Source organism: Ruegeria sp. AK4, assembly GCF_056541025.1.
Genome location: NZ_JBQFXS010000001.1, coordinates 572,423 through 683,978 on the forward strand (window position 1 = coordinate 572,423; position 111,556 = coordinate 683,978).

The 111,556-nt window shown below is 59.9% G+C and carries 111 protein-coding genes and 3 tRNA genes (2 of these 114 cut by a window edge); 62 read left to right on the forward strand and 52 right to left on the reverse strand.

Annotated elements, in window-relative coordinates; genetic code table 11:
* A protein-coding gene (locus ACR0EZ_RS02550) for a trimethylamine methyltransferase family protein (RefSeq protein WP_480610411.1) crosses the window boundary here: on the reverse strand, positions 1-40 show its start. The gene continues 1,481 nt to the left of window position 1, outside the view; only the first 40 of its 1,521 coding nucleotides appear in the window; it begins with the start codon at positions 38-40; the stop codon falls past the left edge of the window.
* A 183-nt stretch (positions 41-223) separates the two neighbouring features.
* On the opposite strand from ACR0EZ_RS02550, the gene ACR0EZ_RS02555 reads away from it, so the two are divergent.
* The 6 genes from ACR0EZ_RS02555 (at position 224) to ACR0EZ_RS02580 (ending at position 6,931) form a co-directional block, all read left to right on the forward strand.
* Positions 224-2,659 carry a GcvT family protein gene (locus tag ACR0EZ_RS02555; protein WP_480610412.1) on the forward strand — a complete coding sequence of 812 codons (2,436 nt, stop codon included), beginning with the start codon at positions 224-226 and terminating at the stop codon, positions 2,657-2,659.
* Between the two features lie 68 nt (positions 2,660-2,727).
* Positions 2,728-3,696 (forward strand): LysR family transcriptional regulator, encoded by a 969-nt coding sequence (locus ACR0EZ_RS02560; RefSeq protein ID WP_480610414.1) that lies wholly within the window; start codon positions 2,728-2,730, stop codon positions 3,694-3,696.
* Between the two features lie 166 nt (positions 3,697-3,862).
* A complete protein-coding gene (locus tag ACR0EZ_RS02565) occupies positions 3,863-4,450 on the forward strand; it encodes a YrbL family protein (RefSeq protein ID WP_480610416.1) in 588 nt (195 codons plus the stop codon).
* Between the two features lie 76 nt (positions 4,451-4,526).
* Positions 4,527-5,369: a glycosyltransferase family 25 protein gene (locus tag ACR0EZ_RS02570; RefSeq protein ID WP_480610418.1), complete on the forward strand. Its 843-nt coding sequence runs from the start codon at positions 4,527-4,529 to the stop codon at positions 5,367-5,369.
* A gap of 138 nt (positions 5,370-5,507) precedes the next feature.
* Positions 5,508-5,876, forward strand: a complete 369-nt coding sequence (locus tag ACR0EZ_RS02575) for a group I truncated hemoglobin (protein WP_480610421.1) — start codon at positions 5,508-5,510, stop codon at positions 5,874-5,876.
* On the forward strand, positions 5,873-6,931 hold the full coding sequence (locus ACR0EZ_RS02580; RefSeq protein ID WP_480610424.1) for an adenylate/guanylate cyclase domain-containing protein: 1,059 nt from the start codon (positions 5,873-5,875) through the stop codon (positions 6,929-6,931). Before ACR0EZ_RS02575 ends, ACR0EZ_RS02580 begins: the two co-directional genes overlap by 4 nt.
* A 6-nt stretch (positions 6,932-6,937) precedes the next feature.
* Here the strand turns inward: ACR0EZ_RS02580 and ACR0EZ_RS02585 are convergent, their stop codons facing one another.
* The 10 genes from ACR0EZ_RS02585 to ACR0EZ_RS02630 all read right to left on the reverse strand — a co-directional run bounded on the left by ACR0EZ_RS02585 (position 6,938) and on the right by ACR0EZ_RS02630 (position 17,133).
* Entirely contained in the window at positions 6,938-7,552 is a 615-nt protein-coding gene (locus ACR0EZ_RS02585; protein ID WP_480610427.1) for a TetR/AcrR family transcriptional regulator, read from the reverse strand.
* A 188-nt stretch (positions 7,553-7,740) separates the two neighbouring features.
* Entirely contained in the window at positions 7,741-8,610 is an 870-nt protein-coding gene (gene ppk2, locus ACR0EZ_RS02590; RefSeq protein ID WP_480610430.1) for a polyphosphate kinase 2, read from the reverse strand.
* Positions 8,611-8,659: 49 nt separating this feature from the next.
* Positions 8,660-9,610 carry an alpha/beta fold hydrolase gene (locus ACR0EZ_RS02595; RefSeq protein WP_480610433.1) on the reverse strand — a complete coding sequence of 317 codons (951 nt, stop codon included), beginning with the start codon at positions 9,608-9,610 and terminating at the stop codon, positions 8,660-8,662.
* A 6-nt stretch (positions 9,611-9,616) separates the two neighbouring features.
* Positions 9,617-10,555: a homoserine O-acetyltransferase MetA gene (gene metA / locus ACR0EZ_RS02600; protein ID WP_480610436.1), complete on the reverse strand. Its 939-nt coding sequence runs from the start codon at positions 10,553-10,555 to the stop codon at positions 9,617-9,619.
* A gap of 38 nt (positions 10,556-10,593) precedes the next feature.
* On the reverse strand, positions 10,594-11,466 hold the full coding sequence (locus ACR0EZ_RS02605) for an ATPase (protein ID WP_480610439.1): 873 nt from the start codon (positions 11,464-11,466) through the stop codon (positions 10,594-10,596).
* 48 nt (positions 11,467-11,514) lie between these two features.
* A complete protein-coding gene (locus tag ACR0EZ_RS02610) occupies positions 11,515-12,411 on the reverse strand; it encodes a DMT family transporter (protein WP_480610441.1) in 897 nt (298 codons plus the stop codon).
* A 113-nt stretch (positions 12,412-12,524) separates the two neighbouring features.
* Positions 12,525-13,670, reverse strand: a complete 1,146-nt coding sequence (locus ACR0EZ_RS02615; protein ID WP_480610444.1) for an OmpP1/FadL family transporter — start codon at positions 13,668-13,670, stop codon at positions 12,525-12,527.
* A gap of 127 nt (positions 13,671-13,797) precedes the next feature.
* Entirely contained in the window at positions 13,798-14,703 is a 906-nt protein-coding gene (locus tag ACR0EZ_RS02620; RefSeq protein WP_480611140.1) for a DMT family transporter, read from the reverse strand.
* Between the two features lie 87 nt (positions 14,704-14,790).
* Positions 14,791-16,350, reverse strand: coding sequence for a glutamine-hydrolyzing GMP synthase (gene guaA / locus ACR0EZ_RS02625; RefSeq protein ID WP_480610446.1), 1,560 nt, complete (start codon positions 16,348-16,350; stop codon positions 14,791-14,793).
* A 9-nt stretch (positions 16,351-16,359) separates the two neighbouring features.
* Positions 16,360-17,133 (reverse strand): hypothetical protein, encoded by a 774-nt coding sequence (locus ACR0EZ_RS02630; protein ID WP_480610449.1) that lies wholly within the window; start codon positions 17,131-17,133, stop codon positions 16,360-16,362.
* Between the two features lie 160 nt (positions 17,134-17,293).
* Here ACR0EZ_RS02630 and ACR0EZ_RS02635 point away from each other — a divergent pair, with 160 nt between their 5' ends.
* Positions 17,294-18,838, forward strand: a complete 1,545-nt coding sequence (locus ACR0EZ_RS02635; RefSeq protein ID WP_480610452.1) for a trimethylamine methyltransferase family protein — start codon at positions 17,294-17,296, stop codon at positions 18,836-18,838.
* Here the strand turns inward: ACR0EZ_RS02635 and ACR0EZ_RS02640 are convergent, their stop codons facing one another.
* Entirely contained in the window at positions 18,839-19,138 is a 300-nt protein-coding gene (locus tag ACR0EZ_RS02640; protein WP_480610455.1) for a DUF6477 family protein, read from the reverse strand.
* A gap of 241 nt (positions 19,139-19,379) precedes the next feature.
* Here ACR0EZ_RS02640 and ACR0EZ_RS02645 point away from each other — a divergent pair, with 241 nt between their 5' ends.
* The gene (locus ACR0EZ_RS02645; protein WP_480610458.1) at positions 19,380-20,456 is read left to right on the forward strand and encodes a DUF6456 domain-containing protein; all 1,077 of its coding nucleotides are present in this window, start codon (positions 19,380-19,382) and stop codon (positions 20,454-20,456) included.
* A gap of 52 nt (positions 20,457-20,508) precedes the next feature.
* Positions 20,509-21,432 (forward strand): LysR substrate-binding domain-containing protein, encoded by a 924-nt coding sequence (locus ACR0EZ_RS02650; protein WP_480610461.1) that lies wholly within the window; start codon positions 20,509-20,511, stop codon positions 21,430-21,432.
* A gap of 46 nt (positions 21,433-21,478) precedes the next feature.
* Here the strand turns inward: ACR0EZ_RS02650 and ACR0EZ_RS02655 are convergent, their stop codons facing one another.
* On the reverse strand, positions 21,479-22,027 hold the full coding sequence (locus ACR0EZ_RS02655) for a redoxin family protein (RefSeq protein ID WP_480610464.1): 549 nt from the start codon (positions 22,025-22,027) through the stop codon (positions 21,479-21,481).
* Positions 22,028-22,292: 265 nt separating this feature from the next.
* On the opposite strand from ACR0EZ_RS02655, the gene lipA reads away from it, so the two are divergent.
* Positions 22,293-23,243 carry a lipoyl synthase gene (lipA, locus tag ACR0EZ_RS02660; RefSeq protein ID WP_480610471.1) on the forward strand — a complete coding sequence of 317 codons (951 nt, stop codon included), beginning with the start codon at positions 22,293-22,295 and terminating at the stop codon, positions 23,241-23,243.
* Positions 23,240-24,382 (forward strand): amidohydrolase, encoded by a 1,143-nt coding sequence (locus ACR0EZ_RS02665; protein ID WP_480610473.1) that lies wholly within the window; start codon positions 23,240-23,242, stop codon positions 24,380-24,382. The genes lipA and ACR0EZ_RS02665 overlap by 4 nt, the downstream gene beginning before the upstream one ends.
* Positions 24,383-24,387: 5 nt before the next feature.
* Here the strand turns inward: ACR0EZ_RS02665 and ACR0EZ_RS02670 are convergent, their stop codons facing one another.
* Together ACR0EZ_RS02670 and hpt are read right to left on the reverse strand one after the other, a co-directional pair.
* Positions 24,388-24,561 (reverse strand): hypothetical protein, encoded by a 174-nt coding sequence (locus ACR0EZ_RS02670; protein ID WP_480610476.1) that lies wholly within the window; start codon positions 24,559-24,561, stop codon positions 24,388-24,390.
* Positions 24,562-25,104, reverse strand: a complete 543-nt coding sequence (gene hpt, locus ACR0EZ_RS02675; protein WP_480610479.1) for a hypoxanthine phosphoribosyltransferase — start codon at positions 25,102-25,104, stop codon at positions 24,562-24,564.
* Between the two features lie 73 nt (positions 25,105-25,177).
* On the opposite strand from hpt, the gene ACR0EZ_RS02680 reads away from it, so the two are divergent.
* On the forward strand, positions 25,178-25,624 hold the full coding sequence (locus tag ACR0EZ_RS02680; RefSeq protein ID WP_480610482.1) for a type II toxin-antitoxin system RatA family toxin: 447 nt from the start codon (positions 25,178-25,180) through the stop codon (positions 25,622-25,624).
* Positions 25,625-25,662: 38 nt separating this feature from the next.
* Positions 25,663-26,958 carry an MmgE/PrpD family protein gene (locus ACR0EZ_RS02685; protein WP_480610485.1) on the forward strand — a complete coding sequence of 432 codons (1,296 nt, stop codon included), beginning with the start codon at positions 25,663-25,665 and terminating at the stop codon, positions 26,956-26,958.
* Here the strand turns inward: ACR0EZ_RS02685 and pyrC are convergent.
* Positions 26,955-27,992, reverse strand: coding sequence for a dihydroorotase (pyrC, locus tag ACR0EZ_RS02690; protein WP_480610488.1), 1,038 nt, complete (start codon positions 27,990-27,992; stop codon positions 26,955-26,957). The genes ACR0EZ_RS02685 and pyrC overlap by 4 nt on opposite strands.
* Before the next feature lie 150 nt (positions 27,993-28,142).
* On the opposite strand from pyrC, the gene ACR0EZ_RS02695 reads away from it, so the two are divergent.
* Both ACR0EZ_RS02695 and ACR0EZ_RS02700 read left to right on the forward strand, forming a co-directional pair.
* Positions 28,143-29,051 carry an AAA family ATPase gene (locus ACR0EZ_RS02695; protein ID WP_480610491.1) on the forward strand — a complete coding sequence of 303 codons (909 nt, stop codon included), beginning with the start codon at positions 28,143-28,145 and terminating at the stop codon, positions 29,049-29,051.
* Between the two features lie 58 nt (positions 29,052-29,109).
* Complete coding sequence (locus ACR0EZ_RS02700; protein ID WP_480610493.1) at positions 29,110-30,366, forward strand: vWA domain-containing protein; 1,257 nt, start codon at positions 29,110-29,112, stop codon at positions 30,364-30,366.
* A gap of 3 nt (positions 30,367-30,369) precedes the next feature.
* On the opposite strand, the gene ACR0EZ_RS02705 is transcribed toward ACR0EZ_RS02700, so the two are convergent.
* Positions 30,370-30,870: a hypothetical protein gene (locus ACR0EZ_RS02705; RefSeq protein ID WP_480610496.1), complete on the reverse strand. Its 501-nt coding sequence runs from the start codon at positions 30,868-30,870 to the stop codon at positions 30,370-30,372.
* A gap of 228 nt (positions 30,871-31,098) precedes the next feature.
* Here ACR0EZ_RS02705 and ACR0EZ_RS02710 point away from each other — a divergent pair, with 228 nt between their 5' ends.
* The 5 genes from ACR0EZ_RS02710 (at position 31,099) to ACR0EZ_RS02730 (ending at position 37,030) form a co-directional block, all read left to right on the forward strand.
* Positions 31,099-32,067, forward strand: a complete 969-nt coding sequence (locus ACR0EZ_RS02710; protein ID WP_480610498.1) for an XdhC family protein — start codon at positions 31,099-31,101, stop codon at positions 32,065-32,067.
* Positions 32,064-33,065, forward strand: a complete 1,002-nt coding sequence (locus ACR0EZ_RS02715) for a molybdopterin-binding protein (RefSeq protein ID WP_480610500.1) — start codon at positions 32,064-32,066, stop codon at positions 33,063-33,065. Before ACR0EZ_RS02710 ends, ACR0EZ_RS02715 begins: the two co-directional genes overlap by 4 nt.
* A gap of 154 nt (positions 33,066-33,219) precedes the next feature.
* The gene (locus tag ACR0EZ_RS02720) at positions 33,220-33,705 is read left to right on the forward strand and encodes a (2Fe-2S)-binding protein (protein WP_420584112.1); all 486 of its coding nucleotides are present in this window, start codon (positions 33,220-33,222) and stop codon (positions 33,703-33,705) included.
* 77 nt (positions 33,706-33,782) lie between these two features.
* Positions 33,783-36,143, forward strand: a complete 2,361-nt coding sequence (locus tag ACR0EZ_RS02725; RefSeq protein ID WP_480610503.1) for a xanthine dehydrogenase family protein molybdopterin-binding subunit — start codon at positions 33,783-33,785, stop codon at positions 36,141-36,143.
* A 95-nt stretch (positions 36,144-36,238) separates the two neighbouring features.
* On the forward strand, positions 36,239-37,030 hold the full coding sequence (locus tag ACR0EZ_RS02730; RefSeq protein ID WP_480610505.1) for an FAD binding domain-containing protein: 792 nt from the start codon (positions 36,239-36,241) through the stop codon (positions 37,028-37,030).
* Between the two features lie 47 nt (positions 37,031-37,077).
* Here ACR0EZ_RS02730 and ACR0EZ_RS02735 read toward each other — a convergent pair whose 3' ends face one another.
* Entirely contained in the window at positions 37,078-37,977 is a 900-nt protein-coding gene (locus ACR0EZ_RS02735; RefSeq protein ID WP_480610508.1) for a MurR/RpiR family transcriptional regulator, read from the reverse strand.
* A 103-nt stretch (positions 37,978-38,080) separates the two neighbouring features.
* Here ACR0EZ_RS02735 and ACR0EZ_RS02740 point away from each other — a divergent pair, with 103 nt between their 5' ends.
* Both ACR0EZ_RS02740 and ACR0EZ_RS02745 read left to right on the forward strand, forming a co-directional pair.
* Entirely contained in the window at positions 38,081-38,848 is a 768-nt protein-coding gene (locus ACR0EZ_RS02740) for a beta-keto acid cleavage family enzyme (RefSeq protein WP_480610511.1), read from the forward strand.
* Positions 38,845-40,161, forward strand: a complete 1,317-nt coding sequence (locus ACR0EZ_RS02745) for an aspartate aminotransferase family protein (protein ID WP_480610514.1) — start codon at positions 38,845-38,847, stop codon at positions 40,159-40,161. Before ACR0EZ_RS02740 ends, ACR0EZ_RS02745 begins: the two co-directional genes overlap by 4 nt.
* Positions 40,162-40,274: 113 nt before the next feature.
* Here ACR0EZ_RS02745 and infC read toward each other — a convergent pair whose 3' ends face one another.
* From infC to ACR0EZ_RS02775, 6 genes are all read right to left on the reverse strand, one after another.
* Positions 40,275-40,823 (reverse strand): translation initiation factor IF-3, encoded by a 549-nt coding sequence (gene infC / locus ACR0EZ_RS02750; RefSeq protein ID WP_480611143.1) that lies wholly within the window; start codon positions 40,821-40,823, stop codon positions 40,275-40,277.
* Between the two features lie 156 nt (positions 40,824-40,979).
* Positions 40,980-41,813 (reverse strand): ferredoxin--NADP reductase, encoded by an 834-nt coding sequence (locus tag ACR0EZ_RS02755; protein WP_480610516.1) that lies wholly within the window; start codon positions 41,811-41,813, stop codon positions 40,980-40,982.
* 108 nt (positions 41,814-41,921) lie between these two features.
* Entirely contained in the window at positions 41,922-42,329 is a 408-nt protein-coding gene (locus tag ACR0EZ_RS02760; protein ID WP_480610518.1) for a DUF934 domain-containing protein, read from the reverse strand.
* The gene (locus ACR0EZ_RS02765) at positions 42,326-43,087 is read right to left on the reverse strand and encodes a phosphoadenylyl-sulfate reductase (protein ID WP_480610521.1); all 762 of its coding nucleotides are present in this window, start codon (positions 43,085-43,087) and stop codon (positions 42,326-42,328) included. The genes ACR0EZ_RS02760 and ACR0EZ_RS02765 overlap by 4 nt, the downstream gene beginning before the upstream one ends.
* Positions 43,077-44,741 (reverse strand): nitrite/sulfite reductase, encoded by a 1,665-nt coding sequence (locus tag ACR0EZ_RS02770; protein WP_480610523.1) that lies wholly within the window; start codon positions 44,739-44,741, stop codon positions 43,077-43,079. The genes ACR0EZ_RS02765 and ACR0EZ_RS02770 overlap by 11 nt, the downstream gene beginning before the upstream one ends.
* A gap of 65 nt (positions 44,742-44,806) precedes the next feature.
* A complete protein-coding gene (locus tag ACR0EZ_RS02775; protein ID WP_480610526.1) occupies positions 44,807-45,121 on the reverse strand; it encodes a DUF2849 domain-containing protein in 315 nt (104 codons plus the stop codon).
* A 176-nt stretch (positions 45,122-45,297) separates the two neighbouring features.
* Between ACR0EZ_RS02775 and ACR0EZ_RS02780 the strand changes: the two genes are divergently transcribed.
* On the forward strand, positions 45,298-45,777 hold the full coding sequence (locus tag ACR0EZ_RS02780) for an Lrp/AsnC family transcriptional regulator (protein ID WP_480610529.1): 480 nt from the start codon (positions 45,298-45,300) through the stop codon (positions 45,775-45,777).
* Between the two features lie 6 nt (positions 45,778-45,783).
* Here ACR0EZ_RS02780 and ACR0EZ_RS02785 read toward each other — a convergent pair whose 3' ends face one another.
* Entirely contained in the window at positions 45,784-46,965 is a 1,182-nt protein-coding gene (locus ACR0EZ_RS02785) for a cytochrome P450 (RefSeq protein ID WP_480610532.1), read from the reverse strand.
* 47 nt (positions 46,966-47,012) lie between these two features.
* Here ACR0EZ_RS02785 and ACR0EZ_RS02790 point away from each other — a divergent pair, with 47 nt between their 5' ends.
* The 5 genes from ACR0EZ_RS02790 to ACR0EZ_RS02810 all read left to right on the forward strand — a co-directional run bounded on the left by ACR0EZ_RS02790 (position 47,013) and on the right by ACR0EZ_RS02810 (position 53,510).
* Entirely contained in the window at positions 47,013-48,746 is a 1,734-nt protein-coding gene (locus ACR0EZ_RS02790) for a sensor histidine kinase (RefSeq protein WP_480610535.1), read from the forward strand.
* The gene (locus ACR0EZ_RS02795) at positions 48,743-49,972 is read left to right on the forward strand and encodes a sigma-54-dependent transcriptional regulator (RefSeq protein WP_480610537.1); all 1,230 of its coding nucleotides are present in this window, start codon (positions 48,743-48,745) and stop codon (positions 49,970-49,972) included. The genes ACR0EZ_RS02790 and ACR0EZ_RS02795 overlap by 4 nt, the downstream gene beginning before the upstream one ends.
* 366 nt (positions 49,973-50,338) lie before the next feature.
* Positions 50,339-51,340, forward strand: coding sequence for a DctP family TRAP transporter solute-binding subunit (locus ACR0EZ_RS02800; RefSeq protein WP_480610540.1), 1,002 nt, complete (start codon positions 50,339-50,341; stop codon positions 51,338-51,340).
* A 116-nt stretch (positions 51,341-51,456) separates the two neighbouring features.
* Positions 51,457-52,134 carry a TRAP transporter small permease gene (locus ACR0EZ_RS02805; RefSeq protein WP_480610543.1) on the forward strand — a complete coding sequence of 226 codons (678 nt, stop codon included), beginning with the start codon at positions 51,457-51,459 and terminating at the stop codon, positions 52,132-52,134.
* Entirely contained in the window at positions 52,134-53,510 is a 1,377-nt protein-coding gene (locus tag ACR0EZ_RS02810; protein ID WP_480610546.1) for a TRAP transporter large permease, read from the forward strand. Before ACR0EZ_RS02805 ends, ACR0EZ_RS02810 begins: the two co-directional genes overlap by 1 nt.
* A gap of 47 nt (positions 53,511-53,557) precedes the next feature.
* On the opposite strand, the gene ACR0EZ_RS02815 is transcribed toward ACR0EZ_RS02810, so the two are convergent.
* A complete protein-coding gene (locus tag ACR0EZ_RS02815) occupies positions 53,558-54,382 on the reverse strand; it encodes a hypothetical protein (RefSeq protein WP_480610548.1) in 825 nt (274 codons plus the stop codon).
* A gap of 191 nt (positions 54,383-54,573) precedes the next feature.
* Between ACR0EZ_RS02815 and ACR0EZ_RS02820 the strand changes: the two genes are divergently transcribed.
* Positions 54,574-54,885, forward strand: a complete 312-nt coding sequence (locus ACR0EZ_RS02820) for a DMT family transporter (protein ID WP_480610551.1) — start codon at positions 54,574-54,576, stop codon at positions 54,883-54,885.
* An 8-nt stretch (positions 54,886-54,893) separates the two neighbouring features.
* A complete protein-coding gene (locus ACR0EZ_RS02825) occupies positions 54,894-55,400 on the forward strand; it encodes a nucleoside deaminase (RefSeq protein WP_480610554.1) in 507 nt (168 codons plus the stop codon).
* A 2-nt stretch (positions 55,401-55,402) separates the two neighbouring features.
* Here the strand turns inward: ACR0EZ_RS02825 and tpiA are convergent, their stop codons facing one another.
* A complete protein-coding gene (gene tpiA / locus ACR0EZ_RS02830) occupies positions 55,403-56,152 on the reverse strand; it encodes a triose-phosphate isomerase (protein WP_480610557.1) in 750 nt (249 codons plus the stop codon).
* A gap of 92 nt (positions 56,153-56,244) precedes the next feature.
* Entirely contained in the window at positions 56,245-56,610 is a 366-nt protein-coding gene (locus tag ACR0EZ_RS02835) for a HesB/IscA family protein (protein WP_480610560.1), read from the reverse strand.
* Positions 56,611-56,828: 218 nt separating this feature from the next.
* Between ACR0EZ_RS02835 and ACR0EZ_RS02840 the strand changes: the two genes are divergently transcribed.
* Positions 56,829-57,170: a hypothetical protein gene (locus tag ACR0EZ_RS02840; RefSeq protein WP_480610563.1), complete on the forward strand. Its 342-nt coding sequence runs from the start codon at positions 56,829-56,831 to the stop codon at positions 57,168-57,170.
* Between the two features lie 229 nt (positions 57,171-57,399).
* On the opposite strand, the gene ACR0EZ_RS02845 is transcribed toward ACR0EZ_RS02840, so the two are convergent.
* The 3 genes from ACR0EZ_RS02845 to ACR0EZ_RS02855 form a co-directional block, all read right to left on the reverse strand.
* Positions 57,400-57,762 carry an SUF system Fe-S cluster assembly protein gene (locus tag ACR0EZ_RS02845; protein WP_480610566.1) on the reverse strand — a complete coding sequence of 121 codons (363 nt, stop codon included), beginning with the start codon at positions 57,760-57,762 and terminating at the stop codon, positions 57,400-57,402.
* Positions 57,763-57,856: 94 nt separating this feature from the next.
* A complete protein-coding gene (locus ACR0EZ_RS02850) occupies positions 57,857-58,135 on the reverse strand; it encodes an NfeD family protein (protein WP_480610569.1) in 279 nt (92 codons plus the stop codon).
* Positions 58,135-59,025, reverse strand: a complete 891-nt coding sequence (locus tag ACR0EZ_RS02855) for an SPFH domain-containing protein (protein WP_480610571.1) — start codon at positions 59,023-59,025, stop codon at positions 58,135-58,137. Before ACR0EZ_RS02855 ends, ACR0EZ_RS02850 begins: the two co-directional genes overlap by 1 nt.
* A 175-nt stretch (positions 59,026-59,200) precedes the next feature.
* On the opposite strand from ACR0EZ_RS02855, the gene ACR0EZ_RS02860 reads away from it, so the two are divergent.
* The 4 genes from ACR0EZ_RS02860 to lon all read left to right on the forward strand — a co-directional run bounded on the left by ACR0EZ_RS02860 (position 59,201) and on the right by lon (position 64,435).
* The gene (locus tag ACR0EZ_RS02860; RefSeq protein ID WP_480610573.1) at positions 59,201-60,112 is read left to right on the forward strand and encodes a nucleoside hydrolase; all 912 of its coding nucleotides are present in this window, start codon (positions 59,201-59,203) and stop codon (positions 60,110-60,112) included.
* Between the two features lie 63 nt (positions 60,113-60,175).
* Complete coding sequence (gene tgt / locus ACR0EZ_RS02865) at positions 60,176-61,306, forward strand: tRNA guanosine(34) transglycosylase Tgt (RefSeq protein ID WP_480610576.1); 1,131 nt, start codon at positions 60,176-60,178, stop codon at positions 61,304-61,306.
* A gap of 89 nt (positions 61,307-61,395) precedes the next feature.
* Positions 61,396-61,803, forward strand: a complete 408-nt coding sequence (locus ACR0EZ_RS02870) for a DUF6636 domain-containing protein (RefSeq protein ID WP_480610579.1) — start codon at positions 61,396-61,398, stop codon at positions 61,801-61,803.
* A 223-nt stretch (positions 61,804-62,026) separates the two neighbouring features.
* A complete protein-coding gene (gene lon / locus ACR0EZ_RS02875) occupies positions 62,027-64,435 on the forward strand; it encodes an endopeptidase La (RefSeq protein WP_480610582.1) in 2,409 nt (802 codons plus the stop codon).
* Between the two features lie 49 nt (positions 64,436-64,484).
* Here the strand turns inward: lon and ACR0EZ_RS02880 are convergent, their stop codons facing one another.
* The 3 genes from ACR0EZ_RS02880 to ACR0EZ_RS02890 all read right to left on the reverse strand — a co-directional run bounded on the left by ACR0EZ_RS02880 (position 64,485) and on the right by ACR0EZ_RS02890 (position 67,118).
* Positions 64,485-66,071, reverse strand: a complete 1,587-nt coding sequence (locus ACR0EZ_RS02880; protein ID WP_480610585.1) for an APC family permease — start codon at positions 66,069-66,071, stop codon at positions 64,485-64,487.
* 120 nt (positions 66,072-66,191) lie between these two features.
* Positions 66,192-66,266, reverse strand: a tRNA-Val gene (locus ACR0EZ_RS02885).
* A gap of 114 nt (positions 66,267-66,380) precedes the next feature.
* Entirely contained in the window at positions 66,381-67,118 is a 738-nt protein-coding gene (locus ACR0EZ_RS02890) for a porin (RefSeq protein ID WP_480610588.1), read from the reverse strand.
* A gap of 339 nt (positions 67,119-67,457) precedes the next feature.
* On the opposite strand from ACR0EZ_RS02890, the gene ACR0EZ_RS02895 reads away from it, so the two are divergent.
* From ACR0EZ_RS02895 to uvrA, 3 genes are all read left to right on the forward strand, one after another.
* Positions 67,458-67,534, forward strand: a tRNA-Asp gene (locus ACR0EZ_RS02895).
* A gap of 45 nt (positions 67,535-67,579) precedes the next feature.
* Positions 67,580-67,656, forward strand: a tRNA-Asp gene (locus ACR0EZ_RS02900).
* Positions 67,657-67,822: 166 nt separating this feature from the next.
* A complete protein-coding gene (uvrA, locus tag ACR0EZ_RS02905) occupies positions 67,823-70,681 on the forward strand; it encodes an excinuclease ABC subunit UvrA (RefSeq protein WP_480610591.1) in 2,859 nt (952 codons plus the stop codon).
* 15 nt (positions 70,682-70,696) lie between these two features.
* Here uvrA and ACR0EZ_RS02910 read toward each other — a convergent pair whose 3' ends face one another.
* The 5 genes from ACR0EZ_RS02910 to ACR0EZ_RS02930 form a co-directional block, all read right to left on the reverse strand.
* Positions 70,697-71,083 (reverse strand): hypothetical protein, encoded by a 387-nt coding sequence (locus ACR0EZ_RS02910; protein WP_480610594.1) that lies wholly within the window; start codon positions 71,081-71,083, stop codon positions 70,697-70,699.
* Positions 71,084-71,185: 102 nt separating this feature from the next.
* Positions 71,186-72,058, reverse strand: a complete 873-nt coding sequence (gene mmsB, locus ACR0EZ_RS02915; protein ID WP_480610597.1) for a 3-hydroxyisobutyrate dehydrogenase — start codon at positions 72,056-72,058, stop codon at positions 71,186-71,188.
* A 3-nt stretch (positions 72,059-72,061) separates the two neighbouring features.
* A complete protein-coding gene (locus tag ACR0EZ_RS02920) occupies positions 72,062-73,102 on the reverse strand; it encodes an enoyl-CoA hydratase/isomerase family protein (RefSeq protein WP_480610599.1) in 1,041 nt (346 codons plus the stop codon).
* Between the two features lie 7 nt (positions 73,103-73,109).
* Positions 73,110-74,252: an acyl-CoA dehydrogenase family protein gene (locus tag ACR0EZ_RS02925; RefSeq protein WP_480610602.1), complete on the reverse strand. Its 1,143-nt coding sequence runs from the start codon at positions 74,250-74,252 to the stop codon at positions 73,110-73,112.
* Between the two features lie 106 nt (positions 74,253-74,358).
* A complete protein-coding gene (locus ACR0EZ_RS02930; RefSeq protein ID WP_480610603.1) occupies positions 74,359-75,474 on the reverse strand; it encodes a carboxylate-amine ligase in 1,116 nt (371 codons plus the stop codon).
* Between the two features lie 143 nt (positions 75,475-75,617).
* Between ACR0EZ_RS02930 and ACR0EZ_RS02935 the strand changes: the two genes are divergently transcribed.
* Positions 75,618-76,469 (forward strand): class I SAM-dependent methyltransferase, encoded by an 852-nt coding sequence (locus ACR0EZ_RS02935; RefSeq protein WP_480610606.1) that lies wholly within the window; start codon positions 75,618-75,620, stop codon positions 76,467-76,469.
* A 71-nt stretch (positions 76,470-76,540) separates the two neighbouring features.
* Positions 76,541-77,017 (forward strand): fasciclin domain-containing protein, encoded by a 477-nt coding sequence (locus ACR0EZ_RS02940; protein ID WP_480611145.1) that lies wholly within the window; start codon positions 76,541-76,543, stop codon positions 77,015-77,017.
* A 56-nt stretch (positions 77,018-77,073) separates the two neighbouring features.
* On the opposite strand, the gene ACR0EZ_RS02945 is transcribed toward ACR0EZ_RS02940, so the two are convergent.
* The gene (locus ACR0EZ_RS02945; protein WP_480610609.1) at positions 77,074-77,658 is read right to left on the reverse strand and encodes a L,D-transpeptidase; all 585 of its coding nucleotides are present in this window, start codon (positions 77,656-77,658) and stop codon (positions 77,074-77,076) included.
* A gap of 199 nt (positions 77,659-77,857) precedes the next feature.
* Entirely contained in the window at positions 77,858-79,357 is a 1,500-nt protein-coding gene (locus tag ACR0EZ_RS02950; protein ID WP_480610611.1) for a CoA-acylating methylmalonate-semialdehyde dehydrogenase, read from the reverse strand.
* 102 nt (positions 79,358-79,459) lie between these two features.
* On the opposite strand from ACR0EZ_RS02950, the gene ACR0EZ_RS02955 reads away from it, so the two are divergent.
* The 3 genes from ACR0EZ_RS02955 (at position 79,460) to coaD (ending at position 81,440) form a co-directional block, all read left to right on the forward strand.
* Entirely contained in the window at positions 79,460-80,362 is a 903-nt protein-coding gene (locus ACR0EZ_RS02955; RefSeq protein ID WP_480610612.1) for a LysR family transcriptional regulator, read from the forward strand.
* Positions 80,363-80,426: 64 nt separating this feature from the next.
* The gene (locus tag ACR0EZ_RS02960; protein WP_480610615.1) at positions 80,427-80,864 is read left to right on the forward strand and encodes a CBS domain-containing protein; all 438 of its coding nucleotides are present in this window, start codon (positions 80,427-80,429) and stop codon (positions 80,862-80,864) included.
* Positions 80,865-80,948: 84 nt separating this feature from the next.
* Positions 80,949-81,440 carry a pantetheine-phosphate adenylyltransferase gene (gene coaD, locus ACR0EZ_RS02965; RefSeq protein ID WP_480610618.1) on the forward strand — a complete coding sequence of 164 codons (492 nt, stop codon included), beginning with the start codon at positions 80,949-80,951 and terminating at the stop codon, positions 81,438-81,440.
* On the opposite strand, the gene gap (ACR0EZ_RS02970) is transcribed toward coaD, so the two are convergent.
* The 3 genes from gap (ACR0EZ_RS02970) to gap (ACR0EZ_RS02980) all read right to left on the reverse strand — a co-directional run bounded on the left by gap (ACR0EZ_RS02970) (position 81,432) and on the right by gap (ACR0EZ_RS02980) (position 83,747).
* Positions 81,432-82,436, reverse strand: coding sequence for a type I glyceraldehyde-3-phosphate dehydrogenase (gene gap / locus ACR0EZ_RS02970; protein ID WP_480610619.1), 1,005 nt, complete (start codon positions 82,434-82,436; stop codon positions 81,432-81,434). The two genes, coaD and gap (ACR0EZ_RS02970), sit on opposite strands and share 9 nt — an antisense overlap.
* A 94-nt stretch (positions 82,437-82,530) precedes the next feature.
* Entirely contained in the window at positions 82,531-82,674 is a 144-nt protein-coding gene (locus ACR0EZ_RS02975; protein WP_480610621.1) for a hypothetical protein, read from the reverse strand.
* A 71-nt stretch (positions 82,675-82,745) separates the two neighbouring features.
* Complete coding sequence (gap, locus tag ACR0EZ_RS02980; RefSeq protein WP_480610623.1) at positions 82,746-83,747, reverse strand: type I glyceraldehyde-3-phosphate dehydrogenase; 1,002 nt, start codon at positions 83,745-83,747, stop codon at positions 82,746-82,748.
* Between the two features lie 181 nt (positions 83,748-83,928).
* Between gap (ACR0EZ_RS02980) and ACR0EZ_RS02985 the strand changes: the two genes are divergently transcribed.
* Both ACR0EZ_RS02985 and ACR0EZ_RS02990 read left to right on the forward strand, forming a co-directional pair.
* Positions 83,929-84,900 carry a DUF808 domain-containing protein gene (locus ACR0EZ_RS02985; protein WP_480610625.1) on the forward strand — a complete coding sequence of 324 codons (972 nt, stop codon included), beginning with the start codon at positions 83,929-83,931 and terminating at the stop codon, positions 84,898-84,900.
* Positions 84,890-85,303, forward strand: coding sequence for a hypothetical protein (locus ACR0EZ_RS02990; RefSeq protein WP_480610626.1), 414 nt, complete (start codon positions 84,890-84,892; stop codon positions 85,301-85,303). Before ACR0EZ_RS02985 ends, ACR0EZ_RS02990 begins: the two co-directional genes overlap by 11 nt.
* 45 nt (positions 85,304-85,348) lie before the next feature.
* Here ACR0EZ_RS02990 and tkt read toward each other — a convergent pair whose 3' ends face one another.
* Complete coding sequence (gene tkt, locus ACR0EZ_RS02995; RefSeq protein ID WP_480610628.1) at positions 85,349-87,373, reverse strand: transketolase; 2,025 nt, start codon at positions 87,371-87,373, stop codon at positions 85,349-85,351.
* 236 nt (positions 87,374-87,609) lie between these two features.
* Between tkt and ACR0EZ_RS03000 the strand changes: the two genes are divergently transcribed.
* The 3 genes from ACR0EZ_RS03000 to ACR0EZ_RS03010 are packed head-to-tail and all read left to right on the forward strand — an operon-like array spanning position 87,610 to position 89,209.
* Positions 87,610-88,467 carry a hypothetical protein gene (locus tag ACR0EZ_RS03000; protein ID WP_480610631.1) on the forward strand — a complete coding sequence of 286 codons (858 nt, stop codon included), beginning with the start codon at positions 87,610-87,612 and terminating at the stop codon, positions 88,465-88,467.
* A complete protein-coding gene (locus ACR0EZ_RS03005; protein WP_480610634.1) occupies positions 88,467-88,862 on the forward strand; it encodes a cell division protein ZapA in 396 nt (131 codons plus the stop codon). The genes ACR0EZ_RS03000 and ACR0EZ_RS03005 overlap by 1 nt, the downstream gene beginning before the upstream one ends.
* The gene (locus tag ACR0EZ_RS03010; RefSeq protein ID WP_480610637.1) at positions 88,859-89,209 is read left to right on the forward strand and encodes an MliC family protein; all 351 of its coding nucleotides are present in this window, start codon (positions 88,859-88,861) and stop codon (positions 89,207-89,209) included. The genes ACR0EZ_RS03005 and ACR0EZ_RS03010 overlap by 4 nt, the downstream gene beginning before the upstream one ends.
* A gap of 7 nt (positions 89,210-89,216) precedes the next feature.
* Here ACR0EZ_RS03010 and grxD read toward each other — a convergent pair whose 3' ends face one another.
* The 5 genes from grxD to ACR0EZ_RS03035 form a co-directional block, all read right to left on the reverse strand.
* Entirely contained in the window at positions 89,217-89,579 is a 363-nt protein-coding gene (grxD, locus tag ACR0EZ_RS03015; protein ID WP_480610640.1) for a Grx4 family monothiol glutaredoxin, read from the reverse strand.
* Positions 89,580-89,640: 61 nt separating this feature from the next.
* A complete protein-coding gene (locus ACR0EZ_RS03020) occupies positions 89,641-89,877 on the reverse strand; it encodes a BolA family protein (protein WP_480610642.1) in 237 nt (78 codons plus the stop codon).
* 145 nt (positions 89,878-90,022) lie between these two features.
* Positions 90,023-92,182, reverse strand: coding sequence for a phosphoribosylformylglycinamidine synthase subunit PurL (purL, locus tag ACR0EZ_RS03025; protein WP_480610645.1), 2,160 nt, complete (start codon positions 92,180-92,182; stop codon positions 90,023-90,025).
* A gap of 128 nt (positions 92,183-92,310) precedes the next feature.
* Complete coding sequence (locus ACR0EZ_RS03030) at positions 92,311-94,575, reverse strand: mechanosensitive ion channel family protein (protein WP_480610648.1); 2,265 nt, start codon at positions 94,573-94,575, stop codon at positions 92,311-92,313.
* Between the two features lie 273 nt (positions 94,576-94,848).
* Entirely contained in the window at positions 94,849-95,757 is a 909-nt protein-coding gene (locus ACR0EZ_RS03035) for a LysR family transcriptional regulator (RefSeq protein WP_480610651.1), read from the reverse strand.
* Between the two features lie 169 nt (positions 95,758-95,926).
* Between ACR0EZ_RS03035 and ACR0EZ_RS03040 the strand changes: the two genes are divergently transcribed.
* The 10 genes from ACR0EZ_RS03040 to ACR0EZ_RS03085 all read left to right on the forward strand — a co-directional run bounded on the left by ACR0EZ_RS03040 (position 95,927) and on the right by ACR0EZ_RS03085 (position 107,371).
* Positions 95,927-99,346 carry an indolepyruvate ferredoxin oxidoreductase family protein gene (locus ACR0EZ_RS03040; protein WP_480610654.1) on the forward strand — a complete coding sequence of 1,140 codons (3,420 nt, stop codon included), beginning with the start codon at positions 95,927-95,929 and terminating at the stop codon, positions 99,344-99,346.
* 79 nt (positions 99,347-99,425) lie between these two features.
* Entirely contained in the window at positions 99,426-100,304 is an 879-nt protein-coding gene (locus ACR0EZ_RS03045; protein WP_480610657.1) for a lysophospholipid acyltransferase family protein, read from the forward strand.
* Positions 100,305-100,312: 8 nt separating this feature from the next.
* Entirely contained in the window at positions 100,313-101,122 is an 810-nt protein-coding gene (locus ACR0EZ_RS03050) for a glutamate racemase (protein WP_480610660.1), read from the forward strand.
* Positions 101,123-101,216: 94 nt separating this feature from the next.
* The gene (gene argC, locus ACR0EZ_RS03055; RefSeq protein ID WP_480610663.1) at positions 101,217-102,245 is read left to right on the forward strand and encodes an N-acetyl-gamma-glutamyl-phosphate reductase; all 1,029 of its coding nucleotides are present in this window, start codon (positions 101,217-101,219) and stop codon (positions 102,243-102,245) included.
* A gap of 7 nt (positions 102,246-102,252) precedes the next feature.
* Positions 102,253-102,699: a cytochrome c maturation protein CcmE gene (gene ccmE / locus ACR0EZ_RS03060; protein ID WP_480610666.1), complete on the forward strand. Its 447-nt coding sequence runs from the start codon at positions 102,253-102,255 to the stop codon at positions 102,697-102,699.
* A gap of 148 nt (positions 102,700-102,847) precedes the next feature.
* Positions 102,848-103,459 (forward strand): holin-associated N-acetylmuramidase, encoded by a 612-nt coding sequence (locus ACR0EZ_RS03065; RefSeq protein WP_480610669.1) that lies wholly within the window; start codon positions 102,848-102,850, stop codon positions 103,457-103,459.
* Positions 103,450-104,028, forward strand: a complete 579-nt coding sequence (locus ACR0EZ_RS03070; protein ID WP_480610671.1) for a holin family protein — start codon at positions 103,450-103,452, stop codon at positions 104,026-104,028. Before ACR0EZ_RS03065 ends, ACR0EZ_RS03070 begins: the two co-directional genes overlap by 10 nt.
* Positions 104,029-104,103: 75 nt before the next feature.
* Positions 104,104-106,068, forward strand: coding sequence for a heme lyase CcmF/NrfE family subunit (locus ACR0EZ_RS03075; protein WP_480610674.1), 1,965 nt, complete (start codon positions 104,104-104,106; stop codon positions 106,066-106,068).
* Entirely contained in the window at positions 106,065-106,520 is a 456-nt protein-coding gene (locus ACR0EZ_RS03080; RefSeq protein ID WP_480610677.1) for a cytochrome c-type biogenesis protein, read from the forward strand. The genes ACR0EZ_RS03075 and ACR0EZ_RS03080 overlap by 4 nt, the downstream gene beginning before the upstream one ends.
* Before the next feature lie 74 nt (positions 106,521-106,594).
* Positions 106,595-107,371, forward strand: coding sequence for an enoyl-CoA hydratase-related protein (locus ACR0EZ_RS03085; protein WP_480610680.1), 777 nt, complete (start codon positions 106,595-106,597; stop codon positions 107,369-107,371).
* A gap of 6 nt (positions 107,372-107,377) precedes the next feature.
* Here the strand turns inward: ACR0EZ_RS03085 and bmt are convergent, their stop codons facing one another.
* Together bmt and ACR0EZ_RS03095 are read right to left on the reverse strand one after the other, a co-directional pair.
* The gene (gene bmt, locus ACR0EZ_RS03090; protein ID WP_480610683.1) at positions 107,378-108,391 is read right to left on the reverse strand and encodes a betaine--homocysteine S-methyltransferase; all 1,014 of its coding nucleotides are present in this window, start codon (positions 108,389-108,391) and stop codon (positions 107,378-107,380) included.
* A gap of 123 nt (positions 108,392-108,514) precedes the next feature.
* On the reverse strand, positions 108,515-108,835 hold the full coding sequence (locus ACR0EZ_RS03095; protein ID WP_480610686.1) for a DUF1476 domain-containing protein: 321 nt from the start codon (positions 108,833-108,835) through the stop codon (positions 108,515-108,517).
* Between the two features lie 187 nt (positions 108,836-109,022).
* Between ACR0EZ_RS03095 and purC the strand changes: the two genes are divergently transcribed.
* The 4 genes from purC to ACR0EZ_RS03115 form a co-directional block, all read left to right on the forward strand.
* Entirely contained in the window at positions 109,023-109,778 is a 756-nt protein-coding gene (gene purC / locus ACR0EZ_RS03100) for a phosphoribosylaminoimidazolesuccinocarboxamide synthase (protein ID WP_480610689.1), read from the forward strand.
* A gap of 196 nt (positions 109,779-109,974) precedes the next feature.
* Positions 109,975-110,205, forward strand: a complete 231-nt coding sequence (purS, locus tag ACR0EZ_RS03105) for a phosphoribosylformylglycinamidine synthase subunit PurS (RefSeq protein ID WP_480610692.1) — start codon at positions 109,975-109,977, stop codon at positions 110,203-110,205.
* 26 nt (positions 110,206-110,231) lie between these two features.
* On the forward strand, positions 110,232-110,900 hold the full coding sequence (purQ, locus tag ACR0EZ_RS03110) for a phosphoribosylformylglycinamidine synthase subunit PurQ (protein ID WP_480610693.1): 669 nt from the start codon (positions 110,232-110,234) through the stop codon (positions 110,898-110,900).
* Positions 110,901-110,936: 36 nt separating this feature from the next.
* Positions 110,937-111,556: the 5' end (the start) of a sensor histidine kinase gene (locus ACR0EZ_RS03115; protein WP_480610696.1), read on the forward strand. The gene runs 1,159 nt beyond the window's last position; only the first 620 of its 1,779 coding nucleotides appear in the window; its start codon is at positions 110,937-110,939; the stop codon falls past the right edge of the window.

The window sequence follows — 111,556 nt, forward strand, 5'->3', positions numbered from 1 at the left end:
GGGCGCGGCGGCCGCTTCTTCTGCTGCCTTCTGATGACATCTTCGGGCTCTCCGGTATGGGTTTTGGGTATGTTAAATATCAACGAACGCAACCGGCAAAAGCGAAGGTGGGGTTTTCGAATTCTAATACCTGAGATTCGATTTTCCCAAACCCACAAAACCCGCATTGCTGGGATGGTGCCTTTTTCCCCAAGAATTGCACAGGCATAAAGGAGCCAGGCTGATGAAATCGCGCACCAAGGTCGTTGTCATCGGTGGAGGGATTGCCGGATGTTCGACTCTGTACCATCTGACGCAGGAGGGTTGGTCGGACGTTGTTCTGGTGGAACGGAATGAACTGACATCCGGGACCACGTGGCATTCGGCTGCGCAGGTCACGAATTTCGGCATGAACCAGACAATGGTCGGGCTGAAAACGCATTCGATCCGGCTGTACAAGGAACTGGCTGACGACCCGGATTATCCTATCAACTACCACCACGGCGACGGCGGCATTCGCCTTGCCAACACCGAGGCGCAGATGCAGGGCTATCGCCATTTTGCCTCGATGGCGCGGGGCATGGATGTGCATTTTGAAGTGATAGATGCCGAAGAATGCGCCCGTCGGCACCCGTTGATTTCCACCGACAACCTGATCGGCGGCTTGTGGGATCCGTTGGATGGTGACATCGATCCGGCCCAACTGTGTCAGGCGCTGGCGCGACGGGCGCGCAAAGCCGGGGCCGAGGTGTATCGCAACACGCCCGTTACAGGCCTGGTGCAGCACGACGATGACACATGGACCGTACAGACCGAACATGGGGATATCGACTGCGACATCGTCGTTAACGCCTGCGGTTACCGCGTGAACGAGGTCGGCGCGATGATGGGCGTGCACCATCCGGTCGCGTCGATGGAACATCAGTATTTCCTGACCGAGGAAATACCGGCCATTCGCGAGGCTGGCCATCGCATGCCGCTGCTCAGATGCCCGATCAGCGACTATTACTGCCGTCAGGAAAAGAACGGGCTGCTGGTCGGGTTCTATGAACAGGACTGCAAGACCTGGGGCATGGACGGGATCGACCCGAATTTTATCAATGCCCTATGCCCCGACGATCTGGATCGCGTGACCGATGTGCTGGAAGGCGCCTTTGCGCGGATGCCCGCGCTGATGGAGGTTGGCATTCACACTGTCGTCAATGGCCCGATCACCTACACCATCGATGGTGCGCCTTTGGTGGGGCCGATTGCGGGCAAGCGAAACGCGTTCTGTATCATCGGCCTGCGTGCGGGCCTGGGCGAGGGCGGGGGCCACGGATGGCTGCTGGCCCAACAAATCGTGCATGGCGAGGCCTGTTACGACACGTGGTGCCTTGATCCGCGCCGCTTTACCGGGCACGCGAACGTGGAATTGACGGCGCTGAAGGCTATCGAAGACTACCAGAACGAATTCCGGTTTCACTTCCCGCATGAACACCGCCCGGCTGGCCGCCCGGCAAAAACAACACCCCTGACCCCGATTCTGGCCGCCGAGGGTGCAGAGTTCACCGTGGTCAACGGGTGGGAGCGGGTCGACTACATCAAGCCCGATCCGGATTTCACGCCGTCCCTGAGTTTCGATTTTGACGAAGCTTTTGATGTTGTAGCGGCTGAGGTCCGAAATGTGCAAACCAATGTCGGGCTGGCCGAGGTCAACGGGTTCAACCGCATCGAAATCACCGGCGCGGATCGTCACAGATTCCTTGATCGCATGTTCTGCGGGACCGTGTCCAAACGCGAGGGGCGGGTCGGTCTGGGCTACTTGCTGAACCATCAGGGCATGGTCAAGGCCGAGGCGACGATTGCCAACTTGCCAGCCAGCGACCGGGGCCCTGAACGCATTTGGTACGGATCGGCGGCGGCCAGTGAATATCATGATATGGACTGGCTGGCGCAGCACGTGCGGCCTGACGAAGATGTGCAACTGCGCAGCCTGACAAACGACCAGACGATCCTTGTTCTTGCAGGCCCCAACGCACGAAAGGTTCTGACGGCCTGCGCCCGTGGCGACTGGTCGGCTGAGGCGTTTCCCTGGCTCAGCGTCCGAGAATGCTTCGTGGGGATCGCTCTGGCCACTGTCATGAGTGTCAGTTTTTCGGGCGAGTTGGCCTATGAAATCCATGTCCCAAATGCCTCGCTTTATGCGGCTTACCTTGCGATTCGGCAGGCGGGCGCCTCTGTGGATCTGCAACTTTTCGGTGCCCGGGCGGTCGAGTCCATGAGAATGGAAAAGGGTTTCCTGCATTGGAAAGCGGACCTGATCACCGAGTTTGATCCCTTTGAGACGGGATTGGACAGGTTTGTGAGGCTGGACAAGGGCGACTTCATCGGGCGGCAAGCCCTGCTGGACAGGCAACACGCCGGGCCACGGAAACGGTTGGTGACGCTGCAGGTCGACAATCAAACCGCCCCGGCGCATCCCGGCGCGTCGGTCATCATCGGCGACAAGGTGGTTGGAACGGTCACGTCCGGCGACTGGGGTCACAGGACCGGGCTGAATCTGGCCTATGCCTTTGTCGATCCAGAACTGGCCCGGCAAGGTACGGAAATGAAGATCGATATGTGCGGAATGCTCCCCAGCGCCAGCGTGATTGCGCCATCACCCTATGACCCGCAAATGAGCAGGGTGCGCAGCTAGGACTTGCCGAAACCCGAATTCTCTGTTTCGATTTTTTCGAAAGAATGGAAGCAGAGGAAACAGAGCACGTGTCGAAATCTCTGAGCCTTCGGTGGCTGGAAGTGTTTCAGTTGATCGCCAAATCGGGGTCCATTCAAAAAGTCGCGGCGGAAACCGGTCTGTCCATCAGCACCGTGTCGAACCACCTGCGCAGCCTTGAAACCGCGTTGGGCGTGGAACTGGTGGATCACGGCCGCAGACCCATGGGGCTGACCCCGGCAGGCGAGGTATTCTCGCGCTATGTGCGCGAAGGTCTGACCGTTTTGAAACGGGGTGAGGCGGAAATACGATCCGGAAACTGGAAGCATGCAACGGCGCTGCGGCTTGCGTTGATCGATGACTTCGACAATCAGGTCGCGCCCGAACTGTTCCGGTTTCTGGCGCATGCTCTGCCGCGCTGCAATTTCCGTCATTTCACACGCCCCAGCCACGAGATCATTGCCAAGCTGCAGGAACATAAACTGGACGCCGGGGTGGCGACACGCCCTGCGGAAAAGACGGACGGTCTGGTTGAATACCCGTTGCTGCGCGATCCCTTCATCGTCATTCTGCCCGAGGCCTACAGCGGCACGGTCGAAGACGTGCTGAAATCGGACGCTGATCTGCCTTTCCTGCGGTATTCCCGCGACTACACGATCGGAAAGCAGATCGAAGTTCAACTTACCCGCAGCAAGTTCAGCCTGCCAAACAGGTTTGAACTGGAATGCAATCAATCGATTGTCGGGCTGGTCGCCGAAGGCAGCGGTTGGGCCATCACCACGGTCGCCAGCTTTGGGCGCGCGCAGCGCTTTCACGACAGTATCAAGGCGCTACCCTTTCCGGGGCGCAATTTCGTGCGCACGGTTTCGCTGTTTACAACCGATGTCTATCCGGCCTCGACATCGCGGCTTATTCACAATGCGCTGAGCAGGCTGGTCAAGCAGAACTATTGCGACCCGATCAATTCGAGATATCGCTGGCTTGAGAAAGATTTTCGCGTGCTGGAAGGCGGTCTGTAATTTTTGCAAACGCGTCGCCGTTTTGATTGCATCGGCTGTTGATCGCCAATGCCTTCATCTTGTCGCGAGGTTCCCTCTGGCCGCATTGTAACATTTTTATGGCAGCAGTATATTGAAGGCTGGCAAGAAACCCTGCGTTCCCACAGCAAGGACTGAATTTAGAAAAATGATTGACTTAGATGGCCTTACGCCTTTGCGTGAAAGTCAAAACTACAAGATTTTCCAGCACCCGGAACTTGAAGGGGCGCTGTTGAAAGTACGCTGCGATGAGCCCAAGCGCGATCACTTCATCCGTCGGTATTCCGAGCGGCGGTATGGCAATTTGCGCCAGTGGCAGCGCGAAGCGAACGAGTATCTGGCCGCGCTTCACCGGGGATGCCCCGAAATCGACCGGCTGGCCCGGTTCATGGGGTACGAGCCGACCTCACTCGGACCGGCCCTCGTCGTCGAAAAGATGACCGGCCCGGACGGCAATCTGGCACCCTCGGTCCATGCCGAAATGCAGGCCACTAAGGATCCGGCGCAAAGAAAGCGTCTGCGCGAAGAAGTGATCGAGCTTCTGGATGATCTCGAGCGTGGCCGGATAGTGGTGGGCGACATGGGCTTTGAAAACATCGTGCGCGCGCAGGAACGAAACGGTCGGCTGGTGGTCATCGACGGATTGGGTGAGCGGGTTTTGCTGCCTCTGACGCTGATCAGCGATTGGGCTTTTCGCCTGTCCATTGCTCGGCGGCGCGCCCGGTTGGCGGGCTGACAATCAGGCGGCGGCACGGGGTTGATTTCAGCGGGCTGCTGCGCCTATCTGGCCGGGCTTTAGGAAAGGACTGAAAGTGGGCCAGCATGATCTGAAACCGGGTAACGGGGTCTTTTACATCAATCTGGACCGTATTCCGGAAAGAAAAGACTTTATGGAGGCCGAGTTCGCCAAAATCGGCCTGTCCGGCGCCACCCGGTTCAGTGCCATTGATGGCCGCAAGCCCGGTGCACTTGATCAGAACAGATACGTGCCCGGAACCGGCAGCCGCTGGGGCCTTGTCACCAGCGAGGTCGCTTGTTTCGAAAGCCATCGGGCCGTCTGGCAGCTTGCCCTGGACAACGACCTGCAGGCCGCCGCGATCTTCGAAGACGATGCCGAGATGTCGGCCCATGCCGCAGAGGTCATTCAGGCCCTGCTGCAGGATGGGTCCGGCTACGATTATGTCAAACTCGACTACGCGCCGAAATCGCGCAGATTTGGCCCTGTGCAGGACATCGGTGGTGTCGCGGTGCGACAGGTGTTGGAGATGGTTCCAAGCGCCGGGGCTTACATCCTTTCCAAAGAAGGTTGCCGCAAGCTGTTGGGCTGGTCCCGGCAATATTCGGATCACATAGATGATTTTGTCACCATCCCGCGTCCCGACTGGCGCATGTATCAGGTGTTTCCGGCCGTATGCGTGCAAATGGTTCTGTCCAAGCAACAGGATGGCGTGGTCGATCAGGTCAAAAGCGGCGAGCGTGAGACAGACGTTGCGACCAACACCGGGCTCGACAAAGGCCCGCTCTGGTTCCGTGCACGGCGAGAGTTGCAATCGGCGCAGCAAAAACTGCGTTGGCGAATGGGCGGTCAGGCGCGGTTATTGGAGCAGGGCGGGTATGTCGGCTACGTCCCCTGCGCCGATGATTTGCGGGTATAGGGGCGGTTTTCGACGGCAGAACCCGGTTTTTCCGGTGGTTTGAGCCATTTTTTCGTCCGTGGCTTATTAGCGTTAACAAAAATATCAAGTTGATATAGTGTTGTGGTGTTATTCAAAGGTAATACCCGGGTTTTTGGTGTGTCACAGACGATTTACGATAAATATGGCGGCTTCAAAACGATCAGCCGCGTCGTGATGTCATTTTACGAAATGGCGTTGGATTCTGATGAGATCGGTGGCTATTTCGAAGAAATAGATATGCCGCGCCTTATCGATCATCAGACCAAGTTCGTGTCTTCGCTGGTCGGCGGGCCCGCGTCGTTCAGTGACGAGCGGATCGAAGCGGTTCACAGACACCTGAATATCTCGCACGATCACTTCGATGAGATGGCAGAGCTGTTTGCTCAGGCCCTGTCTGATCACGGGATGTCTGACGAGGACGTAAAGGTGGCGCTGCGCGCGATTGAATCGAAACGGGTGATCATCGTCGCGAAGAATGCCGCATGAGCATTTCTGCCATCAATGAACAGTTGCTGCGCGCGATTGGCGTCGGCGTGGCCGTGGTGCGTGCGTCTGATCTGCAGTTTGTGTTCCACAACGGCCCTTTCGCGGAATGGTTCGGAACCCCGACCGAAGGGCAGACTTTGCGGGATATTCTGCCAGACCTCGATGCAAGAGAACTGGAAGATGTGAAGCAATCCGGCCTTCGGTATTCGGTTGAATTGCAGATCAAACCCAAACGCCGGACGCTGGTCTTTGCGGTCGCCGTATCGCTGGCAAACGGCTTGTCCGAGCAGGTTCTGATCATCGAATGCCAGAACATTACGCGCATCCGCGAACTGGAGAGCATGATCGACAGCTACTCGACCATGGTGGAACGCAACACCCGAGAGTTGGAGCGCGAAAAGGAGCGGGTCGAGCGATTGTTGCTGAACCTCATGCCGAGGGCGGTGTACGAAGAATTCAAGACCTTCGGCGTCGTCACCCCTCAGCTTTATGATCAGGTTTCCGTCGTCATGCTGGATTTCGTCGGTTTCACCGACTTCGCCGCCAAGACGGACCCGACCGTTACGCTCAGCGAGTTGAACGACATTTTCACCGCCTTCGACCGTATCGTGGAACAGTTCGGGTGTGAGCGGATCAAGACCATTGGCGACGCGTATCTGGCAGTCTCGGGCATGCCGGATGCCACGCCGGACCATGCGACTGCAGTGGCGCATTGCGCCGTGCGGTTCTTGCGCTACCTTGAACGGCGCAACGAAAGCCATCCGCACAAGTGGCAGGCCCGGATCGGGTTGGGAATGGGGGCAGCCGTTGGGTCGGTCGTTGGCATTCAGAAATACGTCTATGATGTATTCGGCCCGGCGGTGAACATCGCCTCGCGCCTGCAGGTGTTTGCAAACCCGATGCACATCGTCGCGCCGGAAGAGATGAAATATGGCCTGATCGACGAATTTCAGGTTTCGGATATTGGACCTGTCGACATCAAGGGCATGGGCGAGATGAACCTGATCAACGTCACCTCGGGCCTGAGCGTTCCGACAGGCGGCCGGTTCTTTTAGCGCCGGTCAGTCGTCCTGCGGGACCAGACCCAACCCCCTGAGATAGATGCCAATTCCGCTTTCCAGCAGGTCTTCGGGCGGGAATGGTGATGTTGCGCCGGTGTTGCGCGCATAAAGTTCGACCACCCCGTGGCTCATCGCCCAGATATGCGCGCTGAACATCGACGCAGGCGGGCGCTTTTCGGGGGGGATGTGCTGCGACAGGTCTGCCGCTGCCTTTTCCAGAACGCTTTTGGCACGGTTCGCGGCCATCGACAGTTCGGGTGTTCGGTTCAGCGAGATGCCGCTTTCAAACATCGCGATATAGTGGCCCGGATTCTTGCGCGCAAAGGCCAGATAGGCGCGCCCTGTCGCCTCGAACGCGGCCAGGGCCGAGGGCTGGCCCTTGTCATAAGCGTATTGCATCAGGTCTGCGAACATCTCGAACCCCTGACGGGCGGCCTCGGCAATCAGATCCTCGCGCCCGTGATAGTGGCGATAGACAGCCGCCGGGGTGACGCCTGCAGTTTTTGCAGCCTCGGACAGGGTGAAACCGGTCGGGCCCTTTTCTTCGACCAGCGACAACGCGGCCTCGATCAGGGCTTGTTTCAGGTTTCCGTGGTGATACCCGCGTTTCGTCATCCCCGCCTAAGGCACCTTTGCGCTAAAGAGTATTGAGACCAAAGAGATAGAGTATCAGGCCGCCTTCGTCCAACGGTTGCGGCGGGCTGGTCGTGTTTTTCTGATCGATCGCTCAGGTGCCCTTTGATGGACCCGCTGATCGGGGTCGATGCGACAATGGCCAATCGTGTCATACCCGCGCAGAACGCTCAGGCATCCCAAATCTCAGGTCCGCCGCAGATTTTTGCGTCAATCTTGCCAAGCGCTTCCTTGTCTTTCTCGTCATAGTCCAACCCGTGCAGAACGGTGCGGATCGCGGCAAGGCGGGCGCGCTTCTTGTCGTCGGATCGCACGATGGTCCAGGGGCAGTTTTCCGTGTGCGAGCGTGTCAGGGTTTCGGAAATCGACTGAGTGTATTCGTCCCATTTGTTCAACCCCGCGACATCTATCGGGCTTAACTTCCACTGCTTCAAAGGGTCCGTTTCGCGGGCCAGAAACCGGTTGAGCTGTTCTGCACGTCCGACATTCAGCCAGAACTTGAAAAGCCGGATGCCGTCATTGGCCAGACCGGTTTCCAGTGGGATGACCTGCCGGAAAAAACGCTCTCTCTCCTCGGTGGTGCAGAAGCCAAAGACATTTTCCACTACGCCCCGGTTGTACCAGCTGCGGTCGAAGAACACGATCTCTCCCGCAGATGGCAGGTGTTGGATGTAGCGCTGGAAATACCATTGCGAGCGCTCGGCATCCGATGGTTTGCTGAGCGCCACATTGCGCGCGCCGCGTGGGTTCAGGTTTTCCCGGAACCGTTTGATCGTGCCGCCCTTGCCAGCCGCGTCGCGGCCTTCGAACAGGATGGCAACCCGCTCGCCTGTTTCCTTGACCCAGGATTGCATCTTGACCAGTTCGATCTGTAGTGCGTCGATCTGTTCCTCATACTCTTTGGTCTTCATCTTTTCAGAGTATGGGTAGGTCGGGTTCAGAATATCGCCCTTTTTTGCGTTTTTGATTTCCTCGCGCACGCTTTTGGGGGCGTCCTTGCTAAAGTACTTTTCGATGGAACCTTTTTCGGACCGGGCCATGTTCTACCTCGCGATAAAATCCATAACTTACTATGGATTAGGCGAAGGATTAACGCAAACCCGCGCGTTCAGCGGCCCGGTCGATGGCGGCGGCAACCTCGGGCGCGGCGACGACCTGTGGCATGTGCCCGATGCCCGGTAGTTCGATCAGTTCCGCGCCGGGGATCTGTTCAATCAGCCGCTCGGAATGCCAGCCAAGGCTGACGGTGGTGTCGGCCGTGCCATGCACGATTTCGGTGGGAACCGAAATTTCGCCATAACGCGGCTGCAAGTCGGCGACTTCGTCCACGAGGTTCGCCCGCTGCTTGGCGTTCGCATGCATCGAGCCGGGGCGCATGGTCAGTTCAGGCCCAAAATGTTCGGCATAGCCCTCGGGCGCTTTTTGCGGGGCAAACACCTGATCCAGCGCCTTGTCGACAAACCAGTCGGGCACATATGACGCCACGACCGGCAAGGCCAACGCGTTTCCGACCGAGGTCGAGGCCATCCGGTTGAACCCGTCCAAAGGTGTTTCCCACGGGATCGCCGCTGGGGCAATCAGAACCAGTGCCGAGATGTTGTCGGGCCGTGTGACCGCCCAGGCCAGTGACACCGAACCGCCATAGCTTTGCCCCGCGACGATGGGCTTTTCGGCCCCCAGTTGAGCGGCGGCCCGCTGCAGGATGTCCGCCTGTTCGATGATCGTCTCACCGTCCGGGTTGAAACTGGCCGAATAGCCCAAACCGGGCCGGTCGAACACGATGACCCGAAAGTGCTCGGCCAGTATCGGCGCAAGCGCAAAGGTCATGTCGCGGGTATTGCCGCTGGAGCCGTGGATCAGCACCACATCCGGCCCTTCGCCCATGACGACCGCGTGAACCGCAATGCCATCCACGTCGAGGATTTGGCCCTCGGGCGGAAAGGCGGTCTCGGCCTGTTCTTCCAGACGCGCCGCCCGCCAGAGCGAAATGCCCCAGAGCACAACAATCAGGATCAGCAGTATGGCTCCGGCGCGCATCATGTTCCGTCAGGCCCTCAGGTCGGTTGAATCCACGCCAATGCGTGTGATGTCGTACGGGGTGGTTTCGTAGATTTCGCTGATCCAGTTGCCGTACAGCAGATGCGCATGGCTGCGCCACCGGTTTTGCGGCGTACGCGAGGGGTCATCGTCGGGGTAATAGTTCATCGGCACATTGATCGGAGAACCATTTGCAACGTCCCGGTCATATTCCTGTTTCAGCGTGTCACTGTCATATTCGAAGTGATTGAAGATATAGAGCGCGCGATGGCTTTGATCTTCGACCAGACAGGGGCCAACGTCGTCACTGCCCAGCAAGGTGGTCAGGCCGGTCGCGGCGTCGATCTCATGCTGTTTCATCTCGGTCCACCGGCTGACGGGAATCACGCAATCGTCCGAGAACCCGCGCAGAAACGGCGAAGCCGGTTTGAGGTTACGGTGCCGGAAACACCCAAACGCCTTGCCGTCCAGCAAGTGCTTTTTGACGCCGTGGAAATGGTTGATCATCGCCATCCCGCCCCAGCAGACACCAAAGGTGGAATGAACGTTGGTCTGGGTCCAGTCGAAGACCTCAGTCATTTCGTCCCAATAGGTTACATCGGGAAACTCCAGATGCTCGATCGGGGCACCGGTGATGATCAGCCCGTCGAATTTCTCGTCCTTTACCTCCTGAAAAGGACGATAGAATTCGGCCATGTGCTCGGCGGCGGTGTTGCGCGTTCGATGCTCGGTCATGCGGATCAGGGACAGATCAATCTGCAGCGGCGTCGCACCGATCAGGCGCGCGAACTGGTTTTCGGTCTGAATCTTCTTGGGCATCAGATTCAGCAGCCCGATACGCAGGGGGCGGATGTCCTGACGCATGGCCTGATCCTCGGCCATGACCATGACGCCCTCTTTCGAGAGGACATCAAAGGCGGGCAGGTCTGAGGGGATCTTGATGGGCATGGGTTCAGGCTTTTGAAGAGTTCAGGGAAAACTGACAGTTAGGCGCAATTGCTGCGGGTCTCAAGGGTGTGTTCGATCAACTCATCGAAATCGCCCGCGTCCCGGACCTTTCCGATGTCTTTTGCCGCAATCGTCACGCCCCAGTTTCGCGCCATCGCCTCGTATCTGGGTTTACGATGGGCCAGCGCCTGCGCGTAGGTCCAGCGAATAAAGGCGTTGGGGTCGACCTCTGCCTCGGTGCAGCCGTGCTGGTCAAGGTATTCGCCCCACACACGGTTCAGGAATTCGGCCTGATAGGACATCGGCTTGGGGGCCTTGTCGAACCGCCGGATCAGTTCCGAGGTATGGTCTTCGTCCCCCTTCAGCCAGATCATGAGCGTGTGCCGGGACAGGTCGGACAGGATTTGGTCCTTGGGGTCATCAGGGTCCACCCATTCACAAATCGAACCGCCGGTGTCGCAGATGAAATGAGGGTACTCGTACAGGCGGTGTGCGCGGTCGATGAAGTACTCGGTATCCAGCAGGGCATGTATTTCGGCCAACCGAAACTGTTCCTGCCGGCGGCGGTATTCCGGCATTTCAAGCCCGCCCTTCGCAGGGTCCCCGGGCTTGCCGAGATAGGCCGCCACAGGGGTCAGGTTGTTGAACGAGATATTCGAGCCGATATAGATCGAATCCGACAGCAGAAGTTCGCGCAGGAAGGGTACCTTCATCGCCTCGGCCTTGGCGTTGTCGGTGATGTATTCGCCCATGTAGCGGGTGCCAATGCGGTAATCGATCGAGTAGTGAAACCAATTGTCCGAATCCCGCAGGACGTTCGACACATAGGTTTTGCCCAGACCCGACATGCCGAAAAACAGCACCTTCTTTCGCGCCGCATTGCGCCAGTCCTGAGCCGAGCTGTAGATCATGGTCCGCTGTCCCTTTTTTGCCTTTGCTAAATCGGGCAGGGGGCGGCGTCAATCGCGTGTGCCGGATCGGTTCAGGATCAGCAGGCCAATCGCGAGAACGGCGAAACCCAGATAAGCGCTGGATTTCAGCGCCTCATCCCGCAGCACGGCGCCGAGTACGATGGCAATGGGCGGGATCACAAGCGTCACCAGCATCAGGTTGCCGCTGCCGGCCATCGCCAGGACCCGATAATACAGCAGATAGGCTCCGGCGGTTGCGATGATTGCGTAATACCCGATTGCGAGCCAGGTCTCAGCTGGCAAGTTTAGGCTGGGTGCTCCGTCCACCATCAGGGCTATGGGCAGGATCAAAATGGTCGATCCGGTCAGCATACCCGCGGCGGCGACCTGTGAGGGAAGCCCAGACAGGGTGGCCCGCGCCCAGGCGGCTGCAAAGGCGTAAGAAACCGTACCGGCCAGAATAGCCAGTTGGGCCGTGCTTTGCAGGTTGAAGCTGGCAAAGTTTCCAAGGCCGATTGCGATCGAGACGCCCAGAAACCCCAAGGCAACCCCAAAAAGGCGGGGTTTGGTCAGGCGTTCATCTTTGAAGAACATGGCCGCCACCAGCACGCCAAATACAGCGGTCGCGGCGTTCAAAATCGCGGTCAGCCCGGTGTCGATGTACAGCTGTCCCCAAGCCATCAGCGAGAAGGGAATGACGTTGTTCAAAAGCCCCATCACAAGGAACGCGGCCCAGATCCGGGGGCTTCTTGGAACCTCCAACCGTCTGGCCCATACCACCAACCAAAGCGCCAGCATCGCCCAGAAGGTGCGGTGCAGAACGGATGTCATGACCGGAATGGTATCGAGTGCGATTCGGATCGCCACAAATGAGGCACCCCAGATCAGGCCAAGCAGCAAAAGCTCGGACCATGCGCGGGGGGAGAGTGTTTTTTGAGTTGTCATGATTTCAATTGACGCATTTTGCGGGTCATGCGCGACCCGGATCGTGCGTAATCAAAAAAACCTGCCGAAAACCGGCAGGTTCTTAAGTTTTGATTCAGGTTATTGTTTTTTGTTCAGAAGCTGAAGCCAACCCGAAGGCCAAAGCTCACAGCGTCGTTGTCTTTGAAGTCGGCCCGAGCAACATCAGGCGTGCCGGTTTCGGCAAATGCATCGCCCAGATCAGTGTAACGCACACCGCCGGTGATTCTGATGTTTTCATGGGTGTACTGCAGGCCAACGCTGATGCTCTTGAAGCCGTTAGTCGGTGCCAGCGGGGAAACAAGGTCGTCGCCATCTTCCTTTTCGTAGCCCAAGGCGACGGAAGCGGCCCAGTTTTCATTCAGCCGGTGTGCAACGCCAAGGTTAAAGGTGGTGGTGTTGGTCAGGTCGATCAGTTCGACGCTGGGCAGCGGTCCCACAGCGGTAGTGCTTAGTTGCGTGACGCTATGATTTGCCCAACGGATATTGCCGAACACAAGCGTGTTCTTGGCAACGCCGGATTGGAAATCCAGGTTGATCGACTCAGGAGTTTTTACTTCCTGCGTACCAACGATGGTTGCCGGGAAAAGGGGTGAGTTCTCCGTCGTGGAGAAATCGTGTTCGATCTCTGACTGGTAGGTCAATGCCACGCGCAATGCGATGTCCGGAATCTCATAGGCGGCTCCGACGACCCAGCCGAAAGCCCCGTCGCGGGCCACGTCGATTTCATAGCTGTCAAACGGTCCATAGGCCAAACCCTGCAGCCGGATGTTACCGTCAAGGCGTTGATAACGCAGACCGCCGTGAATGCTCCAGTTATCGTTGAACTTGTAGCGGAGGATCCCGGTGTAGCTGTCTGAATCCGCAAATGCCTCGGTTCCGCCCAAAAGAAGCGAGCCCGGTTGCGTTGGGTTGCCCGAGGGAAGCGGGTAGCGGATGTCCGACCCAAATGGCTGGTCATATAGGAACGAAACAGAAAGCTGCTCATTGATGTCGTACTTCACCCCAGCCCCAACCTGATTGAAGTCGCCCGCTATGTTGCCCGAAGGCGTGCCGAAGGGATTCTGATTCGTCAGGTCGTTGCCTGTGACGTCCGGGTTTGTCCGCGACACCGAAAACTCGGCGTAGTTACCCTCTTCAAAGATCAGAGTGATCGGCTGACCGGTTCGGTCCAGACCGCCCGCCTGCGCCGCGGTTGACCCCACACAAAGTGCGCACGCTGAAAGTAGCGCTCTTTTCATATATTCCTCCCTCGTTTTTCTTCGCAGGTGCAGATGATGGTGGATGAGTGTGTCCGCGCTGGCCTGCTGAATTGTGGTGCTCGATACTTTCTTCGCGTTTACTTTACCGTCAACCAGTGACCGTGCGTTACTTCTGATGAGTATCGCCGGGGACTGTTGCCAAACTGTTACGATTTTCGGACCAGACGTTCAGAAAGATGCCCGCGAAGATCATGGCGGCCCCCAGAAGCGTCCAGCTGTCGATGGGTTCGCCGTACAGAAGCATGCCGACTATCGCGATGGCTGGCAGCCTGGCAAAGTCGAACGGAACAACTACCGTGGCGGGCGCGATTGCCAGCGCGTTGGTCATGCAATAGTGCGCCAGCAGTCCCGCCAGCCCGACCAACAGCAGGTAGGGCGCGGTCTGAGGGGTCGGCAGGGCGATCTGACCGTCAATTCCGGCCGCAGCAACGCCAAAGACGGCCTGCATGACCGTCAGCCAGAACAGGATGCAGCCGGTGCTGACGGTTTGGGTGAGCTGCTTTGTCGTAATCGTTGTTAATGCGAAGAAAATAGCGGAAGACGCCGCCGTCGCAATTCCAAGATTCAGCGGCGAGACACCCGGGCGTGTCACGATCAGAATGCCGAGAAAACCGATCATGGCGGCCGTCACGCGCAGAGCGGTCAGACGCTCTTTCAGAAACAGCGGCGAGAGCAGGATCACCCAGATCGGGCTGGTGAATTCCAACGCAAAGACCTGCGCCAGCGGAATGACCGCAACGGCGTAGAACCACAGGTTCTGGCCGGCGAAATGGGCCAGGTTTCGGACCAAATGCAAGCCCAGCCGTTCGGAAGAAACCTGATGCCATTTTCCAGCCGCGCTGAGCACCAGAGACACGATAAGAACGCCCACGAAACTGCGGTACATCATGATCTCGAACGTGTCGTGGTGCAGGCTCAGTTCTCGACCCGCAACGGCCATGGACGAAAACGACGCAATCGCGCCGGTCATCCAAAAGGCTGCCTTAAAGACCTGAGACTGGTTGCCGTTCAACTTAGCCCTTTGTTGATCTATCACACTGAAAAATAGTGGAAATACCGGTCTGAAAATGAAAAAGCCGGTCGTGAACCGGCTTTCCTGTCATTCCCACTCGATCGTACCCGGAGGTTTTGAGGTGATGTCATAGGTGCATCGGTTGATGCCCTTGACCTCGTTAATGATCCGCGTTGCCGTTTCCCCGAGGAACTCGTGGCTGAACGGGTAGTAATCGGCGGTCATGCCATCAACTGACGTCACGGCACGAAGCGCACAGGCGTAATCATAGGTGCGCCCGTCGCCCATCACTCCGACAGTTCGGACCGGCAGAATCGCCACGAAGGCCTGCCATATCTCGTCATAAAGGCCGTGTTTGCGAATCTGGTCGATGTAGATCGCGTCCGCCTCGCGCAGGATTTCCAGCTTTTCGCGGGTGATTTCACCGGGGCAGCGGATCGCAAGACCGGGGCCGGGGAAGGGGTGGCGGCCGATGAAACTCTGAGGCAGGCCCAGTTCGCGACCCAGTGCGCGGACCTCATCCTTGAACAGCTCGCGCAGCGGTTCGACCAGTTTCAGACCCATCTTTTCCGGCAGGCCGCCGACATTGTGGTGAGACTTGATGGTCACCGAGGGGCCGCCCGAGAACGAAACGGATTCGATCACATCCGGGTAGAGCGTGCCTTGCGCCAGGAACTCGGCCCCTTCGATGGTGTCGGCGTGTTTCTGGAACACGTCAATGAACAGCTTGCCGATGATCTTGCGCTTGGTCTCGGGGTCGCTCTGGCCGTCCAACTCGCCAAGGAACAGATCGCTTTCATCCGCGTGGATCAGTTGGATGTTGTAGTTGTCGCGGAACATGCCGACGACCTCGGCGGCCTCGTTCTTGCGCAGCAGGCCATGATCGACAAAGACGCAGGTCAGCTGATCGCCGATGGCTTCGTGAATCAGGATCGCCGCGACCGAGCTGTCGACGCCGCCGGACAGGCCACAGATCACCTTTTTGTCGCCGACCTGTTCGCGAATTTTGCGGACCATCTCTTCGCGATAAGCACCCATGGTCCAGTCGCCCTTGAACCCGGCGAGCTTTACGAAGTTTTCATACAGTTTTGCGCCCTTGGGGGTGTGGTGCACCTCGGGGTGGAACTGAACGGCATAGAAATGCCGGTCCGGGTCAGCGGTGATCGCATAGGGCGCGTTGGGGGACGTTCCGTAAACCTCGAACCCCGGCGCGATTTTGCTGACATGATCGCCGTGGCTCATCCAGACCTGCTCGTCGCCGTCGGCAAACCAGCCGTCCAGAATGTCCAGCTTGTCCTTTGGGGTGACAAAAGCGCGCCCGAACTCGGCGGTGCCGTGGCCGCTTTCGACCTTGCCGCCCAGCTGGTGCATCATCACCTGCTGGCCGTAGCAGATCCCCAGGATCGGTACGCCAAACTCGAAAATCTCTTGCGGTGCGCGCGGTGAGCCTTCGCGTGTCACGCTGTCCGGACCACCCGAGAAGATCACGGCGCGCGGAGACATCTCTCGCACGAAATCCATCGTGACATTCTGATAGGGGTGAATTTCGCAATAGACGTTCAGTTCGCGCAGGCGGCGGGCGATCAGCTGCGTCACCTGGCTGCCGAAGTCGATGATCAGAAGGCGGTCATGGGTGTCTTGGGTCATGCGGTCGCTTTAAGACGCCTGCCAAACCAGCGCAAGGGTTTTGCAGAAGATGCACAGAGCTGTAGAATTTGTTATACTGTGCGCTGTGTTTAGTTGATATTTTGGTAACTCGTTATGCCCGAACAAACCGGCTATGGCCTTGGCGGAACTCAAAAAGTCTATACAGACCGGCATCCTGTGCAAAACCACGAAGGGTCGTCGAAGCGACCGAAATGCGGTTGCGGGTCTTGGTTGAATCACTGGAAAATCTACACGGGCAATGAAAAGCGCGACCCGGCCTGTTTTTATATGGGCTGTTCCAAGCCGGGAAAGCATGGCGCACATGTCCGGTTCGTCAAAATCGACAAGGCGAAGAAGAACAAGAAGGGTGAATTCATTCCCAAACCTTATGGGCAGTCTTTCATCATCCCGATGTGCGAAAAACACAATAATCCAAAGTTCAAGGCAGCGTTTTTCATCGCTAAGGATCGCTGGGCCGTTGACGACAAGGCGCGTGAGGAATGCAAGACCGCTACCTATCGGCTGAACGCGCAGAATTACTTTCGGATGAAGGTCATCGCGCTGTCCGGCAAGCCCAAATGCGGGTGCCCAAGTTATTTTCAGCATTACAGAAATGTCAGTGGCAGCGGTCGTCAAAGATGTGTGGCAATGGAATGCGGGAAGAATGCAAGCCTTGCCGTTGCGATGCGATCCGTGGACGGACGAACCGACTACGACAGGTGGATGGCTCCGGTCTGCAAAAGCCATGCGCGCGCCGGGAAAGAGATTTACGTCAAGCGGCATGCAGACGTCGTTACGCCAAAAAAGACCGATTTCTGCGGAAAAGGGAAATAAGCGCGGGCGGGTGTCGCTTTTACCCCTAGAGCGCCGCAATCCAGATGCGCTAGGCTGTTCCAATCCGGTAACACAACGCTCAACCTAAACACTCAGACGGGATTTTCTCATGGCAGAGGCGAACACCCGGCGCAGGGCGAGAGGGGGCGGTGGCGCCGCCCGCCGGGCCGAGCGCACCGCAGTCCGCATCGAAACCGCGAAATATATTGAGCGGAACATTCCGAATTTCGAAATCCTCAACGAGGAAGCGTTGGAGATCATCGAACACAACGCGGAAACCGTTCTGGAAGAGATCGGCGTCAATTTCGTCGACAATCCGGCCGCGCTAGAGCGCTGGCGCGACGCAGGTGCCGATATCGACGGTGAGCGCGTGCGCCTTCCGCGCGGTCTGGCGCGTGAACTGATCAAGACAGCCCCCAGCCAGTTCACGCAGCACGCCCGCAACCCCGAGAAATCGGTTGAAATTGGCGGTCGCAGTCTGGTTCTGGCCCCTGTCTATGGTCCGCCCTTTGTCCGTGACGCCGACGGTGGTCGCCGTTACGCGACCATGGAGGATTTCAACAAGTTCGTGAAACTGGCCTATATGTCCAAATGGCTGCACCATTCCGGCGGCACGGTCTGCGAGCCGACGGATATTCCGGTGAACAAGCGCCATCTGGACATGCTGAAGGCGCATATGACGCTGTCGGACAAGCCTTTCATGGGGTCCGTGACCGACCCGAGCCGGGCGCAGGATTCGGTTGAGATGTGCGAAATTCTGTTCGGCAAGGACTTTGTTCAGAACAACACTGTGATGACCTCGCTCACCAACATCAACTCGCCGATGACATTCGACGACGTGATGATGGGCTCGCTCGAGGTTTATGCGCGCAACAATCAGGCCTGCATCATCTCGCCCTTCATCGTGGGCGGCGCGATGGCACCGGTTTCGGTGGCCGGGACGCTGACGCAGGTTCTGGCCGAAGTGCTGGCCGGTGTGGCGTACAGCCAGATCATCCGTCCCGGCGCCCCTGCGATCTTCGGGGCCTTCGTGACTTCGATTGATATGAACTCAGGCGCGCCAACCTTCGGAACGCCGGAGGCCGCACATATCACCTATGGTGCGGGCCAGTTGGCGCGGCGTCTGAACCTGCCGTATCGTTCGGCCGGTTCGTTCTGCGGCTCGAAACTGCCGGACGCGCAGGCGGCTTATGAAACCGCGAACTCGCTGAATATGGGGCTGATGGCAGGTGTGAACTTCATGCTGCATTCCTGCGGCTGGCTCGAAGGCGGGCTGGTGGCCGATTTCGAGAAGTTCGTAATGGATGCGGACCAGCTGGGCGTTCTGCACGGATTGGCCAAAGGCGTCGCCTATGACGAGAACGCGCAGGCCATGGACGCAATCCGCGAGGTCGGGCCGGGCGGTCACTATCTGGGGTGCGCCCACACGCAGGCGAACTTCAAAGAGGCGTTCTGGAAATCCGATCTGCTGGATTACAAACCGTTCGAGACCTGGCAGGACGAAGGCTCGCGCGATACGCGTGCACTGGCATCCGCCCGGGTCGAGCATCTGCTGGCCAACTACCAGCAGCCTCAGCTCGACCCTGCAATCAACGCGGCGCTCGAGGCGTATATCGCAGAAAAGAAAGCGTCGATGCCGGACGCGTTTACCTGATCACTGATACTGCGCGGCGCGGCTGGCCTGATACAGCTGCGCCTCGCCCAGCAGCGCAATCAGCAAATCCAGATGCCGCACCAGGGAATAGGCGGCATCTTCTTCTTTTCTCAGATCATTTACCTCACGCTCCAGTTCCATGAGCTGGACCAGCGCCGCCCCGGTTCCGGGCAGCGCGCCGTATCCCAGAATTCGCTGCAAATGCCGGTCCCGATTATAGTCCTGCGCTCCGAATTTCGCCGCACGTGCCAACAGGCGGGGGCGGCGGAGCGTCGTGATCATTGTCATCAGGTCTTGCATTTCAGCTGTCCTTTTTCCGCGTGACTGATGATCTGTTTGTGACACAACTTATACGGGTGTTGCGTCACTCGACCTCTCGCCGAACGATGGTTTCACGACTGTTTATCTTTTTGAATCAAATCTGGCTTCAGCGCTCAGAGGTTAACGAACGAGTAACGAAAGCAACTCTAGTTAGATTTGGTTAACCCAAATTCAGAGGGCGAAAAGTGGCAGTCTGTTTTGTCGGCGAGGGCAAATAAATATGGAAAATAACGTGGCTTTCTCCATTCCGGCGTGGGTTCCAGAAGGCGCGCAGAGGTATCTGGTGCATACCGAGGCCGGTCGGTCGATCCGCGACATAGCAAGATCGGCGGGATGTCATGCATCGACGATCCTCAGACAAATTCGCCGGATCGAGATGCGGCGTGACGACCCCCTTGTGGATGCCGCTTTGCAATCGCTGGCCGAGACGCATTTCTCGCCGACAGAAACGCAGCCGGACTATTCCTGCCAGCCCGAGGATGCGGAAGAACAGTTCGACCGTGAAGCGCTGCGCGTTCTGCGCCGCCTGTGCGAGACCGGCTCGGTTCTGGCAGTCGCCGAGGATATGGACAAAGCTGTCGTCGTGCGGGACACGGGCGAGGTCGGGGCCACAAAAACCGCCGTTGTCGATTGTCACATCGCGCAAGCTTTGGCGCTACAGGACTGGATTTCGTGTGACAATCCGGGGCGCATTTCCCGGTACAGGATTTCATCCTCGGGCCGGACGGCGCTTAGCCAGTTGGTGGCCAAGGCAGAAAACAAAGCGCGCAGCCGGAACGAATTCGGTATGGCGGAGGCCCAGACGCCGTTTCAGCCCCAAGGGGCTGCGCCCCAGAATGACCGTTCGCGGCGCATTCGGTATAGCGCGGCGGAAAGCCCTCTGATCGCTTTGGCGCGCAGGCGGGATCGGGATGGGAAACCGTTTTTGGATGAAACGCTGGTCAGTGCCGGAGAGCGTTTGCGCGAGGATTTTGAGCTTGCACAGATTGGCCCACAGGTCGCGCAGAACTGGGACAGGTTCCTGACCGCAGGCGGGCGTGGTCATTTCGACAGTGAATCACATGGCGGGCGCGGGTCCTCGACCGCGCGCGATCGGGTGTCGCGGGCTTTGTCCGACCTTGGACCGGGGCTGAGCGATGTGGCCCTGCGGTGTTGTTGTTACCTTGAGGGGCTGGAGCTTGCGGAAAAGCGCATGGGTTGGTCGGCGCGGTCGGGCAAGATCGTGCTGCGCATCGCCTTGCAGCGCCTCAAGCGGCATTATCAGGAGCAGACTGAAAGGGATCGCATGATCGGCTGATCCGGCGATTAGGTTGCCTTGCAGTTGGCGCCGGAAGTGATAATCAGGGGTTATGAATTTCACACTCCGCCAACTGCAATATTTCCGCGCCGTAGCCGAACATCGCAACTTTGGCCGCGCGGCTCAGGCCTGTCATGTGTCACAACCGGCCCTGTCGGTTCAGATCAAAACGCTGGAAGAGGTTCTGGGCGGGGTCCTGTTCGAACGGCAGGCCCGCGACATTCTGCTGACTCCGCTGGGGCGCGATGTTCTGGATCATGCGCGTCAGGTGCTGGGGGCCGCGGATCGGCTGGACCAGTTCGCCCGTGATCACTCCGGCGGTCACCGGTCCTTGTCGATCGGGATCATTCCAACAATCGCGCCCTACCTGCTGCCCGGCGTTCTGGCCGGATTGCGGGCCGGGGATGTATCACTGCGGGTCCAAATCCGCGAAGCGCGGACCGAGCGCCTGTTGTCGCTGCTGCAAGGTGGTGAGATTGATGCCGCCGTGTTGGCCTTGCCCGCCGGTGGGGCAGAGTTTCAGGAAATCCCGCTGTTTCAGGATCATTTCCTGATCGCGGGCAGCGAAGCGCGGCTGAAGAGGCTGACCGGCAGCCCGGATGTTTTGCGGCCTCTGGACCTGAAATCGGCGCAACTGATGCTGCTGGAAGATGGCCATTGTCTGACCGATCAGGCGCTTGAGGTCTGCGGGCAGGATCGCAGCAGCGGGCAGATCAACATGGGCGCATCCTCGCTGGCCACCTTGTCCCGCCTTGTCGCCGAGGGGTTCGGACTGACCCTGATGCCCGAACTCGCGGCCCGGTCGGAATCCGAAGCTGTTTCGGGGTTGAAGTTGCTGCGGTTCGGCGCGCCTCAGCCCGCGCGGACGGTTGGTCTGGTGCGTCGGGCGTCAACCGGTGATGATGAATGGACGGACCGACTGGCGCAGGTGATCCGGGATGTGGGCGAAGAGATCGTGGCCGCCACCCGAACATAAAAAGGCCCGCATGAGGCGGGCCTTTGGTCGGTCAAAGCGTTTGGGTTCAGGCCAGTTCCGGCTCAGCCGCCTGTTCCAGATGCTGCATCAGGGTTTCCGGCGAGGACACGCCATAGGGATCTTCTGGGCAGTTATCCATCAGGCCCGGTTCTTCGAACCACGCCTCGACAACGCCGTTGTTCACGATGGCGGCGTAGCGCCACGAGCGCATGCCAAAACCCAGATTGTCCTTGTCGACCAGCATACCCATCTTGCGGGTGAACTCGCCCGACCCGTCGGGGATCACCTTGACGTTTTTCAGGCCCTGATCCTGCGCCCATTTGTTCATGACGAAGCTGTCATTTACGGACATGCAGTAGATCTCATCAATGCCCTTGGCCATAAAATCGGCATATCCGTTTTCAAAACCCGGCAGTTGGTAGGTCGAGCATGTGGGCGTAAATGCACCCGGCAGCGAGAACAGGATGACGCGCTTGCCGGCAAAGTAATCGGCGGTTGTCTTGTCTTCCCAACGGAAGGGGTTGGGCCCTTCAATCGCGTCGTCGCGAACGCGGGTGTGAAAGGTCACGTCGGGCAGTTTGGTGCCGGATTTCATCTTCAATCTCCTGTGATTCAGTGGTGATCGGAACGTGACTTAAAACAGTTCTAAAATGCCTTCAATCGAAGATATGCCGCATCCGCGAAGTTTCTGAATTACCGGACAAGTGATTAAGAAAATGACGAAAATAGCTGGGGTTCCGGATAATTTCGCTGCATCAGCAAAGTCCCCCTGCATAGCGGCTATGCGTCACTGGTGCACGCGAAGCGATGGGTTTATGTTAAGGGAACTCAAAGTTGACCCAAAGTCAGGAAAACTGCCCGTGCGAGACCTCAAGATTCCCGAGCAACGCCACCCGGAAAAAGCGCATCGCCCGGACAATGCGCAACCGAAAAAGCCCAGCTGGATTCGGGTCAAGGCACCCGGCGGTAAAGGCTATGCCGACACGCGCAAGATCATGCGGGACAACAATCTGGTCACGGTCTGCGAAGAGGCGGGATGCCCCAACGTCGGCGAATGCTGGAGCCAGGGTCACGCCACGATGATGATCATGGGCGAGATTTGCACGCGCGGCTGCACCTTCTGCAACATTGCGACAGGCCGTCCCGACGCGCTGGATGTGTTCGAGCCCGGTCGCGTTGCCCATGCGGTCGAGAAACTGGGCCTTAACCATGTCGTGATCACCTCGGTCGACCGAGACGACCTTGAAGACGGCGGCGCGGATCACTTCGCGCAGACCATCCGCGCGATCCGTCACCGTTCGCCCAAAACGACAATCGAGATTCTCACGCCGGATTTCCTGAAATGCGATCCTGCCGTTCTGGAAACCGTGGTCGAGGCCAAACCGGACGTGTTCAACCACAACCTTGAAACCGTTCCGGGCCTGTACCCCGAAGTACGCCCCGGCGCGCGATATTTCCACTCCTTGCGCCTGTTGCAGCGGGTCAAGGAACAGGACCCGTCGATCTTTACCAAGTCCGGCATCATGGTCGGTCTGGGCGAGGATGAACAGCAGGTCCGTCAGGTGATGGACGACATGCGCGCCGCCGATATCGATTTTCTGACCATCGGTCAGTACCTGCAGCCGACGCCCAAGCACCATGGGGTTGACCGTTTCGTGACGCCGGAAGAATTCGCGTCATACGAAAAGGCCGCCTTTGGCAAAGGGTTCCTGATGGTTTCGGCCACACCGCTGACGCGGTCGTCTTACCATGCAGGGGATGACTTCGCCCGCTTGCGCGCCGCGCGGCAAGAGAAGCTGGGGCAGGCGTGACGCCGGACACGATTGCCCGGCTGACCGGCCTGCGCCACGAACTGCATCAGCAGCCCGAACTCTCTGGTTTTGAAGAAGCAACCGCAGCGCGCGTGGCTGGCTTGTTGCAGCGTGCGGGTGCCGATCTGGTTCTGACCGGGATCGGTGGGTACGGCGTTGCCGCCGTTTTCGACAGCGGGCAGAGCGGCCCAAGTGTGGGTATCCGGTGCGAGTTGGACGGGTTGCCGATTCAGGAAATCTCGGACGCGCCGTATGTGTCCCGCATCCCCGGCAAGGGGCATCTGTGCGGACATGACGGCCATATGACGATGGTACTCGGAGTGGCCGAGGCGTTGGGCAAGGCCCGCCCTAAAACCGGACGCGTGGTCCTGATACTCCAACCCGCCGAAGAGACCGGGCAGGGGGCCATCGCTTTTCGGGCCGATCCGACGTTTGCGCAGGTTGCCCCGGATTACGTGTTCTCGCTGCACAATCTGCCGGGGCTGGAACTGGGTGCGGTGGAACTGTGCAAAGGGGCAACCAACTGCGCCTCTCGCGGGATGCGGATTGGATTGACCGGCAAGACCTCGCACGCGGCAGCACCGCAAGATGGGGTATCACCGGCAAGGGCGCTGTCGCAACTCATTCCCGGTCTGAGTGGCTTGGTAAAGGGCGGGCCCTTGGATGAGGGCTTCGCTTTAACCACCGTGACACATGCCAGTCTGGGAGAGCGTACATTTGGCGTCGCCCCCGGAAATGCCGAACTTTGGGTCACACTCCGCACCGTGTCAGATGCCCGCATGGCCGCACTGATCGCCGAGGCCGAAACGCTGGTCGCCAACGTCGCCAAGGCCGAGGCGCTGGCGTTCGACATCACCAATGACGACGTATTCGAAGCCTGCACCAATCACCCCGAGGCCGTGAGCATTCTGACCGATGCCTGCGCCGACCGGAACGTTCCATGCGCCCTGACCTTGGACCCGCAGAGGTTTTCCGAGGATTTCGGGCAGTTTGGCAAAGGGGCGAAAACGGCGATGTTCTGGCTTGGGGCGGGGCGCGATCACCCGCAATTGCACAACCCCGATTACGACTTTCCCGACGCACTTATTCCCATCGGGACCGGGGTGTTTCTATCCGCCATTCAGCGGGTCTTGGGCTAGCGTAATCAGCGCGGCGCGCGGAGTTCTTCCCGGGTCGCCCAGTCCGGCCACCATCCCATATATTCGACCCCTGCGATCAGCAGGCATATGAGAATCGCGCAGATCACCAGCATGACCCGTCTTTCCGATGGCGGGTTCCGGACCCACCGGGACATGCGGAGCAGGTGGCGCGGGTCCATCTAGTCCTCGGTAAACCTGACTTTGCCGATGAAGGGCAGGTTGCGATTGCGCTGCGCGTAGTCGATCCCGTAACCCACGACAAATTCATCCGGAATCTCAAATCCGATCCAGTCCGAGCGGAAATCGACCTCGCGGCGGCTGGGCTTGTCCAGCAGGGCGATGGATCTCAGACGGGCCGGATTGCGGCTGCGCAGCAGGTTCGTGACATGGTTCAGCGTGTGGCCGGTATCGACGATATCTTCGACAACCAGCACGTCCCGCCCTTCAATGGCACCTCGCAAGTCCTTGAGAATACGCACTTCCCGGCTGCTTTCCATCGCGTCGCCATAGGATGAGGCCTCAAGGAAATCGACCTCGATCGGCAGATCCAGTTCGCGCACCAGATCGGCGATAAAGACAAAGCTGCCCCGCAAAAGGCCGACAACAACCAGCTTGTCGGTGTCCCCGAACTCATCGGTGATTTCCCGGCAAAGCTCTTCTATCCGGGCAGCGATGGCCTTGGCCGAGATCATCTCATCTATCACATATGCGCGGTCACTCATCACAGCCCCCTTGATCTTTGGCGCGCAACATACGACATGACGCGCCATTGTCACCTGTAAATGCCTGAACGCCATGCCTATCCATTCGGAAACACGTCACCTGCCATACACTGCCCAGCAGATGTATGATTTGGTGGCAGACGTGGCGAAATACCCTCAGTTCCTGCCGTGGTGCGCCGCCGCGCGGATCCGCCGGACCTATGAGGCGGGCGAAGCGCAGGTGATGGAGGCTGATCTGGTCATTTCCTTCAAAGTCTTCCGCGAACGCTTCGGCAGCCGGGTGACTTTGTTTCCGGGCCAAAAGAGAATCGACACCGAATATCTGGACGGCCCGTTCAAATACATGAAATCCGACTGGCAGTTCGAGGACGCGCCGGATGGCGGCTGCAATATCTCGTTCCACGTGGATTTCGAATTCAAGAACGCCATCCTGCAGGGCATCATCGGCGTCGTCTTCAACGAAGCCATGCAACGGATCGTCCGCGCGTTCGAGGCCCGGGCCGCCGATCTTTACAGCTAAGTCTTTACCAGCTTTTGGTGCGCGCTAGACTGCGCCTTATGAGTGATCTGACCACATCTTTAGCCGCCTTTGCCGCCGGTCCTGTTTCGACGTCTGCGCAGGCACGGATCGTGACATCCCTGTCCGCGCTGGACTGGATCGCCGTGGGGCGGGCCGGTGCGGCCGAACCCGTCTCTGTCACCGTGCGTGACATGATCCTGGACGAAGGCGGAGCCCCGCAGGCGCATCTGTTCGGGCAAGGCGCCGCGCCTCTGCGCGCGGCGGCGCTGGTGAACGGCACCGTGTCACACGCACTGGACTATGACGACACGCATTTCGCCCATATCGGCCATCCTTCGGTCGCCGTTTTGTCCGCCGCGCTGGCTGTCAGCGAATGGGATGACCGGATCCTCGTGGATTTCCTCGAGGCCGCTTTGGTCGGGATGGAGGTCTCGATTCGCATCGGCCTGTGGCTGGGGCGCGGCCACTATCAGGCCGGGTTCCATCAGACCGCCACCGCAGGGGCCTTTGGATCAGCGGTCGCGGTCGGGCGGATCTTCGGGTTCGACGCCAATCAGATGCGGCGGGTTCTGGGCCTGACCGCAACACGCGCGGCGGGTTTGAAGGCGCAATTCGGCACGATGGGCAAACCCTATAACGCCGGTCTGGCCGCGTCCGCCGGGGTCGAGGCCGCCGCGCTGATTCAGCGCGGTTTCGAGCCAAATGCGAGTGCGCTTGAAGGGCAGTATGGATTCGGAGCCACTCACGAAGGGGCCGACAATACAGATGCGGCGCTGGATGGGCTGGGCCAGGAATGGCTGTTCGAATCCGTCAGCCATAAATTCCACGCCTGCTGCCACGGCTTGCATGCGGCGCTAGAGGCCGCGCGGGAACTGGATATCGGGGAACCCGAAGTGGCCGAGATCAAGATCAAAACCCATCTGCGCTGGATGAGCGTGTGCAACCAGATGTCTCCGACCACCGGGCTGGGGGCGAAATTCTCGTACCGCACGGTGATTGCCATGCAGGCGTTGGGTTTCGATACCGCCTTGCCTGGCAGCTATTCGGAAAAGACCTGCGCCAACCCGCGCATTCAGTCCCTGCGGGATCGCATAACGGTTGAGGCGGACGAAAGCCTGACCGAAACACAGGCGCACTTATCGCTGCTACGCCGCGACGGGGGGCGGCGCGAAGCGACCCATGACCTGTTGGCCCCAATGTCGCTTGCGGATCGCGAGGACCGCGTGCGCGGCAAAGCCGCCAAGCTGATCGGAGGCGACGATGCGGATGCGATATGGTCGATGCTCCGCACCGGAGGCCGCGCCCGCGATCTGGCAAAAATGCTGGCGGATTAAGACACGCGCCAGTGCAGCGGGAATCCCGGGTCAAACACCGTCACCGGCCCGTCCCCGGTTTCGATCTTGGCCGGGTATGCGACCGGATCGCCTTTGGTCAGGGTCAGTGTGTCCTCGTTCACCGGCAGTCGGTAAAACGCCGGACCGTTCAGCGATGCGAACCCTTCCAGCTTGTCCAACGCACCTTCACGGTCGAACATCTCGGCCAGCAGGGACATGGTGTTGGTCGCGGTGAAGCACCCGGCACAGCCACAGGCCATTTCCTTGTTGTCATCCGTGTGCGGCGCGCTGTCCGTGCCCAGGAAATACCGCGCATCGCCCGAGGTCGCAGCGGCCAGCAGCGCAAGGCGATGCTCTTCCCGCTTGGCGACCGGCAGGCAGTAGTAATGCGGTTTGATCCCGCCAACCAGAATGTGGTTGCGGTTGATGATCAGGTGATGCGCCGTGATCGTCGCGCCCAGATCGGTATCATTGGCTTTGACGTATTCAACACCGTCGCGTGTCGTGATGTGCTCCATCACCACTCGCAGACCCGGCGTGGCCTTGCGGATCGGGTCCAGCACGCGGTCGATGAACACCGCCTCACGGTCGAAAATGTCGATTTCCGCATCTGTGACCTCACCATGCACGCAAAGCGGCAAGCCGATCTCTGCCATCTTCTCAAGCACGGGCCGCACCTTGTCGAAGTCCCGTACGCCCGAATGCGAATTGGTTGTAGCCCCGGCAGGATACAGCTTGACCGCCTTGATCAGTCCGCTGGCATGGGCAGCGGCCATATCCTCGGGGTCGGTATCCTCGGTCAGATACAGGGTCATCAGCGGCTCGAACGTCATGTCGTCGGGAAGGGCGGCCATGATGCGCTCGCGATAGGCTGCGGCCTGCGCGCCTGTCACGACGGGGGGCACAAGGTTGGGCATGATGATCGCGCGGGCAAAATGGCGCGCGGTTTCGGGCAGGACGGCCTGCAACATCGCGCCGTCGCGCAGATGCAGGTGCCAGTCGTCGGGGCGGCGGATCGTGAGGGTATCGGTCATGGCCCCCGGCTAGCACAGCGCGGTCAGTGGCGAAAGGCCCTGAATCCCCGGCAACCCCTTGTCAACTGGCCGGAACGCCGTAAGTCCCTGCAAAGGCCCGGACTTGACGCGCAAGCGCCATCATGACCTGTTGTGCCCGAGGAGAGCATTATGACGCAGCCAAATACCATCGACGCCGTTCAAACCATGCTGGGTGCGCAGGGCTATGTCTGCGGGCGGTCGCTGGCGACGGTCGTGTTCCTGTCGCTGAAGCTCGGGCGTCCGTTGTTTCTGGAAGGTGAGGCAGGCGTCGGCAAAACCGAAATCGCCAAGGCGCTGGCCACCGGTCTGAACCGCCGCCTGATCCGCCTGCAATGCTACGAGGGGCTGGATGCGTCCTCGGCGGTCTATGAATGGAACTTCCCCGCCCAGATGGTCGCTATCCGCACCGCCGAGGCCTCGGGCAGCGCGGATCGGGGAACGCTTCAATCCGAACTCTTCTCGGACGACTACCTGATCGAACGCCCCTTGCTGCAGGCCATGCGCCCCGATGAAAACGGCGCGCCGGTCCTGCTGATCGACGAGTTGGACCGCACCGATGAACCGTTCGAGGCCTTCCTGCTGGAAGCGCTCAGCGATTTCCAGGTCACGATCCCCGAACTCGGCACGGTCAAAGCCCCGGAACCGCCCGTCGTCATCGTCACCTCGAACCGCACGCGCGAGGTGCACGACGCCCTGAAACGCCGCTGCCTTTATCATTGGGTCGACTACCCCGATTTCGACCGCGAGATCGAAATCCTCCACGCTCGCGCTCCCGAGGCCGCAAAGGCGCTCAGCCGCGAGGTCGTCGCGTTTGTCCAACGACTGCGCACCGAAGACCTATTCAAAAAGCCCGGCGTTGCCGAAACCATCGACTGGGCCAAATGCCTGCTGGCGCTGGATGTAATCAACCTCAGCCCCGAGGTGATCGGCGACACGCTGGGCGCAATCCTGAAATACCAGGACGATATCCAAAAACTGCAGGGGTCCGAGGCGAAACGAATCCTCGATCAGGCCAAAGCCGACCTCGAACCCGCCTGATGCTTCATCTTTTCCCAAATACTCCGGGGGTATGGGGGCAGAGCCCCCATGACGGATGATGGCAGAACAACTCCCGCTCGATATCCCCGATAACCCGAAGCTGGCGCAGAACATCACCCATTTCGCACGGGCCCTGCGTAAGGCTGGGCTGCCCATCGGCACGGGCCGCGTTGTTGACGCTATCCGCGCGGTTCAGGCTGCGGGCTTCACTGAGAAACGCGATTTCTACTGGACCCTGCATGCCTGTTTCGTGAATCGCCCCGAGTACCGAACGGTGTTCGCCCAGGTCTTCCGCCTCTATTGGCGCGACCCGCGCTATCTGGAACACATGATGTCGATGATGCTGCCCGCCATCCGAGACGTGCAGGAGGAACGCAAGGCGGATGCGGGCGAAAAACGCGCTGCCGAGGCGCTGCTGGATGGGGTTGAGCGGGAATTTCCCGAATCTTCGGAAGACGAAGGCGGTACCGAGTTGGACATAGACGCCTCGCAAACCGCATCGTCCGAGGAACGGTTGCGCAGCCTGGATTTCGAACAGATGAGCACGGCGGAAATCGCACAGGCTAAACGCCTGCTGGCGCGCCTGAGCCTGCCGGTGAAACCCATCGAGTCGCGCCGTGGTCAGGCCAGCCACCTGGGCCACCGCATCGACCGCGCCCGCACCCTCCGATCCGCCATGCGGCAGGGCGGAGAACTGCGGGACATCGCCCGACAAAAGCCGAAACCGCGCTGGCCCAATCTGGTTGTGCTCTGCGATATTTCGGGCTCGATGAGCCAGTACAGCCGCCTGATCCTGCATTTCTTGCACACGGTCTCGAACGCCAAGGGGGCGGGCTGGGCCAAGGTGCATGCCTTTACCTTCGGCACCCGCCTGACCAACATCACGCGCCACCTGCAACAGCGCGACGTGGATGCCGCGTTGGCCGCCGCCGGGGCCGAGGCGCAGGATTGGGAGGGCGGCACCCGCATCGGCGAATGCCTGCACGCCTTCAACCGCGACTGGTCGCGGCGTGTCATGGGGCAGGGCGCGGTCGTGCTTTTGATCTCGGACGGTCTGGACCGGGGCGCGCCCGAGCTACTGGCGAAGGAAATGGAGCGCCTGCACCTGTCGTCACGCCGCCTGATCTGGCTCAACCCCTTGCTGCGCTGGGACGGTTTCGCCCCGAAAGCGCAGGGCGTTATGGCGATGCTGCCGCATGTGGACAGTTTCCGCGCCGGCCATTCGATTGCATCGCTCGAAGATCTGGCAACCGTGATCTCGCGGACCGACGATGTGGGTGAGAAAACGCGGCTGATCTCCGCGCTTTCCGCCTAGCTTTTACCCAAGCTGCTTTTCGTTGCACTCACGCGCCATTGCCATGGCTTTCTTGGTCCCGGTCAGATCGACGGTGAAGGCAAACTCTTTCTCGGGGAACACGATCATCACTTTCTTGTTGGCAATGTCATCTGCGAACTGAGGGTCATCTGACAGCACATAGCCCCCGGAATAGCCCTTGGTGATGTTGCCCTTCATCCCCGTCGCCTCACCGACGTAGATGTTGTCACCCAGCAGGATCGCCACGGCCTCTTTCTCGCCGCGCTTGATGTTGGTTTCGGCCTTGGTGAACACGCCCACATAGCCAACGCCGCGATCTTCGGTCAGGCCCATCTGCACAACGTTTTCGGAATCGTCCACCGCCTCGATCAGGCAGGATTTCTTTTCGTTGTCGATGAACACCTTCCAGCCTTCGACCTCGCCATAGCGTTCGAATGTATCAGCCCATCCGGCGGTCGAGGCCAGCAGGCCAACGGCCGTTCCCAGTGTTAGAATGCGTTTCAATGTCTTGTCTCCGATTAAGGGGGATCTGTGCGCGCTTCCGGTAATCATCCGGCTACCCTGCGCAGGCTAGAACCGGGCGTGTTGGTAATCAATCCTTTGCGTATGTGAATGTGAAAAGGGCCGTTTGCCGCCGAAGTCACAGGCCCGGATCGCGCGGCATCGACCTTGGTCCGCTTTTCATTACGCTAATCCTGCCTATGTTGGATCGGAAGACTCGGGGAGAGTTCAATGGAACGATTCGATAACAGTCCAGAAACGGCGTTGAACTGGTATCGCGCCGGGCGCGGTGCGGCCCTTGCCACCGTGGTCGAAACCTGGGGCAGCGCGCCACGGCGCGTCGGCGCGCAGCTGGTCATTGGTGGTGATGGCCGGATCGAAGGCTCCGTCTCGGGCGGTTGCGTCGAAGGCGCGGTGATTGTCGAGGCGCTGGAAGCCATCGACGAGGGTGAGGCGCGCCTGCTGGAGTTCGGCGTCAGCGACGAAGATGCCTTTGCCGTGGGTTTGGCCTGTGGCGGAACCATCCGCGTACTTGTCGAACCCGTGGGCAAGGTCCTGCCGGAACCCATGCTGGCCGAACTGGTCGCCGCGCGGGCGGCGCGCGAGCCTCTGGCCTATGAAGTGAATATCGAAACCGGCCACCGGGCGTTACGGCGCAACGCTTACAAGGATCGGTTGCGGATGGACCTGTCCGGTTTCGAACAGGACGGGCAGACCTTTGTCGCCGTACATAACCCTCCGCTGCGCCTGATCGTCGTCGGTGCGGTTCACATCGCGCAGGCCCTGGTGCCGATGGCGCGGATTGCCGGATATGACCCGGCCATCGTGGACCCGCGCGAGGCATTCGCCTCGGATGACCGCTTTCCGGGTGAGAAAATCCTGACCGACTGGCCGGACGAGGCCGTTGCCCGCCTGGGTCTGGATGCGCGCACGGCGCTGGTCCTGCTGACGCACGACCCAAAGCTCGATGACCCGGCGTTGCAGGCGGCGCTTGGTGCGGGCGTTTTCTATATCGGTGCGCTCGGATCGACCCGGACCCACGCCAAACGGATCGAGCGGATGAAAGCCGCCGGGTTCAGCGACGCTCAGATCGGGCGCATTCACGGACCCATCGGTTTGGATATCGGCGCCTCTGACCCGTCCGAGATTGCGGTGGCGATTCTGGCGCAGATGACGGCGGTGCTGCGGGGTAAGGCATGAAGTTTGGTCCGGTGCCGGTGGCAGATGCCGGTGGCGCGATCCTAGCGCATTCGGTGACGGCGGATGGCAAGAAACTGCGCAAGGGGCTGACCCTTTTGCCGGAACATGTCGCGCAGCTTTCCGGTGCCGGTATTGCCGAAGTCACCGTGGCCCGGCTGGAACCCGGTGATTGTCACGAGGACGAGGCCGCGCGCCTGCTGGCCGTCGCACTGGCACCGGACGCGGCCTCGGCCAATCTGCGTGTGACCGAGGCGTTCACGGGCCGGGTGAACTTGCTGGCCGACGGGCCGGGTGTCGCGGTGTTCGACGTCGATGCAATCGAGCGGTTCAATCAGGTGAACCCGATGATCACGGTCGCGACGGTACCTCAATACCAGCAGATGAGCACCGGGGGCATGGTCGCGACGATCAAGGTGATTTCCTATGCCGTCCCAAAAGACGATGTTCAGCGCGCCGCAGAGCTTGCCCGCGATTCAGTTCGTCTTGTCTGCCCGGTCTACGAAACCGCCGGTCTGATCGTGACGGACATTCCCGGCGGGCCGCCCAATGAAAAGGGGATCGCCGCCATCCGGGGCCGGGTCGAGGCGTTGGGTATGAACCTGAGCGACGTGAAAATTGTGCCGCACCGGGCCGATGCGCTGTCGGCCGCGATCGCGGAAGCAGGCGGCGATCTGACAATGATCCTGACCGGCTCCGCAACATCGGATGTCAACGACGTCGCGCCCGCCGCGGTCCGCATGGCCGGTGGCCGCGTGGATCGGTTCGGGATGCCGGTTGACCCGGGGAACCTGTTGTTCCTAGGCCAACTCGCAGATCGCCCTGTGATCGGTTTGCCGGGTTGCGCTCGGTCTCCGGCGCTGAACGGTGCGGATTGGGTTTTGTCCCGCGTCGCCTGTGGGATCGAAACAACCGCCATCGATATCGCCGGCATGGGCGTGGGCGGTCTGCTCAAAGAGATACCGACCAGACCGCAGCCCCGGGCGCAAAGAAAGAAGTGACGCAACGGCATTTTTGACTGCGTTCCTTCGGGAATTAGCTAGTGGAAGCCGAGCGTTACTCCCCGCTCGGATTGCGACAAGATTTTTGTTCTCAAACGAAAATTCCCGTGTTTAACTCGGTCGCAAGGGAGAATTACAAAATCGGGAGGAACTAATGACACAGGTCTCAATGACCGTGAACGGCAAGTCCGTGAGCGGTGATGTCGAAGGCCGGACGTTGCTGTCCAGCTTTCTGCGCGACCACCTTTCGCTGACCGGAACACATGTGGGCTGCGACACGGCGCAATGCGGCGCGTGTGTGGTGCATGTAAACGGTGAGGCGGTGAAGTCCTGCAACATGCTGGCGCTCGAGGCCGACGGGGCCGATGTGGGCACCATCGAAGGTCAGGCAAATGCCGATGGCTCGCTGAACGTGATCCAGCAGGCGTTTCAGGATCATCACGGGCTTCAATGCGGGTTCTGCACGCCGGGCATGGTGATGAGTGCCGCGGCGCTGCTCAAGGACAATCCACGCCCGACCGAAGCGGAAATCCGGAAGTATCTGGAAGGCAACCTGTGCCGCTGCACGGGCTACCACAATATCGTCAAGGCGATCATGGCCGCATCCGGTCAGGACGTCAGCAGCATCGCTGCCGAATGATGCTGCAGCGGGCGTCGGGGGAGACGCCCGTGGGATGACACAGGATGCACGCGCATCCACAGGGAGGAGAACAAGCAATGCCCAAAGACAGTGGCATCGGAGCCAGTTCCAAGCGGCGCGAGGACGTGCGCTTTCTGACCGGAGCAGGCAGTTACACCGACGACATCAACGTGGCCGGACAGGCCTATGTGCATTTCCTGCGCTCGGATATCGCGCATGGCCGTTTGAAAAATGTGGACACATCAGCGGCTGAGGGTATGCCGGGCGTGGTCAGGGTTTTCACCGGCAAGGATTTCGAAGGCGTGGGCGGCATCCCCTGCGGTTGGGAGGTGACGGACAAGCACGGTGCGCCCATGCAGGAACCCGCGCACCCCATTCTGGCGCAGGGCAAGGTGCGCCATGTGGGCGATCCCATCGCCGCCGTGGTGGCCGACAGTCTGGAACAGGCGCGCGATGCCGCCGAGGCGATCGATGTGGATATCGAGGAGTTGCCCGCCGTGATCGACATGAAGGCCGCCGCGCAGGATGGCGCAACTTTGGTCCATGACGATCTGAAGAACAACATCTGCTATGATTGGCAACTGGGCGAGGCCGACGATGCCAAGGTCAACGAAGTGTTTGCCAATGCGGCCCATGTGACCACGCTGGATCTTGTCAACAACCGTCTGGTCGCCAACCCGATGGAGCCGCGCGTGGCGGTGGGTGAGTATAAGCGCGGGACGGATGAGTACACGCTCTATACGACCTCGCAGAACCCGCATGTGATCCGCCTGCTGATGTGCGCCTTTGTGCTGGGCCTGCCCGAGCACAAGGTGCGCGTGGTGGCCCCGGATGTGGGCGGCGGCTTTGGCACCAAGATCTTCCACTATGCGGAAGAGGCGTTCTGTACCTTCGCGGCCAAAACCTGCAACCGCCCGGTCAAGTGGACCTCGAGCCGGTCCGAGGCGTTTATGTCAGATGCCCATGGTCGCGACCATGTCAGCACCATCGAACTGGCGCTGGATGCCGACAATAACTTTGTCGGGTTGCGCACCAACACCTTTGCAAACCTCGGCGCGTATCTGTCGACCTTCTCCAGTTCCGTACCCACATGGCTGCACGGTACGCTGATGGCAGGCAACTACAAGACGCCGGTCATTCAGGTGAACGTGAAGGCGATGTTCACCAACACGGTGCCGGTGGATGCCTATCGCGGCGCGGGCCGCCCCGAGGCGACGTTCCAGCTAGAGCGGGTCGTGGACAAGGCCGCGCGCGAGTTGGGGGTCGATCCGATTGCGCTGCGCCGTCAGAACTTTGTCACCCAGTTCCCCTATGACACTCCGGTGGCGCTGACCTATGACACCGGGGACTATAACGGGACGATGGACAAGCTCGAGGCCGCTGCCGATCTGGCAGGCTTTGCCGCACGGCGTGCGGCAAGTGAGGCCAAGGGCAAGCTGCGGGGTCTGGGCATCAACTGCTATATCGAGGCCTGCGGCATTGCGCCGTCGAACATTGTTGGCATGCTGGGGGCCCGGGCGGGTCTTTACGATGCGGCGACGGTGCGGGTGAATGCGACTGGATCGATCAGCGTCATGGTCGGTGCGCACAGTCACGGGCAGGGGCACGAGACCGCCTTCCCGCAGGTTGTGGCCGACATGATCGGTATCGACGAGTCGATGGTCGAGATCGTGCATGGCGATACCTCGAAGATCCCGTTTGGCATGGGCACCTATGGCTCGCGGTCTTTGGCGGTCTGTGGTTCGGCCATGGTCAAGGCGACCGAGAAGGTGATCGAAAAGGCCAAGAAGATCGCTGCGCATCTGCTGGAAGCGTCCGAGGCCGATATCGAGCTGAAGGACGGTCAGTTCAGCGTGGCGGGTACCGACAAGTCGGTGGCCTGGGGCGATGTGACCCTGACGGCCTATGTGCCGCATAACTATCCGCTGGAAGTCGAGCCGGGGCTGGAGGAAACCGCGTTCTATGACCCGGCCAACTTCACCTTCCCGGCAGGTGCCTATGCTTGCGAGGTCGAGGTTGATCCGGAAACCGGTCAGGTCACGATCGAGGCGTTCACGGCAGCGGATGACTTTGGCAACATCGTCAACCCGATGATCGTGGATGGCCAGGTGCATGGCGGTATCGGTCAGGGCATCGGTCAGGCTTTGCTGGAGAACTGCGCCTATGACGAGAACGGTCAATTGCTGAGCGCGTCTTACATGGATTACGCCATGCCGCGTGCCGACGATGTGCCGTTTTATGGCGTCGATCATTCCAGCCAGACACCGTGCACGCACAATCCGCTGGGTGTGAAGGGCTGTGGTGAGGCCGGGGCGATCGGGTCTCCGCCTGCGGTGGTCAATGCGGTTCTTGATGCGCTGAATTCGGGCGGCAAGGCAGTTGATCATATCGACATGCCGGTGAGCCCGTCGCGCGTTTGGGCGGCGATGAACGGCTGAGTTGGAGAGGGCGGACCGGGGGCCAGCCCCCGGACCCCCGGGATATTTGTAGCCAGATGAAGAGCGGATCTGCGTTCTTCGGAAAGGAAGACGAAATGTACAGTTTCGAGTTTGAGAAGCCCTCGACCATCGCCGACGCGGTTGCTGCGTTGGGGGCCGAGGATGCGCAGGCGTTGGGGGGTGGCCAGACGCTGATCCCGACGCTGAAGCAACGGCTGGCGTCGCCGTCGGTGCTGGTCAGCGTGAGCGGGATTGCCGAGATGATCGGGGTCTGTGTCGAGGATGACGGCTCGGTCTCGGTCGGCGGGGCGACGACCCATGCCACGGTGGCGCGCGAGGCGGCCGGGTCTTATCCGGCGCTGGCTGCGCTGGCGGGGCAGATCGGAGACCCGGCGGTGCGCAATCGCGGCACCATTGGCGGGTCGGTGGCCAACAATGATCCGGCGGCCTGTTATCCGGCGGGTGTGCTGGGCTCGGGCGCGACCATCGTGACCAATACCCGGCAGATCGCTGCTGATGACTTCTTTGAGGGCATGTTCAGCACTGCGTTGGACGAGGGTGAGATCATCACCTCGGTCCGCTTTCCGGTGCCGCAAGCGGCGAGCTATCAGAAGTTCCTGCAGCCGGCCTCGCGCTTTGCGCTGGTCGGGGTCTATCTGGCGCGGTTCGCGGATGGCGTTCGCGTCGCCGTCACCGGGGCCAGCGAGGACGGCGTGTTCCGCTGGTCCGAGGCAGAGCAGGCGCTGAACACGGAATTCCGCGCCGATGCGTTGATGGGGCTCAGTATCAACCCCGCAAACATGATCGGCGATCTGCATGGCAGCAAGGATTATCGCGCGCATTTGGTCAGCGTCATGACCAAGCGGGCTGTCGCAGCCTGCATGTGAGCGGAAGCGTCAAGCAAAACGGAAGCCTCGGCAAGCGCCGGGGCTTTCTATTTGCGACGCACCCTTGGCGGTTTGGCCGGTTGCCAGTAAGCCCGCGTATCCTCGCGCGCTTTCTGGTAGTCTTCGACACGGGTTCGGGCCTCGGCACCTCCGGCTAGGAAAAGATGGCCCAGCAGGCATTCCAGAACGGCCATTGCGCCCGAAAAGCTGGAGAAGTGATGCCGCGACCGTGTGCTGATCTGGAATGAGGTGTCGGCTTGGATGCCCGGCGCGATGACGTCGCTGTCCGAGATCAGGATGATTTTGGCACCTTTTTCCCGGGCGAACCGAATGGACCGGATGGTATCGGCGGAATACGGGCTGACCGTGATGGCCAGCAGGCAGTCTTGCGTGCCGGCCTGTAGCAAATCATCAATTGCGGACCCCATATGCCGCGGGATTAGGTGCAGTCCGGGGTGGGCCATGCGGCCCGCGTAGTGAAAGTAATAGGCCAGCGCATAGCTGGCACGGGTCGCGGTCACGAAGCACCGGCGCGCGTTGAGGATGCACTCAATCGCTTGTTGCATCTTTTCCGGCTCAATTTGCCTTAGCGACCGGGCGACCACATTCAGTTCGTTCTGGGCAAAGTCCGCTTGTGCCGCGCCAAAGGCGCTTTCGGACCGCAGGCGCGCGATCCAGTCCTGCCTCAGGCGATCTTCGCTGTCGGTGACAAGGGCGTCCCGGAAGGGGCGGCGAAAGGCATCGAAACTGTCAAATCCCAGTCGCTGGGCCAGTCGGACAAGCACGTTGGAACTGACGCCGATTTTGCTGGCTGTCACGCGGATCGGATCGATGCCAAAATCGCCGGGGCGGTCGACGATGTATTTGGCGGCGGCCTGAAGCTGGGCAGGCATTGCGTCAATGTCGCGCCGCAACCGGTCGGTTAGCTGGTCGGGTGTTGCGTTCATGGTAGAAGAAAAACATATGTTTTCAATTTGGCAAGTTGAAAACATGACCGATGCGGATAGATGGGCGTAAGAAATGGGAGATTGGCGGATGCCGGAACCTAAAATGACCCAAATGAAGACTGGAACCCGCACTTACATTCTGGTGGCTCCGAATGGTGCGCGGCGGGGGCATGCGGAGCATGCGGCGCTTCCGGTTTCTTTGGATGAAATTGTGAAAACGGCACAAAGTTGCTCCAGGGCGGGTGCGAACGGGCTGCACCTGCATATCCGCGATGCGCAGGGGCGGCACTCGCTGGACGCCGGTCAATACCTGGAGACAATCGCCGCGTTAAAGGCCGCCATTCCGGCGATGGATGTGCAGATCACCACCGAGGCGGCTGGCGTCTTTGATGTCGAGGCGCAGTTCCAGTGTTTGCACGGCGTGCGCCCTGAATGGGCGTCGATCTCGGTGCGTGAGATTGCGCGACAGCCGGATATGGCGGATCGGGTATATGGGCTGTGCGCCGAGCAGGGGACGCGCGTTCAGCATATTCTCTATGACGCCAGCGATGCCGCTTTGCTGGATAACTGGCAGAAGGAGGGGCTCGTGCGCAGCGATCAGATTGATCGGTTGCTGGTGCTGGGGCGATACACAGCCAACCAGCAGTCCGCACCGCAGGACATTGACCTGTTCCCCCAGCCAGCGTCGCCCTGGATGGTTTGCGCCTTTGGCCCGCAGGAACACCTGTGTCTGGCCGAGGCCGCCTTGCGCGGCGGGGACCTGCGCGTAGGTTTTGAAAACAGTCTGACCGGTCCCGACGGTCAGCCTTGGAATGACAATGCGGCGTCGGTGGCCGCTTTGGTCTCTCTTCTGGAAAGGACGATGAAATGAGCCATGTGTTTCCGCGTCACACCAAATCGGAACTGCCTGTCGCCGCAGGGGGGGATGGGTGCTACTTGATTGACGCGCAGGGCAAGCGGTATCTGGATTGCGGGGACGCGGCGGTGTCCTGTCTGGGGCATTCCAACCCTGCCGTGATCCGTGCGGTGCAGGAACAGGTCGGGCAGGTCGCCTTTGCCCATACCGGGTTCATGACGTCGGAACCGGCCGAAGCGTTGGCCGATCTGCTGATCGAACATGCGCCGGGCGATCTGGACCGGGTGTATTTCGTGTCCGGCGGGTCCGAGGCGACCGAGGCTGCGATCAAGCTGGCGCGGCAGTATTTTCTGGAAATCGGCCAGCCCGAACGGCGGCACGTGATCGCCCGGCGGCAGAGCTATCACGGCAATACGCTGGGGGCCTTGTCGGCGGGCGGCAATGCGTGGCGAAGGGCGCAATTCGCGCCGATGCTGATCGAGATGACCCATATCGCGCCTTGCTACGAATATGCCGAAAAGCCCGAAGGTGAGAGCAGCTTGGACTACGGCCAGCGCGTTGCCGACGAGTTGGAGGCCGAGATTCTACGACTGGGCCCGGACACGGTCATGGCCTTCATGGCTGAACCTGTGGTGGGGGCGACTCTGGGCGCGGTTCCGGCGGTTGAGGGGTATTTCAAGCGCATCCGCGAAATCTGCGATCAATATGGCGTACTGCTGATCCTGGATGAGGTCATGTGCGGCATGGGACGGACCGGGCATTTGTTTGCCTGCGATCATGATGGTGTTGCGCCGGATATTCTATGTATCGCCAAAGGGTTGGGGGCTGGTTACCAGCCGATCGGTGCCATGCTGTGCACCGGGCAAATCTACGACGCGATCAAGAACGGCTCGGGGTTCTTTCAGCACGGGCACACCTATATCGGCCATCCCGTCGCAACAGCCGCGGCGCTGGCGGTGGTGCGGGAACTGACCGGGCGCGATTTGCCTGCACGCGCGGGCGTGATGGGGGAAAAGCTGCAATCCGCTTTGGAATCCGCCTTCGGGCAGCATCCGAACGTGGGCGATATTCGGGGCCGAGGTCTGTTCCGGGGCATCGAACTGGTCGCGGACCGGGACAGCAAGGCACCGTTTGAACCTTCGCGCGGCATTGCGGGCAAGATCAAGAAAGCGGCCTTTGCCGAAGGGCTGATCTGTTATCCGATGTCCGGCACGCGGGACGGCAAGCATGGGGACCACATCTTGCTGGCCCCGCCGTTCATCATCAAAGATCAGCAGGTCGAGGAATTGGTCGAAAAGCTGGGGCGTGCGATGGCGTCGGTTATCTGAGAATAACCGGTCGGCACAGAGGTTGCCGGTTCCTTGGCGGTCCAGCCCTTCGGACTATTCAAACAAAAAAGCTCCCGCAGTCTGGCGGGAGCTTTTAAAAAAAACCGGTGGATTTATTTCTGCGGCAGCGGGCCGATCATCATGATCATCTGACGGCCTTCCATCTTTGGCATGTTCTCGACCTTGCCCAGATCCTTGATGTCTTCGGCCACACGCTCCAGCAACTCGCGGCCCAGATTCTGGTGCGCCATCTCACGGCCACGAAAGCGCAGGGTCACTTTGACCTTGTCGCCCTTTTCCAGAAACTTGAAGACGTTCTTCATCTTCACGTCGTAGTCATGGATGTCGGTGTTGGGCCGGAATTTGACCTCTTTCACCTCAATGACTTTTTGTTTCTTGCGGGCTTCGCTTTCGCGTTTCTGCTGTTCGTACTTGTATTTGCCAAAATCCATGATCTTGCAGACCGGCGGGTTCGCGTTCGGCGAAATCTCGACCAGATCGAGGCCGGCATCTGCGGCAAGTTGCATGGCTTTGGCGGGATGAACCACCCCGACATTTTCACCTTCGGCGCCAATCAGGCGAATTTCGGGGGCACGGATTTTTTCGTTTACGCGCGGTCCGGTATCTCTCTGCGGCGGCGCGTTGTGGGGTCTGCGGGCTATGGGTTCATTCCTTTGATGATTGCAGAATTTCGAGCCCGGAAGTTAAACCGGTGCGCAAAGCGATTCAAGAAGCATAAGCGCCGGGGACCATGAAAAAGCCTGATTTACGACGGAAAATCGCTGACCGGGGTGCGAAATCCCGGCCAGCTTCGCAGATCAGCCGACAAAAGCCTTTTCGATCACGAATTCCTTGGGCTCGGAATTTGCGCCTTCGCGCAGGCCAAACCCTTCGAGAATTTCCTTGATATCCAGGTTGAAGGCAAGCGAGCCACAGACCATCGCGCGGTCGGTTTCGGGCTTGATGCCGCCTTCGATGCCCAGATCCGCAAAGACCGAGCCATCGTTCAGCAGGTCGGTGATGCGGCCCATCTTCGGGCTCTCTTCCCGGGTGGTGGTCGGGTAATACCGGATCTTGTCGGCGAAACCTTCGCCCATCAGTTCCGCCAGCATTTTGTCCTGACGGATGTTTTCAATCAGCTGGCGGCCATATTCCAGTTCCGCCACTTCGCGGCAGGTATGGGTGATGATGACTTCGTCATAATCCTCATAGGTCTGCGGTTCGCGCAGCAGGGACGCAAACGGCGCAAAGCCGGTGCCGGTGGCGAAGAACCACAGGCGCTTGCCGGGCAGCAGGGCGTCATGCACCAGCGTGCCAACGGGCTTGGGGCGCAGGATGATCTGATCGCCCGGCTTGATGTGCTGCAGTTTCGAGGTCAGCGGACCGTCCTGCACCTTGATCGAGTAGAACTCGAGCTCTTCGTCCCAGGAGGGCGAGGCGATGGAATAGGCGCGCAGCAACGGTTTGCCGTTATCGCCCAGCAGGCCGATCATCACAAACTCGCCCGAGCGGAACCGCAGCGAGGCAGGGCGCGAGACCTTGAAGGAAAACAGGCTGTCGGTCCAGTGCTTTACGTCGGTTACGGTCTGAGCGTCCGGCAGAACGGGGGCCTTTACGGCGGTGGCTTCGGTCACGGGTGTCATCTCTGTCATCGTTTCACTGCCGGTCTGGTAAACCGGCATCTCCGTTTAAGCTTTGATTCAAGTCATGAAAAGGGGGCAGATTGCCCCCTGGTTTTCACAAGCTGGCGATTTGCGTCCTTAGCCGCGCAGGCGGGCCTGGTAGCTATGGTCTTTCCAGTTGGCGCGGGCCAGCCACTGATCTTCGGGCTGGCGCGCGGCCAGAGCGTCGTCGATTTCAACCTCGTCAAAGCCGCTGCGGCGCGCCATGGCATACTGGTCGGCCAGAACGTGCCCCTTGGCGCGCAGGCGACCGGTAAAGCCTTTCAGGCGCAGAACGCGGGCGATTGTGAAGCCGCGCCCATCCGCCGAAGACGGGAAGTCCACACGCACCATCTGAGCGCTACCCAGACGTTCAGCCAGTTCATCCGGGTCGGTGTCCGAGGCCACATCCAGTGCGACCACATCATTGGCGGCATCGTCCAAAGTGACATAGCCGTCAGTCCAGTCGTCGGGCGCGAATCCGGTATCCGTTACGATTACGTTCATGTTCTCTCTCCGGCGCGCACCATCTTGCCATCGACAAAATGGATGCCGCATTCTTCCTTGTTCTGATCGCGCCAGCGTCCGGCGCGCGGGTCTTCGCCCTCTTTGACCGGCGAGGTGCAGGGCGCACAGCCGATCGATGGGTATCCTTTGGCCACCAGCGGATGCCGGGGCAGGTTGTTTTCGACCATGTAGGTGCGCACATCTTCGGGCGCCCAATGGGCCAGCGGGTTGACCTTGATCCGGCCTGTGCCGTCCTCAACCTCGAAAAACTCGAGCGCGGCGCGGGTGCCGGACTGAAACCTTTTCCGCCCGGTGATCCAGCCGTCATACCCGGCCAGCGCCTTTTGCAGCGGGAAGGTCTTGCGCAGGTTGCAGCACGCATCCGTGTCGCGCAGGCGCAGCGCGCCATACGGGTCTTCGCGTTCGATGTCCTCGTCCTCGGCGCGGACGATACGGACATTGGTCAACCCCAGACGTTCGCTGACATCCTGCTGGTACTCCAGCGTTTCGGTGAACAGCATCTGCGTGTCGACAAAAAGCACCGGCGTCGCCTTGTCGACTACGGCCGCCATATGCAGCAGAACGACCGACTCGGCACCGAAGCTCGAGACCAGAGCAAGCTCATCTATCGCGCCAATCGCGCCATGCATCACATCATGGGCGCTGTGATGTCGGAACCGGGCATTCAGCGCCTCGACCTGTTCGGTCAATTCGGCGCGGTCCTTGCCCAGTTCCGTCTGGATCAGGTCAAGCGGCATTGGCCTGCGCCTCGGGGTAAAGCGCCGCCTTGAACGGGGCCATGCCTACGCGGCGATAGGTTTCGATGAACGTCTCTTCGGCGCTGTCGCGCTGGTCCAGATAGGTGTCTACTATGCGTTCGACCGCTGGCACGATTTCGTCATAGGCAAAGCCGGGACCGGTGCGGTCGCCCACGGCAGCCGTTTCGGTCGCGTCACCGCCCAGCGTGATCTGGTAGTTCTCGACGCCCGCGCGATCCAGACCCAGGATGCCGATATGGCCCACATGGTGGTGACCACAGGCGTTGATGCAGCCCGAGATCTTGATCTTCATGTGGCCGATATCATGTTCCAGCTTCAGCTCGTCGAAGCGGGTTGCGATTTCCTGAGCAACCGGGATCGAACGCGCCGTGGCCAACGCGCAGTAATCCATGCCGGGGCAGGCGATGATGTCGCTGATCAGGCCGATATTGGCGGTGGCCAGCTCATGCTCTTTCAGCTTCGCGTGGATCGCCGGCAGGTCCGATTTGTGGACATGCGGCAGGATCACGTTCTGCTCGTGGCTGATGCGCAGCTCGTCATAGGCGAAGGTTTCAGCCAGATCGGCCATCACGCGCATTTGCTCGGCAGTCGCATCGCCCGGCGTCTGGCCGTGCTTCTTGATCGAGATCGTCACGATCGCGTGATCCGCGTTCTTGTGCGGCGCGATGTTGGTATCGACCCACGAGCGGAATACCGGATCGTTGGTATAGGCGCCTTCGAACGATGCAACCGAACCTTCGCGGAAATCAGGTGCCGCGAAGTGGCCCTTGATTTCTTCCAGCAGCGCCATGTCGGCCCCTTTGAACTGCGGGCGGACTTTCAGGAAACGCTCGTTCACCTTGGCGCGGATCGCGTCGATGCCATGCTCGTGCACGGTAATCTTGATACGTGCCTTATACTTGTTGTCGCGGCGGCCGATCTGGTTCCAGACCGACACGGTGGCTTCGAGATAGGCCAGCAGATCGTCAAAGGCGACGAACTCGGATAGTTCCTTGCCGATCATCGGGGTACGGCCCAGACCGCCGCCCACGATAACGCGGGCGCCCAGAACACCGTCACGTTCGACCAGTTGCAGGCCGATGTCATGCGCCTTGATCACGGCGCGGTCGTTCTCGGACCCGGTGATGGCGATCTTGAACTTGCGCGGCATGAACTGGAACTCCGGGTGGTCGGTCGACCACTGGCGCAGCAGTTCGGCATAGGGGCGCGGGTCGGCGATCTCATCCGCGGCGGCACCGGCGAAGTGGTCGGCGGTCACGTTGCGGATGGTGTTGCCCGAGGTCTGGATGGCGTGCATGCCAACCTCTGCCAGCGCGTCCAACATATCCGGCACGTCGTTCAGTTTCGGCCAGTTGTACTGGATGTTCTGGCGGGTGGTGAAATGGCCATAGCCCTTGTCCCACTTTTCGGCCAGCAGGGCCAGCTGACGCATCTGCGCGCTGGACAGGGTGCCGTAAGGAATGGCAACCCGCAGCATATAGGCGTGCAGCTGCAGATACAGGCCGTTCATCAGGCGCAGCGGCTTGAACTCATCTTCGGTTAGCGAGCCGTCGATGCGGCGCTCGACCTGTGCGCGGAACTGCGCGTTGCGTTCTGCCAAAAATGCTGTGTCGAACTCGGAGTAGCGATACATGTTTAGCTGTCCTTAGTTGCAGCCCCGAACCTTGGGGCCTTGAAGGGGAGAAAGGGGGCCAGGGATCAGGCCCGGGGCTGCGTTGCTATTTCCTGCTTGCCGTGGGCATAGTTTGACGGCCCGGTACGGCGGAAATCCTCGCGGAAATGGGTTGGCTCGGGGCCGTTCTTGCCTGCGACGGCATCGGCCAGATAGGCGCCCACGATCTTGTTTGCCTGACGCGCGGCATCCAGCAGACGCACCTGCGCATGCGCTTCGTCGGTGATCAGTTCCGCATCAGACAGGTCGCGCGACCAGCGATCATCTTCGGTCTGGTAGATCACGTCACCTTCGAGCAGGTCATTTGCCGTCACGACTTTGGGTGTGAATGCGCGGGCCATCAGGCGAGCTCCTTATTGAATGCGTCAGCAGTATGTTTGTTTCAGACGTGGGCTTATTTGACTTGCAATATAGGAAATATTCCCGGTATCACGCCATATGTGCGGATAAATAAGAACGTTTGTTTTCATTGCTCCGCCATTTGGAACGTTGGTTTCGAAACGGAAGGGAAATTGGAATGCCGGTGCGGATAGACGACACAGATCGGAAAATTCTGGCCGAACTGCAGCGCGACGCAAGTCAGTCGCTGGACGAAATAGCGGCTCGGGTCGGGAGTTCCAAGACGCCTGTCTGGAATCGAATCCGCAAGCTGAAAGGGGCCGGAATCATCGGCCAGCAGACCGTTTTGCTGGATGCCGAGGCGCTGGGATTTGAGGCGACATTCTTTGTTCTGATCCGCACGTCCGAGCACGAGGCGGAATGGCAGCGGAAATTCCTGAAAGCCCTGCGCGATCACCCCGAGGTGCAAGAGGCGCACCGTCTTGCCGGTGACATCGACTATATCCTGAAAGTCCGGGTCAAGAACGCCCGGGCCTACGACCAGTTTTATCAATCCCTGATCTCAGAGGTGCGGGTGCACAATGTGACAGCCCTGCTGTCGATGGAAGAGATCAAATCGACGACCATGCTGCCACTGAATGCGTTGATCGAGGGTTGAGTGCGATCAGGTTTGAACCAGCAACCGTGTCAGGCCGTGAAAATGGTAGGTGTTTGAATACTCGGGCGTTTCAGCCAGACGCAGGTTCGGGCATCGTTCAAACAGCAACGGCAAGGCAATGCGCAATTCAAGCCGTGCCAAAGGCGCGCCGACGCAGAAATGCAGGCCACCGCCAAAGCTGGCATTGGTCTGGATCGGGCGCGTGGGATCGAAACTGTTGGGCTGGGGCCACTCTGCAGGGTCCCGGTTGGCGGCCCCCAACAGCAGCGCAACCTGATCCCCGCGTTTGAACTGATGCCCAAAGATTTCAACGTCTTCATAGGCATAGCGTGCGAACATATGAAGCGGCGGGTCATAGCGCAGGATTTCCTCGACGGTATTGTCGATGGCGTCTGTGGTCAGAGGCTGCGCGCCTGTGCCTGAGTCCAGCAGGGTTTTTACGCCGTTCCCCAGTGAATGCACCGTTGCCTCATGCCCCGCATTCAGCAGCAATACACAGGTGGCGATCAACTCGTCATAGGACAGCTTTTCGCCTTCCTCCTCGGCGGCGATCAGGCGGGTGATCAGGTCGTCGCGGGGGGCGGTTCGACGTAGGTCGATGTAGTCCCCAAGGAAATCCGTGAACGCCTGCGAGGATTGCGCAGCGCGATCTTCGATGTCCCGTGACCGCCTTGCTTGGTACATCGCGACCATGTCATGGGACCAGCGCAGAAGTTTTGGGGCCATGTCCTCGGGAACGCCCAAAAGGCGGCAGATAGTGACGACAGGGACCTGCGTGCAATACGCGTGCAGCAGATCGAACGGTTCAGCCGGGAATTGATCGATCAGATCGTGGCACAGCCTTTCGATCGAAGGCGCAAGGTCCGCGATTGCGCGCGAGGTGAACGCCCGCATGACCAGCGCGCGCAGGCGGGTGTGGCGGGGTGGTTCGACCTCAAGCAGCGACAGGTTTTCGACTGCAAGCCACGGGGCCAGATGATCCGGGCCCGGGCGGGCAAGCTCGGGCGGAACTTCCCGGCCAAAGCGTCGATCCTTGAAGAACGTGCTGACCGCCCGGTGGGAAACGGCAGCGATCATGTCGTAATCGCTCCAATACACCAGATCGCCAAAGGCCCGCGCTGTGTCATAAAACGGGTAGGGGTTTTGCACGAAACCGGGATCGGTCGGGGATTGCGACAGCGTCTTCATGCGGCGCAGACTTGCCATATGGCGCGTCGAATGCAAGACCCTAGGATATGCACAGGATTTGGATCATTGCCGGTTTTCTGTTTGCCGTCGGGCTGTTGTCGGCCTCGGTCTGGTCCTACGGCTATCGGCAAGCGCTGTTTCAGCTGAGCGAAAAGGCCGAGGCGGATCTGGAACTGGCCGCGGACCGGCTGAGCACGCAGATGCAGGTTTATCAGGAACTGGCGGTGTTGATGGCAAACCATCCGGCCCTGCGTGATCTGGAAACGCCCGCCCGGCAACAGGTGGCGCGGGCTATGCTGCTGGATGTGGCTGACAAGACGGCGGCGGCCAACATGATGTATCTGGGCCGGACCGGTCAGGTTCTGGTCGCGGCGCAGCCGGTGACGCAGAGCAACATGTCCGATCACCCTGCCTTCCAGCGCGCTTTGCAGGGCGCTATGGGCAGCGCGCATGGGGTCGAGCCGGACAGCGGCGACCGCACCTATTCCTACGCGGCCCCCGCTTTTGGCCCCTCGGGGCAGGTCGAGGGCGCGCTGATGGTCGTCGCGGACGTGCAGGATGTGGAACAAACATGGCGTGGCAGTACCGAGGCGGTGTTTTTTATCGATGGCGACGGGGTTGTCTTTATCTCGAACCGGTCTGATCTGCTGTTCTGGCACCGCGCCGAGGGGCAGCTTGGCCTGACACCGCCCAAGGGTGAGCCGGTCGCGTTTGCCTCTGACCGGGTGGGCGGGCATGAGTTGTGGACGCTGAACTGGGGCCGGTATCTGCCCCGTCACGCGCTGCACCTGACGCTGGACTTGCCGGTGATCGACATGACTGCCGAGGTGCTGGTGGATGTCGCACCGGCCCGACGGCTGGCGGGGTTGCAGGCGGCGACGGTGGCTGCGATCTGTCTGGCCTTCGGTGCGCTGTTGTTTCTGGCGACGGAACGCCGGCGGACGCTGGCGCAGGCGAACGCGGTTCTGGAAAGCCGGGTTGCCAAGCGCACCCGCGACCTGACCGTCGCCAACACCGCCCTGCGTCATGAGGTGGCAGAGCGGCAGGAAGCCGAGGCCGCCTTGAAGCGCGCGCAGGCGGATTTGGTGCAGGCGGGCAAGCTGAGCGCACTGGGCCAGATGTCCGCCGGTATCAGCCATGAACTGAACCAGCCGCTGATGGCGATCCGGCAATTTGCCGACAATGGCACCGCCTTTCTGAGCCGGGGGAATGAGGCCAAGGCTGGAGAGAACCTGGGCCGTATCTCGGACATGGCCGCACGCATGGCGCGGATCATCCGTAACCTGCGCGCCTTTGCGCGCAACGAAAGCGAACCGATGGGCAAGGTCGATCTGGTGCAGGTGCTGAACTCGGCCGTGGAACTGACCGAGACGCGGCTGCGGGACGAGGGCGTGGTGTTGAACTGGAACCCTCCGACCGACCCTGTTTTTGTCTGGGGCGGAGAGGTGCGTCTGGTGCAGGTCTTTGTGAACCTGATCAACAATGCTACCGATGCGATGGTTGGTTCGCCGCGCCGCGAGGTCTCGGTTGAGTTGACCAAGGCACCAAGGCCTCGTGTTTCGGTCGGCGACACCGGGCCAGGGATCGAGGACCCCGACCGGGTATTCGAGCCGTTCTACACCACCAAAAGCGTCGGCACGTCCGAGGGAATGGGGCTGGGCCTGTCAATCTCTTACGGTCTGGTGCAGAGCTTTGGCGGCGACATTCGCGGCAGCAACACGCCCGAAGGGGCAGAGTTCACCGTCGAGCTGGAGCCATGTGAAACGGAGGCCGCCGCATGATGCGAAAGGTTCTTCTGGTCGATGACGATGCCGCCGTTCGAGAAGCCTTGAGTCAAACGCTTGAACTGGCTGAGTACCTGCCTGTCACCGCAGGGTCATTTGTCGCAGCAAAGGATCACATCCGGGCAGATTTTCCGGGCGTGATCGTGTCGGACATTCGGATGCCGGGCCGCGATGGGTTCCACCTGCTGTCCTACGCGCGCGACGTCGATCCCGATCTGCCGGTGATCCTGCTGACCGGGGAGGGTGACATCCCGATGGCCGTGCAGGCGATGGGGCAGGGCGCGTTTGACTTTCTTGAAAAACCCTGTGCCGCATCCGATCTGCTGGCGGTTCTGGAACGGGCGTTTTCGGCCCGGTCTCAGATCATGGAGCAACGCGCGCTGAAATCCGAGCTCGAGCGGGGCGACCCCGCCGCGCGCCTGCTGTTTGGCCTGTCCGATCAGGCCGAGGCCTTGCGCGAACGGGTGCGCACCGTGGCCCCCACCGGGGCCGAGGTGCTTGTGACCGGTCCGGCGGGCAGTGGCATCTCGAAAGTGGCCGAGGTTGTGCATCTGATGTCTCCGGTCGGGCAGGGGCCGTTCGTCAAGCGCCCCGCATCCGGTCTGAGCGCAGACGGCCTTGCGCAAGGGTGCGAGGACGCGGGCGGAGGCTCGCTGTTTCTCGACGAGGTCTCGGCCATGCCGCAGGCCACGCAATACGCGGCGCTGGAACTGATCGAACAAGGGACCGGGGCGCGGATCATCGCGGGGACAACGGCGGACCTGTCCGCTTTGTCCGCCGAAGGGAAATTCAACGCCGATCTCTTTTACCGCCTGGATGTAATGCGCGTGCGCATCCCGTCTTTGGCAGAGCGGCCCGAGGATATCCCGGTGATCTTTCGCCACTATGTCGCTCAGGCCGCCGAACAGGCCGGTATCGCCGAACCGGAAATCTCATCCGACTATCTGGCGGCGCTCATGGCCAGCGATTGGCCGGGAAACGCGCGGTCCCTGATGTCTGCAGCCATGCGGTTCGTTCTTGGCATGCCGGAAGAGGTGACTGAGGCCGCTGATCTTGGATTGAGCGAGCAGATGGCGCGGGTGGAGCGGTCGTTGCTGATTGCCGCGCTGGGGCGGCACAACGGCAAGGCATCGGACGCGGCAAAGGCGCTGAAGCTGCCGCGAAAGACATTCTACGACAAGCTGGCGCGGTACCAGATCAGACCGGAAGACTATCGGCGGTAAGCGAGCACTCCCGCCGCCTAAGGCCGCATTATCATGCGGTTACAGGCGTTGGGCCCGGCAGCCCGCTTACGCGGGCTGCGGTTGGTGCGGGGCGGTTCGGGCGCACATCGGCGGGCCGATTCGAATTTAGTGCGAAAATCCGCACAAACGATTTTTGGGCTGTGCGGGATTCCGCACAGTTTAGGTGAGTGTGGTGTTTTTCGAATCAGTGAAGTTAGGTAAATATCAGATAATAAATGTAAAAACAGATCACCCCTCTTGAGTCCGCAAAATGTTGTGTGAAAGGATTCGATTCGCTTCACTGCCGCCATCCGGCGTGAACCTCGCGCCGATGGGATGAATTCAGGAAGTCTGGGAGGAGATCAGATGAAAGTCCTTACAACAGCCGCGACCGCTCTGGCGCTGTCCGTCACCGCAACCGCAGGTTTTGCGGCCTGCGAAGACGGTGAGATCGTCGTCAAGTTCGCGCATGTGACGAATACCGACAAACACCCCAAGGGGATCGCAGCGTCTTTGCTTGAGCAGCGCGTCAACGACGAGATGCAGGGCGTGATGTGCATGGAGGTCTATCCGAACTCGACGCTCTACAACGACGACAAGGTCCTTGAGGCCATGCTGCAGGGCGATGTGCAACTGGCCGCGCCTTCGCTGTCGAAGTTCGAGAAGTTCACCAAGCAGTTCCGCCTGTTCGACCTGCCGTTCATGTTCAAGAACATCGAAGCGGTTGATGCGTTCCAGGCCTCGGCAGACGGGCAGGCGATGAAAGACAGCATGCAGCGCCGTGGCCTGCAGGGGCTGGCTTTCTGGCACAATGGCATGAAACAGATGTCGGCCAACAAACCTCTGGTCGACCCGACCGATGCGGATGGTCTGAAGTTCCGCGTGCAGTCCTCGGACGTGCTGGTGGCGCAGATGGAAGCCATCGGTGGCAGCCCGCAGAAGATGGCGTTCTCGGAAGTGTACGGTGCGCTGCAGCAAGGCGTTGTGGACGGGCAGGAGAACACCTGGTCCAACATCTACGGCAAGAAGTTCTTCGAGGTGCAGGACGGCATCACCGAAACCAACCACGGCATCATCGACTATCTGGTCGTAACCTCGGTTGACTGGCTGGACAGCCTTGAACCTGACGTGCGCGACCAGTTTCTGACCATTCTGGCCGAAGTGAGCGAGACCCGGAACAAGGAAGCCTTTGCCGTGAACGAAGCGGCCAAAGCCTCGATCACGGATGCCGGTGGCATCATCCGCGAACTGAATCCTGAACAGCGTCAGGCCTGGGTCGATGCGATGAAACCGGTTTGGGACAAGTTCGCCGGTGACGTCGGTCAGGACAAGATCGACGCCGCACAGGCCATCAACGCCGGGTTCTGATCCCGGACCAGGCCGCGCGTCCGGGGACTGGGGAGTTATGGACGCGCAGGCCGGGCGGGCCGGTTAATGGCCCGCCACACTCTACTCTCATCACCAAAAAATGCGGGGACAGAAAGATGTCTGGTGCGAATCCCGGCCATAGCGGGCTGATCGACCATATCGAAGAGACCCTGATTGCGTTGCTTCTTGGCCTGATGACGGTCGTCACCTTTGCCAACGTAATCGCGCGGTTTGTCTTTAATTCCAATATCCTGTGGGCGCTTGAGCTGACAGTGTTCACCTTTGGCTGGCTGGTTCTGCTGGGCGCGTCTTATGCGGTCAAGAAACACGCTCATCTTGGGGTGGACGCGATCTTGAACATGCTTGCACCGGCGCCGCGCCGGATACTGGCGCTGATTGCGGTTGCCTGTTGCCTGGTGTTCTCGCTGCTGATGCTGAAAGGCGCGTATGACTATTGGGCCGTCTTTGCCGATCTGCCGCCCACCTCGGGCCGCTGGTTCCCGACCGGGTTCAACGTCGATGCCCGCAGCCAGAGCTTTTACGAGGTCGACGATATCCCCATGGTCGCGCCGCTGCGGTTTCTGGAAGACCTGATCAACTATGGCGAGGGTTACGAAAAGCTGCCCAAGGTGGTGCCTTATCTGGTGTTGCCGGTGTCGATGCTGCTGCTGGTGATCCGCTTTGCGCAGGTCGCCGTTCAGATTTGGCGTGGTGAGGCGGATCGTCTGGTCGCCAGCCACGAGGTCGAGGACGAGATCGAAGAAGTGCGCGCGCAGCAGGGAGGGCATGACTGATGGACGTTATCCTTCTCTTCTCGATGGTCATTGGCCTGCTGCTGATCGGGGTTCCGATTGCGGTGGCTCTGGGCCTTAGTTCGACCTTGTTCCTGCTGATCTATTCCGACAGTTCGCTGGCCTCGGTCGCGGGTACGTTGTTCGAGGCGTTCGAGGGTCACTTTACCCTGCTGGCGATCCCGTTCTTCATTCTGGCCTCGTCCTTCATGACGACGGGCGGCGTGGCGCGGCGGATTATCCGGTTCTCGATTGCCTGTGTCGGGCATCTGCCGGGCGGATTGGCGATTGCGGGTGTGTTTGCCTGTATGCTGTTTGCGGCGCTGTCGGGGTCGTCTCCGGCGACTGTTGTGGCCATCGGCTCCATCGTCATCGCCGGGATGCGGCAGGTGGGCTATTCCAAGGAATTTGCCGCCGGTGTGATCTGTAACGCCGGGACGCTGGGCATCCTGATCCCACCGTCGATCGTGATGGTGGTTTACGCGGCAGCGGTCGAGGTGTCGGTCGGGCGGATGTTCCTTGCGGGTGTCATTCCGGGCCTGATGGCGGGTCTGATGCTGATGATCACAATCTATGTCATGGCCAAGGTCAAGAACCTGCCCAAGGGCGACTGGAAAGGCTGGGGCGAGGTCTTTACCTCGGCGCGCGAGGCCGCGTGGGGCCTGTTCCTGATCGTGATCATTCTGGGCGGTATCTACGGCGGTATCTTTACCCCGACCGAGGCCGCTGCGGTGGCCGCCGTCTACGCCTTCCTCATTGCCAGCTTCGTCTACAAAGACATGGGCCCGCTGAGCACGGAAGAGGGGCAGCAGAACCTGCCGCTGATCAAGAAGCCTTACGCATTGGTTACGGCGTTCTTCCACCCCGACACCAAGCACACGCTGTTCGAGGCCGGCAAGCTGACCGTGACCCTGCTGTTCGTCATCGCCAACGCGCTGATCCTGAAGCATGTGCTGACCGATGAGCAGGTGCCGCAACACATTGCCAGCGCCATGCTGTCGGCTGGTCTGGGGCCGGTGACCTTCCTGATCGTGGTAAACGTGATCCTGCTGATCGGCGGTCAGTTCATGGAGCCCTCGGGCCTGCTGGTCATCGTCGCGCCGCTGGTGTTCCCGATTGCCATCGAGCTGGGCATCGATCCAATCCATCTGGGCATTATCATGGTGGTCAACATGGAGATCGGGATGATCACCCCTCCGGTCGGGCTGAACCTGTTCGTGACCTCGGGCGTGGCGGGTATGCCGATGATGGGCGTTGTGCGCGCCGCGCTGCCGTTTCTGGCAGTCCTGTTCGTGTTCCTGATCATGGTGACATATATCCCGTGGATATCGACCTTCCTGCCCAACACCTTTATGGGCCCCGAGATCATAACGAACTAGCCATCTGAACCTGAGCTGGACCGGATCTCCGGTCCGGCTCGACCGCCTTAGTTGCCGTATTTCAGCAAGTAATCCTCGACCCAACGAATGGCGCCAAAGCCCTGCCGCCTGTTGGTGCCCCCATGACCGACATTGGCCCCGACCACTTCCTGCGGCTTTGGATGGCCATTGAAGATTACGATCTTTGGGCGTTTCGGCCTTTTTTTGTATTTCCGCACTATCAACCCAAACGGCCAATAGGAAACCAGGTGGATAATCCCGATGCACCAGTCCTTGGGATAGCACTTTCGGTCATGGGCCAAGGCCGAGAAGTAGTTCTGATCGTTCTCAAACTGTGAAACATCGCGGGCCGCAGTGAACCCATCGTATAGATGGAACTGCTGCTGAGGCACATAGCCGACTACCGAGGAATTGCCACGTGTGACCATGTTCATTAGCCGGGGCATCCTGTCCCAGATGACCGCAGGGATCATACGCCAGACGAAACCCCGGAACTTGGGCATAAGGAAAAGCCCGCCCTGATTTTTCACGATCGTCAGCAATGGGGCAAGATTGCCCGTCACCAGCAGATCGAGGTCAAGAAACAGAGCCGCCTCATAGCCTCCGACAATCCGGCGGTCGAACATCAGAAGCTTCGGCCATTTTCCATGCACCCATTGCGACTGCTCCATTTCAGGGAAATTCAAATGATGCCTTTTGATATCCGGGTCGAGATCCCGCCCGTCATCGGTGATGCAAATGAAGTCGTGATCCAGCGACAGGTGATCCCATACGGCGCGATATAGCATGTTTACGTCATCGGCACCAAAGGCGGTGCCCCATTTCATGCAAACAACGCAGGTCCTTGGTCCTTGCCCGTTGGAGCCGCCCATACCCGTTCTCCCGAAGATTGCACGCGACGCAGTGCAGAGTTTCGCGACGGATAAACCGGTAACGTAACCGTTAGGTGAAATAGCGCAGACTCTTGAATGCGGGGTTGTCGATCTTATCTGTGGTGCTGAGGACGACCTCCCCATCTCGGGTGATCATTCGGGACGACCCGAACCGACGCGAGGTATCCTTGATGGCCTGGATTTTTCTTCTTTTTGCTGGCTTGCTTGAAATCGTCTGGGCGGTTGCGATGAAGCAATCGGCCGGGTTCACGCGGCTGTGGCCGACCGCGATCATGGGCGTGTCGATGGTGGGATCGTTCGGATTGCTGGCACTGGCGATGCGGACGCTGCCGCTGGGCACGGCTTATGTGATCTGGACCGGCATCGGCGCGGTTGGTGCGTTCCTGGTGGGCGCGATGCTGCTGGGTGAGGCGTTGACTCCGATGCGCATGGTGGCTGCGTCCCTGATCATTTCGGGGATGATCGCCATGAAATTGGCCTGAGCCGATGATTGACGGGGCCGTGGCGGTTGGGCAGGCTTGGGTTGCAAATAGCGACCGAGGCCCCGAACATGCTGACCGAAACCGATACCCGCCTGCTGCGCATCGCCTATGAGGAAGCAAAATCCGGGTTTGATGAGGGCGGGTGCCCCATCGGCTCGGTTCTGGCGCGGGGTGGCAAGGTGGTTGCGCAGGGCCGCAATCAGCGCGTTCAGCGCGGTGACCCGATTGCGCATGGTGAAATGGACGCGCTGCGCAAGGCCGGGCGGCAAAAGACCTATCGTGACACTGTGCTGTATACCTCGCTGTCGCCCTGCATGATGTGCGCCGGTACGATCGTGCAGTTCGGCATCCCGCGCGTGGTCATCGGCGATACGAAGAACTTCGGCGGCAACGAGGATTTCCTGCGCGAACGCGGGGTCGAGGTGATCCTTGCGGAAGACCCCGATTGCATCGCCCTGATGCGGCGTTTTATCGAAGAAAAGCCCGAACTATGGGCCGAGGACATCGCAGAATAGGCTCAGACGCTTTCCAGCGCCTCAATAATTCCTGAAAAATCCTTGGCCTTCAGGCTGGCGCCACCGACCAGCGCACCGTCAACGTTCGAAACTTGAAATATATCGCGGGCGTTGCCGGGTTTGACCGATCCGCCATACAGCAGCCGCACCGAACGGCCCACGCCTTCGCCAAAACGGCGTTCCAGACGGGCGCGGATGAAATCGTGAACCTCTCCGATCTCTTCCAATGTCGGGACTTTGCCGGTGCCTATGGCCCAGATCGGTTCATAGGCAACGATCAGGTTTTCTCCGGTCGACTGATCCGGGATCGATCCGGACATCTGGCCGCCGATGATGTCCAGCGTATTTGCCGCTTCGCGCTGTTCCAGACTTTCCCCGACGCAGATGATGGCCTTCAATCCCGCATCCATGGCCGCGCGGGCCTTGGCGCGGACGTCTTCGTTCTGCTCACCATGATCCACGCGCCGTTCCGAATGCCCAAGGATGACGGCGCTTGCCCCTGCATCCAAAAGCATCCCGGCGCTGAGGTCCCCGGTATGGGCGCCCGAGGTTTCGGCGTGGCAATCCTGCCCGCCGATATCGATCCCGGTGCCATTCGTGGCCGAAGCCGCGCGATGCACCAGAGTCGCCGGGGGGCAGATCAGGATATCGACCGAGGGCGAGGGGTGGCTTTGCGCCAGCGCGTCAAGCTCGCCAAGCGCTGCGCCGGTTCCGTTCATCTTCCAGTTTCCAGCAGCCAGCTTACGCCGCATATCCGTTTCTCCCTGATTGTTCGGTCGTTTAGGGACTCGGATAGCACCCCCGGTCACGGGTTACAATTATGGTTGCTGTGTATGGGTAAACGTCAGCCTTGCTGTGCCAGGCTTTCGTCGAACTTGATGGATTCGCCGCAGCCACAGGCATCGACCACATTCGGGTTCTTGAATTTGAACCCGGATTCGAGCAGCGACACTTCATAATCGATCTCGGTCCCGAACAGGAACATCTGAGCCATAGGGGCGATCATCACGCGCGCGCCATCCTGTTCGACCACCTCGTCGTGCAGGTCGGCCTCATCAACATATTCCATGGTGTATTCCATGCCCGCGCAGCCGCCCTTCTTGACGCCAATGCGCAGCCCGGCATGGCCGCCAGAGTTCATCAGGCGGGCAATCTGCTCAGCAGCCTTGGGCGTCATGGTCACGGCTTGTTTGCCGGGAATTCCGAACATGGTGGTCTCCGTTGTCGCGCGTCGTCTCTAATTTAAGGCTGCTATACGGCATGCTCAAGCCTGCGCGATGCTGCGGGGCGAATTTTAAGCGCAGCATGGCGTGAGAATATCCGCGGAAGCATTCCTTGCCTTTCAGGCACGGATGGACATAGCCTGACGTCAAAGCGAGTGTTCTGGTCCACGAAACGCCAATTGCTTTCCGAGAAAGGTTAAATGAAATGAGTGCAGTAGGACGTAAACCTAAAGTTCTGAACAGTGTCGGTCTGGCGGTCTTTGCGGCAGCTATTGCCTGGACCGGAACGGTATCAGCAGCGACCGACGAGAAAACGCACCCGGTCAATTGCGCAACGGCCGAGGGTGACCTGCGCGCCATTGCGGCAGAAAAGAAGCATGCGCAGGATCAACAGGTGGAAAGTGTTGCTGCACTCACGCCGGCAGGCGCGTTGTTGGGCTTGATCACGGGCACCGAGAACAAAAGATTGCAAATGTTGTCAGGGGATTACGTCAAGAAACTTGACGAACGTGCAGCCGAGATCAAAGCCACCTGTGGTGTCGAGTAACGCCACAGCCCAAAGAAAAGGACCGTTCTCGGGCAAGAACGGTCCGTATTCGGGGCCATCGGTATTATGGGGGCGGCTGTAAAGTGATCGGCCCGGTGCAACCAAGGCTGAAATCGAATCTACGCCGTCGGTGCGCCATATGTGTCGGGCAGAACCGTGACAGAGAATGCACAGAAGGGTAACAGGTTAATTACCGTTTTATGACAATGCGTTGCGCCGTCAGATGCGTTTACATAAAGCCCAGTTCCAGCCGGGCTTCGTCGGACATCATCTCCATGCCCCAGGGCGGCTCCCACGTCAGTTCGACGTCCACCTCTTTGACGCCCGCTACGGGTTCGATGGCCTCCATGATCCAGCCGGGCATTTCGCCGGCAACGGGGCAACCGGGTGCCGTCAGAGTCATGATCACCTTGACTGCATTGTCCTTGGTGATGTCGATCGTGTAGATCAGACCAAGATCATAGATATTAACTGGGATTTCAGGATCATAGACCGTTCGGCATGCCTCGACCACCGGTTCGTACAGGGGATGTTCAATCGTTGATGGCGCGATCAGCGGTGTGCCTTCAAACTGTTCACTCGGATGAGTCATTGGTGCCTCGGGTCAGTTGCCTGAGTGATTATATAGGGAATACCCGCGACAGCGTCCAGAGGTGCGGTGGTGCCCGAACAGGGCACCCACCAGATCAATCGTTGATATCATGCTCGAAGGTTTTCACCTGACCATGCGGCAGGGCGAACATCCGGCGCAAAATCAGCCAAGCGGCCAGGGACAGCACTGCGAAAACCAGCAGCAGGATCGGCAGTGAGGGCACAACACCGGGGACAACCAGTATTAGGCCAGTGATTGCCGCGCCGATGGCGAAGCCAAGGAAGATGAAGCCCGGCAGCACGACCTCGAGTATTCCCAGCGCCAGCGCGGCGGCCAGCCAGATCCACCAGGTGAGCCAGAAGGAGTCTGCCATCATTTACCTCCTCTAAGCATCTTGAACGCATCGCCAAAGGCTTCAAGGGCGTTTGCAGGCACAACGATGGTTTGGCTGCCGTTGCCGTTGCCCAGCGCGTTCAGGGATTCGACCTGTTTCAGCGCCACTTGATATTGCGCAGCCTCGATGCCGTTGTCCTGAATGGCCTTGGCAACCACGCCGGTGGCGTAAGCTTCGGCCTCGGCCTGAATACGGCGGGCTTTGGCGGTTTGCTCGGCGGCGTACAGCTCGGCATCGGCATTCAGCTCGACGGCCCGTTTCTGGCCCTCGGCCTCGGTCACCTGCGCGCGGCGGGCGCGTTCGGCGTTCAACTGCTGCAGCATCGCATCGCGGGTGGCCTGATCCAGGTTCACGTCCAGAATCTCGGCCCGCGTTACCTCGATCCCCCAGTCGTCCACGGCTGTTTCGACGCTTTCCTGAATGCGGGTAATCAGTTGGGCGCGGTTCGATTGCACCTCGTCCAGGTCCATCTTACCGATTTCGGCACGGACGATCCCGGCAACAGTCGTCGCAATCGCACCGTCCACGTCACGGATACGGTAGACCGTCTTTTCCGGTTCCAGAATACGGTAAAAGACTGAGGTGTCGATCTGCACCAGCACGTTGTCCTTGGTGATTGCGTCCTGCGTTGCATTCGGCAACTGGCGTTCAAGGATAGATATCTTGTGGCGCGCAACATCCAGAAACGGAACGATAAAATTGATACCCGGGCCAAGGACCGAGTGCAAACGTCCGAACCGTTCGACCACGTATTTCTCGGATTGCGGAACGATCTTGATCCCTTTGAAAATAACGATGACCACCAGTGCGGCGGCCAGCAGGTAAATGATGTTTGACGAAAGTAGTCCGATAATCATCTCTTCGTTCATATCTGCCCTCTTTTGTTGTGTACGATAGTATACATATGTGGGTTGAGTCGCCCGTTTTCAACTCTGGTATGGATGGAAACAGGCGCGATTCAAGTGTGAAAAGGGAGTGGTGCGGGGCAGTAGTCAGGTGCTGTGACCGCTTTGCATCCCGGGGTGATTGCGTTATCGGGTTGGGATGAAACTGATTATCGACACAGACCCCGGCATAGACGATGCGATGGCCATTGCCTATGCCGCCGCAGCGCCTGAAATTGAACTGATCGGGCTGACCACCGTTTTTGGCAATACCCATGTCCACCAATCCAGCCGCAACGCCCGGTTTTTGTTGCACAAACTGGGGCTTGACCTGCCGGTTGCCGAGGGCGTTTCCACCGCGCGGGATGCGGAAAGCCACACGCCTTCGGATCACGTCCACGGGCCAGAGGGGTTTGGCGATGTCATCGACATCCCCGAGATTGGTGAGAACCACGCTCTGCCCGCCGCCGCCTTTCTGGTCGAGATGGCGCGCAGGCACAAAGGAGAACTTGTGGTGTGCGCCATCGGGCCGCTGACCAATATCGCAGATGCCATGCGGCTTGATCCGGAGTTTGGGCAAAACCTGAAACGGCTGGTCATCATGGGTGGCGCGGTTTTCAGCCGGGGCAACATTACTGACCACGCCGAGGCGAATATCTATCACGACGTGCAGGCCGCGGACGAGGTTTTCGCGACCCCGCCGGAAACGGTTTTGGTCGGGTTGGATGTCACGCTGAAAACGCTCTACGAGACCGCAGATTTCGAGGCACTTGCCGAACGCTCACCCGATATGGGGGCGTTTCTGCGCGATATTTCCCGGTTCTATCTGAAGTTCTACAAAGACATAGGTGGATTGGAAGGGTGTGGGCTGCACGATTCGACCGCCGTGATCGCCTGCACGCATGCGCACATGTTCGACACGGTTCGCACAGGTCTGAAGGTCATCGCCAGCGGCTATGAGATCGGCGCGACCCGCGCAGATACCTCACGCCCACCGGTAACCGTTTTCCGGGATGTGGACGGGGCCGGGGTGGTGCATCTGTTTACCGAGCGCGTCGCCTCGCTGCCCTGACGGGTTGCAATGGCGGGTCGGATCGGGCAAAGGCTGCCCGGTTCCGCGACCTGAGACGATGACATGACCCAGCAGTTTTCTTTCGAATTGAAGGCCACCGATGGCAAGGCCCGGACCGGCGTGATCCAGACGCCACGGGGCAAGGTGCGTACGCCAGCCTTCATGCCGGTCGGAACGGCGGCGACTGTCAAGGCGATGATGCCGGAAAGCGTGCGGGCCACCGGGGCTGATATCCTGCTGGGCAACACCTATCACCTGATGCTGCGGCCCACGGCCGAGCGGATTGACCGGTTGGGCGGTTTGCACAAGTTCATGAACTGGGACCGGCCCATCCTGACCGATTCCGGCGGGTTTCAGGTCATGTCGCTGGCAGGTCTGCGCAAGCTCACCGAAAAAGGCGTGACGTTTAAATCGCATATCGACGGGTCCAAACACGAATTGACGCCGGAACGGTCGATGGAGATCCAGCGGTTGCTGGGGTCGGACATCGTCATGTGCTTCGACGAATGCCCGGCCTTGCCAGCCGACCGGGACCGCATCGCCGAGTCGATGCGCCTGTCGATGCGATGGGCGGATCGCTCGCGCACGGCATTCGGGGATCGCCCCGGTCATGCCTTGTTTGGCATCATGCAGGGCGGGCTGGAACGTGACCTGCGCGAAGAAAGTGCCGAGGCCCTGAAACAGATCGGCTTCGAAGGCTACGCTATCGGCGGATTGGCGGTGGGCGAGGGGCAGGAGGCCATGTTTGATTGTCTTGACTACGCGCCCGATTTCCTGCCGACCGACAGACCGCGCTACCTGATGGGGGTCGGCAAGCCGGACGATATCGTCGGGGCGGTTGCGCGCGGGGTGGATATGATGGACTGCGTGCTGCCGTCGCGCTCGGGGCGCACAGGACAGGTCTTTACGCGGTTCGGGGTAGTCAACATCAAGAACGCCCGCCACGCCGATGACCCGCGCCCGCTGGACGAGGCGTGTTCGTGCCCCGCATGCTCGAACTACTCACGCGCCTATCTGCATCATGTGTTCCGCGCGAACGAGATGATCTCGGGCATGCTGCTGACCTGGCACAACCTGCATTATTTTCAGGAAATCATGCAGGGCATGCGCGACGCGATTGCGGCGTGCCATTTCGACGACTGGCAGGCGCAATTCCATGCGCAACGCGCGCAAGGGGATATCGAGCCGCTTTGACCCTGACGCGGTGACAATCGGACCGGTTAAAGGTACACTTTAGCCAGTTTCATGAAGTACCGATTGTTTCATTAGCCTTGGGGGTTTTTATGTTCCGTTTCATTCTTTGCGCCGTCATTTTCTGCGCTACACCTGCAATTTCAGATGTCTGGACCTTTGAAACACCCTCCGAGAACATTCAGTGTTCGGTCGGGGAAGGCGCGGTAAACTCGGACATCCAGTGCACCATTATCGAACGATACGGCCCCACTGCGTTGCCACGACCCGCAAATTGCCAGTCCGATTGGGGGCATGATTTCCTGATGTTCAACACGGGCGGGGTTCAGATGCTGTGTCAGCCCCTCAACCGCAATCGCGATGGATTTGATCGCGCCGAATATGGCGTCACAGGACAGTTCGGCGGGTTCACATGCCACTCTTCGACCAAGGGGCTGGAATGCCGGAACCAGGATGGTCATGGTTTCTTTCTGTCCCGCGCGGTTCAACGGGTGTTCTGAGTGTTTTCTGGGCTACCCTGACAATTCGTATCTTAATTTCGGTGGATATGTCGGTTGGACGCCTTGCAGTCCGGAAAACCTCGGGTCATGTTGATTAACGATACATGATGGTAAGGTTGAAAAAGGGCGGTCTCCGCCCCACCTTTATCGTCCAAGACAGGAGATGGCCAAAGGTTGCCTGAATCAGGGACCGGTGCCGTCTTGCCAACGATAAGGATTGAGCATGCAAGAGCCTCTGAATTCCTCATACCCCGTCCTGCCGCTGCGCGACATCGTGGTGTTCCCTCACATGATTGTGCCGCTGTTCGTGGGCCGAGACAAATCGGTACGCGCACTGGAAGAGGTGATGCAGGATGACAAGCAAATTCTGTTGTCCAGCCAGATCGACCCCGGTGTCGATGACCCGGATGAGGACGGTATTTACCGCTCGGGCGTGCTGGCCAATGTGCTGCAGCTGCTGAAACTGCCTGATGGCACCGTCAAGGTGCTGGTCGAAGGGCAGGCGCGGGTGCAGATCACTGAATTCCTTGAAAACGAAGACTTCTTTGAAGCGCGGGCGGAATACCTGACCGAGATTCCCGGCGACGTGACGACGACCGAGGCGCTGCTGCGCACCGTGGCGGATGAGTTCGAGCGCTATGCCAAAGTGCGCAAGAACATCCCCGAAGAAGCCCTGACCGCTGTGGGTGATACCGCCGAGCCAGCGAAACTGGCCGACCTTGTGTCGGGTCATCTGGGCATCGAGGTCGAGCAAAAGCAGGAACTGCTGGAAACCCTCAGCGTCAGCGAGCGGCTCGAGAAGGTATATGGCCTGATGCAGGGCGAAATGTCGGTTCTGCAGGTCGAGAAAAAGATCAAGACCCGCGTCAAATCCCAGATGGAGAAGACCCAGCGCGAGTATTATCTGAATGAGCAGATGAAGGCCATTCAGAAAGAGCTTGGCGATGGTGAGGACGGCAGCAACGAGGTTGCCGAACTGGAAGCCAAGATCAACGAGACCAAGCTGTCGAAAGAGGCGCGCGAAAAGGCCGAAGGCGAGCTGAAAAAGCTGCGCAACATGAGCCCGATGTCGGCTGAGGCCACCGTGGTCCGCAACTATCTGGATTGGATTCTTGCGCTGCCGTGGGGCACCAAGTCCCGCGTCAAAAAGGATCTGGGCCGCGCGCAGGACATTCTGGATGCCGATCACTATGGGCTTGAGAAGGTCAAGGAACGGATCGTCGAATATCTGGCGGTGCAGCAGCGGTCGAAAAAGCTGAAAGGCCCGATCCTGTGCCTTGTTGGCCCTCCGGGTGTGGGTAAGACCTCGCTTGGTAAGTCGGTCGCCAAGGCAACGGGGCGCGAATTCATTCGCATCTCGCTGGGTGGTGTGCGCGACGAATCCGAAATTCGCGGTCACCGGCGGACATATATTGGCTCGATGCCCGGCAAGATCATTCAGGCGTTGAAAAAGGCGAAAACCACGAACCCGCTTATCCTGCTCGACGAGATCGACAAGATGGGTCAGGACTTCCGTGGAGATCCGGCCTCGGCGATGCTGGAAGTGCTGGACCCGGAACAGAACAACACGTTCATGGATCATTATCTTGAGGTCGAATATGACCTGTCCAACGTGATGTTCCTGACCACCTCGAACAGCTATAACATGCCCGGGCCTTTGCTCGACCGGATGGAGATCATCCCGCTGGCGGGCTACACCGAAGAGGAAAAGAGCGAGATCGCCAAGCAGCACCTGATCGAAAAGCAGGTCAAGAACCACGGTCTGAAGGCCAAGGAGTTTGAACTGACCGATGAGGCGCTGCAGAAGATGATCCGCACCTACACGCGTGAGGCGGGTGTGCGGAACCTTGAGCGCGAGATCGCCAAAGTGGCGCGGAAGTCGCTGACCAAGATCATCAAGAAAGAGGCCGAAGCCGTCACGGTGACGCCCGACAATCTGGATGAGTTCCTTGGCGTGCCCAAGTTCCGCTATGGTTTGGCCGAACAGGACGATCAGATCGGTGTTGTAACCGGTCTGGCATGGACGTCCGTGGGTGGCGACCTGCTGCATATCGAGGCGCTGAAACTGCCGGGCAAGGGTCGGATGAAGACCACCGGCAAGCTGGGCGATGTGATGAAGGAATCCATCGACGCGGCCTCGTCTTACGTACGGTCGATCTCACCCCAGATCGGGGTGAAGCCGCCTAAGTTCGACTCGCTGGACATCCACGTGCACGTGCCCGATGGCGCAACGCCCAAGGATGGCCCCTCGGCTGGTCTGGCGATGGTAACGTCGATCGTCTCGGTCCTGACCGGCATTCCGGTGCGCAAGGATATCGCCATGACGGGCGAGGTCTCGCTGCGCGGCAACGCAATGCCGATTGGCGGGTTGAAAGAGAAGCTACTGGCAGCCCTGCGTGGCGGTATCAAGACGGTGCTGATCCCGGAAGAGAACGAAAAGGATCTGGCCGAGATTCCGGACAACGTGAAAGAAGGGCTGGAGATCATTCCGGTCACGCATGTCTCGGAAGTTCTGAAACACGCGCTGGTCCGTGATCCTGAACCAGTCGAATGGGACGAGGCCGCGGAAGAGGCTGCTGCGGCTGCGGCCAAGGCGGCGGAAAGCTCGGGCGCTTCGGCAACGGCGCACTGAACTGGCAAACACGATCAGGAAAGGCGGGGACATCCCCGCCTTTTTGCGTTCAGAACCCGATGACCGGTTTCTTTTCGTCCAGAATTTCTTCCTCGGCTATGTATTTCTGGAATTTCTCTGTGGGCAGGGCGGATCGCACGGCCAAACTGAAAATTACCACTGAAAACAAGACGCAAAGCGCGATGTCCCAACCGAACGGGATTTGTTTCAGCGCGCCGTCCCCAAATTGCCCCAGATAGGATATCAAGCCGATCCCGGCCAGATAGGGGACCAGCCATAGCGCCTCGGTCACGTCCATCTCGTCCAGACGGTTATGGAAGCGGGCCAGCAGCAGGACCATGCCGACGATCAGCGCGATGCCGAGGCGCCAGACCGTGTCCCAACCGCTCCAGTAAACGACCAGCGTTGCGATGGCGAAGGCGGACACTGCGACCAGCCGGACTGCAGGAATGCGAATAGACCGGGGATGGTCCGGCATCAACCGGCGCAGGCACACCACGGCGATGGGACCAACCGCAAAGGACAGTACAATCGCCGCGCCGTTCAGGGCAATGACGGTCGTGAACGGGACCGTCAGCAGGAACAGGATGCCGATCAGGAAATTCAGCGCCAAAGCCCACAAGGGAACGCCAAACGAGGACACCATCATCAGACGTTTCGGCAGAAACCCGTTTTTCGACAGCGCCATGGCGATCCGCGCATTCGAGCCCGTGGACACCAATCCGTTCCCGAAAGGTCCGACCACCGAGCCAATGTTCAGAACGCTCAGGAACCAGACGAAGCCGACGGACATGATCACTCCGTCCAGCGGGCCTTGTCCGCCGAAACTCAGGTTGACCCAGCCGTCTTTCAGCATGCCCGGTTCCAGCGCGCCGATGAATGCGACCTGAAGGCCAAGGTAGATGGCTGCGCACAGTACGATAGACAGAACCAGCGCGGCGGGGATGGCGAATTTCGGGTTCCGCACCTCTCCGGCCATATCGACCACGTGGCGGAAGCCGATGAACGAGAAGATGACCCCTCCGGTCGACACTGCGGCCATGATGCCTTGCAGCCCGTAGGGCGCGAAGCCGTCGGGCTGGGTGAAGTTCTGAACTTCGAACCGGTTGGCGATCAGCAAGATCGACAAAACGACCGGAATCGCAATCTTCGCCCATGTCAGAGCCGCATTTACATGGGTGAAGAACTTGACCCCCAAAGCGTTGACCGCGACGAACAGCAACATGAAGAACAAGGCAACCGCAATGCCCGCTCCGGTCAGATCACCGGTGTCTGCCGTGTGCAGCCACGGGGCATAGGGCGCGAGGTATTTCAGCATCGCCTCAACCTCGATTGGGGCGGTGGTGTTGTACCCGATCCAAGCCGTCCAACCCATCGCCATCGAGACGATATTGCCGTGAGAAAACTGTGGCACGCGCGCGATGCCGCCGGGAATCGGCAACATGGCCGAAATCTCGGCAAAGGTGATGGCCAAGATGAACATGGCCGCCGCGCCGATGATCCAGGACAGAATAGCGGCGGGCCCCGCATGCTGAACGGCCAGAAGCGGCCCGAACAGCCAACCGGACCCGATGATTCCACCGACCGAGATAAATGTAAGCCCCACAAGGCCAATATCTCGTTTCAATCCGGCCACGTCTTCACCCCGTCCGCCATCGCCGATTGATCACACGGCAGTCACAAAAGGATACGCAGGCTAATCGTTTTCTGACAAGCGCTTAGCTTAATCTCGGTGCGACAAGTGACAGGAGGGGAATGGTGGGTGATAACGGATTTGAACCGCTGACATCTTCGATGTGAACGAAGCGCTCTACCACTGAGCTAATCACCCGTGAGGCGGCGTCTTACCGCGAGTTTGATTGCTCTGCAAGGGGCGCAAAGGCAGTTTTCCGGGCGCGGCCCTGCAGAAAAAAGCCCCGAAGCGATGCTCCGGGGCTTTCTGTCATCAAAGGCCGGGCAGACCGGGCAGTTTGTCCAGCACGCCGCGGCGGCCAAAGGTCGTGCCGCGTGTGTTGCCAAAGTTCATCCGGACACCGACGCCGATGTAAGCCTCATTCGAGCTGCCGGATACGATGGGGGACGAGATATGGGCGACACCCAGCAGGCCATAGACCTCGGCATTGTCGCTGGCCGCGTAATTCGCGCCGATGGAAAACAGATCGTAATCCAGAACGCCCAGAACATCGTTCACCAGATCATAGCTGGCGGTGAATTCCCATTTGCCATCCAGGTCGGCAGTGACGGCGAGGCCAAAGATATTGCCGTCGATATCCGAGAAATCGCTTAGCTGCTGTCGGCCGATATAGCCTTCGACTTCGGCGGGACCGGCATCGAAACCGGCTTCCAGACCGTAGAATTCCAGATGGAGGTCGTTGATCGATTCCTGACCATAAAACGCACCGAACGAGGAATTGCCGCCGGTGTGCCAGTTCCCGTGCAGCGTCCAGTTCGTGCCGCTTTCACCAAGGTCCTGAAAGCGATAGCCGCCAACGTCCAGCTGGGTGCTGAAGGCACGGCTGAACGCCAGTTCTCCGGACCCGTTCAGATTGAACACATCCCCAAAGTCGCTGTCGGTGAATGTCGAATACCCCAGGTCCAGATAGCCACCGGTCACTTCGACGGCCTGGGCATGGCTGGCAATCGCAACTGTCGCCAGTGCGCTGTAAACGAACAATTTTTTCAAGGTTCTGCTCCGATTATTTTTGCTTGAGTTACGGTCGTTTTGAGACCTTATGAGCAAGCGCTGCTCTAAATCGAAGTTCCGGGAATGTGTAGTTGCCTGCGGTCAAATCACATGCCTGTTGCCCGCGTGACACATTCTTGGGTTGTGGGGCGCGGGCTGGATTCTTTCCCGCATATATTTTCAAGGCCTTCCAAGCACGCGCCAGTTGTAATCTGCTTTTCGCCCCGAAGCCGTTAAAAAGGAATTTCCCGGTTTTCGGAAAAAACTTCAAAACGCCGCTTGACGATGTCAGGGCGTAGCCATAATACACCCCAACGTTCAGCAATGAACGTGCAGCGGGCGGTTGTAGCTCAGTTGGTTAGAGTACCGGCCTGTCACGCCGGGGGTCGCGGGTTCGAGCCCCGTCAACCGCGCCATCGCTGCAGTCCTTGGTCCAGGATGAAAGGCCACGATATAGATGCGCGGTTGTAGCTCAGTTGGTTAGAGTACCGGCCTGTCACGCCGGGGGTCGCGGGTTCGAGCCCCGTCAACCGCGCCATTTTCTCTCTGAAATAGACAGTGATTTGGATGCAAGGCCGCGTCCTGCGCCATCATGTCAGGAGTTGTCGGCAATAATCCGTTAGTTCACACTTTGTTCTAACTTTTCTGTTGGAGACTCAGCGCCGCTCGCCTATTTCTGAGAGACGTGTTTGTTGGGGGCCAGAATGGCTGAGCTGAAGAATATCGAGGTGCGCGGCGCGCGCGAGCATAACCTCAAAAGCATCGACGTGGATATTCCGCGCGATCAGCTGGTGGTGATCACCGGGCTGTCCGGTTCCGGTAAGTCCTCGTTGGCCTTTGACACGATCTACGCGGAAGGGCAGCGGCGCTATGTCGAAAGCCTGTCGGCCTATGCCCGGCAGTTTCTGGACATGATGGAAAAGCCGGATGTGGACCACATCAGCGGGCTTTCTCCGGCGATTTCGATTGAGCAGAAGACAACCTCAAAAAACCCACGCTCTACGGTCGGGACCGTCACCGAGATTTACGACTATCTGCGCCTGCTGTTCGCCCGTGCTGGAACTCCTTACAGCCCGGTCACCGGCCTGCCCATCGAGGCGCAGCAGGTGCAGGACATGGTCGACCGGATCATGGGAATGGAGGAGGGCACGCGGGGCTATCTGCTGGCCCCCATCGTGCGGGACCGGAAGGGTGAATATAAGAAAGACTTTCTGGAACTGCGAAAGCAGGGGTTCCAGCGTGTGAAGGTCGATGGCGATTTCTACGAATTGGACGAGCCGCCGACGCTGGACAAGAAGTTCCGCCATGACATCGACGTGGTTGTGGACCGTCTGGTCGTACGCGAGGGGATGGAGACACGTCTGGCTGACAGTCTGCGCACTGCATTGGACCTGGCCGATGGCATCGCCATTCTGGAAACTGCCCCACGCGAAGGCGACCCGGAGCGTATCACCTTCAGCGAGAATTTTGCCTGTCCGGTCAGTGGCTTCACGATCCCCGAGATCGAACCGCGTCTGTTTTCGTTCAATGCACCGTTCGGGGCCTGTCCGGATTGCGACGGGTTGGGGGTCGAACTGTTCTTTGACGAACGCCTCGTGGTGCCAGACCAAACACTGAAACTCTACGATGGTGCTTTGGCCCCTTGGCGGAAGGGGAAATCTCCGTACTTCCTGCAGACCATCGAGGCCATAGCGCGGCATTACGAATTCGACAAGAACACGCCTTGGAAAGACCTGCCGAAACACGTGCAGCAAGTGTTCCTGCGTGGTTCGGGCGATGAGGAAATCCAGTTCCGCTATGACGAAGGCGGGCGGGTCTATCAGGTTACGCGTAGCTTCGAAGGCGTGATCCCGAACATGGAACGCCGCTATCGCGAGACCGACAGCGCGTGGATTCGCGAAGAGTTCGAGCGCTATCAGAACAACCGCCCGTGCGGCACCTGTGAAGGGTACCGCCTGCGGCCCGAGGCTTTGGCCGTCAAGATCGCGGGTCTGCATGTCGGGCAGGTAGTCGAAATGTCGATCCGTGAGGCACTGGCCTGGATCGAAGACGCGCCGAACCATCTGAGCGCGCAGAAGAACGAGATCGCCCGCGCCATCCTCAAGGAGATTCGTGAGCGGCTTGGTTTTCTGAATAACGTTGGATTGGAATACCTTACGCTGTCCCGTTCAAGTGGAACGCTTTCCGGCGGAGAAAGCCAGCGCATCCGTTTGGCCAGCCAGATCGGCTCGGGCCTGACCGGGGTTTTGTATGTGCTGGACGAACCTTCGATCGGGTTGCACCAGCGGGACAATGACCGGCTGCTGGGAACGCTCAAGAACCTGCGGGATCAGGGCAATACCGTGATCGTTGTCGAACATGACGAAGAGGCGATCCGAGAGGCGGATTATGTCTTCGATATCGGCCCCGGCGCGGGTGTGCATGGCGGGCAGGTCGTCAGCAAGGGCAAGCCCGCCGATATCGCGGCGGATGCGGCATCGATCACCGGGCAATACCTGTCCGGGACGCGTGAGATTGCGGTGCCGTCAGAACGGCGCAAGGGGAACAAAAAGAAGGTTACTGTGGTCAAGGCGACCGGGAACAACCTGAAGAATGTCACAGTGGATTTCCCGCTGGCGAAGTTTGTGTGCGTGACCGGCGTCTCCGGTGGCGGCAAATCCACGCTGACCATCGAGACGCTGTTCAAAACAGCCTCGATGCGCCTGAACGGCGCGCGCCAGACGCCCGCGCCCTGTGAGACCATTAAGGGGCTGGAGCATCTGGACAAGGTCATCGACATCGACCAGCGGCCCATCGGGCGAACCCCGCGTTCGAATCCAGCGACTTACACCGGGGCCTTCACCCCGATCCGCGACTGGTTCGCCGGTCTGCCCGAAGCCAAGGCGCGGGGCTACAAGCCCGGTCGTTTCAGTTTCAACGTCAAAGGCGGGCGGTGTGAGGCCTGTCAGGGTGACGGGGTCATCAAGATCGAAATGCACTTCCTGCCTGATGTCTACGTGACTTGCGAGACCTGCAAGGGCGCGCGGTACAACCGTGAGACGCTTGAGATCAAGTTCAAGGGCAAGTCCATCGCGGATGTGCTTGATATGACAGTGGAAGACGCGCAGGAGTTCTTCAAAGCCGTTCCCTCGATCCGCGACAAAATGGATGCGCTGGCGCGGGTGGGTCTGGGTTATATCAAGGTGGGCCAGCAGGCTACCACGCTGTCTGGGGGTGAGGCGCAGCGGGTGAAGCTGTCGAAAGAGTTGTCCAAGCGATCAACCGGGCGGACGCTTTACATTCTGGACGAACCGACCACCGGCTTGCATTTCGAAGATGTCCGCAAGCTGTTGGAAGTGCTGCATGAACTGGTCGAACAGGGCAACACGGTTGTCGTGATCGAACACAATCTGGACGTGATCAAAACCGCCGACTGGATCATCGATATCGGACCCGAGGGCGGCGATGGCGGCGGTCAGATCGTGGCCGAAGGCACACCGGAAAAGGTGGCCGACAGCACCGGCAGCCATACCGGGCATTACCTGAAACCCATGCTCAACCCCGAGCGGGTCGCTGCCGAATAGCGGCCCGGTTTCGGCCTAGTACAGGATATCCGCAACGGCACCGATCAGGTTCAGAACCTTTCGCGTTTCGGGGTCGATCCGATACACGTAATCCCCGGCGCGCACGTAGTTGCCGCCCCGGTTCAGGCCATAGCGATACGGATCGTTGATCCAATAGTAGTCCCGATTGATCCGGTCACCCACGCGATACAGGTTCTTGACCTGTCCCGGCGGCACGCACGGAACCGCCTTTTTGGCCAACCCGGGCGGGCAGTGGCCCACCGCCGCCGAGTTATTTGGCGAGACGCGTTCAACCTTGAACGCATTTTTGTTCTTGCCTTTGCTATTCCCGTTTCCGGCAGACGCCGCAAGCGGGCTCAGCGCCAGAAGCGCGATCAAGCTGCTGTGGATCAGGTGTCTCATCGGGGTCCCCATCTGCGTCCGGCCACATGTGCCATGCCCCCCCATACGTAAGAAAGGGGGCACAGACTTCAAGATCGCGCTTGGGCGGGTTCCCGCCTTTGACTAACCCCGCCCGCGTTTTTCGAACCGGGGCAACATGGCCGAAAAATCCTTGCCCATGCCGTCTTCGGCCTCGACAAACTGCTCATACAGGTCCGTCGCGGCCTGACCCAAGGGCGTATCGGCATCCGCGCTGTCAGCGGCCTGCTGGCTAAGGCGCAGGTCTTTCAGCATCAGTTCCGCCGCAAAGCCCGGCTGATAATCATTGTCCGCCGGGCTGCTGGGCCCGACACCGGGGGCAGGGCAATAGGCGTTCATGGTCCAGCTATAGCCCGAGGACGTGCTGACCACGTCGAACATCTTTTGCCGGTCCAGACCCAGCTTATCGGCCAGTGCGAACGCCTCGCACGTGGCGATCATGGTGACGCCGAGGATCATGTTGTTGCAAATCTTCGCCGCCTGACCCGCGCCAGCCTCACCACAGTGAACCGCCTTTTGACCCATGATGTCGAACAGGGGCGCGGCCTTGGCGAAGGCGTCCGGGGACCCGCCTGCCATGAAGGTCAGCGTGCCCGCAGACGCGCCGCCAATGCCGCCAGATACCGGAGCGTCCACGGACAGCAAACCGGCAGCCCCCGCCTGATCTGCTACGGCGCGCGCGCTGTCGACATCCACGGTCGAGCAGTCGACCAGGGCTGCGCCCTGTTGCATATGCGGGATGATCTGGTCAGCAACCGCGCGCAGGATGGCACCGTTGGGCAGCATGGTGATAACGATATCGGCCCCGGAAACAGCCTCGGTCGCGGTTGCAGCCTTGGTTACCCCGTCAACGGCCACGTCTGCCGTATCGAACCCGGTGACCTGATGGCCGGCCTTTGCAAGGTTGGCCGCCATCGGCGCGCCCATGTTTCCCAGCCCGATGAAACCGATTTGCATGCGTCAATCCTCCTTAAATGTCAGTGCGTCCGCGCCAAGCGGTTCAAGCATTTTGGAAACAGCCGCCGCCGGTACGCTCATATCGGGGAACTGCCAGTTCGGGTTGCGGTCCTTGTCGATGATCTGCGCCCGGATGCCTTCCAGAATGTCGCTATGCTCCATCGCGCGAAAGGTGTATCTGTATTCCATCCCAAGCGCCTTGCGCATCGTCAGGGACGGGCCACGCAGGCGGCGCAGCATCTCGACCGTGCAGGCCATCGACAGGGGTGAATTTTTTTTCAGCGCGCCGAGTGTTCTTTCCGAAAGCGCCCCCGAGGCATTGCGCAGGTTGCTCAGGATATCGCCCAACGTTTCCTCATCGAACAGCCTGTCGATATCCGGCTGTATGGCCTCCAGTTCTCCGCCCGGTGGCGTTTGGGAGTGGCCGGGCAAGAGCGTCGCATCGCCCGAGGCTTCGAGCATTTCGATCAGGTCGGGCCATTGTGCCTGCGGGATGAAATGATCGGCAAACCCCGCGTAAACCGCGTCTGCCGGTCCCATCCGGTGCCCGGTTGTGCCCAGAAACTCGCCCAACCGCCCCGGAGCCTTGGCAAGGATCAACGTACCACCAACATCCGGCACCAGCCCGATCCCGCATTCCGGCATCGCTATTTTCGAGGTTTCGCCAACGATGCGGTGCGATCCGTGGCACCCGACGCCGACGCCGCCGCCCATGGTGAACCCCTGCAGGAAACTGACCACCGGTTTGGGGTATTCAAAGATCAGCGCATTCAGCCGGTATTCATCGCGCCAGAAGGTCTGGCCATAGGTGAAATTACCCTTTGTACCCGAGGCATAAAGATCGGCGATATCTCCACCGGCACAAAAGGCCTTGTCGCCCTCGGCATCGAGAATGATCAGGTCCACCGCATCGTCTTCGCGCCAGTTCCGCAGTGCCGTTTCAATGGCAAGGCACATATCGTAGGTCAGCGCATTCAGCGCAGCGGGGCGGGTCAGGGTGATGCGCCCGGCGCGGCCGGTGGTGCGGATGTCGATGTCGGGCATGGTGTCCTCAGTTCCGGGCAACCAACTGGCGCGCAACGATCACGCGCATGATTTCGTTAGTGCCTTCCAATATCTGATGCACGCGCAGATCCCGCACAAGCTTTTCGATCCCGTAATCTGCCAGATAGCCGTAACCGCCATGCAGTTGCAGGCACTGGTCGACGACTTTCGACCCGGTCTCGGTCACGAATTTCTTGGCCATGGCGCAGAACTTGGTGGCATCCGGCGCGCCCTGATCCAGTTTCCACGCTGCCTGACGCAAGAAAGTACGGGCGGCCTGCAGTTCAATTTCCATATCGGCCAGCCGGAACTGCAGCGCCTGGAACTGGTCGATGGATTGCCCAAAGGCCTTGCGCTCGGACATGTATTGCAGCGTCATGTCCAGCCCCGCCTGCGCCGCGCCCAGCGAGCACGAGGCGATGTTCAGCCGACCGCCATCCAGCCCCATCATGGCGTATTTGAACCCGTCGCCCTCGGTCCCGACCAGATTGCCCGAGGGGATTTTGCAATCGTCGAACTGAACCTGCGCGGTCGGCTGGCTTTGCCAGCCCATCTTCTTTTCCAGCGCTCCGAAGCTGAGGCCCGGCGTGCCGTCCTCGACATAAACGGTAGAGATGCCCTTTGGTCCGTCCTGACCGGTGCGCACCATGCAGACATAAGCGTCGGAATACCCGCCGCCCGAGATAAAGGCCTTGGTTCCGTTCAGCGTATATCCTTCGTTCGTCCGTTCAGCGCGGGTTTTCAGCGCCGCCGCGTCCGAGCCCGACCCGGGTTCGGTCAGGCAATAGCTGAGCACCGTGTTCAGCGACAGAACGTCCGGCATGATGCGGGATTTCAAGTCGTCGCTGGCGAAGCTGTCCAGCATCTTGGCGCACATGTTGTGGATCGACAAAAACGCCGCGACCGAGGGGCAGGCCATCGACAAAGCCTCGAACACCAATGTCGCGTCCAGACGGCCCAGACCGGACCCGCCGCCGTCTTCTGAAACGTACAGACCGCCGAACCCCAGCTCTCCGACCTTGGGCCACAGGTCTTTGGGGATGGTGCCCTCGGCCTCCCACTGGCGGGCGAATGGGGCGATGTTTTCCTGCCCAAACGCATAGGCCATATCAAAGATGGCTGTCTGTTCCTCGCTCAGCGCGAAATCCATGGCGCTCCCTCCCGTCGAGATCGAATTGAACGGTTGTTTAATTCCCAATCGTTACAGAAATTTTGCAAGCGCTGCAATGACAGGAACGGGCCGGGACAGGGCGACGCTACAGATCGGCGTGGAATTCCTCGATCAGATGGCGCACGACGGCCTGACCCGGGTCTTCGCCCTTGGCGACCGCTTCGGCATGGACGCGACGCTGGCGCGTGGCCGAGGTTCCGGTTTCGGCGACCTGACGCAAGCGGGCGATTTCGGTCATTGTGCCCAGGGCTTCGGTGTCTTCGGCCAGCATGCCCATCAATTCGCCCATCAGTTCGGGCATGGGTTTGATGGACCGGTCGCCGAAATCGATCAGCCCTTCGCCCACGCCATAACGCTGCGCGCGCCAGCGGTTTTCGCCGATCAGGAACCGGTCATATTGACGCCAGCGCAGGTTACGGTCCTTCAGGCGGCACAGCATCCGGGTCAGCGCCTGCGCCAAAGCGGCCAGCGACAGGGTGTGTTCCAGCCGGGGCTGCACATCCATGATCCGCGTCTCGAGCGTCGGGAACCGGTGCGAAGGGCGCAGGTCCCACCAGATTTTGGACGTATCCTCGATCACACCAAGTTCGACCAGCACGCCGGTGGTGCGCTCGTATTCTGTCCAGCTGTTGAAATCCGGGGGCAATCCAGTGCGCGGCAAATTGTCAAACACGGTCAGGCGGTACGAGGACAGCCCGGTATCTTCGCCGTTCCAATAGGGCGAGGATGTGGACAGGGCCAGAAGATGCGGAAGGAAGTAACAAAGCTGCGGCATCAGATCCGCCCGCAGCGCCGGGTCTTCTACGCCGACATGCACATGCATCCCGCAAATCAGCATCCGCCGTGCGACGCCACCCAGCGCATGTTGCAGCGCGTCATAGCGTTCCTTACGAGTGTGGTGCTGATCCTTCCAGTTGGCAAACGGGTGGCATGACACCGCGATGGGGCTCAGGTTGTATTCCGCCGCGCGTTTGGACACGCACGAGCGCAGGCGTTTCAGATCCTCCCGCGCGCTTTTGATTGTGGTGTGGGGGCGGGTGCCGACCTCGATTTGGCACTGCAGGAATTCGGGGCTGACCTGCCCTTCGAAATCGGCCTGGCAGGCCTCCATCAGCGCGTCCGGTGCCTGCGTCAGATGCAGGCTGTCGCGGTCGACCAGCAGATACTCTTCTTCGATGCCAAGCGTGAATTCCTTCTGCATTGGCGGGCCTCCCAATCCTTTATCGGACCAGTGAATACGGAAACCGGCCTTTTGCCAAGGGTTTGCGGTTCTGCCGCTTGCGGAGACCTTGCAACCAAAGGTATGCAGCGCTGCAAGTCCTAAGCCTGATCGGAGCCATTCGCGTGAAACCCAGAAAATTCCCCCGGATCAACGCTGCTTTGGATCGGTTCGGTGTGAAACTGGTCGATAAGGCGCCGGAACGAGAGGAGCGGGCACGGCTCGAAGCGTTTGAACGGGCAGGGGGGCTGACCCGACCCGCCTATGCCCTGTCGCCGGGTATGGAAGGATTCGATATCGGCCCGTTGGTTGGGGAATACCAACAGCATGCTCAGGCTCTGGCCGCCCTGAAAGACCCCGCGCGCAATCAGACCGGATACCGTGTTGGCAACGGGTATTATGACAGCCCTGACGCGGATGCCTTGTATCTGATGATCCGACGCTTTCAGCCCAAGCGCGTGATCGAGGTCGGCTGCGGCAACTCAACCCGTGTGACCCGGCAAGCCATCATCGACGGCGGGCTGGATACATCGATCACGGCGATTGACCCTTTCCCGCGCGCGGATATCGCCCATGTCGTGGACGCGTTTGAACAAAAACGACTGGAAGAAGTTGACCCGGCGCTGTTCGGTCAGCTCGAAGCGGGGGATATCCTGTTCATCGATTCCAGCCACGTGGTGCGCATGAGCAATGACGTCGCTCATCTCTTCTGCCGGATCATCCCGGCGTTGAAGCCGGGCGTCGTGATCCACGTTCACGATGTTTTTCTGCCCTACGAATATCCCAAGCGCTTCTTCTATGATTGTCCCGGTTGGGGTGAGCAATATGTGCTGCACGCGCTTCTGCAATCCGGTGCGTTTTCAATGCTTTGGCCCGGCTACTACCTGCAGCAGGATCGCCCCGACGCGGTAGAAGCATTGCCATTTCTGAAAGAAGGCCGCGCGCAAAGTATCTGGGTGCAGATCAAGGAAGTGTGACCCCAAAGTGATCCGGTGCGGGAAAGCGCGCGTACCCCTTTCCATAACAAGCTGGAGAGGAGATGACAGCCATGTTTCGCCGCACGTTTATGGGCGCCGCCGCCGCACTTGCATTTGCCCTGCCGTTGAAGGCTCAGGCCGCCGATATTGTCGACACCGCGGTATCCGCCGGGTCGTTCAACACGCTGGTCGCCGCGGTTCAGGCCGCAGGTCTAGTGGACACGCTGAAAGGGGATGGCCCGTTTACGGTGTTTGCGCCAACAGATGAGGCTTTCGCCGCACTGCCTGAAGGCACGGTGGAAACGCTGCTGTTGCCGGAAAACAAGGACCAGTTGGTGTCGATCCTGACCTACCACGTTGTTCCTGCCAAGGTGATGTCCGGTGACATCGCTGGCAAGCGCGCCAAGGTTCTGACCGTTCAGGGGGATCGGCTGAGCGTAAATGCCCGCAACGGTGTGAAGGTAAACAAAGCCAAAGTTGTTCAGGCCGATATCGAAGCCAGCAACGGCGTGATTCACGTGGTCGATGCGGTGATCTTGCCCGAGTAACTTTCGATCACCACCAAATCAGAAAGCCCCGGTCGTTGTGACCGGGGCTTTTCCGTTTATACCAGTCGAACCTGCGTTCCGACCTGGACAAGAGGATACAGTTCCTCGACATGCTGATTGTACAGGCCAATACAGCCAGAGGAGCTTTGGCGACCGATCTTGCGCGTGTCATGGGTGCCGTGGACCAGATAGGCCGGCCAGCCCAGATACATCGCACGGGTGCCCAGCGGGTTGCCGGGGTCGCCGCCCTCCATCCGAACAGGCAGGGACGGGTCACGCTCACGCATGGATGCGGTCGGGGTCCAGCTTGGGTATTCGGCCTTGCGCACGACTTTGGTATAGCCGCGCTTGGTCAGCTCCTCGCTCATGGGAACCGAGCTTGGGTACAGTTTATAGGTGCCATCCGCACCCCAATAATGCACAGCGCGGCTGGTGATATCGGCCAACAATGCACCGACACCCAATTCGTCAAAGTGATCCTGCCAGTTCTGCTGCGAAAAGGACGACACGTTGCGTCGTACCGGCAGTTGCGTGCTGATCGCGTCTTCGGTTTGCGGGAACGCGTCGGTGCTTTGGGCGCGCACCAGGGCGGGCGTAGCCAGAACGGACGCTACCCCCAAAAGGGCAGAGCGGCGTGTCATGCGAGAGTTGGACAATGCGGCCTCCGGGATTTGAACTGCTCGGTCAACGTTTTGACGCCAAAATATTGCCGGACAGGCCGAATTTCCAGAGGTGCGGTTGTGAATTTATCGTGAGGCCGCGCCTCAGCGGCGTACGTGGCAAGTAATTGCCGGAAAACCCGGCCCTAAGCGGGCCGGGTGGATCGTTTCAGGCGTCGGATCAGTCCATCGCTTTGAAGTTGAACTCGCCACCTTCCTTGATGCCCGACGGCCAGCGGGCTGTGACGGTTTTGGTGCGGGTGTAGAACTTGAAGCTGTCCGGGCCGTGCTGGTTCAGGTCGCCGAACATGGACTTCTTCCAGCCGCCAAAGGTGTGATAGGCCAGCGGTACCGGGATCGGGACGTTGATACCCACCATGCCGATGTTTACACGGCTGGCAAAGTCGCGGGCGGTGTCGCCATCGCGCGTAAAGATAGCAGTGCCGTTGCCATATTCGTGATCCATCGCCAGTTTCAGCGCTTCTTCATAGGACCCCGCGCGGACCGTGGACAGAACCGGGCCAAAGATTTCCTGCGTGTAGATATCCATCTCGGGCGTCACGTTATCGAACAGGTGCGGGCCGACAAAGAAGCCGTCCTCATAGCCCTGCAGGCTGAAGTCGCGGTTGTCGACAACCAGTTTCGCGCCTTGCTCGACGCCCGAGTTGATCAGGCCCAGAATGCGCTCTTTCGCGGCACCGGTCACAACTGGCCCCATGTCCACATCGTCGCCTGCGGTGTAGGGACCGACTTTCAGCTTTTCGACGCGTGGGATCAGTTTCTCGATCAGCGCATCGGCGGTTTCTTCGCCGACCGGAACCGCAACCGAGACAGCCATGCAGCGTTCGCCCGCCGCACCGAACCCGGCCCCGACCAGCGCGTCAGCGGCCTGATCCAGATCGGCGTCGGGCATCACGATCATGTGGTTCTTTGCACCACCGAAGCACTGCGCGCGTTTGCCGTTCGCGGTTGCGCGGGAATAGATGTACTGCGCGATCGGGGTCGAGCCCACGAAGCTGACGCCCTGAATGATGTCGCTGTCCAGCAGGGTATCGACCGCCTCTTTGTCTCCGTTGACGACTTGGAACACGCCTTTGGGCAAACCAGCCTCGATAAACAGCTCGGCCAGCATCAGCGGCACGGAGGGGTCACGTTCGGACGGTTTCAGCACCACCGCGTTGCCGCAAGCCAGCGCCGGGCCGACATGCCACAGCGGCATCATAGCCGGAAAATTAAACGGCATGATCGAGGCCACGACACCCAGGGGCTGGCGCATCGAATACATATCGATGCCGGGGCCTGCGCTGTCGGTGTATTCACCCTTCAGCATTTGCGGGGCGCCGATGCAATATTCGATCACCTCGAGCCCGCGCTGCAGGTCGCCCTTGGCGTCAGGGATGGTCTTGCCATGCTCGCGGCTCAGCGCCTCGGCCAGCTTGTCCATGTCGCGGTTCATCAGGCCCACCATGGCCATCATGACCCGCGCGCGTTTCTGCGGGTTGGTCGCGCCCCAGGCGGGTTGCGCGATGGCGGCCTGCTCAATCGCGGCGGTGGTTTCGGCCGCGCTGGCCATCGGGCACTTGTATTGCACTTCACCGGTTGCCGGATTGAAGACATCGTCAAACCGGCCGGACGTACCGGCAACTTGCTCACCATTCAGAAAGTGGGTCAGGTTTTGCATGGAATTTTCCTCCGAAGATTTGCGCGCAGAATAGGCTTGCAGAAATTCCCCGAACAGAGGCAATGTCTCAAAAGAGTTTTGCAAAAATGCAAAGGCAGGGGAATGAACCCAAACTGGGATGATATGAGGGTCTTTCTGGCCGTCGCGCGTGAGGAAAGCCTGTCTTCCGCAGGGCGCATCCTCAAGATCGATCCGGCCACGGTTGGGCGGCGTATTGCCCGGCTGGAGGCGGCGTTGGACGCCGTGCTGTTTACCAAGACGCAGCAAGGGTACGTGCTGACCACTGCGGGCGAACGCCTGTTGGATCATGGCTTGCAGGCCGAAGAGGCGATGCGCGCGGCGGCGGGTGCCATGACCGGGTCAACCAAATCCTTGAGCGGTCAGATCAGGATCGGGGCGCCGGACGGCAGCGCGAACTATCTGCTGCCGCAGGTCTGCGCAAAAATCAGCGATGCCAATCCTGATCTGGATATTCAGATCCTCGCCTTGCCCCGTATCATCAACCTGTCCCGGCGCGAGGCGGATATGGCAATCACGGTCAGCGCACCGACCGCCGGAAAGCTGCTGGTCAAGAAGATAAGCGACTACAAACTGCATCTGGTCGCAACGCAAAACTACCTGCAGCACCACGGCCCGATTGGTTCGGTCGCCGACCTGGCCGGGCACCGCCTGATTGGTTACATCCCGGATATGATCTTTGACCGGGAACTGGATTATCTGAGCGATATCGGCATTGACCGTGTTGCCCTTGCATCGAACTCGGTCTCGGTTCAGTTGCGGCAGGTCTCGCTGGGGACAGGTGTGTGTGTGGCCCATGATTTCACACTGCCTTTCCATCCTGAGTTGCGGAAAATCCTGACGGATCAAGTGAGTCTGACGCGAAGTTTTTATCTGATCCGGCATCAGGGCGACCAGCGCAACGAGCGGCTGAACCGCTTTGCCAACGCACTGACACACGAAATACGAGGCGAAATAGCGCGGTTGGAAGCCGAAGCGCTACCTTGACAGGTCCAGACATTCCGGCAACGCTTTGGAAAACAGTACGTTATTATTCCGGAGGTTTTTGCATATGCTCGTACAGGCCATTTTGAGCTCTAAGGCAACGGATGAGGTCGTCACGGTCGAGCCGACGTCGACAGTGTCCGACGCGGCAAAGATTCTTGCGGAAAAACGGATCGGGACGGTGATCGTTTCAGATGACGGCGGCAGCACCGCGATGGGCATCCTGTCCGAGCGCGACATTGTGCGCGAACTTGCGGCCTCGGGCAGTGGCTGTCTGGGTAAACCGGTTGATGCCTACATGACCCGCGATCTGGTGACGGCAACCCGGCAGGATACCGTTCAGGATATCATGTCCCGTATGACCGAAGGCCGGTTTCGCCACATGCCGGTGCTGGAAGATGGCAAACTGGTCGGCATTGTGACCCTGGGCGACGTGGTCAAGGCGCAGCTGTCCGAACTGGCGATGGAAAAAGACGCGCTTCAGGGCATGATAATGGGCCATTGACGACGGCATTGCCGATGAAACATCTTGCACCTGCAGCAAAGTTATGATTGCTGACGCAGAAATTTTGTTGCGCAGGAGGCCGTGATGCGGGTTGGATTATATCCGGGAACATTTGACCCGATCACCATGGGTCATATCGACATCATCCGCCGGGCGACGGCGCTGGTGGATAAGCTTGTCATCGGTGTTGCGATCAACCGCGACAAAGGCCCGCTGTTTTCGCTCGAGGAGCGGGTGGCCATGATCGAAGCGGAATGCGCGCATCTGACCCAGCAGACTGGTACCGAAATCGTCGCGCACCCGTTCGAGAACCTGCTGATCGACTGTGCCCAGGACGTGGGCGCTCAGATCATCGTTCGAGGATTGCGGGCTGTCGCCGATTTCGAGTACGAATTCCAGATGGTCGGCATGAACCGGGCGCTGAACGACTCGATCGAGACGGTCTTTTTGATGGCCGAGGCGCGGCATCAGGCCATCGCCTCGAAACTGGTCAAGGAAATCGCGCGGCTGAATGGGGATGTGTCCAAGTTCGTCACACCCGCCGTCAATGCCGCGCTGCGCGACAGGTTAGGCTAGGGCGCCCATCGCGACTGCCGTATCCAGCATACGGTTCGAGAACCCCCACTCGTTGTCATACCACGCCAGCACGCGGACCAGCGTGCCGTCCGTGACCTTTGTTTCGGCTAGAGAAACGGTCGAACTGTGCGAGTCGTGGTTGAAATCAATCGAAACCAGCGGACGGTTTTCAGCCGCCAGTACGCCGGGGATTTTGGACGCGGCTTCGACGAACAGCGCGTTGACCTCATCCTCGGTGGTCGGGCGCGATACCTCGGCCACCAAATCGACAACCGAGACATTCGGGGTCGGAACCCGGATCGCCTGACCGGTCAGCTTGCCGGCCAGTTGCGGCAGGACCAGACCAACGGCGGCTGCGGCACCGGTTGTGGTCGGGATCATCGACAGGGCCGCTGCGCGCGACAAATAGGGGTCTTTGCCAACTGTGTCATGCACCGGCTGGCTAGCCGTGTAAGCGTGCACGGTTGTCATGTTGCCATGAACGATACCCAGACCGGCATCAAGCGCCGCCGCCACCGGCGACAGGCAGTTGGTGGTGCAGGACGCGTTGGACACAACCGTATCCTCGGCGGTCAGTTCGTGATCGTTCACACCGAACACAACCGTCTTTACCGCGCCGTCGCCGCGGGCCGGGGCCGAGATCAGGACCTTGCGCGCGCCGTTCTTCAGGTGACGTTCGGCGGCTTCGCGGGTACGAAACACGCCGGTGCATTCCAGAACAACGTCCACATCGGACCAGTTCAGCGCCTCGGGCTCGCGTTCGCTGCTCAGCCGGATGGTGCCTGTGCCGATATCCAGTCCGGCGTCAGTCAGAGTAACCGGATGAGGGTAGCGCCCATGCACGCTGTCGAACTCGAACAGGTGCGCGTTCATCTCGGGTTTGCCAAGATCGTTGATCGCAACGATTTCCACGTCGGTTCGGCCCGATTCCACAACGGCCCGCAAAACGCTGCGCCCGATCCGTCCAAATCCGTTGATTGCCAGTTTGAGTGTCATTTTGCGCTCCGTCAGAATTCCGGGTTGGCCTTGGTTCAAGGCTTGGTTAGCGCTAACAAAGCCAGATCGCGCCGAAAGTCAAGGAAAACCTCGGTCAGCGCCAGAAAGCGAGCCAATCCAGAAAGTCGTAGAGTTTCTTGCCGAGGAACAACAAATGGTCGGTCCCGAAAATCGCATAGTCCAGCATGAACCCGCCCAGAATGAGGATGCCGAGCCAGATGGCGAGTTGATTTGTCATCCTGTCCCCGAACGAAAATGCCCGCCCAGATAACCTGAGCGGGCATAAGTGTACAAGCGATGTGCGAAGGGTCAGTTAAGACGGCCCATCGCGACGGCCACGTCGGCCATACGGACCGAGAAACCCCATTCGTTGTCGTACCAGGCCAGCACGCGCACCATGCGACCATCAACCACACGGGTCTGATCCGGCGCGAAGATCGAGCTTTCCTCGGTATGGTTGAAATCGGTCGAGACCAGCGGCGCAGGCTCATACCCCAGAACGCGCTGCATCGGACCCTTGGCCGCTTCTTCGACGATGGCGTTCACCTCATCCACGGTGACATCGCGCGAGGCGCGGAAAGACAGGTCAACCGCCGAGACATTCGGGGTCGGCACGCGGATGGCCGAACCGTCGAGACGCCCTTTCAGGTTGGGCAGAACCTCACCCAGCGCCGCTGCGGCACCGGTCGTAGTCGGGATCATCGACATGGCGGCGGCGCGGGCGCGGTACAGGTCGCTGTGGCGGCGGTCCAGCGTCGGCTGGTCGCCGGTATAGGCGTGGATCGTGGTCATGATGCCGTGCTCGATGCCGACACCTTCGTCCAGAACCTTGGCAAGCGGAGCAAGGCAGTTGGTCGTGCACGAGCCGTTCGACACCATGTTGTCGTTCGCGGTCAGCGTGTTGTGGTTCACGCCGAACACAATCGTCTTGTCGACATTCTTGCCCGGTGCGGACAGCAGCACCTTGCGCGCGCCGCGCTCCAGATGGGTCTTGGCCTTCAGCCCGTCATTGAACTTGCCGGTGCATTCCAGAACGACATCGCATCCGCCCCAGTCCAATTCGTTCATATCATAGGTCGAGAACATCTCCATCGGGCCGCGGCCCAGATCCATGGTGTTGCCGTTGATCGCGATGTCGCGGGGAAAGCGGCCATGGATGCTGTCGTATTTCAACAGATGCGCCGAGGTTTCCAACGGGCCGGTGGCGTTGACTTTGATCACTTCGATGTCGTTACGGCCCGAGGCCGCGATGTGCGACAGGGTACAACGGCCAATGCGGCCAAAACCATTAATGCCGACCTTGATGGTCATGTGATGCCTCCGAATGCGCTTGCGTTGAGGGCCATATAGCGGTGAATAGGGAATCTCAAAAGGGCAAAAGTGGCATATTTTTAAGGTGTTAGCGCAAACCTTGCGCGGTTGCGCTAACGCTTGCGCTAGCCGTTGGATCGGGTAGGGTCCGAATGCGGCAGGTGGCAGGAAAGGAAACGCGATGAGTGGTCTGTTGGCCTTGTTGGACGATGTGGCGGGCATTGCCAAGGTCGCGGCGGCCTCGTTGGACGATGTGGTTGCGGCTGCGGGCAAGGCGGGGGCCAAAACCGCAGGTGTGATCATCGACGACGCGGCCGTTACGCCAAAATACGTTCAGGGCTTTGCCCCGGCGCGCGAGTTGCCGATCATCTGGCGCATCGCGCGCGGGTCGATTTTCAACAAGATCGTCCTGCTGCTGCCTGTGGCCTTGCTGCTGGCCAATTTCGCGCCCTGGCTGATCACACCGCTGCTGATGATCGGGGGCTCGTATTTATGTTTCGAAGGGGCCGAGAAAATCTTCCATGTCCTCTTCCCGCATGGCAGCCACGCCATCGACGAAGACATGAAGAATCGCGATCCGGGCCATCTGGAAGAACAGAAGGTCAAAGGCGCGATAAAGACGGATTTCATACTGTCGGCTGAGATCATGACAATCGCACTTGCAGCCATCGAAGCCCCGAATGTCTGGATGCAGGCGGCGACTTTGGCCGTGGTGGGGATCGGCGTGACTGTTGCGGTCTATGGGGCCGTCGCTTTGATCGTCAAAATGGACGATGTCGGGCTGTTCCTTGCGGGCAACGCCCCAACGCCGGTCGGGCGCGGTCTGGGCCGAGGGTTGGTGAAGGCGATGCCGATGGTCATGAAAGTGCTGTCTATCGTCGGAACCGCAGCAATGCTGTGGGTTGGCGGTTCCATCATGATCCACGGGATGGAGGTTTTGGGCTTTGGCTGGCTGGGCCATCACATTCACGATTGGGCCTATGCGTTGGGCCATTCGGTTTCAGAGTCATGGACGGGCGTAGTCGAATGGGTGTCCAAGGCGACGATGGATGGGATCTTTGGACTGGCATGGGGACTTGTGCTGATCCCGGTAGCGACCAAAGTATTCGGGCCCTTGTTCATTCGGAAAGCTGGCCAGCAGGATGAACACTAACCGTTTGGAAACCTTGATCAACGGACCTTTGATCCGACAAGTCGGATCACGCAAATCGTCGCGGGGCGCTGCATCCTCGGTTTTTTCAGCCCTGAGCGTTGCCGCCGATGAGGCCCCGTTCGATGAAACCGCACTGTATGGTTTCCTGCATTTCCGCATCGATACCGCGCGAAAGGCGCAAAAGCGCGATCTTTGGGTCGGTGGGCGCATCTACAACGCTTTGACCGGCCAATCGACAACCTATGTTCCCCTGTCCGGCACGCACCTGCGCCAAACGCTGTCCTGCATCGGCTTGCAAGCGCCTGATGCGGTCGTGGTGCAAGGACGGTATGAATTGCGATTGGACTACGCCCAAAGAGCCTATGATGCGCTGAAGCAGAGGATTGAGGCTAAATCCAAATGAAAAGGGCGGCCCTTGGCCGCCCTTTGCTTGATTGTATGGACCCGTTTACAGCCCCAGCAATTCCTTGACCTTTGCTACGGTGGCCTCGGCGGTGATGCCAAAATGCTTGTACAACTCACCTGCCGGAGCGGATGCGCCAAAGCTCGACATGCCGATGAACCCGGCCTTGGCCTCGCGGCCACGCTCGCCCAGCAGCCAGCGATCCCAGCCACCGGCGCGGACGGCGGCCTCGATACCGACACGCACGGCACCGGCGGGCAGAACGCGCTTGCGATAGGCTTCGTCCTGCTCGGCAAACAGTTCCATGCAGGGCATCGAGACGACGCGGGTGCCGATGCCTTCGGCCTCCAACATCGCTTTCGCTTCCATCGCCAGCGAGACTTCGGACCCGGTGGCGATCAGGATGGCCTGACGTTTCGCCTCGGCATCGGCCAGAACATAAGCACCTTGTGCAGTCAGGTTCTTGGCCTTGTGCTGTGTCCGCACGGTGGGCACGCCCTGACGGGTCAACGACAGGACCGAGGGGCTGTCCTTGAAGGTCAGCGCCAGTTCCCATGCCTCGGCGGTCTCAACGGTGTCGGCGGGGCGGAAGACATAGGTGTTCGGCGTTGCGCGTGAAATCGCCAGATGCTCGACCGGCTGGTGGGTCGGGCCGTCTTCGCCCAGACCGATCGAGTCGTGGGTCATCACAAAGACCGTCGGCACTTTCATCAGCGCTGCCAGACGCATAGACGGGCGGGCATAGTCGGTGAAGGCCATGAACGTGCCGCCATAGGGGCGGATGCCGCCATGCAGCGCCATGCCGTTCATCGCAGCGGCCATTCCGTGCTCACGGATGCCGTAATGGATATAACGGCCCTTGCGGTTTTCGGGCAGGAACACGCCCATATCCGCCGATTTGGTGTTGTTCGAACCGGTCAGGTCGGCGGAACCACCAATGGTCTCGGGCATGATCGGGTTGACGACGTTCAGAACCTTCTCGGACGACGCGCGGGTGGCCAGTTTGGGCTGATCCTCGGACACCTGTTTCTTGAACGAACGGATGGCCCCGGCCAGTTTCTTCGGCGCTTCGAAGGCATGGGCGCGGTTGAACTCGGCCTGTTTGCGCTCGGACAGTTGTGCGAAGCGTTCTTCCCACGCCGCGCGCTCGGCGGCACCGCGGGTGCCGATGGCTTCCCAGGCGGATTTGATTTCAGCCGGGATTTCAAAGGGGCCGTGGGGCCAGCCGTAACCATCCTTGGCTGCTTTCAGTTGTTCCTGATCGGTCAACGCGCCGTGGCCTTTCGAGGTGCCCTGCGCGGCATGGCCCAAAGCGATATGGCTTTCGCAGGCGATCATCGTCGGCTTGTTGGACGACTTGGCGCGGGTGATGGCCGAGTCGATGGCGACCGGATCATGCCCGTCAATCTCGATCACCTGCCAGCCCGAGGCCGCAAAGCGACGCACCTGATCGGTGCGGTCGGCCATATCGACCGTGCCGTCGATGGTTATGTTGTTGTTGTCCCAGAACACGATCAGCTTGCCCAGTTCGTGGCGACCGGCCAGCGTAATCGCCTCCTGGCTGACGCCTTCCATCAGGCAGCCATCGCCTGCGATGACGTATGTATAGTGATCGACGACCTTCTTGCCGTAATGCGCGCGCTGGATTTCTTCGGCCATAGCAAAGCCCACAGCGTTCGAGATGCCCTGACCCAGCGGGCCGGTGGTTGTCTCAACCCCTTCGATCAGGAAGTTTTCCGGGTGGCCTGCGGTTTTTGCGCCCAACTGACGGAAGTTCTTGATCTCGTTCAGCGTGACGTCAGAGTGCCCGGTCAGATACAGCAGCGAATAGACCAGCATCGAACCATGGCCCGCCGACAGGATGAACCGGTCGCGGTCGGGCCAGTTGGGGGCCGAGGCGTCAAATTTCAGGTGCTTTTCGAACAGCACGGTCGCAACATCGGCCATGCCCATCGGCATACCGGAATGGCCGGAATTGGCGGCGGCGACGGCGTCGAGGGTCAGCGTGCGGATGGCCGCCGCTTTGTCCCAGTGTTCGGGGTTTGCATTGCGCAGCGCAGTCAGGTCCACGGGCGTTATTCCTTTGGATTACAGGCAGAATGCGGGCTCAATACCATCCAGCCCTCAAAGTGCAAGCGGAACCGGGCCCTGGGGGCGTTTGGCGCTTCAACTCTGTTGCCCAAGTGATTGAAAGCAAAGAGTGGGTATTTTCCGGAACATTCCGTTAGAATTGGGGTCGAACGTGGCCGCGCTTGATTCGGACGGCCGTGCGACAGAACGAACCTTGGTAAAGAGGTGACAGGGGCATGAGCCAGATAGAAGACTTACAACACCGCATCATGGCCGCGATGGATCGGATCGGAACAGGCGTCGAAGCGCTGCGCAAGGCGGCCCCCAGCGACGGTGGACTGGATACGGGCCTGCAGGTTGCTTTAGAGGATGAACGGCTTGCCAATGCACAGTTGGAAGAGCGCCTTAAATCCCTGAAAGAGCGGCATCAGCAGGAAGTTGACGCAATGCGCGCCGATATGGAGCAATTGCGGGCGGCCTCGGCCCCCGGTGCGGAAGCCGACGGGCTGCGCGAGCAATTGACCGAGGCGACGGCAAAGCTGGCCTCGGTCGAGGCCGCGCGGGCGGAACTGGCCGAGGCGAAGGCGGCGCTGGACAACTCGGAAGAACTGGATGCCCTGCGGGCCGAAAACGCGAAGCTGCGCGGCGATCTGGAGGGCAGGGAAGATACCGCCCCGCTGCGGGCCGAGTTGCTGGAACTCAAAGGGCTGCTGGAACAGGCGCGGAAGATTGAAGCCGAGAACAAGCGGCTGAAGCTGGAACTGGCCGATTCCGAACGCGTCGGCGACCTGACTGCCGAACTTGACATGCTGCGGGCCGAACGAGCGAGCCACGGGGCCGCGATGTCGCGGCTGGATGACGATCTGCAACGCATGCGCAAGGCCAATGAGCAGTTACGCGACTCGGTCGAAGAACTGCGCGCGGCGGCGGAAGACGGCATGGCGGATGCCGAGTTGCTGAACCGCGCGACGGTCGCCGAACTGGAAGCGACGCGCGCGGCACAGGCCACCGACGCGGCGGAAGCGCAGGCGGTGCTGGCACGGCTGGAACCGCTGCTGTCGCACGCAAAACTGGCAGAAGGTGAGGTAGAGTAATGCCCGAAGTAACCATTAACATCGGCGGGCGCGGCTTTGATGTTTCGTGCCAGGACGGGGAAGAGACCTTTTTGCAGGCCGCGGCCAAAATGCTGGATGATGAGGCTCAGGTCCTGTCAGACCAGATCGGACGCATGCCAGAATCGCGGATGCTGCTGATGGCCGGCCTTATGCTGGCCGACAAGACCGCAGCGACCGAGGACAAGGTCACGGCGTTGGAGGCAAAGCTGGCCGAGGTCGAAGCCGAATTGCAGACGCTGCGCAACGCCCCGGCACCTGAACCCGAGCGGGTCGAAGTGGCCGTGGTGCCGCCATCCGTGACGGACACATTGGCGGAACTGGCGGCCCGGGCCGAGGCGCTGGCCTCGGTTGTTGAAGAAAAGTCCGCGCAATGAGACATGCGCTTGCCTCAGTCTGCGGCGTGTTGGCGGTGGTGTCCGCCACGGCGGCGCTGGCTGAGATCGACATTTTGTCGGTCACATTCACCTGCGAGAACGGCGTTCCGCTGCCGGTCACGTACTTCAACGCGGCGGACGGGTCCGGTGCCGCGGCCACCATGGTCGACAACACGCTTATTGCCATGCGTCAGGTGCGCAGCGGGTCGGGCATCCGGTACGAATCCGTGGGCGGCGAGGGCACATATATCCTGCGCTCGAAAGGATGGGACGCTTCGATCAGCTATGTCGGGGCAGGCAGTGCCGCCACCGAACAGGTCATCTACAAGGAATGTTCCAGCCAGTAAGGCCGGATCAGGCGTTGGCTTCGCGAATTTTGTCCGCGGCTTCCTTGTTGTAGCCGACGCCGTTTTCGTCGAACAACGTATCCAGCTCGCCCGACAGTGTCATCTCGGTGATGATGTCACAGCCGCCGACGAACTCGCCTTTGACATAAAGCTGAGGGACAGTCGGCCAGTCGGAGTAATCCTTGATGCCCTGACGCACGTCCTCATCCGCCAGAACGTTCACGTCTGCATAGTCGACGCCCATATAGTTCAGCACGCCCGCCACGCGCGAGGAAAACCCGCATTGCGGCATTTCCTTGGTGCCTTTCATGTAGAGCACCACGTCATTGGCTTTGACGGTTTCGTCGATCTGGGTTTTCACGTCGGTCATTTCGCGTTTCCTTTCGGTTATCCCCTTGGGGACAAAGATCTCTATTAGCCCTGAGAGGACGTCATTCAGGTGCCTTGGTGGTCAGCGCCAGCGCGTGCAACTCGCCATCTGGGCCATCCATCTTGCCTTTCAAGGCCGCATAGACCGCGCGTTGTTGCTGAACCCGGTTTTTGCCGCGAAAGCTTTCGTCCACGACCATGGCGGACATATGCACGCCATCCTGCCCGCCAACCTGAATCTCGGCATCAGGGAAGGCTTCGCGCAGCAGGGTTTCGATTTCGTGGGCGCTCATCGGCATGTAGGTTACTCCTGAAAGTCTTTCCCAAGATGTAGAGCGATGCATCGGGGCGTGCAAGATGGGGATGGGGCGCTTAACCGGGAAATCCTGCGCCTGTTGACGGACGCAGGATTTCCGTATTTGGAACGAGAGGAAGCCTGCGGGATCAGGCCACCGCTGCGGCAAAGCTGTTTCGGAAGGTCTCGGTCAGGTCGGACAATGCGGCTTCGGAGCCGCCGATCTTGACGGTTTCGCCGGTGAATCGGCCCACCGAGACCAGAGGAACGCCCGCCTGTCCGGCGGCGATCATCAGGGCCTCGGCCTGATCGAAGTTGCAAGCGACCAGATAGCGGGCCTGATCCTCGCCAAACAGGAACCCGGTCGGCGCGTCGTCGAGGCAGACGCCCACGCCCGCAGCCTCGGCCAGTTCGAAGGCGGCCAGTGCCAGACCGCCGTCACCCAGATCGGTGCAGGCCTTGATCATCTCGCGGTTGGCGCGGATGAAATCACCGTTGCGCTTTTCCGCATCCAGATCGACATGCGGGGCGTCGCCGTCTTCGCGGTTGAACACCTCGACCAGCAGGGCGGATTGGCCCAGATGGCCGGTCGTTTCACCGATTACCAGCGCGACATGGCCCTCGCGGACCTCATTGCCGATGATTTCGTCGGTGTGGTTCAGCAGGCCGACCGCACCGATGGTGGGCGTGGGCAGGATGGCCTGACCGTCGGTTTCGTTATAAAGCGAGACGTTGCCTGACACGATGGGCATGTCCAGCGCAGCAACGGCGGCGCCGATGCCTTTGATTGCGCCGACGAACTGGCCCATGATCTCGGGCTTTTCGGGGTTGCCGAAGTTCAGGTTGTCGGTTGTGGCCAGCGGCGTCGCTCCCACAGCGGTGAGGTTGCGATAGGCTTCGGCCACCGCCTGCTTGCCGCCTTCTTCCGGATTGGCGCGCACGTATCGGGGCGTCACATCCGAGGTGAAGGCCAGCACCTTGTCAGTGCCGTGCACGCGCACCATGCCTGCACCCAGACCGGGCGTGCGGGCGCTGTCGGCCATCACCATTGTATCGTATTGCTCGTAAACCCACTGTTTGCCCGCGTAGTTGGGCGAGGCGAGCAGGGCGCGCAACCCGTCGATCGGGTCGATCTGCGGCACGTCGGACAGGTCTTCGGCCTGCGGCGTGGGTTCCCACGGGCGGTCATATTCGGGTGCGGTCGAGGACAGTTTCGACAGGGGCAAGTCGGCTTTGATCTCGCCGTTATGCGTGATCAGAAAGCGGTCTTCGGCGATGGTTTCACCGACGATGGCGAAATCCAGATCCCATTTCTCGAAAACGGCGCGGGCTTCGGCCTCAAGCTCGGGTTTCAGGACCATCAGCATGCGTTCCTGCGACTCCGACAGCATCATTTCGTATGCGGTCATGTTCTCTTCGCGCTGAGGCACGGTTTCCAGATCAAGGCGAACGCCCAGACCGCCCTTGTCGCCCATCTCGACAGCGGAACAGGTCAGGCCCGCCGCGCCCATGTCCTGGATCGAGATCACCGCACCGGTCTGCATCAGCTCCAGCGTCGCCTCCATCAGGCGCTTTTCGGTGAAGGGGTCGCCGACCTGAACCGTGGGGCGCTTTTCTTCAATTGTGTCGTCAAACTCGGCCGAGGCCATGGTTGCGCCGCCGACGCCATCCCGGCCGGTCTTGGCGCCCAGATAGACGACCGGCATGCCGACGCCCGAGGCGGCGGAGTAGAAAATCTTGTCGCTATCGGCCAGTCCGGCGGCAAATGCGTTCACGAGGCAGTTGCCGTTATAAGCGGGGTGAAACCGAACCTCGCCACCGACGCAGGGAACCCCGAAACAGTTGCCATAGCCGCCGATGCCTTCGACCACTCCGTTCACCAGTTGGCGGGTCTTATGGTGATCCGGTTCGCCAAAGGACAGCGCGTTCATGGATGCGATGGGACGCGCGCCCATGGTAAAGACGTCGCGCAGGATGCCGCCAACGCCGGTGGCCGCGCCCTGATACGGTTCGATATACGAGGGGTGGTTGTGGCTTTCCATCTTGAAGACCACGGCCTGCCCATCACCGATATCGACCACGCCCGCGTTTTCACCGGGGCCGCAGATCACCTGAGGACCCGAGGTCGGCAAGGTCCGCAGCCATTTCTTTGAGGATTTGTAGGAACAATGCTCGTTCCACATCGCCGAAAAAATGCCAAGCTCGGTGAATGTCGGCTCGCGCCCGATGATCCCCAGGATCATGTCGTACTCTTCGGGTTTCAACCCGTGGGCGGCAATCAGATCCGGTGTGATGGCTGGCTCTTGCATCCTGTTTCAGTCCCCGAGATGGCAATGGTTGGCGCCTTTTAGGGGAAGGGGCCGCCGGGGGGAAGAGAAAAGGCAAAGCGAAAGGGTCCGGCACGCGGGTCCTGCCGGACCGCGTGCCGGGCGCAGGGTTATTTCTGTTCCTGCTGCTGCTGTGCCTGCTGGGCGACGGCGTCGCCGGCGGCTGCCCCAACGGCGGCTTTTTGTTCCTCGCTCAGATGCTCGGCATCGTCCAGGCCGGGGATGGCCACACGTACCTCGCGGCGGGCGAAGTCGATGCCGTTTTCCTTGAATGCGGCCTTGACCCGGTTGAAGATTTCCTTGCGCAGGGTGAACTGCTTACCGGGCTTGGCCATGAACTTACCGCGAATGATCATGCCCACATCGTCAAAGTCGAACACGCCTTGCGACTTGAAGGGCTGCAGGAAGCCGTCCTTGTGGGTCTCGTCCTCCATCATCTCGGCACCGATCTTCTTGAAGATCTTCTTGACCTTGTTGGGGTCGGTGTCGAAGGGCACGGTGAATTTCAGCTTCATGATGACCCAGTCACGGCTGTAATTGGTCAGTTTCTGAATCTCACCGTAAGGAATGGTATGAACCGGCCCGCGGTGGTGGCGTAGCTGCATCGAACGGATCGAGATTTTCTCGACCGTGCCAGTAGTGCCGCCAACATCAACATATTCACCCACGCGGAACGCATCGTCGATCAGGAAGAAAATCCCCCCGACGATATCCGAGACCAGTTTCTGCGCGCCGAAACCGATGGCGAGGCCAAGGATACCAGCACCGGCCAGAAGCGGTGTGATATCCAAACCCAACGCCCCCAGAGCCAGCAGAACAAAGATCACCGCAATCGCGACCTGAGCCGTGACCCGCAGCAGCGGCAGAACCGTGGCCAGACGCGACCCGCCCGTTCCACCGCCTTCGCCGGCCTCTTCATCGGGGCTTTGACCCGCCGTCTGTTCCTTGGCCAGACGCCGATTGATCCACAGCGAAACGATCTCGTTCAGGATGTAGCCCACGGCGATGATGATGAAGAACTGGATCAGACGGCTGCCGTCTTCCCCTCTGCCGCCCGCAATTTCCTGCAGGTCCAGATTCCAGGCCTTGGCAATCATCAGGATCACCAGAATGCCCGCCAGAACCCGGCCAATGCGGATATAGCTGCGCTTGGTGGATTTATAGGCGCGTTCTGCCACCGAACCTTCGCCCAGCATGGGTGGCTGCAAATGCCGCACCAGACCACGTATCAGCGTATCCAGCGCAGGCGCGATCAACAGCCAGAACATGGTGGTGAAATGCGCCCCATTGGTCAGCAGCGACAGGGTCCATGGGTTGCGCTGCGCCACCAGAAACTCGACCAGCAGCCAGATCACCGCCGAGACGCCAATGGCGAAATAGGGGTAATAATGCGCGATCTCCTCGTCGAACTTGGTGTGATCAGGGTCGGTGCCCAGCATCATCTGCGACAAGCCTTCGCGCGCTTTCCATGCGATCACACCGATATAGATGTGGGTCGCGGCGTTCAGCCAGAACCCGATACGCGTTTCGCCGGGGGTGATGCCGTTCAGCCTGTTGAAGTGAAGCAGGAACAAGGTGAAACCGATCAGGATCAGCAGGCCAATCAGGTTGCGGTGCAGGTACTTGGCCCAGTGATCATCGATGTTGACCAGCCGGTAATGGGGTTTGCTGGGCGCCAGAACAAAGCGCGAGGCGGCGGCCCCAAGCCGAGGAACCCAGATCAGATAAAACACAAACGGCGCGGCATAGGTGATCTGTTCCGTTGTCAAAAGGCCGCGCCCCACGGCCCGGATAACCACGTAGAACACGATCAATCCGGCGATTTCGCGGCAGAAGCGGCCAAACAGATAGCGGACAGCGCCCCACAGGTCGTTTTCGTCATCAACCTCGGTCTGAACGTGCCAGCGGCGTGTCAGCAACTCGAACAGTTTTTCCGCGACGAAGCCGACAACCAGAACGCTCAGAACCAGGCCCATCAGGGAAAATGCCCCGTTGACGCCGAATGTTCCGGTGAAATTCTCAATCGCACGGGCCTGTGCGCTGAATATGTGCGGCACGGTGACGATAACATGCGTCCAGGACGCCACCATTTCCGCCCAGATCTCGTTGATTTCGGTGATCGGGTCTTCACGCTCTTCGGCCTCTGCCGCGTTTTTCTCGGCAACGGCATCCAGGCGTTCCAGCAGGATTGACCGGACCTGGTCGTCGGACATTCGGGCGACCAGATCGTCGACCTGTTCGGGGGTCAGGTCCTCGGGGATGCTGATGGTCGCCGGCGCGCCGGAGCCTGAAGTTGTGGTGACTTGCGCGTGCACAGTACCTGCAAAGACCACCAAAGACAGCACAGCCATCAACAGGCGAAATGGATGGAACATTGAATTTGCCCTCGATCACGAAAAATTTTGATTGTTTTTCGGGATCATAGAGGGAAGCGCGAGTTATTCCCAGAGTTTTCAACGCGCAGTGCGCGGGCAAGCGCCAAAAAAAAGGCCGAGCACTAAGCTCGGCCGTAGTCCAACAGGGAGGTATGAAGAAGATAAGCGTTTCAGCATCATCGTCTTCGAGTGCTCATTTAGGGTGCAGTTTGTGAACGTTCAAGATTTATTAGGCTTATGTTGAGACATGTCCGCTATGCTTTCTGTGCATAGCTACAGTTGTCCCATCTGCTTAAGCTGTTTACGCTGCTCAATTATTTCCGCTTGAACGAAGTCGCGGAAGGCCGCAACGCGCTGCGAGTGGCGCAGTTCCTCGGGGTAGGCAAGGTAGACCGGCACGTCTGATCTTTCGGCCTCGGGCAGGATCGGGACAAGCTGCGGGAAATCCTGCGTGACGTAATTTGGCAGAACGCCAATGCCCAGATTGTGCAGCACCCCCTGCAGAACGCCGAAATAATTGTTCACCGTTAGCAGGGAAACGGGGTCGAAGGTCATAAGATGCCGGACCATCGCGGCACTGGCCCCCACCTGTGGCGCTGCCGGTGTTTGGCAGATCAGCCTGTGGTCCTTGATATCTTCCGGCGTTTTCAGCGGTCCGCCGTGTGCTTCCAGGTATTCCTGCGTCGCATATAGCTGCATCTGGACGGTCATCAGGCGCTTTCGCACCAGATCGGCCTGGCTGGGCTCTTTCATGCGGATCGCCACGTCGGCCTCGCGCATTGGCAAGTCCAGAACGCGTTCTTCAAGCATCAGGTCGATGTTGAGTTCGGGGTACTGTTCGTAGAGCTTTGGCAGGCGCGGGGCCAGCCACAGGGTGCCGAAGCCGAACGTGGTGGTGACGCGCAGAACGCCGAACACCTTTTCTTCGCTGTCGCGGATACGGGCGGCGGCGGCGTCCAGACGTTTGGACATGGCTGAGGTCGCATCGAACAGCAACTCACCCTGTTCGGTTAGAATCAGCCCCCGCGCGTGGCGGTGAAACAGGGTCGCGTCGAGTGATTCTTCCAGCGCGCGGATCTGACGGCTCACGGCGGATTGAGACAAATTGAGCTTGTCGCCCGCATGGGTCAGGCTGCCGGCATCCGCAACCGCGTGAAATATTCTAAGCTTGTCCCAATCCATCGCCGCAACTTTCGTTATCTCGGGGAACGCCTATATGAAATAGGTAACAAGTTCCACATTCAAAGGATGAAATCGTTACGATTCAGGGGACAATGGCTATACAGGTCAGCTTTCATGACCTAAAATGAACAGAAATGTAGCACACTGATCTGACGAGGGGAGGCGTCTGATGAGCCAGCCAAAGATAACGTTGAACGACCGGTTCGATTTGTCGAAAAACCCCATTCTTCTGAACGGGACTCAGGCATTGGTGCGGCTGATGCTGATGCAGAAGGCGCGGGACATGAAGGCCGGGCTGAACACCGCCGGTCTGGTGACTGGCTATCGGGGTTCGCCCCTAGGCGCGGTGGATCAGCAGATGACGCGCGCGCAGAAGCAGCTGACCGAAAGCGACGTGACCTTTCAGTTCGGTCTGAACGAGGATCTGGCCGCCACCGCGCTTTGGGGCAGCCAGCAGGCCGGGCTGCGGAATGACGGCAAGTTCGACGGGGTTTTTGGCCTGTGGTATGGCAAAGGCCCCGGCGTGGACCGGTCAGGCGATGTGATGCGGCACGCAAATATGGCCGGGACCGCGCAGCATGGCGGTGTGCTGATGGCGATGGGGGATGACCATACGGGCGAAAGCTCGACCGTGTTGCATCAGTCCGAGTGGTCCCTTGTCGATATGTATATGCCGGTGGTCAGCCCGGCGGGCGTGCAGGAGATACTGGATTACGGTATTTACGGCTTTGCGCTCAGCCGCTTTGCCGGGCTTTGGGTCGGTCTGAAGACGATGAAGGACACGATCGAAGTCACCTCGGTCGTGGATGGCAGCCCCGGGCGGATGCAGCTGGTAACGCCCGAGTTTGAAATGCCCGAGGGCGGGCTGAACATCCGACTGGGCGATACACCACATCTGCAGGAAGCCCGGATCATCGACTACAAGCGCTTCGCGGCCGAGACGTTTTCCCATGCCAACAAGCTGGACAAACGGGTCTGGGGCAAGCCCGGTGCCAAGATCGGTTTCGTCGCGGCCGGCAAGAACTGGCTAGATCTGGCCCATGCCATGTCGCTGCTGAACATCGACGCGGATGAGGCCGAACGGCTGGGGATCACTACCTACAAGATCGGCCAGACCTTCCCGCTGGACATGGCCGGTTTCCACGACTGGGCCGAAGGGCTGGATCTGATCGTCATCGTCGAAGAAAAGCGCAAGCTGATCGAGGTGCAGGTCAAAGAGGCGATCTTTGACGACCGCCGGGGCCGCCGCGTTTACGGTTGGTACAAGGGCGGGGCAGGGACACTGCACCGGGAAGAGCTGTTCCCGACACGCGGTGCCTTGGACCCGATCATGATTGCCGAAAAGCTGGGCGAAATCCTGATCGAAGAAGGGCGCGACACGGACGGCGTGCGCGCCGGTCTGGCTAAACTGTCCGAGGCGCGCCGGGCCGACAACGCGCAGGAAATCGCGACGCGCCTGCCGTTTTTCTGCTCGGGCTGCCCACATAACAGCTCGACCAAGGTGCCGGATGGCAGCCGCGCCTATGCCGGGATTGGCTGTCACTACATGGTGCAATGGATGGACCGTGAGACCACCGGTTTCACCCAGATGGGCGGCGAAGGGGTGAACTGGGTTGGCGAGGCTCCGTTCTCGACCACCAAGCACGTGTTTCAGAACCTTGGCGATGGCACGTATAACCATTCGGGCGTGCAGGCCATACGGGCCGCATTGTCGGCGGGCACCAACATCACCTTTAAAATCCTGTTCAACGATGCTGTCGCCATGACCGGCGGGCAGGACAACGAGGGCGATCTGACCGCCGAACGCATCGTGGCCGAGGTCAAGGCGATGGGCGTCCAGCACGTGGCCGTGGTTTACGATGAAAAAGAAGACGTGAACTTCAAAGCTCTGCCCGGCAGCGTTGAGACCTTCGAACGCGCCGATCTGATGCAGGTGCAGGAGAAGTTTCGCGAGATCGAGGGCGTCTCGGTCATCGTTTATATCCAGACCTGTGCCGCCGAGAAACGCCGCCGCCGCAAACGGGGGGAGTTTCCTGATCCGGACAAGCGGGTCTTCATCAACACCGACGTCTGCGAAGGCTGCGGCGATTGCGGTGTGCAGTCGAACTGCGTGTCGATTGTGCCGAAACAGACCGAACTGGGCCGCAAACGCGCGATTGATCAGTCAAGCTGCAACAAGGATTTCTCGTGCCTCAACGGCTTTTGCCCTTCTTTCGTAACACTGGAAGGCGCAACGATCCGTAAAGAGGCGACGACCGAGATTGACCTGCCGGACTTGCCAATGCCGGTTTTGCCCCAGATCAAGGGCACGCATAACGTTGTGATCACCGGGGTCGGCGGCACTGGCGTCGTGACGCTGGGCGCGATTCTGGCACAAGCGGCGCAGGTCGATGGCAAAGGCGCGGGCATGATGGAGATGGCCGGGCTGGCCCAAAAGGGCGGCGCGGTGCATATCCACTGCCGTCTGGCGAACAAGCCCGAAGATATCAGCGCCATCCGGGTTGCAACCGGCGAAGCCCATGCGCTGATCGGGGGTGATCTGGTTGTCTCGGCTGGGGCCAAGACTCTGGGTCTGACCCGGACCGGGCAAACCGGGGCCGTGGTTAACAGCCACGAAACCGTCACCGGCGACTTCACTCGGGATACCGAGTTCCGCATTCCCAAGGATCGGCTGGAACTGGCGTTACAGGCGCGGCTGAAGGACGGGCTGTCCCTGTTCGATGCCACCGATCTGGCACGTGCTGTGATGGGCGATTCGATCTATTCGAACATGATGGTCTTCGGCGCAGCGTGGCAGCGGGGCTTCCTGCCGGTCAGCCATGACGCCATCGTGCATGCGATTGAACTGAACGGCACGGCGGTCGAGCGCAACAAACGCGCCTTCGACATCGGTCGCTGGGCCGTTCTGCACCCGGATCAGGTGCAGGCCATTCTGGCACCGTCGGTGACGGAAATGCCCAAGACTCTGGAACAGATTATCGATTTCCGCGCGCAGCATCTGACCGGGTATCAAAGCGCCCGGCTGGCCAAGCGGTATCGCAAGCTGGTGGAGTCGGTCGAAGACACCGAGGTGTGCGAGGCTCTGGCCAAGGGCTATCACAAGCTGCTGTCCTACAAGGACGAATACGAGGTCGCGCGCCTGTTGCTCAGCAGCCGCGAGAAAGCCGCGGCCGAGTTCGACGGCGACTTCAAGATGACCTTCCACCTTGCGCCGCCGATTCTGGGCGGGTCCAGCGGCAATGGGCGACCCCGCAAACGGGCGTTCGGGGAATGGATGCTTGGCCCGCTCAAGGCGCTGACAAAGCTGAAATCCCTGCGCGGCACGCCGCTGGATATCTTTGGCTACTCGGCGGAACGCCGGATGGAACGCGCATTGATCCGGCAGTACGAAAAGGACATGCAGCAGGTTCTGCCCTTGCTGTCCGACAACACGCGCGACGCCATTGCCGCCCTGGCCCGGTTGCCGTTGGACATTCGCGGCTTTGGGCCGGTTCTGCTGGAAAACGAGGCAAAAGCCGCCAAACGGCGCGAGGAATTGCTGGCCATCATCCACAGCGGAGGGCCCGAGTTACGCGCTGCGGCAGAGTAAAATCGTCACAAGGCTGTCACGATATCTAGGCAAAATTGTCACCTAAAACTATATTTCAGGCAGCCAACCGGAGACCAATATGCCCTCGAGCCGTCATGCCGTCCGTGACATTTCCTACGCCTATTCCGCCGAAACCAAAGGCGGGCGCATGGTTATCAAGCTGATGGAGAACACGACGGGCCGCATGCGCCTGATCAAGCGCGCGGACGGGTACGAGAAAGACGTCGCCAACGGGCGGGATTTCTGGTCAGTCATGGTGGAACGTTACGGCCTGACGCTGGATGTGGCGGGTGGTGCGCTGTCGAATATCCCGAAAGATGGGCCTCTGATCCTGATCGCGAACCATCCCTATGGCATTCTGGACGGGTTGATGATGGGGCACATGCTGTCCCAGACCCGGGGTGATTTCCGCATCCTCGCAAATCATGTGTTTCGCAAGGCTGAGGATATTAACAAGATCATTCTGCCGATCTCGTTTGACGATACGCGCGAAGCGATGAAGCTGAACTTGGAAACAAGAAAAACCGCGCTGAACTATCTGGGCGAGGGCGGTGCGATCGGTATTTTCCCCGGTGGCACGGTCAGCACGGCGGTCAAACCCTTTGCACACCCGATGGACCCGGGCTGGCGTGGCTTTACCGCGCGGATGGTGGCGAAATCCAACGCGACCGTGGTGCCGGTTTTCTTTGACGGTCACACCTCGCGCCTGTTTCAGGTGGCCAGCCATCTGCACAATACGCTGCGGATGGGTCTGCTGATCAAAGAGTTCAAAAAGCGCGTGGATACACCGGTAAAAGTGGTCATTGGCGAACCCATTGGGCGTGACGTTCTTGACCCACTCAGCAAGGATACGCGCAAGATGATGGATTTCCTGCGCAAAGCCACGTATGAGCTGTCTCCGAAGCCACTGAAGTCGTATGACTATGGCTATGAATTCGAGGAACGGCATCGCGCCTGAAGGGGCAAATGGCAGTAGGTATCTTTGATTCCGGTTTGGGCGGGCTGACCGTCCTGAACGCCGCGCAGAAACGTCTGCCGGACGTTGATTTTCTGTATTTTGCCGACAGCGCGCACGCGCCTTACGGGGTGCGCGATACCGAGGATATCTATCAACTGACCCGCAAAGCGGTGCAGGCCCTGTGGGACCGGGGCTGCAATCTGGTGATTCTGGCCTGCAACACCGCCAGCGCCGCCGCCCTGCGCCGGATGCAGGAAGAGGGCGTGCCCAAGGGCAAGCGTGTGCTGGGTGTGTTTGTGCCCCTGATCGAGGCGCTGACCGAGCGGGAATGGGGCGATAACTCTCCTCCGCGCGAAGTGGCCGTGAAGCATGTCGCCCTGTTTGCAACGCCGGCAACGGTGTCCAGCCGGGCCTTTCAGCGGGAGCTGGCGTTCCGGGCCATCGGTGTGGATGTCGAGGCGCAATCCTGTGGCGGTGTCGTCGATGCCATTGAAGATGGCGACATGATTCTGGCCGAAGCGATGGTGCGCAGCCACGTGGATGCGTTGAAGCGGAAAATGCCCGAACCGCAAGCCGCGATACTGGGCTGCACGCACTACCCGTTGATGGCAGAAACGTTTCAGGCCGCTTTGGGGCCCGACGTTCAGGTGTTCAGCCAGGGGGATTTGGTGGCTGACAGCCTGGCCGATTATCTTGGGCGGCACCCGGATATGATGGGGGATGGCCAGGGCGGGTTCCTGACAACCGGCAAGCCGAGCTTTGTCAGCGACCGGGCGACTCAGTTCCTCCGACGACAAATCACGTTCGCGGCGGCCTGACTTCGATCAAGGACGCCCCAATACTCTTTCCCTAATTCGTAGACCGTCGCATCGGCGGTCGTGATATGTGACACATGGAAACAAGAGGTCTGACATGACCCATAAAATCGCAATTCTGGGCGCTTCCGGTTATACCGGCGCCGAACTGGTGCGGCTGATCGCCGAGCACCCGAACATGGACATCGTGGCCCTGGCCGCCGAGCGCAAGGCGGGCCAGTCGATGGCGCAGGTCTTCCCGCATCTGCGCCACCTGGACCTGCCCGATCTGGGCAAAATCTCTGAAATCGATTTCTCGACAATCGACCTGTGTTTCTGCGCCTTGCCGCACAAGACCAGCCAGGAGGTGATCCGGGAGCTGCCGAAGAACCTGAAGATCATCGACCTGTCAGCGGATTTCCGGTTGCGCGACGCCGAGGAATACGAAAAGTGGTACGGCAACCCGCACACCGCCTTGGAACAGCAGGAAGAGGCTGTGTATGGTCTGACTGAGTTCTACCGGGATGAGATCCGCAATGCGCGTTTGGTGGCAGGAACCGGCTGCAACGCCGCGACCGGCCAATATGTGCTGCGGCCGTTGATTACGGCTGGAGTCATCGATCTGGATGATATCGTTCTGGACCTGAAATGCGCCGTGTCCGGGGCGGGGCGGTCGCTTAAGGAAAACCTGCTGCATGCGGAACTGAGTGAGGGCACCAATGCCTATGCCATTGGTGGCACTCACCGGCATCTGGGCGAGTTCGACCAGGAATTCTCTGCGCTGGCAGGGCGGACGGTTCACGTGCAGTTCACGCCGCACCTGATCCCCGCGAACCGGGGCATTCTGGCGACGACTTACGTTAAGGGCGATCCGCAAAGCATCTATGAAACCCTGTGCAAGGCTTACGAGGCCGAGCCGTTCATCGAGATGCTGCCGATGGGTGAGGCCCCATCGACCCATCATGTGCGGGGATCGAATTTCTGCCATATCGGTGTTGTTGCAGACCGGATTGAACGCCGCGCCATCGTGGTCGCGGCATTAGATAACCTGACAAAAGGTAGCAGCGGGCAAGCCTTGCAGAACGCCAACCTGATGTTAGGTGAGGATGAAACTCTGGGCCTGATGATGGCCCCGCTATTCCCGTGAGGATGGTATGAAAACGCTCAAAAAACGTCGTCGTGTACAAGTCATTCTGGTGGCTATCGGTGCCCTGTTGGTATCGACGGTGTTGATTGGGGTTGCCATGAAGGACGGCATCAATTTCTTCCGTTCGCCCAGTCAGGTCATCGCCGAACCGCCCAAGCCGACCGAGGTGTTCCGCATCGGCGGGCTGGTCGAAGAGGGCTCGATCGTGCGCGGTCAGGGCGAAACCGTGCGTTTTGTGGTGACGGATGGGGGGGAAAGCGTGCCGGTGGCATTCACCGGGGTGCTGCCCGATCTGTTCTCGGAAAACCAGGGGATGGTTGGCACCGGAAGTTACGTGAACGGTGTGTTTGAAGCCACTGAAATTCTTGCGAAACATGATGAAACCTACATGCCGAAAGAGGTTGTGGACGCGCTGAAAGAACAGGGCATTTACAAAGAACCCGGCGAGAGCTGAACGCAGCTGCGCTGCGTGCCTCCGGCGGGAGTATTTTGCAAAAAGATGAAGGTGGGGCGTTGCGTGCGGTGGGCATGCAGCGCCCTGTTTCGTCTTTGGGCGTTAAGGATTTTGCGGAACGGTTTGCAGCACCAACATCGGGGGTGACATGCAGACCGTTCGGCAGATTGCGAAAGAGATTGTGGCCCGTGAGGGCGGGTTTGTGGATGATCCGGACGATCCGGGCGGGGCGACCAAGTTTGGCGTTACCATTCACACGATGCGCAGGCTGGGGCTGGATTTGACCCGAGACGGGGTTGTGGACCGGGAAGATGTTCGGGCGCTGAGCCAACGGCAGGCTATCGACATTTTTGTCCGGCATTATTTTGACCGGCCGGGGATCGTCGGTTTGCCCCATGCGCTGCAGCCTTCGGTTTTTGATATGTATGTGAACGCGGGGGCGCAGGCCGTTAAGATCCTGCAGCGGCTGCTGCGGGACATGCAGTTTGATGTGTCAGTTGATGGTGTGATCGGTCCGCAGACCGCAGCGGCCTGTGAAAAAGCCGCGCGGCCGGACCCTGTAGCGTTGCGGGATGCTTACGGGGTGGCGCGGCGGAATTATTACTTCCGCCTGGCCGAAAACCGGCCTGCGGCACGCAAATATGCCCGGTCCCGCGCAGGCGGCAAAGGGGGGTGGATCAAACGGGCCGAGGAATTCCTGTCGCCCCGTTACCACCTTGACAATACGCAGTTTCAAAGAAGGGTTGCAGGATGGGACTGATCACGGGCGTGTTGGCGTTGTTGTTTGGCGACGGGCGCAATGTCGTGCGGGAAACCGCTGAAATCTTTCGGGAAAACACCGAGGCTGATGCACAACGCGGCGCCGCATTGCAAAGCCGCGCAATGAACCAGTTCGGTGCCGAGTTTCAGGTTTCGAACAAAGGCGGTTTTGACCGTTTCATGGATGGGGTCAACCGGCTGCCGCGTCCCGCGCTGGCGCTGGGAACGCTGGGCCTGTTCGCCGCGGCAATGATCGACCCAATCTGGTTTGCCGCCAGAATGCAGGGCATTGCGCTGGTGCCCGAACCGCTTTGGTGGCTGTTGGGCGTCATTGTCTCGTTCTATTTCGGTGCGCGTCATCACGCGAAGATGCAGGATTTCCAAAAGGATATCTCGGCGACGATTCAGCGTACGCCTGCGGTGATGGCTAATCTGGAAGCGCTGCGGCAGATGCGCAGCGACAGCCCCGGCGCGGCCTCTGCGGGAACGGATGCGCAGCTTGCGATGGACGCGACATTGCCCGACGCGAACCCGGCGCTTGAGGATTGGCGGCGCTTGCGCAAGGCGTGATCCGCGACACTATGTGCGCCTGAAACCAGCGAAAGTGAATGGCGTTCCCGCCGCCCCGGGAGTATATCCTTGGGCATGATTACAGAGCTTGGTCACTTCGCCCTTATCCTCGCGTTTTTTGTCGCCATCGTGCAAAGCGTAGTGCCGCTGATTGGGGCGGCGAAACGCTGGGCGGGATGGATGGCTTTTGCCGAACCGGCGGCGATTTTGCAGTTTCTGCTGACGGCCTTTTCCTTTGCGGCGCTGGTCTGGGCGTTCATGTCCTCGGACTTCTCGCTGCGGATCGTGGTTGAGAACAGCCATTCCGCCAAGCCGATGCTGTACAAGATCAGCGGCACTTGGGGGAACCACGAAGGGTCGATGCTGCTGTGGGTGCTGATTGTGACCCTGTTTGGCGGCATGGCCGCGTTTTTCGGTGGCGGATTGCCCCCAACACTGAAAGCCCGCGTTCTGGCGGTGCAATCGGCTGTTGCGGTGGCGTTCTTTGCGTTCATCCTGTTCACTTCAAACCCGTTTGACCGGCTGGCCGTTGCGCCGTTTGACGGGCGCGACCTGAACCCGCTATTGCAGGACCCCGGTTTGGCCTTCCATCCGCCGTTCCTGTATCTGGGCTATGTCGGCCTGAGCATGGCGTTCAGCTTTGCAGTGGCTGCCCTGATCGAAGGGCGCATCGATGCCGCTTGGGGCCGGTGGGTGCGCCCGTGGACTCTGGCCGCGTGGGTCTTTCTGACAATCGGCATCGCGCTTGGATCGTGGTGGGCCTATTACGAGCTGGGCTGGGGCGGGTTCTGGTTCTGGGATCCGGTCGAGAATGCCTCGTTCATGCCGTGGCTGCTGGCGGCGGCGCTGTTGCATTCGGCGATTGTGGTTGAAAAGCGCGAGGCGCTGAAAAGCTGGACCATCCTGCTGGCGATCATCGCGTTCGGGTTCTCTCTGATCGGGACATTCATTGTGCGCTCGGGCCTGCTGACCTCGGTGCACGCCTTCGCGAATGACCCCGAGCGCGGGGTGTTCATCCTGCTGATCCTTGTATTCTTCATCGGCGGTGCGCTGACCCTGTTTGCCGCCCGCGCGCAGGCGATGGAGGCGAAGGGCGTATTCGGCATGGTCAGCCGCGAAAGCGCGCTGATTGTGAACAATGTTTTGCTGGCCGTCAGTTGCTTTGTCGTATTCGTGGGAACCATGTGGCCGATGGTGGCCGAGATGATGTTCGACCGGAAACTCTCGGTCGGTGCGCCGTTTTTTAACGCCGCCTTTACGCCCTTCATGGTGTTGTTGGGCATTGCCCTGCCCATCGGTGCCATGCTGCCTTGGAAACGGGGCAGGCTTGGGAAAACCGTTTGGTCGCTGCGCTATACCTTTGGGCTGGCGCTGGCCTTGGCGCTGTTGGTTTGGGCGATGCAGTCCGGGCGCAGTGCTTTGGGTCCGGTGGGTCTGTTTCTGGGCGCGTGGATCACGTTCGGTGCAGCGATTGATCTGTGGAGCCGTACGGGTCGCAAGGGCAGCCTGAAACGCCTGTTCCGGCTGCCCGGGGCAGATTGGGGCAAGGCCGTGGCCCATACCGGGCTTGGCGTGACCATCTTTGCAATCGCCGGACTTACGGCATGGGAGGTCGAAGATATCCGCGTCGCACAATACGGTCAGCCGTTCGAGGTGGGGCAGTTCACCCTGACGCTGCAGGATGTGCGCAGGGTTCAGGGGCCGAACTATTTCTCGACGACCGCGGATGTGCTGGTTGAAAGCTCCGGGCGCCCAATCGGTACGCTGCACCCCGAGAAACGGGATTACCCGGTGGCGCGCATGCCCACGACAGAGGCCGCGATTGACTACCGTTTCCTGCGCGATCTTTACGTGGTGATCGGGGATCAGCAGGCTGATGGCGGCTGGGTGATGCGCACCTATATCAAGCCCTTTGCGAACTGGATTTGGGCTGGGTGTCTTTTGATGGCGCTCGGGGGTGTTCTCAGCCTGTGCGACCGCCGCTTCCGCGTGGCGGCTGGCGCGCGAAAGGCCCCCTCTGGCGGAGTACCTGCGGAATGAAGCGGCTGATCCTGATCCTTCTGATGCTGGCCACGCCGGTTCTGGCGGTGCAACCGGACGAGGTACTGGACGATCCGGTGCTGGAACAACGGGCACGGGACCTGTCCACCGGTCTGCGCTGTCTGGTTTGTCGGAACGAGAGCATTGACGAAAGCAATGCCGATCTGGCCCGCGACCTGCGCCTGTTGCTGCGCGAACGTCTGGTGGCAGGCGACACGGATCAAGAGGCGATTGCCTTCATCGTCGATCGCTACGGCGAATATGTGCTGCTGAAACCAAAGACCACCGGATCGAACCTGTTTCTATGGCTTGCCGGTCCGATCATGCTGCTGATCGCCGCAGGGCTGGGTTGGAACTTTCTGCGCGGGCGCGCCAAGGTTCAGGAAACCCGCGATGCGGATAAGCTGAGCGACGAAGAGAAAGAGCGCCTGCGCCGAATTCTAGAAGACTGACGCCGGGTTCGCCTTTCCCTCGGCGGCAATATCAGTCAGGATTTGTAAAAAACTGACCGCGAGGGACGCCCGGAATGGACTATGAGACGATCCTGCTGGAGATCACGGACGGGCTGGCCGTTCTGACGCTCAATCGCCCCGACAAGATGAACGCGCTGACCACGCAGATGCGGGCCGAGATCACGCATGGTATGAAACACGCCGCCCGCCATGCGCGGTGCATTGTGCTGACCGGGGCAGGGCCCGCGTTCTGTTCGGGTCAGGATCTGGGCGATGCATCCTCGACCGGGAAGATCGATCTTGAGCGGTCTTTGCGCGACGAATACGAGCCGATGCTCGAAACCATCCACGACAGCCCGGTGCCAACCATTGCCGCCGTGAACGGCCCGGCGGCTGGGGCAGGGGCCAATCTTGCGCTGTGCGCGGATGTGGTGATTGCGACTGAAAGCGCCTATTTCCTGCAGGCTTTTGCCCGGATCGGCCTGTTGCCGGATGCAGGTGGCACCTGGTTCATGCCGCGTCAGATGGGGCTGGCCAAAGCGATGGGCGCTGCGCTGTTTGCCGACAAAATCAGCGCCCGGCAGGCCGATGACTGGGGTCTGATCTGGGAAGCGGTTGCGGATCAGGACTTCGCTGCCCATTGGCGCAAGCGGGCTGAGTATCTGGCGAATGGCCCGACCGCAGCGTTCGGCGCGATCAAGCAAGCCTTGCGCGGGACATACGAAAGCGCGTTACACCAGCAACTGGCGACCGAGGCTCATTTGCAGGGGGAATGCGGCCGCTCGCGCGACTTTGCCGAAGGCGTCGTGGCCTTCATGGAAAAACGCCCCCCGAAATTCGAGGGGCGCTGAATTCACTCAGGCGCGGCGGCGGCGACGTGTGCGCCGTTCCGGAACCGCGTCCGCTTCGGTACCGTCCGAGGCGGATGAGAACGGGCCGAGCGCGTCGGTGATCTGATCCAGAGTGGGGCGATCCGAACGGGGCTTGCTGTCCAGCGCTTCGCGCATTTTTTGGATATGGGCGGGCATGGTGCCACAGCAGCCGCCGATGATCGTTGCACCGGAATCCCGCGCCATAACCGCGTATTCCGCCATCAACTCCGGCGTTCCGTCATAGTGAATATGCCCATCGACGTATTTCGGAATGCCCGCATTGCCTTTCGAAATCAAAGGCCGCTCGGTCCCCTGTGCCACAAAGCCCAGCACCGTGCGCAGAATGTCCGATGCGCCGGTGCCGCAATTCGCGCCGAAGGCAATCGGCGGGTTGGGCAGGGTTTCGACCAGCAGCGCCAGATTGGCCGAGGTTACGCCCATCATCGTGCGCCCGGCAGTGTCGAAACTCATCGTGCCGCACCAGGGCATGTCGGCCAGCGCAAAAGCCTCGGCCGCGGCGCGGAATTCTTCGGGGGCGCTGATGGTTTCAAGCCACAGCACATCGGCACCGCCGTCTTTCAGCGCTTCGGCCTGTTCGTGGAACATCTCGACGGCGTCAGAGTGGGACAGGCTGCCGACCGGCTCCATGATCTCACCTGTGGGGCCAACCGAACCGGCCACGACAACGGGTCGTCCGGCGGTATCGGCAATCTCGCGGCCAAGTTCGGCCCCGATGCGGTTCAGTTCGGCAACCCGGTTTTGCGCGTCGTGCAGCTTCAGGCGGGCTGCTGTGCCGCCAAAGGTGTTGGTCAGGAACAGATCGCTGCCCGCGTCAACTGATCCTTTGTACAGGGCGCGAATCTTGTCCGGCGCATCCACATTCCACAGTTCGGGCGCATCCCCCGATTGCAGGCCCATGTTGAACAGGTTTGTTCCGGTCGCCCCATCGGCCAGAATGGCGTCCGTGGTTTCCAGCAGTTTGTTCAGCGCGTTTGTCATTGGAGTAGTCCAAAAAATTGGCGCAATACGCCGTTGGAAAAAGAGACGCCCCGTGTCTCATGACCGGGGCATCAAATCAAATTCATAAATCTCATGAAGATCATGAGGTTTGCATTTTCGGTGTCAGATTTCGGCCTCTGCCATCACCTGTTCCTTGGCTTCGACCAGCAGTTCCGCCATCTTTTCGCGAATCTTCGCCTCGTCCGCCAGATCACCCAGATAGCCTTTTACGGCCTCTACCACGTCGTCTTCGCTGACATTCTGCAAATCGGTGTGAACCAGCTCCTGCCCGTATTCGCGCGCTTTTTCGACGGTCTCGCCTTTCAGGGTCGATGCCCAGACGGCCATGAACCTGTTCCGACGCATCCGGGCAATGAACTGCATCTTTTCGTCATGGGCGAACTTGTTTTCAAACGCGGCTTCACGTTCGTCAAATGTGGTCATTGGTTGGGGACCCCTTGGATTACATCTTCTTGCCTGATGATATGACTATAGCAGCGGGCAGGCGCAAGGTATTTGCGCTGCGTCAAAGCTTCCATGTCTGCTGAACTTGCGGGAAAGGGGGGCTTGGACTATGAGGGCGCCAACGCCGAGGGACTCATTCCCTCGCTCCAGATCGGAAGGGTCGCTTATGGCGCGTCGCAAGAAAATCTACGAAGGCAAAGCCAAGATCCTGTACGAAGGCCCCGAGCCGGGCACAATTGTGCAGTATTTCAAGGATGACGCCACCGCGTTCAACGCCGAGAAAAAGGACGTGATCGACGGCAAGGGTGTGCTGAACAACCGCCTGAGCGAGTTTTTCATGGACGGTCTGAACCAGATCGGCGTGCCCACCCATTTCATTCGCCGCCTGAACATGCGCGAACAACTGGTGCGCAACTGTGAAATCGTGCCGCTTGAGGTGATCGTGCGCAACTATGCCGCCGGGTCGCTGTGCAAACGTCTGGGTATCGCCGAGGGGACTCAGCTGCCGCGTCCGATCATCGAATATTGCTACAAGGACGATGCCCTGGGCGATCCGCTGGTCTCGGAAGAGCACATCGCCGCCTTTGGCTGGGCCAGCCAGCAGGACATGGACGATATCCTGAGCCTCGCCCTGCGGGTGAATGATTTCATGAGCGGTGTGATGCTGGCCGTGGGCATCCGCCTGATCGACTTCAAGATCGAAATCGGCCGCGTGTTCGAAGGCGACTTCCAGCGCCTGCTGGTGGCGGATGAGATCAGCCCCGACAGCTGCCGTCTGTGGGACATCGAGACCGGGCAGAAGCTGGACAAGGACGTGTTCCGCCGCGATCTGGGCAGCCTGACCGACGCTTATTCCGAGGTCGCCCGCCGTCTGGGCGTTCTGCCAAAAAGCAACGTGACCAAGCCGACGCTGATCAACTGACCGCGTGCAGAACTGAAACACCGATGAAAACGCCGCCCCAACAGGTGGCGTTTTTTCTTTGCATGGCACCCAGGCCCGGCTTGCCAGCACGATCCGCTAAAGGCCGTGCAAACAGGGTTGTCCAATCACCGCAACCGCGCTATCCCCCGCGCAACGAAATGGGTCCGGGGCGCGGCCCGCAGGTGGAGTTGCGAATATGAAGGCACGGGTGCATGTGATGCTCAAGAACGGGGTGCTTGACCCGCAGGGTGAAGCAGTTCGGCACGCACTGGGCGCGATGGGCTTCGATCAGGTCGAAGGCGTGCGGCAGGGCAAGGTCATCGACCTGGAACTGGCCGATGGCGCGACCGAGGCGGACGTGACCGAAATGTGCGAAAAGCTGCTGGCCAACACGGTCATCGAGCGCTTTGAGATCGAACTGATCTGAGTTTCACCCACCAAGGAGGGTCCGCAATGCGCGCTGCCGTCATCGTATTCCCCGGCTCAAACTGTGACCGCGATCTTGCGGTTGCGTTCGAACAAGCAGGCTTTCAGGTCGATATGGTGTGGCACAAGGATGCCGCGCTGCCCGAGGGGGTCGATATTGTCGGCGTACCGGGCGGCTTTTCGTACGGGGATTACCTGCGCTGTGGTGCGATTGCGGCGCAATCCCCGATCTGCAAGGCGGTCGTGGAGCACACCGAACGCGGAGGCTATGCAGTCGGCATCTGCAATGGGTTTCAGATTCTGACCGAAACCGGCATCCTGCCCGGCGCTTTGCTGCGCAATGCGGGGCTGAAATACATCTGCAAGACCGTGGGGCTGAAGGTCGAAACAAGCGACAGTGCCTTCACCGAAGGGTACAATGCCGGAGATGTGATCGGCATCCCGATTGCCCACCACGACGGAAACTATTTCGCCGATGATGAAACATTGTCCGCGCTTAGGGATCAGGACCGGATTGCGTTCACCTATAGCGAGAATCCCAATGGCTCGGTGGGTGATATAGCTGGCATTTTGTCCGAAAACCGGCGTGTTCTTGGTATGATGCCGCACCCCGAGCGGGCGGCGGATCCGGGCCATGGCGGCACCGACGGGGCGGCGTTGTTCCGCGCATTGTCGGGTGTGCTGGCGCCAGCGTGACTTGAGGTCATCCCCGCGCCCGCGTAACTTCCGGGGATGAATTCCGAAGTTCATTCAGGCCGGTCCAAATTGCTCAGACCTTTTCGCGGTGCGCCCCTGGGGTGGCGGCTGCGCTTGGCCGTTCTGGTTCTTTTGCTGACGGCCGCTGCCACCGTCTGGGTGACAAATCGGCTGCTGACGGACCGGTTCACTGAATCCACCCGAAACCGGGCCGAGGTCCGGCTGGCCCTGTATTCCGGCAACCTGCTCAGCGAATTGCGCCGAAACGCCATCGTCCCGCAATTGCTGGCGCGCGATCCGACGTTGATTTCGGCCCTGCAATCCAGCGATTACACGCTGTCCTCGCAACGCTTGATTTCCTTTGTGGAGGAAATCGGCGCGGCCTCGCTCATGCTGCTGGACAACGACGGAACCACGGTTGCCGCGACCGATCGGAACCGCATTCAGGAAACGCATCGGAACACACCCTATTTCGTGGACGCCGTCCGGTCGAACGCCACGATTTTTTCGGTAATTCCGAAGGAAGCCGGCGGATATAGCTTTGTTTATTCACGTCGGATCGAATCCGGGCCGGACACCCTGGGCGTCATTGTGGTCGAGGTCGATCTGCAGAAATTCGAACGCACCTGGGCGGGGATTTCGGATGCAGTGTTTGT

What these genes read in the sequence shown, in the direction of transcription:
- ACR0EZ_RS02555 (WP_480610412.1), top strand. Translation starts at nt 224, where the DNA reads ATGAAATCGCGCACCAAGGTCGTTGTCATCGGTGGAGGGATTGCCGGA.
- ACR0EZ_RS02565 (WP_480610416.1), top strand. Translation starts at nt 3,863, where the DNA reads ATGATTGACTTAGATGGCCTTACGCCTTTGCGTGAAAGTCAAAACTAC.
- ACR0EZ_RS02580 (WP_480610424.1), top strand. Translation starts at nt 5,873, where the DNA reads ATGAGCATTTCTGCCATCAATGAACAGTTGCTGCGCGCGATTGGCGTC.
- ACR0EZ_RS02585 (WP_480610427.1), bottom strand. Translation starts at nt 7,552, where the DNA reads ATGACGAAACGCGGGTATCACCACGGAAACCTGAAACAAGCCCTGATC.
- ppk2 (WP_480610430.1), bottom strand. Translation starts at nt 8,610, where the DNA reads ATGGCCCGGTCCGAAAAAGGTTCCATCGAAAAGTACTTTAGCAAGGAC.
- ACR0EZ_RS02595 (WP_480610433.1), bottom strand. Translation starts at nt 9,610, where the DNA reads ATGATGCGCGCCGGAGCCATACTGCTGATCCTGATTGTTGTGCTCTGG.
- metA (WP_480610436.1), bottom strand. Translation starts at nt 10,555, where the DNA reads ATGCCCATCAAGATCCCCTCAGACCTGCCCGCCTTTGATGTCCTCTCG.
- ACR0EZ_RS02605 (WP_480610439.1), bottom strand. Translation starts at nt 11,466, where the DNA reads ATGATCTACAGCTCGGCTCAGGACTGGCGCAATGCGGCGCGAAAGAAG.
- ACR0EZ_RS02610 (WP_480610441.1), bottom strand. Translation starts at nt 12,411, where the DNA reads ATGACAACTCAAAAAACACTCTCCCCCCGCGCATGGTCCGAGCTTTTG.
- ACR0EZ_RS02615 (WP_480610444.1), bottom strand. Translation starts at nt 13,670, where the DNA reads ATGAAAAGAGCGCTACTTTCAGCGTGCGCACTTTGTGTGGGGTCAACC.
- guaA (WP_480610446.1), bottom strand. Translation starts at nt 16,350, where the DNA reads ATGACCCAAGACACCCATGACCGCCTTCTGATCATCGACTTCGGCAGC.
- ACR0EZ_RS02630 (WP_480610449.1), bottom strand. Translation starts at nt 17,133, where the DNA reads ATGCCGCTTGACGTAAATCTCTTTCCCGGCGCGCGCATGGCTTTTGCA.
- ACR0EZ_RS02635 (WP_480610452.1), top strand. Translation starts at nt 17,294, where the DNA reads ATGGCAGAGGCGAACACCCGGCGCAGGGCGAGAGGGGGCGGTGGCGCC.
- ACR0EZ_RS02640 (WP_480610455.1), bottom strand. Translation starts at nt 19,138, where the DNA reads ATGCAAGACCTGATGACAATGATCACGACGCTCCGCCGCCCCCGCCTG.
- ACR0EZ_RS02645 (WP_480610458.1), top strand. Translation starts at nt 19,380, where the DNA reads ATGGAAAATAACGTGGCTTTCTCCATTCCGGCGTGGGTTCCAGAAGGC.
- ACR0EZ_RS02650 (WP_480610461.1), top strand. Translation starts at nt 20,509, where the DNA reads ATGAATTTCACACTCCGCCAACTGCAATATTTCCGCGCCGTAGCCGAA.
- ACR0EZ_RS02655 (WP_480610464.1), bottom strand. Translation starts at nt 22,027, where the DNA reads ATGAAATCCGGCACCAAACTGCCCGACGTGACCTTTCACACCCGCGTT.
- ACR0EZ_RS02670 (WP_480610476.1), bottom strand. Translation starts at nt 24,561, where the DNA reads ATGGACCCGCGCCACCTGCTCCGCATGTCCCGGTGGGTCCGGAACCCG.
- hpt (WP_480610479.1), bottom strand. Translation starts at nt 25,104, where the DNA reads ATGAGTGACCGCGCATATGTGATAGATGAGATGATCTCGGCCAAGGCC.
- ACR0EZ_RS02680 (WP_480610482.1), top strand. Translation starts at nt 25,178, where the DNA reads ATGCCTATCCATTCGGAAACACGTCACCTGCCATACACTGCCCAGCAG.
- ACR0EZ_RS02685 (WP_480610485.1), top strand. Translation starts at nt 25,663, where the DNA reads ATGAGTGATCTGACCACATCTTTAGCCGCCTTTGCCGCCGGTCCTGTT.
- pyrC (WP_480610488.1), bottom strand. Translation starts at nt 27,992, where the DNA reads ATGACCGATACCCTCACGATCCGCCGCCCCGACGACTGGCACCTGCAT.
- ACR0EZ_RS02695 (WP_480610491.1), top strand. Translation starts at nt 28,143, where the DNA reads ATGACGCAGCCAAATACCATCGACGCCGTTCAAACCATGCTGGGTGCG.
- ACR0EZ_RS02700 (WP_480610493.1), top strand. Translation starts at nt 29,110, where the DNA reads ATGGCAGAACAACTCCCGCTCGATATCCCCGATAACCCGAAGCTGGCG.
- ACR0EZ_RS02710 (WP_480610498.1), top strand. Translation starts at nt 31,099, where the DNA reads ATGGAACGATTCGATAACAGTCCAGAAACGGCGTTGAACTGGTATCGC.
- ACR0EZ_RS02715 (WP_480610500.1), top strand. Translation starts at nt 32,064, where the DNA reads ATGAAGTTTGGTCCGGTGCCGGTGGCAGATGCCGGTGGCGCGATCCTA.
- ACR0EZ_RS02720 (WP_420584112.1), top strand. Translation starts at nt 33,220, where the DNA reads ATGACACAGGTCTCAATGACCGTGAACGGCAAGTCCGTGAGCGGTGAT.
- ACR0EZ_RS02725 (WP_480610503.1), top strand. Translation starts at nt 33,783, where the DNA reads ATGCCCAAAGACAGTGGCATCGGAGCCAGTTCCAAGCGGCGCGAGGAC.
- ACR0EZ_RS02730 (WP_480610505.1), top strand. Translation starts at nt 36,239, where the DNA reads ATGTACAGTTTCGAGTTTGAGAAGCCCTCGACCATCGCCGACGCGGTT.
- ACR0EZ_RS02735 (WP_480610508.1), bottom strand. Translation starts at nt 37,977, where the DNA reads ATGAACGCAACACCCGACCAGCTAACCGACCGGTTGCGGCGCGACATT.
- ACR0EZ_RS02740 (WP_480610511.1), top strand. Translation starts at nt 38,081, where the DNA reads ATGACCCAAATGAAGACTGGAACCCGCACTTACATTCTGGTGGCTCCG.
- ACR0EZ_RS02745 (WP_480610514.1), top strand. Translation starts at nt 38,845, where the DNA reads ATGAGCCATGTGTTTCCGCGTCACACCAAATCGGAACTGCCTGTCGCC.
- ACR0EZ_RS02755 (WP_480610516.1), bottom strand. Translation starts at nt 41,813, where the DNA reads ATGACAGAGATGACACCCGTGACCGAAGCCACCGCCGTAAAGGCCCCC.
- ACR0EZ_RS02760 (WP_480610518.1), bottom strand. Translation starts at nt 42,329, where the DNA reads ATGAACGTAATCGTAACGGATACCGGATTCGCGCCCGACGACTGGACT.
- ACR0EZ_RS02765 (WP_480610521.1), bottom strand. Translation starts at nt 43,087, where the DNA reads ATGCCGCTTGACCTGATCCAGACGGAACTGGGCAAGGACCGCGCCGAA.
- ACR0EZ_RS02770 (WP_480610523.1), bottom strand. Translation starts at nt 44,741, where the DNA reads ATGTATCGCTACTCCGAGTTCGACACAGCATTTTTGGCAGAACGCAAC.
- ACR0EZ_RS02775 (WP_480610526.1), bottom strand. Translation starts at nt 45,121, where the DNA reads ATGGCCCGCGCATTCACACCCAAAGTCGTGACGGCAAATGACCTGCTC.
- ACR0EZ_RS02780 (WP_480610529.1), top strand. Translation starts at nt 45,298, where the DNA reads ATGCCGGTGCGGATAGACGACACAGATCGGAAAATTCTGGCCGAACTG.
- ACR0EZ_RS02785 (WP_480610532.1), bottom strand. Translation starts at nt 46,965, where the DNA reads ATGAAGACGCTGTCGCAATCCCCGACCGATCCCGGTTTCGTGCAAAAC.
- ACR0EZ_RS02790 (WP_480610535.1), top strand. Translation starts at nt 47,013, where the DNA reads ATGCACAGGATTTGGATCATTGCCGGTTTTCTGTTTGCCGTCGGGCTG.
- ACR0EZ_RS02795 (WP_480610537.1), top strand. Translation starts at nt 48,743, where the DNA reads ATGATGCGAAAGGTTCTTCTGGTCGATGACGATGCCGCCGTTCGAGAA.
- ACR0EZ_RS02800 (WP_480610540.1), top strand. Translation starts at nt 50,339, where the DNA reads ATGAAAGTCCTTACAACAGCCGCGACCGCTCTGGCGCTGTCCGTCACC.
- ACR0EZ_RS02805 (WP_480610543.1), top strand. Translation starts at nt 51,457, where the DNA reads ATGTCTGGTGCGAATCCCGGCCATAGCGGGCTGATCGACCATATCGAA.
- ACR0EZ_RS02810 (WP_480610546.1), top strand. Translation starts at nt 52,134, where the DNA reads ATGGACGTTATCCTTCTCTTCTCGATGGTCATTGGCCTGCTGCTGATC.
- ACR0EZ_RS02815 (WP_480610548.1), bottom strand. Translation starts at nt 54,382, where the DNA reads ATGGGCGGCTCCAACGGGCAAGGACCAAGGACCTGCGTTGTTTGCATG.
- ACR0EZ_RS02820 (WP_480610551.1), top strand. Translation starts at nt 54,574, where the DNA reads ATGGCCTGGATTTTTCTTCTTTTTGCTGGCTTGCTTGAAATCGTCTGG.
- tpiA (WP_480610557.1), bottom strand. Translation starts at nt 56,152, where the DNA reads ATGCGGCGTAAGCTGGCTGCTGGAAACTGGAAGATGAACGGAACCGGC.
- ACR0EZ_RS02835 (WP_480610560.1), bottom strand. Translation starts at nt 56,610, where the DNA reads ATGTTCGGAATTCCCGGCAAACAAGCCGTGACCATGACGCCCAAGGCT.
- ACR0EZ_RS02840 (WP_480610563.1), top strand. Translation starts at nt 56,829, where the DNA reads ATGAGTGCAGTAGGACGTAAACCTAAAGTTCTGAACAGTGTCGGTCTG.
- ACR0EZ_RS02845 (WP_480610566.1), bottom strand. Translation starts at nt 57,762, where the DNA reads ATGACTCATCCGAGTGAACAGTTTGAAGGCACACCGCTGATCGCGCCA.
- ACR0EZ_RS02850 (WP_480610569.1), bottom strand. Translation starts at nt 58,135, where the DNA reads ATGGCAGACTCCTTCTGGCTCACCTGGTGGATCTGGCTGGCCGCCGCG.
- ACR0EZ_RS02855 (WP_480610571.1), bottom strand. Translation starts at nt 59,025, where the DNA reads ATGAACGAAGAGATGATTATCGGACTACTTTCGTCAAACATCATTTAC.
- ACR0EZ_RS02860 (WP_480610573.1), top strand. Translation starts at nt 59,201, where the DNA reads ATGAAACTGATTATCGACACAGACCCCGGCATAGACGATGCGATGGCC.
- tgt (WP_480610576.1), top strand. Translation starts at nt 60,176, where the DNA reads ATGACCCAGCAGTTTTCTTTCGAATTGAAGGCCACCGATGGCAAGGCC.
- ACR0EZ_RS02870 (WP_480610579.1), top strand. Translation starts at nt 61,396, where the DNA reads ATGTTCCGTTTCATTCTTTGCGCCGTCATTTTCTGCGCTACACCTGCA.
- lon (WP_480610582.1), top strand. Translation starts at nt 62,027, where the DNA reads ATGCAAGAGCCTCTGAATTCCTCATACCCCGTCCTGCCGCTGCGCGAC.
- uvrA (WP_480610591.1), top strand. Translation starts at nt 67,823, where the DNA reads ATGGCTGAGCTGAAGAATATCGAGGTGCGCGGCGCGCGCGAGCATAAC.
- ACR0EZ_RS02910 (WP_480610594.1), bottom strand. Translation starts at nt 71,083, where the DNA reads ATGAGACACCTGATCCACAGCAGCTTGATCGCGCTTCTGGCGCTGAGC.
- mmsB (WP_480610597.1), bottom strand. Translation starts at nt 72,058, where the DNA reads ATGCAAATCGGTTTCATCGGGCTGGGAAACATGGGCGCGCCGATGGCG.
- ACR0EZ_RS02920 (WP_480610599.1), bottom strand. Translation starts at nt 73,102, where the DNA reads ATGCCCGACATCGACATCCGCACCACCGGCCGCGCCGGGCGCATCACC.
- ACR0EZ_RS02925 (WP_480610602.1), bottom strand. Translation starts at nt 74,252, where the DNA reads ATGGATTTCGCGCTGAGCGAGGAACAGACAGCCATCTTTGATATGGCC.
- ACR0EZ_RS02930 (WP_480610603.1), bottom strand. Translation starts at nt 75,474, where the DNA reads ATGCAGAAGGAATTCACGCTTGGCATCGAAGAAGAGTATCTGCTGGTC.
- ACR0EZ_RS02940 (WP_480611145.1), top strand. Translation starts at nt 76,541, where the DNA reads ATGTTTCGCCGCACGTTTATGGGCGCCGCCGCCGCACTTGCATTTGCC.
- ACR0EZ_RS02945 (WP_480610609.1), bottom strand. Translation starts at nt 77,658, where the DNA reads ATGACACGCCGCTCTGCCCTTTTGGGGGTAGCGTCCGTTCTGGCTACG.
- ACR0EZ_RS02950 (WP_480610611.1), bottom strand. Translation starts at nt 79,357, where the DNA reads ATGCAAAACCTGACCCACTTTCTGAATGGTGAGCAAGTTGCCGGTACG.
- ACR0EZ_RS02955 (WP_480610612.1), top strand. Translation starts at nt 79,460, where the DNA reads ATGAACCCAAACTGGGATGATATGAGGGTCTTTCTGGCCGTCGCGCGT.
- ACR0EZ_RS02960 (WP_480610615.1), top strand. Translation starts at nt 80,427, where the DNA reads ATGCTCGTACAGGCCATTTTGAGCTCTAAGGCAACGGATGAGGTCGTC.
- coaD (WP_480610618.1), top strand. Translation starts at nt 80,949, where the DNA reads ATGCGGGTTGGATTATATCCGGGAACATTTGACCCGATCACCATGGGT.
- gap (WP_480610619.1), bottom strand. Translation starts at nt 82,436, where the DNA reads ATGACACTCAAACTGGCAATCAACGGATTTGGACGGATCGGGCGCAGC.
- ACR0EZ_RS02975 (WP_480610621.1), bottom strand. Translation starts at nt 82,674, where the DNA reads ATGACAAATCAACTCGCCATCTGGCTCGGCATCCTCATTCTGGGCGGG.
- gap (WP_480610623.1), bottom strand. Translation starts at nt 83,747, where the DNA reads ATGACCATCAAGGTCGGCATTAATGGTTTTGGCCGCATTGGCCGTTGT.
- ACR0EZ_RS02985 (WP_480610625.1), top strand. Translation starts at nt 83,929, where the DNA reads ATGAGTGGTCTGTTGGCCTTGTTGGACGATGTGGCGGGCATTGCCAAG.
- ACR0EZ_RS02990 (WP_480610626.1), top strand. Translation starts at nt 84,890, where the DNA reads ATGAACACTAACCGTTTGGAAACCTTGATCAACGGACCTTTGATCCGA.
- ACR0EZ_RS03000 (WP_480610631.1), top strand. Translation starts at nt 87,610, where the DNA reads ATGAGCCAGATAGAAGACTTACAACACCGCATCATGGCCGCGATGGAT.
- ACR0EZ_RS03005 (WP_480610634.1), top strand. Translation starts at nt 88,467, where the DNA reads ATGCCCGAAGTAACCATTAACATCGGCGGGCGCGGCTTTGATGTTTCG.
- ACR0EZ_RS03010 (WP_480610637.1), top strand. Translation starts at nt 88,859, where the DNA reads ATGAGACATGCGCTTGCCTCAGTCTGCGGCGTGTTGGCGGTGGTGTCC.
- grxD (WP_480610640.1), bottom strand. Translation starts at nt 89,579, where the DNA reads ATGACCGACGTGAAAACCCAGATCGACGAAACCGTCAAAGCCAATGAC.
- ACR0EZ_RS03020 (WP_480610642.1), bottom strand. Translation starts at nt 89,877, where the DNA reads ATGCCGATGAGCGCCCACGAAATCGAAACCCTGCTGCGCGAAGCCTTC.
- purL (WP_480610645.1), bottom strand. Translation starts at nt 92,182, where the DNA reads ATGCAAGAGCCAGCCATCACACCGGATCTGATTGCCGCCCACGGGTTG.
- ACR0EZ_RS03030 (WP_480610648.1), bottom strand. Translation starts at nt 94,575, where the DNA reads ATGTTCCATCCATTTCGCCTGTTGATGGCTGTGCTGTCTTTGGTGGTC.
- ACR0EZ_RS03035 (WP_480610651.1), bottom strand. Translation starts at nt 95,757, where the DNA reads ATGGATTGGGACAAGCTTAGAATATTTCACGCGGTTGCGGATGCCGGC.
- ACR0EZ_RS03040 (WP_480610654.1), top strand. Translation starts at nt 95,927, where the DNA reads ATGAGCCAGCCAAAGATAACGTTGAACGACCGGTTCGATTTGTCGAAA.
- ACR0EZ_RS03045 (WP_480610657.1), top strand. Translation starts at nt 99,426, where the DNA reads ATGCCCTCGAGCCGTCATGCCGTCCGTGACATTTCCTACGCCTATTCC.
- ACR0EZ_RS03050 (WP_480610660.1), top strand. Translation starts at nt 100,313, where the DNA reads ATGGCAGTAGGTATCTTTGATTCCGGTTTGGGCGGGCTGACCGTCCTG.
- argC (WP_480610663.1), top strand. Translation starts at nt 101,217, where the DNA reads ATGACCCATAAAATCGCAATTCTGGGCGCTTCCGGTTATACCGGCGCC.
- ccmE (WP_480610666.1), top strand. Translation starts at nt 102,253, where the DNA reads ATGAAAACGCTCAAAAAACGTCGTCGTGTACAAGTCATTCTGGTGGCT.
- ACR0EZ_RS03065 (WP_480610669.1), top strand. Translation starts at nt 102,848, where the DNA reads ATGCAGACCGTTCGGCAGATTGCGAAAGAGATTGTGGCCCGTGAGGGC.
- ACR0EZ_RS03070 (WP_480610671.1), top strand. Translation starts at nt 103,450, where the DNA reads ATGGGACTGATCACGGGCGTGTTGGCGTTGTTGTTTGGCGACGGGCGC.
- ACR0EZ_RS03075 (WP_480610674.1), top strand. Translation starts at nt 104,104, where the DNA reads ATGATTACAGAGCTTGGTCACTTCGCCCTTATCCTCGCGTTTTTTGTC.
- ACR0EZ_RS03080 (WP_480610677.1), top strand. Translation starts at nt 106,065, where the DNA reads ATGAAGCGGCTGATCCTGATCCTTCTGATGCTGGCCACGCCGGTTCTG.
- ACR0EZ_RS03085 (WP_480610680.1), top strand. Translation starts at nt 106,595, where the DNA reads ATGGACTATGAGACGATCCTGCTGGAGATCACGGACGGGCTGGCCGTT.
- bmt (WP_480610683.1), bottom strand. Translation starts at nt 108,391, where the DNA reads ATGACAAACGCGCTGAACAAACTGCTGGAAACCACGGACGCCATTCTG.
- ACR0EZ_RS03095 (WP_480610686.1), bottom strand. Translation starts at nt 108,835, where the DNA reads ATGACCACATTTGACGAACGTGAAGCCGCGTTTGAAAACAAGTTCGCC.
- purC (WP_480610689.1), top strand. Translation starts at nt 109,023, where the DNA reads ATGGCGCGTCGCAAGAAAATCTACGAAGGCAAAGCCAAGATCCTGTAC.
- purS (WP_480610692.1), top strand. Translation starts at nt 109,975, where the DNA reads ATGAAGGCACGGGTGCATGTGATGCTCAAGAACGGGGTGCTTGACCCG.
- purQ (WP_480610693.1), top strand. Translation starts at nt 110,232, where the DNA reads ATGCGCGCTGCCGTCATCGTATTCCCCGGCTCAAACTGTGACCGCGAT.